Consider the following 82,722-nt stretch of genomic DNA (forward strand, 5'->3'; position numbering starts at 1 on the left):
AGCCCGCCAAGCTCGCTCACGCCGTCATCAACGGCCGCGCGCAACTGCGCCTCGTCGCGAACATCGACGACGTAGCTCGTACAGCCATGGCCGAAATCCCGTACCAGGCGAACTGTTTCGGCCAGGTCGTCCTCTGTTGCCAGCGGATACTCGACCTGGGGCAAGGATTGGCAGACGTCGACCAGGATGAGGTCCGCACCCTCCTCGGCGAGCCGCAGGGCGTGGCCTCGGCCCATCCCGCGGGCGGCGCCGGTGATCAGAATGCGTTTACCGGCAACACGCCCCTCATGTGGTGTCACCCGGCTACCGCTCGTTCCACATCAGGCCGCGCATCGTCGCCGACAGCGGGATGTCCTCGACCCCGAGCAGTCCTTGAGGTGCGCGGCACACCCAGTCGATCGCATTGACGGCCCGCCCCGCCGTCGAAATACAGCCGGCGTCAGTGGAATCCAGTACCGGATGGGACACGTGGGTGTTGATTTCCACCCGCGGCTCACCCTCCACGACGACGCGGTGTACGCCGGTATACCCGTCGGGTGGGTATTGCCAGTCGGGCGCCGCGGCCTGAGTGAGCCGGGTGACGTGCTCGAGGGTGATCACCGGCTCGCCGTCACGTACGCCCTCGGTGGCAAAGCGCACCGCGGCCATTTGTCCGGGCTCCACCGTCATCATTGTGCATTCGATTCGTTCCGGCGTGTACCAGGGTTCGACGCGCTGGCGCACCTCGTCCAGTTTGATGTCGAGATTGTCCGCCAGGCTGCGGACCTGACCGCCCCACATCGACACGATCACCCCGGGCAGAAACATCATCGGCGAGTCATCGTCCGGCTTCGACCCGAATCCCATTGCAGCACCAGTGAACTCGGCGTCGTCGTAGTTTCCGTAATCGAAGATCTCCTGCACGGTGATCGAGGAGATGCGGGTGGTCAGGCTGGCCGCCGAATGCACCAGCGTATCGCCGGAGAAACCGGGGTCGATGCCGTTGACATAGAGCGAGGCGTCGCCGGCCGCACAAGCACGCTCCAGGGGCTCCCGCAGCCAATCGTCGGCGTGGCGCGGTGTGACCAGCCAGACCATCGACGTGCCGACGACATTGGTGCCTGCCGCGAGGAACTTGGCCATCTGTTCGATGGCTTCCATCGGCCGAGTTTCGCCCTGCGACGTGTAAACCACGCAGTCGGCGCCCAGGGCCACCAGCGCGTCGATGTCGTCGGTGGCGATGACACCGGTCGGTTCGTCCAGTCCGCACAACCGCGCCGCATCCTGACCGATCTTCTCGGCGCTGGCGGCGTGCACGCCGACCAGTTCGAGATCCGGTCTGCCGATGATGGCTCGCAACGAGTGCCGGCCCACGTTTCCGGTGGAGAATTGGATGACTCTGCGCACGGTTACCTTCGTCCTTCCAGCGGCGGATGATGCACCATCATGGCGCGTCCAATCGCGGCGCGGGGTCAGTAGTCGGGTATCGGCAGCGGCGAATTGTTGGAGTCGATGCCGCCGTCGACGTGGAAGGTCGCGTTTGTTGCGTAACAATCGCGGGTGCAGAGATATACCGCGAGCCGCCCCAGGTCCTCGACGTCGCCCAGCCGGTGCAGCGGCGTGGCCTCCTGCATCTTCTCCAGCGAACCGGGCATCAGATCCAGGCTGCCCTTCAGGCCGTCGGTGGCGAACGAACCCAGGGCGATGGCGTTGACGCGAATTTTTGGGGCGAGTTCCTGTGCCATAGCGCGGGTTAGCGCTTCCAGGCCGCCCTTCGCGACGCAATATGCGGTCAGTGCGCGGATGCCGAACCGGGCCGAGCCCGACGAGATGTTGATGATGGAACCGTGTCCGGCGCTGAGCATGTGTGGGGCAGCGAGCTGACTCATGATGAACGCCGACGTCACGCACCAGTCGAACGTGTGCCGGAAGTCCTCGTCGGTGATGTCCAAGAACCGCGCGTAGGTCGACCCACCGACATTGTTGACCAGAATGTCGATGCGGCCGAACCGCTCCATCGCGGCGTTCACGACCCGCTCCCCGTCGGGACGACTCATCGCGTCGGCCACGAGCGCCAGCCCCTTGCCGCCCGCGGCCTCGATGCCTCGAATCGTGCCGACGATGTCCGCCTCGGTGCGTGCGGTCCCGACGACCGTGGCGCCCGCCTCCGCCAAGACCCGCGCTATGCCCGCGCCGACGCCCTTCCCGGCGCCAGTGACGATTGCGACCTGTCCATCGAGGCGGAACTGCTCCAATGCCATGCCGGGGCTCCTTTGACCATGCGTGGTAAGTGCGAGTTCAATCTAGGGAGTATTGCTGACTAAAGTCAACGATATTGTGCGATCGGGATCTGTGGCGGTCGGTGCGATCCGACAATAGTCAAGTTATGCAAGCCTTTTTGGCGATAACACGGCATAATGGCTTAGTTATCCTTGGAACTCTTGCCGGAGTCGGGTCAACTGTGAGGAATTGAGATGGCTGTGACGGACCGGGTGTCGGCACGCGAAGCGAAGCGCCTGCAGACGAGGGAGCGATTGATGGGCGCCGCGATCGCCGAGTTCGCCCGCGCCGGTATGGCCGAGGCCGACGTCAGTGCCATCGTGGCCGCGGCAGGGGTTGCCCACGGCACCTTCTTTTTCCACTTCCCCACCAAAGAGCACGTGCTGCTGGAGTTGGAGCGTCGCGAAGAAGACCGGATAGCCAAGCAGTTCGCTCAATTCTTGAAGTCCAAGCACGATCTTGTTTCTTCGTTGAACGAGGCGGTCCGCTTGGTGGTCGGCTTGGAACGTCGGCTAGGCGATCTGCTCTTCAATGACTTTCTCGCACTGCATTTCTCCCAAACTCGTCCCCCTACCGAAGACGGCAGGGATCACCCTCTGATCGTATTGGTCGCCCAGGAGATCGCGCGGGCTCAAGAATGCGGTGAGACCGATCCGGACGTCAATCCCATGAACAGTGCGGTGTTCTTTCTGCTGGGCCTCTACGCCCTGTTGATTACGACCAACCACTGGCCGACCGGCCACGCCCTGCTGGAAGACTACGTCGCGAGGACATTGCGCAGCCTGAAGCCTTAACGCGCGGCGGCACTAAGGCCGTATGACGCCTCGCAGCGGCATGAGCCCGAGTTCCTTGTGGGACATGAACCCCGGTGGAGCGTCGCAAACCGCGGGAATCGCGTTCGCGGGCCCCATCGCGGTCCAGGTATAGCCGGGCAGGGCGTAGCCGCCATTCGGGTCCCGCGCCCCCTGCAAGATCAGCTCGGTGGATGAATCGCCCTCGATCACTATGCGGTAGTGGTAATGCTGGGGCCAATCCTCTTGCGGTTCAATAGCATCGAAGGTATCCATTGTGTATATCTCATGAAAAATGATGAGAGGTCTCCCCTCGACCCACGCCGTCCATTTGTGATGCTGGCGAGCGACGGTGCCCTTCTTGATCACGCCCTTGAAGCCCGGCATGTCGCTGGTCTCCCCGCCTTCGAAGGGGATGTCCCGCGTGGCGACGCCGAGCTCCACCTCGGTCGTGTACTTGTCAACCGTTTTACCCATTCCCTCCACGACCATTGCCATCGACTGCGCGAACAATGGCCATGCTTGCCCCAGCAGATTCGGGCCATCCTCAAACCCGGCCGGATCGCTCCCCATGCCCATCTCGAACAAGTACTTCAGCGTGTCCCGCCCGAAATTCACCACCTCGTAGATATGAATAGTGTCGATCTGACTGACGATCCGCGCCAGTGTCAGGACGAGCAGGTCGCCGGCAAAACCCGGATTCACACCACCGGCATGAAACGACGTGCCGCCCTCGTGGCAGGCGGCGTCGATCTTGTCGATGTCCGCCCGGCTGTGCTCGGTTCGATACCACCACGCGCCACCTGACGCGACGACGTTCTTGCCGCCGCGCAGCAAGCGGCACACCTCATCTGGGTCCGACCATAAGGGCGCATAGAACACGCAATCGGCATCGAGTGCCTCGACGACAGCCTTGTCGTTGGTCGCGTACACACCGGTCGGTGCTTTTCCGCACAGTTCGCCGGCGTCCTTGCCCACCTTCTCCGGACGATTGCACAGCACTCCGACCAGTTCGTAGGCAGGGTTGTGAACAAAATGACGGAGCGCGATCGTCCCGACATTGCCGACGCCCCACTGGATTACGCGATACTTCTTCTCGGGCGGCGACTTGGGTGTCATCGCTACTCCTCTTGCAGGGCCGGAACGGCTGAGTGCTCGCTGAGCGTAGGCGCGCCTTGAATGGTGTGTCAACGATTCAGGGCTGACTTTTGTCAGTAATAGCCCGCCGGAGCTGCAGCTTCAGCGGCGGCAGTTCGCTCGGATCTAGCCGCTGAACCGGCTAATGGCACTGTGCAGCAGTCGGGACCAAAAGATCAACTTCAGCTTTCATGCGGCGGTGTCGCGGCCTTCTGCTGACTGTAGTCAGCCTGTTATAGTGCGGAAGCCGATCCAATCGGATGGAGGGTTCGTGAATCTGCCGAAGCTGCGACAGCGTGATGCCGGCACTGGCACGGGAGCCGGGCCAGGTGGCGCTGCCTCACCGGGGCTGACAATCGACGAACACATGGAGCGGTCGCAATACGCGCAGCGTCAGGCCGACAAGTGGCTTATCTCCGGCAGTCTCCTGATCGGCACCGCCGCCCTCGGCGTCTTCGGCCTGCCACTGTTCCTCTGGGGAGTGCGGTTACTGCGCAGAGCCCAACGGGATGGGCTTTCCGTCCGTCCAATGCTGGTCACGTTGCTCGGCTACCTGGTCATCATCGACGCCGCGATCAACACTGTCGGATGGGCACTCGACCTGGTGGCAAGCCATACTCTGCTGGCCCGTGTGCTGCTGAACGGGTGGGGCAACATGTTCGACGCCGGTTACTTCTGGCACTACAACGAACTCTGGGTCGGCGGCGCGGCCGGTCCTGGCGAAAAAGCCATGGAGGTCGGTCTCATCCTGACGGTCTTCACCATGCGAATCGCGGCGGCGATCGGCTTCCTGCAGATGAAGCGATGGGGCCATCAGTGGATGGTCGTCACCTGCTGGATGGGCGTGGTGATTTGGATTACCTACGTCTTCAACATGACCATGTTCGCCGACGTGCGCTTCGCCGGCGTCGTACTGCCGGTCGTCGGCTGGTGGCTCTACGACATCTTCTACATCACCCCGTTCCTGGCAATCCCCTATCTGCACACCGTCAACCGCGAACTCTTCTCCGACTGACATGCGCGACGTGGAATCCAGTCGACAAGCCGATCGCCGGGGAGTCTCGCTGTACCGAGAAAGTTTTCGAGATCTCAGCACGCATCGCATGACTACGTCACCGAGGAGGTCAAATCGTGGGCTATGTGTGGGAAATCCTTCGCTACGTCGCCGCGTGGGGCGGCACCGGCCTGATCATCTGGTTCTGGTATTGGCTGTTCTCCAACATCGGTACTTTCTGAACGGTGGACCGGGCCGCCGGAACGCATGGGATGCCCCTGATGGCTGAAGATTCCGCGGCGATGGCCCTGGAACGGAGCTGCTCCGTGACGGCCGTCGCGCTCAGTGAGCAACGTCGCGAGGGCGTCCGGCTCGTCACCGGTGATCGGCGTTGCTTCGGTCTGAATGCCGCGCTCACGTTCGTTCATGTTCCCTACCCCGCGACCGGCCTGTCGAACCCCGGCTGGACACGCAGAACCCTGACATGCGGTGTGGCCCTTCAATGTTCGCCGTCGAAAGAACGAATCACCGAATATCGTCTGAATGAGTTGTCCGCTCGCGAGCTGCGTGCGCTCACGCTTGTCGAAGCCGGCGTCGCGCTTGGCTGGATAGCATCGCGATGGCCGGGCCTGCTGCCCGAGCTGCAGCGGCTGCTTCCGGAGATCGATCCCGAAGCCGGCGATATGGCCGCGGAACACATGCTCAACAGGGCAATTGCGTTGGCGGCCAAAGAGCAGGCATTGACGGTTCATCCACTGCTGGGCAATCTGCCGCTGGCTTACACGATGCCGCAGGGGGTGACCGACCGGTTGCGTCGCAGCTTCGGCAGGATGCCATGGACGACAACGCAAAAGCGCCTTCCGCGGCCGTACTCGGTTCCCGTCGGCGGCGACGGCGGCGTCCGCAATCCCAACCTGCCACCGCCGAGCCGGCCCCAGGACAACGATTTCGACGTCACGCCAGAACACCGGCCCGGTATCCCCTATCCCGAATGGAACATGTGGACAAAGCGGTTCATGCACGACCACGTCGCCGTGATCGAGCGTGCAGACGCCCGGCGCAGTCGCCGTCCTGTGCCAGTAGCCGTCGACGTACGGAAGTGGTTCGAAGAACACACCCATCGTGCGATGACAAATCGCCTCGAGGACGGCTCCGACCTCGACGTCGACCAATACGTCAACCACTACATCGACCTGACCACCGGCGAAGCCAAGGAGCCGAAGATATTCCGTGAGTTGCTGCCCAGCACCCGTGACGTCACGACGGCAGTACTGCTTGACGGCAGTTCCTCGCTCGGGGTGCACGGCGGGCGAATCTTTCGACTGGAATTGGCCTGTGCCGACGCGCTTTCGCGCGCCATGACACTGGCGCGCGAGCGACACGGCGTCTTTGTATTCACCGGCAATACCCGCCATCGGGTCGAGGTCCATTGCCTCAAGGACTTCGAAGACCGCCGGCTGGTGGCTCCAAGCGGGCTTGGCCTGCCCACCCGCGGATACACCAGGCTCGGCGCGCCGCTGCGCCATTTGACGAGCCGACTCCTGGCGCACGCCTCCGAGCGTCGGCTGCTGATCGTCATCGGCGACGGCCTGATCTCCGATGAAGGCTATGAAGGCCGGTACGCCTGGGCGGATGCCGCGCACGCCGTCGAGGAGGCTAACGACGCCGGCGTGTCGACGTACTACCTCGGGGTCGGACCGACCCGGGTTGATCCCCTTCCCGAGGTGTTCGGTCCCCGACGGTCGCAACGAATCCAACGTGTAGAGGAGCTCCCGAGGGTGTTGGCCCATGTCCATCGTGAACTGGTCGCCGCATGAACGCTGCCACCGATCTCTATTTCGCCAACGGCAACGAAGTTCAGCTGTTCGAGCAGGCCTTCCGCCAGCGCATGCCCGTGATGCTGACCGGCCCAACGGGATGCGGCAAGACACGTTTCGTCGAGCACATGGGCCTGCTGTTGCAACGACCGGTCGTCACCATCAGTTGCCACGACGACCTCACCAGCTCCGACCTCGTCGGCCGCTTCATGGTGACCGGTGGCGACGTGGTGTGGACCGATGGCCCGCTGACCCGGGCCGTGAAAGCCGGCGCGATCTGCTATCTCGACGAAGTCGTCGAAGCTCGCCACGACTCGCTGGCCATCCTGCATTCGCTCACCGATCACCGGCGTGCGCTGTACCTCGACCGCGCCGGCGAAGTCGTGACGGCACCGGACACCTTCATGCTGGTGTGTTCCTACAACCCGGCGTATCGCAGCTCGCTCAAGGAGCTCAAACCGTCGTTCCGCCAGCGGTTTGTCACACTCGCGATGAGGTATCTGTCCCCCGAGCGCGAGGCCGAAGTGATTGTCGCCGAGGCCGGAATTCCCCTCACGACGGCGCGGCGGTTGGTCGAATGCGCGGTTGCCATCCGCACGGCCGACGAAGCCTTTCACTTCGAGCCGCCGTCGACCAGGGTGTTGCTCACGACCGCGCACCTGATCGCCGCCGGCGCAACCGAATTGGATGCGGCCGATGCGTGCATACTCGCGCCACTGAGCACCGACGGCGCAGTCACCGACGGACTTCGTGAAGTCGCGGCAGCCAGCCTGGCCGCCACCGACGCCCCGAGCGCGACCCCATGAGAAAGGAGCCCGGCATGGACCAACAGGAACAGAAGCGCAAGAGGGCGCTCATCGTCTTCCAGATCTTCATCTACGGCTACCTGCTGGCGATGTTCGGCATCCAGCTGTACATGTCATTCGCCCGAGGGTGGTGGGACCTGTGAAACCTGTTGCCGCGCAGGCAACCGGCTCGGTCAGCTTCGAGGATCACCACGACGAGTCCCGCCAGGCACAGCGCCGCGCCGACAAGTGGATGATCGTCGGCGCGGCATTGATGGGCATGTGGGCGCCGGGCCTGATCGGATTCCCCATCTTCATGCGCGGGGTGTGGCTGCAGCGCCAAGCGCTGCGCGCCGGCCTGTCGGTGCGGCCCATGATCGTGACGCTGATCGGTTATCTGGTCCTCATCGACGGAATGCTTAACAGCCTGGGCTGGGCCCTGGACCTGGTCGCCAACCACACGTTGATCAACCGGGTCCTGATGGTGGGCTGGGGCAACATGTTTGATGCGGGCTACTTCTGGCACTACAACGAGCTCTGGGTCGGCGGCGCGGCGGGACCGGGCGAGAAGGCCTACGTGGCCGGGCTGATCCTCACGGTGTTCTCCATGCGGGTCGCCGCGGCGATCGGGTTCCTACAGATGAAGCGGTGGGGCCATCAGTGGATGGTCGTCACCTGCTGGATGGGCGTGGTGATCTGGTCCGCCTACGTCTTCAACATGACCATGTTCGCCGACGTGCGGTACGCCGGCGTCGTATTCCCGGTCATCGGCTGGTGGCTCTACGACATCTTCTACATCACCCCGTTCCTCGCCATCCCCTACCTGCACACCGTCAACCGCGAAATCTTCACCGACTAGGCCTCAAGGAGCTGTGCCATGACCGCACCGTCGCCCACCGAAGAACAAGAACCGACCACGGATCTCGAGCCGGGTACCACGCCGTACTACGCACGCATGCACAAATGGATCAAGCGGGCCGTCTTGGTATGCCTGGTGGCACTCGTGCTCGAAGGTGCGTTCACGTTGCCCTTCATGGCCGTCTATTACGGCTACCCCACGCTTAGCCTCACCCAAATCTGCAGCGAGCTGCTCAAGATTCGCTACTCCAACGACACCCTGGAGTGCAAGTATCCGTACCCGCCCTTCGGGCCGCCGGAGGGCGCCGAGGGCAAGGCCACCGCGCAGGACGTGTGGGGCATCCAGCCGATACCGAAATACCACAGGCTCGGGTTCCGCGAACTCGTCAAGATCCACAACGATAGGCTCGCCCGCCAGGCCGCCCAACAGCACGCAGGGTCACACCCTTGACGTACCGCGTCGTCCAGTGGACGACGGGAAACGTCGGCAAGAGTTCGGTGCGGGCGATAGCCGCCAATCCCACACTGGAGCTCGTCGGGTGTTACGCCTGGTCGCCGGAGAAGGCCGGGCGCGATGTCGGCGAGCTGTGCGGAATCGAAACCCTCGGCGTGAAGGCCACCAACGACGTCGAGGCGCTGCTCGCGCTGAAGCCGGATTGCATTATCTACAACCCGATGTTCGCCAATGTGAACGAGCTGGTTCGCATCCTCGAAGCAGGTATCAACGTGGTGGGCACGGCCGGGTTCGTCACCGGCCATTTCCTCGGCGAGGGCCGCGAGCGGATCGCGCGGGCGTGCGAAGCGGGCGGATCGAGCATCTTCGGCACTGGCATCAACCCCGGCTTCATCCAACTGTTGACCATCGTGTCCGCGGGGCTCTCCGACCGGGTGGATAAGGTTTCGGTGCTGGAATCCTTTGATACCACGATCTATAACTCTCCGGCGACCGAGATACCCATGGGCTTCGGCTATCCGATCGATCAGCAGGACCTCCCGGCCGTCACCGAGAAAGGATCCGGCATCTTCCGCGACGGCGTGTTACTGCTCGCCGACGCCCTCGGCGTCGAGCTCGACGAGGTCCGTTGTCAAGCCGAGTACGCCCAGACCACGGAGGATCTGCACCTGCCCGGAGACTGGACCATCGCGAAGGGTTGCGTCGCCGGCATCCACGTTCGCTGGACAGGGATACTGGCTGGTCGAGAGGTCATCGAAATCGGCGGCCAATGGCGAAAAGGACAGACGCTGGAACCGGATTGGCCGCTGGACATGGGTTACACGGTCGAGGTGCAGGGCCGCCCGACCATCAGAACCACGCTGAGTTTCCTCCCACCGCCGGACTTTGACGGTACGACGTTGGACGACTACATCATGCTGGGCCTCACCATCACCGCAATGCCGGCGATCACCGCGATACCCGCCGTCATCGCCGCGCCGCCCGGCATCACCACCTACACCGACCTACCGCTGCTCCTTCCGCGCGGAGTCTTGACAACCAGTTGAACAGAAAGCCGGGCCATGACCGCAAAGCAAGAACCGTCGCTGCATCATGTCGTCTTCGCCGTGGCCCCGGAACGACATGCCGACGCGACGCAGATGTTCAGCGATCTGGGATTCGCCTTCGAGCCCCTTCAGCTGACCGAGCTCGGCTTGGACATCGACCTCGACTGGAGTCGGGGTATCGAGCTGATCAGCCCGATACCCGGGTCGACCGGGCAGGTGGCCGGCGCGGTGGCTGAGTTCCTGCAACGTCACGGCGACGGCGTGTACACCGTGGTGATCGGAGTGCCGGACGCCTCTTCTGCTGACGCTGTGGCCGAGCGCTACGGTGCGACAGCTCGATTCCGGCAGCACTTCGAGGGCGAGGGCTCCTACCTCGACGAAAACGACGTATCGATCCTGGGCCTGCCCCTGACGTTCCTGGCGACCAACATTCCGTGATTGGAGTAGCACCGTGACCGTCAACACCGCACCAGCGAGCGTCTTCGACGCCGATCTACCGACGCTGCGCTACGACGTTACCGACACGCCCCAGGAGATCTATCCACAATTTCGGGCCGCCCAGCAGGTGGCACCGATCGCGCTGGGTCCCGTGGGCCCGGAGGTGCTCTCCTATGAACTTGCCCGAACCGTCCTCGGCGACCCGCGATTCGTGATCCCGCCGGGTATTCACCTCACCGCCCACGGTGTGACATCGGGTGAGCTCTGGGATCGTGTCGTTGCCAGCATCCTGTGCATGAACGGCGCCGCGCATCGCCGGTTGCGCAGCCTGGTGTCGAGGGCATTCACACCCCGGGCAACCGCCCGCATGGACGAAACGATCCATGCGGTCATCAATGAGCTCGCCGACGCGGTTGTCGCGGAAGGAAGTTGCGAGTTCGTGGAGCAGATCGCGCGCCCATATCCGATTCCAGTCATTTGCGCTCTGCTGGGTGCGCCACGGGAAGATTGGCAGCTGTTCTCGAAATGGGCAGAGGACATCTTCAAAGTGGTCAGCTTCGACTGCAATCTCGCCGAGGAGGAGCCTAAGGTTCTGAAGGCCTGGGACGCTTTCGATGAATACGTCGACGCGATGATCGCCAATCGACGCGGGGCGCTGACCCACGACCTACTCTCGGAACTCATCCGGGCAGAAGATCAAGGCGATCGCCTCGACGCCGGTGAAGTCAAGATGCTGGCGTTCAGCATCCTGCTGGCCGGAACCGACACCACCCGAACGCAGTTGGGCGCCTCGATGCAAGTATTGTGCGAGCACCCAGAGCAGTGGGCGTTGCTCCGCGACAAGCCCGAGCTCGGAATGAGAGCCGTCGAAGAAACGATGCGCCACTCCCCGTCGATGTGCAGCACCCTGCGCAGTGTCACCGATGACGTCACAGTCGGTGACTACACCTTCCCGGCCGGCACCTTCATCATCGTGAACACCTATGCCGCCAACCGTGATCCGTCGATCTACGAGGACCCCACCCGCTTCGACATCACTCGCAACGATCCGCCGCCCATCTTGACCTTCGGTGGTGGAGCTCACTACTGCCTGGGCGCAAATCTTGCCCGGCGGGAACTCTCTGAAGCGCTCAAGATTCTTTCCCGCCGCCTGACGCATCCGCGGTGCACCGAAAAGCCGCCGTGGCGGCCACTTCTCGGCATGAGTGGGCCCACGCGCCTACCGCTCGAGTTCGATACCTGAAGCGCGATAGGTGGGGTGCCAGAAGCTCAGTTGTGCGGCGAGATGCCGCACATCAGTGTGTCTATCAGTCCGTAGTAGCGTTCGGTGGTTTCATGGGCTGATGTCGTAACGCTGAGCATCCGGTAGAGCGTGGCTCCGATTAATGCGTCGGCGGCGGCTTCGACGTCGGCATCCCCCCGAACCTGGCCCACCGAGATTCCGACGCGTAACCGATCTGACACTGCATCGTGGAAACGGCTGGTGAGTTGGCGGTATAGGGTGTCGCGGTCGCTCAAGTCTTCAGCAGCGGCAGCAGCGAGAGCGCGGATGAGGGCGACGTTCTCGGCAGCCGAACCGATTTCGGCATACGCGCGCATCCATGTTCTCAAGTCCTCGACCGTGTTTCCCGTGTCCGGAAGCGCGAAGTTGGTCTGGTCGTAGGCCTGCATGACCGCCTCGGCCACCAGGGGACCTTTTGACGGCCAACGTCGATACACCGTTTGGGTACCCACGCCGGCGATAGCGGCGACCTTGTCCATCGAGACTCCGCTGTAGCCGGCTTTGACGAGAAGCGACCGGGTGGCTTCCAGGATCGCCTCGTGCACAGCCGCGCTCCGTGGTCGTCCCCGCCGGGATTGGCTCACATAGAGAACCTAGAGCAATTGCTCGACGTCGCGCCTAGGCAACGGCGCCAAGATGTGTCAGGATTAACGAGAAAAAACATCTCGTAATTCACCGGTAGTCATCGCTGACCCGGCTGCACCGGCCACTAACGCGAGGACCGGCGTCAGGTTCTAAGGGCAACTACATGCACGAGCAGCTGTGCGTCATCACCGGAGGCGCGGGTGGCATGGGACTGGCCGCGGCCAAGATCGTCGGGCAAGACCGGCTGGTCGTCGTCAGCGATGTCAGCCCTAGCCGGCTGGAGGCGGCGTCAGCCGAACTTCAGAGCCTCGGCATCGACTGCGTGGCGGTCGACTGCGACGTGACCGACCGCTCTTCGGTCGCCGAGCTGATCGCCACCTCGACATCGTTGGGCTCGGTGACCTCGGTGATCCACACGGCGGGTGTCAGTCCCAGCATGGGCGATGCCGAGCACATCCTGCGCATCAACGCGTTGGGCACGGTCCATGTCAACGAGGCGTTCCTCCCGCTGGCGCGTGAGGGGTTCGCCATCGTCAATGTCGCGTCCATGGCCGCGCACATGTTCCCTCGGCTGCTCATCCCCAAGTGGCGGTTCAAGGACGCTCTGCGCAACGAGGACCGCTTCATGGCGAAGGTGACCTCGGCCTGCAACATCATGCCGACCGGAATGCGCCCCGGTTTGGCGTACTCCATCAGCAAGAACTTCGTGACGTGGTACTGCGCCTCTCAAGCGGCCCGATTCGGCAGCCGCGGTGCCCGGATCGTCTCGGTTTCTCCGGGCAGCATCGACACCGAGATGGGCAGGTTGGAGGAGCAAGCCGGATCGGGTGCGATGGTAAAACTGGCCGCGTTGAAGCGCTTTGGAAAGCCCGAGGAGGTCGCCGAAGTGCTGGCTTTTTGCGCTTCGACCAAAGCCGGCTACCTCACCGGTGTGGACATCGCCTGCGACGGTGGCGTTCTGGCGGCGTTCACGCTCAAGAACATGATCGCGACCGCGCGCAACGCGTAGCCCCGCGAAGAAGGACAACATCGCCATGGCGGACATTGACACTCGCGGCGAACGCGCACGCCGAGCGCTTGGCCTACTGGGCGGCCTGATCGGCATGGCGCACTTCCTCGTTCCGTGGATCTTCGATCCCTTCAATCGCCTCGGTTTCCCCCACCACGCTCGCACTTTCACATACGTCAACGGCGCGATCGAAACGGCGCTCGGCGTTCTCATGCTGCGCCCGCACACGCGTCGACCAACGCCCATATTGTCCGTTTGCTACATCACCTACTTGACGATCAGCATCCTTCGTACCCAACTCCGCACGCGACGCGGCGACGGTCGCCCAGTTCAGCGATCAGAATAGGAACGACGGTGTCGATCACAGAGACCGCCCAGAAGGCGACCGAAACCCTCAGACCAGTCGCTGGTCTCGTGCGGATGAATGTCGCCGCCGCCGTCCGGACCCGCCGACGCGGCTACAACGGTTGGACCGGCGCGATCAACACCGACTACGACCCGCAGGACCCTGCCACTGCCGCGGACCCGTTCGACGCGTACCGCACCCTGCACCGAAGCGGCCGCGTGCACTACAACCCGAGGCGGGCCGCCTTTATCATCAGCCGCCTTGACGACGTGCGGGCCGCGTTGCGCGACACCGAACAGGTCACCAGCACCCAAGGGGTAACGCGCCTGCGGATGTCCGGCTCATTGGCGGTGCTCACCGATGGTGAGGAACACACCCGGCTGCGCAAGCAAGTCCAGCCCGGATTCAGCAAGGGCGCCATGAAGTCATGGCAGGAGATGACCGAGAAGCTAGCCATCGAATTGGTCACCGATGTGCTGAATGACCAAGGCTGCGATGTCGTGCAGCGCTTGGCCATACCGATGCCAATACGCTTGATCGCCCAGATCCTGGGCGTACCCGACACCGACGTCGGCGACTTTCGTCGTTGGTCCGAACGCGCCGTTGGAGTCATGGAACTGAAGCCCACGCTCTCCGGTGTCGTCGACGCGGCCAAGTCGATATCAGCGATGGTGGCGTTACAACGTTATTTCACAAGCCAATTCGCAACCGGCGGACTCAAAGGGTCCAACACCGTGCTCGGGCGGCTCATCGAGCACAACACCGACGGCAGCCTCACCGACACTCAGCTTCTGCTGATCGCCATCCACCTACTGATCGCAGGCAACGAGACCACGACCAACCTCCTGGGCGGAATGTTCGACACGCTCGCCCGCCATCCTGACCAGTACGACCTGATCCGCAACAACCCCGACCTCATCCCCCTCGCCGTCGAAGAGCAGTTACGGGTCACCACACCCATCCAAAACCTCTACCGCTACACCCGGGCCGACTACCGGATCGGCGAGGTCACCATCCCCACCGGATCACGTGTGCTGCTGTCCTTCGGCGCGGCCAACCGCGACCCCACCGCGTTCGACGATCCCGACGAGTACCGCGCCGACCGCGACCCGCGTGCGCACGTCGCCTTCGGCTACGGCGCGCACATGTGCCTGGGAGCACCGCTGGCCCGAATGGAAGCCCAAGCCGTACTACGGCAACTCGTCACTCGCGTCGCCCGAATCACTCCAGCGGGTCCGACGCAATGGTCGAGCCACAGCTCGCTACGCGGACCGACCCGCTTGCCGATCCGCCTCACCCCCGCCTGACGTAGACCATTGCTGGTACGCCGAGGAGAGCCAGCCTCCTAAGTGGTCACTTCGAGCACTTGTATTTCGCCGGTCGTGCCGTCGACCTCGACAAGCGCGCCGGGCGGCAAAGTCTTGGTGGCGCCCGCAACGTCCACTACACACGGGAATCCGAACTCGCGGGCCACCACCGCGGCGTGTGACATCGGGCCGCCGAGTTCGGTCACCACGGCGGCGGCGTAGCAGAATGCCGCGGTGTATCCGACGTCGGTGACCTCCGCGACAAGGATCTCGCCGGGCTGCAGGTCGTCGATCGTTTCGGGCCGCACGATACGCACCCGGCCACGCACCTTCCCCCCGCACACGCCGACACCGCGCAGCGTTTCCCCGCTGGTGAGAGCCGCCGACGTCGTTGTGGTGGGTTGCCAGGTCCCACTGAACACGGTCGGCGGAACCACGGCGGCCAGCCGGCGTTGTTCGGCCCGGCGCCGGGCCACCAGCTCGCCCACATCCGGCGGCAGCGCATCGAGCTCGTCGACGAGCAGATAGAACACATCGTCGGCGGTATCGAATGTCCCGGCCTCGACCAACCTGCGCCCGTACTCGCGCATTAGGTTCCGTAACACCCAGTTGGCCCGCACCACCTTGTCGCGGCGTACCTCGCGGTCGCGGAGCTGTCGCGCTGCCAGCTGTGCGATCGGCTTGGCGTGCAGTGGAATCGGGGCTCGTTGCGGCTGGGGCGGCGGCGGGACACTCATGGCTCTGGTCACCATCCGGACCAGCAACTCGGGATCATCGGCGTAGCTGATCGACAGCATCTCGAGTTCGGCGGGGCCACGATGCCCGATCAGCGCAAGCTCGGCCAGTACGGCGGCGTGAAACTCCGGCGCCTCGACGGCCAGCTTGCCCAGCCGCTCACCCGGTTCGGCCAGCAGCGCTGTCACTTTCGGGTCGCGCTGTGCGGCAACCACCAACCTCCGCATTGCCTCGACCGAACGCGCGCTGACCAGTTCTGGGCCCGCCGGCGCAGCGGTGTCTCGACCACACAGACCGCGCAGCAGGACGTTGAACGCGGCGCACAACATGAACGACGCGGATGCCAGCACCCAGCCGTGCACCACGTCGTCGCGCGCCAACGAGATCAGGCTGAGCAGCCGGCCTTCGTCCAGCCGGGTGACGTCGTCGGCCAGGCGTTCCAGGTGATCAACATCGGCAACGAACTCGTGGGTGTCTTTGGACGAACCGCCGGACAGGCCGATGAGGTTGACGCCGAATACCCCGATGTTACGAACGGTCCGCAGTTGCTTTCGGATGCGGCTGGTTTCGGAGCGTGGGCGCTCCGCACCGAAGATCGGCAACGATGCCATGCTGGGGCCGAAGAATCCGCTGTTGCTGACGATCATCGCGGGCTTGGCAAACGGTACGGTTTCGGCCATGTAATGCGCCGAGGTGATGGCACCGTAGAGCCGGTGGGCGAAAACGGCGACGGTCCGGGTGGCGATTTCGCGCTGGACGATGCCGCCGGGCCGCAGCCGCTCGGCGATGGCCACGCCGCCGGCGCGCAGCCCGCGCACGGTCACCGATGCTGACGCCGGCGAAAACGGGCCCGGTAGCGCCTCCGACAAATTGGTGGCCAGGAAGGTCGGAAAGCGCGGGTCGATCGGGGTATCGAACTCGCCGTTATCTCCCACTGGGCCAGCCCAATTGGGTTTCACCCCGTCCTCGGTCGGTGCGTCAACGGAGGGGAGATCGCCGATGTGGGCCATCCGCCAGGGCACCGACACCACCCGCTTGCCCACCGTTACCCGGCCGCGCACCGCGAGCGCCAAATCTTCGACACATTCACCGGAGTTCCACGCCGGCCGGAATCCCCACTGCTCACGCAACCGCGCGGTATCCATGAACGCCGCGCCGTGCACCAGTTGCAGCTCGGCCAGCTCGAAGCCGAACCGCACGACCGGGCGTCCAAGCGCCGCGGCGAGGCGCTGGAACGTCAGCTCGCCCGAGGCCGCGAGATTAACGGGGCCAGTGCCGATTTCGGTGTCCACGATCGCCCGGTTGAATAGCCTGAGGGCGTCGTCGAGGTGCACGATCTGCATGAGACGGTCGGCCGACCCGTCGGGGAACACCGGCAGGGCCAGCAGCCGACGCACCCAGTTATCGACGTTTCGGCCGACAATCAGCGCGGAGCGGACCGCGACCCATTCCAGTCCCGACTCCTCGAGCATCTGCTCGACCCGGGCCTTGCATTGGCCCTCTGCGCTCACCGGCGTTCTCGCATCGTGCTCGGTCTTCGGCGCGTCTCCCCCACCGTAAACATGTGGCGACGATGCGAAAACGATCCTGCTGGCCCCGGTTTCGGCCACCGCCCGCAGAACGTTGCGGGTGCCTTCGACGTTGACCTGGTGGCTGATCCGGGCGTCGGCGCCCGGGCTGTTCGCCCACGCGCAGTGGGCGACGACGTCCGCGCCGGCGATCGCGCGGTTGACCGCATCGGCGTCCCGGACGTCGGCTGCGACGAATTCGGCTGCACTGGGCCAACTTTCGGGCCGATGACGAGCGAATCCGGTGACGTCGTGGCCCTGGCTGAGCAAGCGGAAGGTCAGGCCCCGGCCCAGCACGCCGCCGGCGCCGGTGACGGCGACTCTCACTGATTGGCCCTGTGCAAATTCATGGCTATTCGTCGTCGTCCATCAGCGCCGCGTTGACCAGATCCTCGAGGTCCATGTCCGCGATGTCCTTCTCCGAGGTCACCGGGGCGGCCGGCGACTGTCCGTCAGCTCGACCGCCGTCGGCCTCGTTCGCCAACGCGAGCAACAGCTCCAGCACCCCTGCCTGTCGCAGGCGCTTGACCGGGATCGACCCGACGGCGCGCTGGATTTCGGCTTCCCCGGGCGCGGCGGCGGGACTCTGTTGCTCGGCCGCACCGACGAGTTCCCGATGCATGTAACCGGCCAGCGCGGCGGAGTTCGGATAGTCGAAGATCAGCGTCGGCGACAGCGCCAAGCCGGTGGCTGATTTCAGCCGGTTGCGCATCTCCACCGCGGTCAGCGAGTCGAAACCCAGCTCCTGGAATGCGCGGTCCGGATCGATGGACTCTGGGCTGGAGTTGCCGAGGACGGTGGCGATGTTGGCACGCACCAAGTCCAGCAGAACCGCCTGTTGCTCGTCCTCGGGCAGCCCTTCGAGGCGCTGCAGCAGAGCCGATTTCGACTTCGCCGCGGCCAGCGAGTCGTCGACCTGCCGCCGGGTCGGCGCGTTGATCAGATCGACGAACATCGGCGGTAGCGTCCCGCCGTCGAACTTGACCCGCAAGGCGGCAAGGTCGATGTGGGCGGGCAACAGGAACGGCTCGTCCACGATGAGCGCGGTGTCCATCAGTTCGAGCGCCTCGTCGGAGGACATCGCGACGATTCCGTCGCGGCCGAACCGGGCACGATCGGCGGCACCGAGCGCTCCGGTCATCGCGCTGGCCTGATCCCACAGACCCCAGGCCAGCGACATCGCGGGCAGCCCGTGCGTGCGCCGGTGCACGGCCAACCCATCGAGGAACGAGTTCGCCGCCGCGTAGTTGGCCTGACCCGACGCTCCCGCCAGTCCCGCCATCGACGAAAACATCACGAACGCAGACACATCGAGGTCACGGGTCAGCTCGTGCAGGTTCCATGCGGCATCGACCTTGGCCCGCAACACCGCCTCCACCCGCTCGGGAGTGAGCGATGAGATCACCGCGTCGTCGACTACGCCGGCTGCGTGGATCACACCCGACAGCGGCCGTTGCACCGGAATATCGGCGATCACCTTGGCCAGTGCCTCGCGGTCGGCGGCGTCACACGCCACCACCTGCACCTGCGCGCCGGCGGCGTTGAGTTCCGTCACCAGTTCGGCGGCGCCCGGCGCGTCGAGACCGCGCCGGCTCACCAACACCAGGTTCCGTGCGTCGTGGCGCGTGACCACGTGGCGGGCCAATGCCGAACCCGCCATCCCGGTGGCGCCGGTGATCAATACAGTGCCGGCCGCCCAGGCGTCCGGCATGGTCATGACGACCTTGCCCACGTGGCGGGCCTGACTCAGATATCTCAGCGCAGCCGGCGCGCGGCGCACGTCGAACCTGGTCACCGGCAACGGCCGCAGCACGTCGTCACCGAACAATGTGGCCAGCTCGTCGAGTATCTGCGCGATCCGGTCCGGCCCGGCCTCGAACAGATCGAAGGCGCGGTAGCGAACACCGGGGTGTCCCTGAGCCACCGCTTCCGGCTCGCGCATGTCGGTCTTGCCCATCTCCAGGAACACGCCGCCGGGGGCGACCAGTCGAAGGGAAGCGTCGACGAAGTCGCCGGACAGCGAGTCCAGCACCAGGTCCATGCCGCGCCCACCGGTGACCGACCGGAACTTGTCCTCGAAATCCAGGCTGCGGGAATCCGAGATGTGATTCTCGTCAAAACCCATGGCCCGCAATGTGTCCCACTTACCGCGGCTGGCGGTGGCGAACACTTCCAGGCCCAGGTGGCGGGCCAGCTGCACCGCGGCCATTCCCACCCCACCGGTGGCGGCATGCACGAGCACCCGCTGGCCCCGCTTGGCGGTGGCCAGGTCCACCAGCGCGTAGAAGGCGGTGGCGAACACCACCGTCGTGGTGGCGGCCGCGGTGTGCGACCATCCAACCGGCACCTTGGCGAGCAGGCGCTGGTCGGTCCTGCCGATCGTGCCCGTGCCATCGGGGAACAGGCCCATCACGCGGTCGCCGACCGCGAAACGTCCACTGTCCGGACCTGTTTCGATGACAACGCCGGATGCCTCGATGCCCATGACGGCGTCCGGGTCCGGGTAGAGCCCCAGCGCGATCATCACGTCGCGGAAGTTGGCGGCCAGGGCCGAGAGGGCGACCCGAACCTGCCCGGGCGCCAGCGGGGCGTCGGCGTCCGGGATGCGTTCCAACCGCAGATTCTCGAACGTGCCGTAACTGCTCATACCGAGTCGCCACGGCCCATCGGCCGGGGGGACCAGCAGGCCACCGACGGCGCGACTGCCATGCACCCGCGCGGTGTACACCGCGCCGCCGCGCAGCAATACCTGCGGCTCGCCCACCGACAACGCCGCTCCGACGGACTCGTCGTCCAACCGGCCATCGGTGTCGACGAGCACGATGCGGCCGGGGTGCTCGGTCTGCGCCGAGCGCACCAGTCCCCACACCGCCGCGCCCGCAAGATCGGTGACGTCCTCCCCCGGCAACGCCATCGCGCCGCGGGTCGCCACGACCAGGGTGCCCGCGCCGTCGCGAGCCAGCCAGGATTGCAGCACCGGCAGGACCGCGCGCGTGGCCGCGTAGACGTCGGCCACGACATCGTCAACCACCGGCACCGATTCGAAGACCACCGCCGACGGCTGCGTCGTGGAGTCACCTGATTCCGTTGCGCTCCAAGGCGATACCGCGACAGGCTGCACCGACGTCGACCGCTGCGCCGACCAGATGACCTCGAAGAGCCGGTCCGGTCCCGAACTCGAGACCGCCGCCAGCAGCTGCTGGTCGGTCACCGGCCGGGCCACCATCGACGCCACCGAGAGCACCGGCAGCCCCAACCCGTCCGCAAGTTCGATCGACACCGCCGAATCACTCACCGGCACGATCCGCGCCCGCACCGCCGTCGCGCCCGCGGCGTGCAACGAGACCTGCTGCCAGGAGAACGGCACCAACATCGAACCTTCGGGCAGTTCGTCGCCATCGGACGACAAGATCACCGCGTGCAGTGCCGCGTCGAGCATCACCGGGTGGACGCCGAACCCGACCGCCGAAACCCCCGTGTCCGCGGGCAGGGTCACCTCCGCGAACACTTCGTCACCGCGACGCCACATCGAGGTCAGGCCGCGGAACGCGGGGCCGTAGCCGTATCCGCGCTGGGCCAGGCGTTCATAGCCGTCGCCGACGTCGACCGCGGTGGCACCCATCGGTGGCCACACCGACAGGTCCGCGCTCGGCTGCACCTCGCCCGCACGCAGGACGCCCTCGGCGTGCAACGACCAGCCTGAACCCGCGTCGGCACGCGAAAAGACCGACACCGCACGGGCACCCGATTCGTCGACGCCGCCGACGACGACCTGCACCGCGACCGACCCGGAGCCCGGCAATACCAGCGGCGCCGCCAGATTCAGCTCATCGACAACGCCGCAGCCCACTTCGTCACCGGCGCGGATCGCAAGCTCCACGAATCCGGCACCGGGAAACAGCACCACGCCACCCACGGCGTGGTCGGCCAACCAGCCCTGCGCACTGGGCGACAACCGGCCCGTCAAGACCACCCCGCCGGACGCCGGCAGTTCCACCACCGCACCGAGCAGGGCGTGCTCGCCGGGCGCGAGCCCCAACCCCGCGGCGTCGACCGTGGCACCGTCGCCGGAGAGCCAGAACCGCCGGCGCTCGAACGCGTAGGTGGGCAGTTCCACGAAATTGGCTTTGCCGATGGCGCCGCGCCAGTCCACGTCCATGCCGGCGACGAATCCCTGCGCGGCCGCGGTGGTCAGGGCCACCGGTTCCGGGCGGTCCTTACGTAGCGCCGACATGGTTGTCACCGCAGCGTCGGGGAGCGATTCTTCGATCGATGCCGTCAGCCCGCTGCTGGGGCCGACCTCGAGGAAGCGGTTTGCGCCGGCCGAATGCACGAAGCGCACGCTGTCGGCAAACCGCACGGCTTCGCGAATGTGCCGTTTCCAGTAGGCCGCCGAAGCGAAGTCGTCGGCCGCAAGCTGGCCGGTCAAGTTCGACACGATCGGTATCGTCGGGCTGCCAATGGCCAGCCCGGCCGCGACCGTACCGAATTCGTCGACCATCGGATCCATCAACGGTGAGTGGAACGCGTGGGACACCGCCAACTGGTGGACACGGCGCCCGTCGGCGCGAAGTTGGCCCGCAATCGCGGATACCGTGTCCTCGACGCCTGAAATGACCACCGACGTCGGCCCGTTGACGGCGGCGATGCCGACGCCGGGAACCAGCAGCGGGCGCACTTCCTCCTCCGTGGCCTGCACGGCGATCATCGCCCCACCCTCGGGCAGGGCCTGCATGAAGCGGCCGCGAGCGGCGACCAGTACCGCCGCGTTCTCCAGCGACAAGACACCGGCGACGTGCGCGGCCGACAGCTCACCGATCGAGTGCCCCAGCACGAAGTCGGGGTGGACGCCCCAGGATTCGAGCAACCGGAACAGGGCGACTTCCACCGCGAACAACGCGGGCTGGGCGAATTCGGTGGTGTTCAAGATCTTTTCGTCGTGGCCCCACATGACTTCGCGCAACGGCCGCAGCAGATGCCGATCCAATTCGGCCACGACGGTGTTGAACGCCTCGGCGAACACCGGGTAGGCGGCGTGCAAACCCATGCCCATGCCGAGCAGTTGGGCGCCCTGGCCGGGGAAGACGAAGACCGTCTTACCGCCGGGCGTGACCGTGCCCTGGACGACCGATCCGAGTTCACCGCCGGCCAACTCGTCGAGGCCGGCCAGCAACCGCTCGCGATCACCACCGACGACGACGGCACGATGCTCGAAGTTCGACCGGCCCGCCAACGACCACGCCACATCACCGGCGTCGAGGTCACCGCGCTGGCGTAGGTACTCGGCGAGCCGCGCGGCCTGAGAGCCCAACGCCGGCAACGATTTCGTCGACACCACCCACGGCAACACCGGCGCCGTGGCGCGTTCCACCACGGCCGCGGCCTCGACGGGCGCGGCCTCGATGATCACGTGCGCGTTGGTGCCGCTGATCCCGAATGACGACACGCCGGCGCGGCGCGGACGTTTCGCGCTCCAGGGCTGCGGCTCGGTCAGCAACGCCACCGATCCCATCGACCAGTCGACGTGCGGGCTGGGTTCGTCGACGTGCAGCGTCGCCGGCAGCAGGTCGTGACGCATCGCCAGCACCATCTTGATCACCCCGGCCACACCGGCAGCGGCCTGCGTGTGTCCCATGTTCGACTTGATCGACCCCAACAGCAGCGGCTCGCCGCGGTCCTGCCCGTAGGTGGCCAGCAGCGCTTGTGCCTCGATGGGATCGCCCAACGTGGTTCCCGTGCCGTGGCCTTCGACCACGTCGACCTCGGCCGCGGACAATCCGGCATTGGCCAGCGCGGCGCGCACCACTCGCTGCTGGGACGGACCGTTGGGCGCGGTCAAGCCGTTGGAGGCGCCGTCCTGGTTGATCGCCGAACCCCGCACCACCGCCAGCACGGGGTGACCCAGTCGCTGCGCATCCGACAAGCGCTCGAGGACGAGCATGCCGCCGCCTTCGGAGAACCCGGTGCCGTCGGCTGCCCCCGCGTAGGCCTTGCACCGGCCATCCGCGGACAACCCGCGCATGCGGCTGAACTCCACGAAGATGTCGGGTGTGGCGTTCACTGTGACGCCGCCGGCCAGCGCCAGGTCGCACTCGCCGGAGCGCAGCGACTGCGCCGCCATGTGCAACGCCACCAACGACGACGAACAAGCCGTGTCCACCGACACCGCCGGCCCCTCCAGCCCCAGCACATACGACACTCGGCCCGACGCGACACTCGACGACTGCCCGGTCAGGCGGAAGCCCTCCGCGGCCGGGGCGGCGCCCATGCCGTAGCCCTGCGTGTAGACTCCGGCAAACATGCCCGTCGCGCTGCCCCGCAACGCACCGGGCTCAATCCCGGCCCGCTCCAAGGCTTCCCATGACAGCTCGAGGAACATCCGCTGCTGGGGATCCATGGCCAACGCCTCACTCGGCGCGATGCCGAAGAAGGCGGGGTCGAAGTCCGCGACTCCGTCTACGAAGCCTCCGGTGCGGGTATAGCAGGTGCCCGGAACATCGGGATCCGGGCTGTAAATGCCGGCCAGATCCCAACCGCGGTCGGAGGGGAACTCCGAGAGCACGTCGCGGCGCTCGATGAGCATCTGCCACAAATCGTCGGGAGAATTCACCCCGCCCGGATAGCGGCACGACATGCCGACGATCACAATCGGGTCGTCGCCGACGGCGCGAACGACCGGGGCGGAAGTGATTTCTTGTGGCACCCCGGCAAGTTCGCTGCGGATGTAGCCCGCCAACCCGTTCGGTGTCGGGTAGTCGAAGATGAGGGTGGGTGAAAGCGCCAGCCCGGTAGCCGTTTTCAGCCGGTTACGCATTTCGACCGCGGTCAGTGAGTCGAAGCCCAGATCCTGGAACGCCTTGTCCGGGTCGATCGCTTCGGGCGTGGTGTTACCCAGCACCGTGGCGATGTGTGAGCGGACCAGGTCCAGGAGTACCGCGTGCTGTTCCGGTTCTGGCAACCCGTGCAGACGGTGCGCCAGAGCCGATTTCGATTTCGCGGCAGCCAGCGAGTCGTCGACCTGACGCCGCGCCGGCGCGTTGACCAGGTCGGCGAACATCGGCGGCACCGCGGCAGCGTGAGCACGCAACGCGTTCAGGTCGATGCGGGCGGGCGCCATGAACGGCTCGTCGACAATCAGTGCGGTGTCGAACAATTCCATCGCCTCGTCCGAAGACAGGGCCAGGATCCCGTCGCGACCGAGGCGGGCGAGGTCGGCCGCGTCCAGCCCACCGGTCATGGCGCTGGCCTGATCCCACAGCCCCCATCCCAGTGAGACCGCGGGCAGCCCAAGGGCCCGCCGATGCGCGGCCAACCCGTCCAGGAAAGAGTTGGCCGCCGCATAATTACCCTGCCCCGACGATCCGACCAGGCCGGCCATGGACGAGAACATGACGAACGCCGAAACGTCGAGATCACGAGTGAGCTCGTGCAGGTTCCATGCTGCATCCACCTTGGCGCGCAACACCGCATCGACTCGGTCCGGAGTCAACGACGTGACGACCGCGTCGTCGAGCACACCGGCGGCGTGGATCACCCCGGTCAGCGGTTCGCTCGCCGGAATATCGGCGATCGCCGCGGCCAGCGCCTCCCGGTCGGCCGCGTCGCACGCGACCGCGCGCACCCGGCAACCGGCTTCTTCCAATTCCGCGATCAACTCGGCGGATCCCGGCGCATCAGGGCCACTGCGACTCAGCAACACCACGTTCCGCACACCGTGTCGCGTGACCAAGTGGCGGGCCAGCGTCGAACCCGCCATTCCGGTGCCACCGGTGATCAGCACGGTGCCGGCCGCCCAGGTGTCCGGAACCGTCATGACTACCTTGCCGACGTGGCGGGCCTGGCTCAGGTACCGCAACGCCGCGCGGGCGCGTCGAATGTCGAAGGTGGTCACCGGCAATGGTCGCAGCACACCGGCGTCGAACAGCCCGGCCAACTCGATCATCCACTGATGCATGCGGGGACGGCCGGGCTCGAAGAGGTCGAAGGCGCGGTAGCGCACGCCCGGATATTCCTGGGCGATCACGCCCGGATCGCGGATGTCGGTCTTGCCCATCTCCAAGAACACGCCGCCGGGGGCGACCAGCCGCAGGGAGGCATCGACGAAGTCGCCGGCCAGTGAATCCAGCACCACATCCATCCCGCGGCCACCGGTCACCGCCCGGAACTTGTCCTCGAACTCCAGGCTGCGGGAGTCCGAGATGTGGTCGTCGTCGAAGCCCATGGCCCGCAACGTGTCCCACTTACCCCGGCTGGCAGTCGCGAATATCTCGAGACCCAGATGCCGGCCCAACTGGACCGCGGCCATGCCGACCCCGCCGGCGGCCGCATGCACCAATACCCGCTGGCCCGGCTTGACATCGGCCAGGTGGACAAAGGCCATGTAAGCGGTGGTGAAGACGGCCGAGATGGCGGCGGCCTCGGCGTATGACCAGTCCGCAGGCATAGGCTGCAGCAGGCGTACGTCGCCGGCGACCAACGTGCCGCTTCCGTCGGGGAAGAAACCGTAAACCGAGTCGCCGACGGCGAATTCGGTGACACCCGGGCCGACCTCGACCACCACGCCGGCGCCTTCGCCGCCGAGTAGCGCGTCGTGGGTGAACATGCCCAGGGTGATCATGATGTCGCGGAAGTTGGCGGCGATAGCGCGCAAGGCCACCCGAACCTGACCCGGCTCCAATGGCGCGTCGGCGTTGGGAACCGGCTCCAGCCGCAGGTTTTCGAACGTGCCGGCGTTGCTGATACCCAGGCGCCAGGGTCCCTCGTCCGGGGGAACCAAGAGATCGTCGACCGCGCGGCTGGGCCGCACCCGCCCCGTATGGACCTGACCGTTGCGCAGCAATACCTGCGGCTCCCCGACCGCGAGCACTGAAGCGACCGCCTGAGCATCCAGCGGCACATCGGAATCCACCAGGACAATGCGACCCGGATGCTCGGTTTGCGCCGAGCGCACCAGACCCCATACCGCCGCGCCGGGCAGATCGGTGACGTCCTCCCCCGCCAATCCCACGGCGCCGCGGGTCACCACGACCAACACACCGGCGTCGCGCTCGGTCAGCCACGACTGCACGGCGGCCAGCGCCCGGTGGGTACGCTCATACGTTGCGGTGACCGGATCCTGTTCGGTGCCAACCGATTCCAGAATCTCGTAGGCCGCTGCCGGGTTCGCCGTGGCCGGCACGGTTGCCGGCGACCACGCCAGTTCGAACAGTCGCTCGGGCCCCGAGCTCGACACCGCCGCGCGCAGTTGCCGCTCACTGACCGGGCGGGCAACCATCGCGCCCACGGACAACACCGGCAGGCCCAGCCCGTCGGCGAGCTCGATCGAGATGGAGGCGCCCCCACCGGTCTGTGTGCCCCGGCTGGTGGGCGCAATCCGGGCGCGGACCGCGGTCGCACCCGCGGCGTGCAGCGAGACGTCCTGCCACGAGAACGGCAACATCACATCGACGGGCTGGCCCGCCGCCTGCTGGGCCATGATGACGGCGTGCATCGCCGCGTCGAGCAGGGCCGGGTGCACGCCGAACCCGCTGGCGCCTCCGGCCGCGTCCGGCAGTCGCACCTCGGCGAACACCTGGTCGCCGCGGACCCACGTCGCGGTCAATCCCCGGAACGCCGGGCCGTAGCCGTACCCATGCGCTGCCAGGTGGTCGTAGCCGTCGGCCACGTCCACCGCGACCGAGCCCTCGGGCGGCCACACTGACAGATCGGCGCCGGGCTCGATCGATCGGGAGCTCAAGACCCCCTCCGCGTGACAAATCCATCCCGAACCGGCGTCGGCGCGGGAAAACACCGAGACTGCGCGCCGTCCCGAATCGTCACTGGGACCGACGACGACCTGCAGGGCAACCGAACTGGAGGCAGGCAGCATCAGGGGCGCCTGCAGCGTCAATTCGTCGACCACCGAACAGCCGACTTCGTCGCCGGCCCGGATCGCCAACTCGACAAACCCCGCGCCCGGGAACACGGCCGCGCCGGAGACCGCGTGATCGGCCAGCCACCCCTGCAGGCTGGGCGACATACGGCCCGTCAGCAGCACCCCGTCGGAAGCCGGCAGCTCGACGACCGCGCTGAGCAACGCATGCTTGCTGGTCTCGAGCCCCAAGCCCGCGGCGTCGGCTCCGATGCCCTCGCCGGACAGCCAAAACCTGCGCCGGTCAAAGGCGTACGTCGGCAGCTCCACGAAGCCCGCCCCGGACAACACACCACGCCAGTGCACGCTCACACCGGCCACGAATGCGGCGGCGGCCGACGTGACGAACCGCTCGAGGCCGCCGTCATCGCGGCCCAGGGTGGGAACCACGATGACCTCGGGGTCGCCGACCGAGTTTTTCAGGCAGTCGTTCACGGTGTCTTCTATGCCGGCGATGAGCGCGGGATGCGGACTGGATTCGATGAACGTGCGATACCCGTGCTCGCATGTGGCCCGCACCGCTTGGTCGAACTGCACGGTTTGCCGGATGTTGCGGTACCAGTACGCTGCATCCAAACCGGCGGTGTCCAAACGGTTTCCGGTCACCGTGGAAAAGAAGGCAATGCGGGAGGAACTCGGCTCGATGCCGGCCAGTGCCTCGGCCAGCTCATCCCGGATGGCCTCGACCTCGACCGAATGCGACGCATAGTCCACGTCGATCCTGCGAGTGCGCAGCTCCAGGTCGGCGCAGAACCCGACGAGTTCGTCAAGCGCGGCCACCTCGCCCGATACCACTACCGCCGAGCGGCCGTTGACGGCGGCGATGCTGACGCGATTGCCATAGGGCGCCAACAGTTCCCGTGCGCGTTCGGTGCTGCAAGCAATGGAGAGCATGCCACCGGAGTGGGCCAGCGACCGCAACAACTTGCTGCGCAGCGTGACCACCCGAGCGGCATCGCGCAGCGACAGCGCGCCCGCGACATACGCCGCGGCGATCTCCCCCTGCGAATGGCCGATCACCGCGTCCGGGTTGACTCCGACCGATTTCCACAGTTCTGCCAGCGACACCATCACCGCGAACAGCACCGGCTGCACCACGTCCACGCGATCCATGCCGGGGGCGCCCGGGACGCCACGCAGGACATCGACCAGCGACCAGTCGACGAATTCCGCGAACGCCTCCGCGCACGCGTCGATCTGCTGCGCGAATACCGGTGCGGTGTCCAGCAATTCGATGCCCATGCCCAGCCATTGGGAACCTTGGCCGGGGAACACGAAGACGTTCTTGCCCGCCGGCACCGCGCTGCCCTGAATGACCGTGCCGGCCGGGTCGTCACCGGCCAGCTCGTCCAGCCCGGCGAGCAACCGCTCCCGGTCGCCACCGACCACGACGGCCCGATGCTCGAAGGTCGCGCGCCCCGCCAGCGTCCAGGCCACGTCGGCGACGTCCAGCTCGCCATGGCCGCGCAGATGTCCGGCGAGCCGGGCCGCCTGAGACCTCAACGCCGGCAACGATTTTGCCGACACCACCCACGGCACCGCAACGGGCTGCGGGCGGTCCGCCAGCGGCTCGGGCGACGGGACCGCCTCGATGATCACGTGTGCATTCGTGCCGCTGATCCCGAACGACGACACGCCCGCCCGTTGCACGCGCCGACTCGCCGGCCACGGCTGCGCCTCGGTCAGCAACGAGACCGCTCCCGCCGACCAATCGACATGCGGGCTGGGCATGTCCACATGCAATGTCGCCGGCAACATTTCGTGCCGCATGGCCTGCACCATCTTGATCACACCGGCCACGCCCGCCGCGGCCTGCGTGTGACCCATGTTCGACTTGATCGACCCCAGCCACAGCGGCTCGGACCGGTCCTGGCCGTACGTGGCCAACAACGCCTGGGCCTCGATGGGGTCGCCCAACGTGGTTCCGGTTCCGTGGCCTTCCACCACGTCGACGTCGGCCGCCGACAAACCGGCATTGGCCAGCGCCGCACGCACCACCCGCTGCTGCGACGGACCGTTCGGCGCGGTCAGCCCGTTGGATGCACCGTCCTGATTGACCGCCGAGCCGCGCACCAGCGCCAGCACCGGATGACCCAACCGCCGGGCATCCGAGAGCCGCTCGACGACGAGCATCGCGCCGCCCTCCGACCAGCCGACGCCGTCGGCCGCTCCGGCGTAAGCCTTGGACCGTCCGTCGGGGGCCAACCCCCGGTGGCGGCTGAATTCGACGAAGACCGTCGGGGTCGCGTTGACGGTCGCGCCGCCGGCCAGCGCCAGATCGCACTCCCCCGAACGCAAGGACTGCACCGCCATGTGCAACGCCACCAACGACGACGAACACGCAGTGTCCACCGACACCGCCGGGCCCTCGAGCCCCAGCACATACGACACCCGACCGGAAGCGACGCTGGATGTCATGCCGGTCAGCCGGTAGCCCTCGATCTCCTCGGCGAGCATGCCGTAGCCCTGGACGATGAGCCCGGCGAACACGCCGGTCGCGCTGCCCCGCAGCCCGCTGGGGTCGATGCCGCCCCTTTCCAATGCCTCCCACGACAGTTCCAGCAACATCCGATGTTGCGGGTCCATCGCGAGCGCCTCGCTCGGCGCGATGCCGAAGAACGCCGGATCGAAGTCGGCGACACCGTCCACGAAACCGCCGGTCCGCGCGTATGTCTTGTGGCGGGCGTCGGGGTCGGGGTCGTACAGGCTCGCCAGGTCCCAGCCGCGATCGTTGGGGAACTCCGTGATCACATCGCGGCCGTCGGCCACCATCTGCCACAGCTCTTCCGGTGTCTCGACTCCGCCCGGGAAGCGGCAGGACATACCGACGATCGCGATCGGCTCGCTCGACCGCTCCAGCAGCGCACGATTGGTGCGTTTCAGGCGCTCGACCTGGACCAGCGCTTTGCGCAGCGCTTCGGTCGCATGCTGGAGTTGATCCACCATCACTACCTCTCGCCTAACTTGGCCGTCAGCTGCCTCGATGCGACTCTCGCCGAGTCACGGAATTTGCTGCACGATGCGATGCCGTGCCGCTCTCCGGCCCAAGAATGTCGCTGGTGAGTATGGCCAACTCTGACGGTATTTCAAAACGTCCGATGCTCCCGGCTGCTACAGGAGAACCGGCTTCGGCGTGAGGCACGCCTTGTCCCAGGGGATCCGGAACGCGCCGTCGCGCCCGCGGGTGTCGAGGCATCTCGTGACCCCGGTACGCCGGGATACAACTGACGCGCCATCCATGGCGCGACTGTACCCGGCTATGCATCGACAGTGGTCAGGACGGCTCAGACGCCCACCCGGCGCCAGCCGTCTGCCGCCCGGGCGGCCCTGATCAGCTGGTCGCACAATTCGCGCAGTTCGGTCGCCTGCGCTCCCTCGTCGAGGGCTGTGGCGACATCCTCGGCCGCGCACCGCACCTGGTAGACCCGGTCGGACAGGTCGGCGGCGTCGTCGGCCGAGAGAACCACCGCGTCGGGAGGCAAGGCCAGTGAGGCCCCGGCGCCGCCACGGGTCAACGAGGCGCGTTGTTCGTATGCCCGCTGCCGGCACGACTGGCGGCAGTACTGGCGTCGCCGTCCCATCCCGGCGTCGGACACGTCTCGACCGCACCAACGACACGGCTGCGGGCGGGGACGGCGGCTCACGCCTGCCGACTTTAGTCGGGATTGCCCGGCCATCCCGGTATCATTGAAGGTCGCGTCGCGTACGCCGCCCCGCCGACCGGGGAACTACACGGACCGCCGCAACGTTTGCCAAGCGGACAGAATTGCATTACAGCAGCCCGAAAATTCAAAAGACCTAGAGGAGTAGCAACATGGCTGATCGCGTCCTTAGGGGCAGCCGCCTCGGAGCCGTGAGCTACGAGACCGACCGCAACCACGACCTGGCGCCGCGTCAGATCGCGCGGTACCGCACGGACAACGGCGAGGAATTCGAGGTTCCGTTCGCCGACGACGCCGAGATTCCCGGCACCTGGCCCTGCAAGAACGGCCTGGACGGCACGCTGATCGACGGCGACCTGCCCGAGCCGAAGAAGGTCAAGCCGCCGCGTACGCACTGGGACATGCTGCTGGAGCGCCGTTCGGTCGAGGAGCTCGAAGAGCTGCTCAAGGAGCGGCTCGAAATCATCCGGTCACGCCGCCGCGGCTGACCCCCGACCGCTTTAGCTGCGGTTGTCGGCGCGCTGGGTGCCGGCGCGGGCCTTGCGGCCCTCTATGCCCCATCGGGTGACCTTCATCAGCGCCTCGCGGATGTTGGATCCGCTCATCTTGGAGACGCCGAGTTCACGCTCGGTGAAGGTGATCGGCACCTCGACGATGACGAACCCGTTGCACACGGTGCGCCAGGTCAGGTCGATCTGGAAGCAGTAGCCCTTGGAGTCCACCGCCTCGAGGCCGATCGCCTCGAGGACCTCTCGGCGGTAGGCGCGGTAGCCGGCGGTGATGTCATGGACGCCGATTCCCAGGGCAAGCCGCGCATAGGTGTTGGCCGTCCACGACAGCGCCCAGCGCCGCCACGGCCAATTTCGCACCGACCCGCCCTCGACGTAGCGGGATCCGATGGCCAGGTCGGCTCCGGCGTCGACCGCGTCCAGCAGACGGTGGAGCTGCTCGGGCGCGTGGCTGCCGTCGGCATCCATCTCCACCAGCACCGAGTAGTCGCGGCTCAGACCCCAGGCGAAGCCCGCCAGGTACGCCGCGCCCAGGCCGTCCTTGGCGGTGCGGTGCATCACGTGGGTGCGACCCGCATCGGCGGCGGCCAGTTCCTCGGCGAGATCGCCGGTGCCGTCGGGGCTGCTGTCGTCGACGATGATTAGGTGCACGTGCGGGCAGGCGTCCTTCAGCCGCCGGTGGATCACCGGCAGGTTCTCCCGCTCGTTGTAGGTCGGGATGATCACCAGGACGCGCTCGCTGGGACGATTCCCCGGGTTCCGGGGCGCCGGCTGGCCGGTGGTCATGTAGCTCCTCTGTGTCGCCCGATGTGTCGCGATGGTCGTTCGCCCCCCTCGTGGAGCGGAGTGTAGTCACCGCCGTCCTCCGGCGGCGCCTGGTCGCCGCCCTCGTCAGGCGGGGTTTCGCCCGGGGGCGTACCGGCGTTCGGGGATTCGTCCGGGGGCTCGGACCTCCGACGAATCGGACGCGGGAACAATCTATTGTGCCGTATCCCGGCCAGGATTGCCGCTCCGGCCGCCGCGACCAGGAGCCATTGCAGGATGGGACCCCAACGTGTCGCCGGTGTCAGTTTCGTCTTCAGGCGCACCTGGATGTCCAGGTAATCGGGCTGAAAGAAGTCGGTGCGAACCAGCTCGGCGCCGTCCGGCGCGATCACCGCGCTGATCCCGGTGGTGCCCGCGACCACCACGTATCGGTCATGCTCAACGGCGCGCACCTTGGCGAATCCCAGCTGCTGTTCGCTCATCGTCTTGTTGAAGGTGGCGTTGTTGCTCGGCACGGCGAGCAACTGGGCACCGTTGAGGGCCGCTTTGCGCGGGACGCGGTTGAAGATCACTTCCCAGCACGTGGCCACCCCGACCGGCACCCCGGCGATGTGCACGACGTCCGTGCCCGGCCGGGGCACCATGTTCCCGGCGCGGTTGGCGTACGAGGAGAGATGGCTGAACAACCACGGCATTGGCAGGTATTCGCCGAAGGGCTGCACGATTTCCTTGTCGTGCCGGTCGGCCGGTCCGGTCGACGGGTTCCACACGATCATGGTGTTGGTGTACTGCGGATTCTCCGGCGGGCTGCCGGGCAGTTCCGACACGGTGCCGATCAGGATCGGTGCGCCGATCGCGGTCGCGGCCTGCGATATCACCAGCGCGGCGTCGACATTGACCAGTGGATCGATGTCCGAGGAGTCCTCTGGCCAAATGACGAATTGGGGTTGCGGCGCCTGTCCCGCTCGCACGTCCTCCGCCAGCCGCAGGGTCTCGCGGACATGGTTGTCGAGCACGGCCCGACGTTGCGCGTTGAAGTCGAGACCCAGCCGCGGCACATTCCCCTGCACCACCGCGACGGTGACCGACGGTTCGCCGCCCGATCCTGTGCCGGCGTGCCGAACCTGCGGCCAGACGACGACGGACGCGAACAGCACGAGGCAGATGCAGACGCCCGGCAGCACCACCGCGGGCGGTTCCGCACCGGCGTTCGCCGATGCGTCGGCGCCGCGGTGCGCCCGCTTACCGGCGTGCAACCACTTCACGATCTCCAGCTCGATGGCGGTCGCGCTGAACCCCACCAGCACGATCGCCATCGAGAGCAACGCGGCGCCGCCGAGCTGGACCAACGGCAAGAAGGGGCCCTGCGCCTGGCCGAATGCCACCGACCCCCATGGGAAGCCGCCGAACGGGACGATCGATTTCAGCCACTCCTGGGCCGTCCACACCAGCGCGAACCACACCGGCCAGCCCGGCAGCTGCCGCACGAGCACGGCGCCAAGGCCGAAGAGGGCGGGAAACAGCGAACACGTCATGGCCAGCACCATCCAGGGCACGGCACCGACGAGCATGCTGATCCAGGGCAGCAGCGGCAGATAGAACGCCAGCCCGAAAATGAACCCGTAGCCCAAACCGCCCGCCGGCGTCGTCGCCGGATGCTTGAGCACCCAGGCCAGCAGCGCTGCCGCGACGACCGCGCCCCACCACCAGTTCAGCGACGGGAAGCTGGTGAAGAGCAGGACACCGCCGGCTATGGCGCAGGCCAAGCGGGTCAGCCGCGGCAGCATCGCGGCCCGGACGGCAGGCAGCCGCGCGAGCGCTCCGGCGCCCACCCGGCGTGCCGCGGCCGCGATGCGGCTCGTCAGCGGTGGCGCGCCGGGTTCCGAGGGGTCGACATCTTCTTCGGGCTTGTCATCGCGCTCCGAAGCCGCGTCGCCACTGGCCGGTTCGGTATCGGGGCGCGCCGCAAGATCATCGTCCGTCGGGTCGGCCTCAGCGGCTTCCTCAGCGCGGTCCTTTCGGCCGGGCCAGTCCTCAGCCATGGATGACAGCGCCCCGATGCACCGTTCGCCGGCACCGCGGCAGGGCGTCGTTCGGGCCCAGGCGCGGTAAGGCCGGCACCCGGGCGCGCGGGTCGGTCGACCAGCGCTGCACGGCGTCGCGAGGTGCGTGGACGTCGAGGGGCCCGGCGTCCCACACGGCGTAGGAGGCCGGCGCACCGGGCACCAGTGTCCCCATCTTGCCGTCGTGGACGCCTGCGGCCCGCCAGCCACCACGGGTTGCTGCGGCGAACGCGGCGCGCGCGGAGACCGCGCTGCCAGGGGTCCAATGGTTGACCGCCGCGCGCACGCTCGCCCAGGGGTCGAGGCCTGTTACCGGTGCGTCGGAACCAAGCGCGAGGGGCACGCCTTGGGATGCTAACAGCGCTAACGGATTGAGCCGACTGCCTCGTTCGGCGCCGAGGCGGCGCGCGTACATGCCCTCGGGGCCACCCCACAACGCATCGAAGTTGGGCTGCACGCTGGCGATGACGCCCCAGTGCCCCAGCTGGGCGGCCTGCTCGGCGGTGACCATTTCGACGTGCTCCAGGCGGTGCCCGCACCGGGCGACGGCGACGGCTCCGAGTTGCGCGACGACCCGCTCGAAGGCAGTGACCACCGCGGAGACGGCGGCGTCGCCGATGACATGGAAGCCCGCGGTCACCGTCGCCTCGGTGCACGCCCGCACGTGCGCCTCGATGGCGTCGGGGTCCAGGTAGCAGGTGCCGAGCCGGTCCTCGGCGTCGGCGTACGGCGCGTGCAGCCAGGCGGTGCGCGACCCGAGCGCGCCGTCCACGAAGAGATCGCCGGCCAGCCCGCGGGCTCCGGTCTCCTCGATGAGCGCGCGCGCCCGTGCGGGCGTGGTCACCGCCTCGCCCCAGTAGCCGGTCACCTCGACGCCTCGAACACCCGCAACGAGGGAACGCAGCCGCAGCCAGTCGTCCAGCCCGCCGATCTCGGGCCCCGCGCATTCGTGCGCCGCGACGATGCCGGCCGCCGCGGCGGCCCGCAGGGCGGCCGCGCGGGCCTCGGCCAGCTGCTCGGGCGTCAACAGGCCGCGGGCTAGGGCGCGGACCAAGTGGTGGGCGTCGCCGGTAAGCGGCCGGTCGGCGGCGAAGCCGACCGCCGCCGGTAGGTCCGCGACCAGCCGGCGCAACCCCGTCGAGGCGAGCGCCGAGTGCACGTCGACCCGGGACAGGTAGGCGGCGCGGTCGCCGAGGACGGCATCGAGGTCGGCGGTGCTCGGCGGGGAGTTCTCGGGCCACGACGTCTCGTCCCAGCCATGCCCCCACACCGGACGGCCGGGGTGGGCTGCCGCGTACTCGGCGAGCATCTGGATGCACTGCGCGCGCGAGCTCGCCGCGCGTAGATCGAGCCCGCTGAGCGTCAGGCCCGTCGCGGTCAGATGAATGTGGCTGTCCACGAAGCCGGGCGCCACGAAACCGCCGTTCAAGTCCTCGACGTCCGCGCCCGGAAACGTGCTGCGGCCGACGTCATCGCTGCCCAGCCAGGCGACCACGCCGTCGCGCACCGCCATGGCGGTGGCGTCTGGATGGGTCGGGCTGTGCACCCGGCCGTTGACCAGCAACGTGTCGCTCACAGGGCAAAACTACGTGTGGTGGCGGGCCGGTGGTTAGTCCCAGGCGGGCCGGCCCGGGTATCCGCCCCGCACCGGCTCGTTCGGTAGGGCGGGCGGCCTGATGTCGTGGACGTCCACGACCTCGCCGTCGATGTAGTCGTCCGCCGCAGCACCGCCGCGCTGACGCACGCCTGCGGCGAACAACGTCGTGTCGGCGAACAGCGGCACCCGCCGTCGTAGGCCACGCATCGCGACCGCGGCCAGACCGGGGCCGACCGCAGCGCGGACGGGCCGCATCAGCAGCAGGAGCCCCAGGGCCGTGGTGACCAGTCCGGGCACCAGGACCAGCAGGGTGGCCAGCGTGACCAACGTCCCGTCTCGCACCGCGGTGCGCGGTTCGGCCAGGCCGGAGCGCAGGTGCCCGATCTGACGGGCCAGGTGCGAGCCCATCACCGGCACCAGAAGGCTCCATCCGAGCAGGAAGGTGCCCGCCAGCGCCAGCAGCGTCCAACCCCAACCGATCGTCGCAACCAGGGCGATGGTCGCCGCCAGCTCGACGGCGGCGTAGACGAGAAACAGCCGTGACAGCATGTACAGCCAACGTCCGCCAACTGCGTCGAAGTTCCCATGGTGGTGTCCGGGGCGATTGCAGTTAGATGACGCTATGACCACGATTGAGATCGACACGCCCGCCGGACCGATCGACGCGCTGCTGGACCTTCCCAGCGGTGAAGGCCCGTGGCCCGGCGTGGTCGTGATTCACGACGCGTTCGGATACGGCAGGGACAAGGAGTCGACGAACAAGCGCATCGCGCAGGCCGGCTACGTGGCGATCACCCCGAACATGTACGCGCGGGGCGGCCGCATCCGCTGCATCACCCGGGTGATGAAGGAGCTGCAGACACAGCGCGGCCGTGCCCTGGACGACATCCTCGCGGCCCGCGACCACGTGAAAGCCATGCCCGAATGTTCCGGTCAGGTCGGCATCGCGGGTTTCTGCATGGGCGGCCAGTTCGCTTTGGTCATGTCGCCCAAGGGTTTCGGCGCCTCGGCGCCGTTCTACGGCGCTCCCCTGCCCCGCAACCTCGACAGGACGCTCGATGGGGCGTGCCCCATAGTGGCCAGCTTCGGCGCCCGTGACCCGCTGGGACGGGGCGCGCCCGAGAAGCTGCGCGAGACCATCGCCGACAAGAACATCACCGCCGACGTGAAGGTCTACCCCGGTGTCGGCCACAGCTTCGCCAACGAACTGCCCGCCCAGCCACTACTGCGGATTACCGGTTTCGGCTACGACGCGGACGCCACCGAGGACGCCTGGCGCCGGGTCTTCGCGTTCTTCGGCGAACATTTGGCATCGGGCGCGACGACGTAATTGCGTCACACCAGCTTTCGCGACAAAACCGTCGCGAACGTGTGCGTATCTCCCGGCCAACGCGCCGACACGTAGCTGCCGTCGTCGACGACGAACGCAGGCCGGGAGTCGGTCGCGGTGTCGCGTGACATCCCGGAGGATTTGCGCCGCCAGCCCGGCGAACCGCGCACGACGTCGCAGAAATCCGTCGGATTTTCAAGTGCGCGAGTCACTTCCGACTGCACGGACATGTAGCCGCGGGGCTGGCCGGGCTGCTCGGTGTAGGTGCGGTAGTAGTTTCGATCCCAGAATCGGGTGAACCGCGTCAATCGCCACGCCAGGCCCTCCATCGCCCATGTCAACGCGGTGGTCTTGTGTCCGTAGAGCACCGAATGACCCGTCGCGGGGTCGACGCTGCGCGCGGCTAGGAGCACGCCGTGACATATGGCGGCGACGACGACCCCCCCGCTTGAAGGCGTCGACGACGAGCCGGTGCAGGACGTCGCTGTCGACATAGCTGCGCATGCCGCGGGCGCGATGCCCGCCGGGCAGCAGCAGGGCGTCGACTCCGTCGAGACCGGCTTGCGCCCACGCGATTGGGTGCTGAAACTCGTTTGACGCCAACATGTCCCGGTATGCGCTACGCGCGTCCTTGTTCGCGCGCAGCATCAGCCCGACCGCCGGGATGGCGCCCAGCACCGGCAGGGCGGACCACACGTCCAAACCGCGGCCGCTCACCATGATGTCGTCCGCCGCACCGGGCGATCCGCTTTCGGTGGCGAACACCACCCGATGACCGTTGCGGATCAAGACGCGCCAGCTGACGGCGACCTCGGTCGGGTCGAAATCGCGGTCCGGGATCGGAACGAGAACGGTGCCCATGAGGCGCCCTAGGCCTGCGCCACCCTCAGCTCGAGACCGACATTGTTCTCCATGCCGCCGCGCAGCTTGCTGAAGAGATTGAACACCTTGCCGACGATGCCGTAACGCTTTCCGATCGCGTCGTACACCACGGCGGTTTGCGACTTGTCCAGTATCGCGGCGGTGCCTTCGACGGCCTCACTGGTCGGGCGGCCCTGCATGGTGCAGGTGGCCAGCGTGACCCTCGGAGTGTTGCGAATCCGCTTGACCTTCCAGGACTTTTCCTGAGTGATGACCAGGAGCCGGTCTTGGTCGGCGGCCGCCCAAATCGGCGTCGGCTTGGCCTTGCCGTCTTTGGTGAAGGTGGTCAACAGGATGTACTGCGCCTTGGCGAGATCGGCGAATGCGGGCGTCACGGTAACAACCTACGCTGCACGACCCGTCATTGACATCGTGAGCGGTCACTGCGATAGTCATGGCACCCTTAACCGAAAATATTATTTTCAGTTAAGACTGCCGGCACGACGGAAGCGGAGAACGTGAGCGAGCCGAGAACACCGCTGGCGTGGCTGCCGTTCTCAATCGCAGAGGCGGCGTTGTCGGAAGAAGTCGGCAATGTAGACCTTTCTCAGGCGTGGTCCCATCTGCTGGTCCGGCTACGGGCAGCCGCACAGACCGTCGAATCCGACCCGGCAAGTCGAAACCGAATCGACGTCGCTGCCGGCATCCGGCATCTGTTGGTGTTGCTTGCCGCCGGAATCGACGAGGTGCTGCGGTTCGATCCGCACCCGGTTCTGAGCGTGCGCCGTACCAGCACTGACGACCTGGTGACCTGGGGCATGGAGTGCCCCGACTGCCTCTACACCCGTGCGGTGTTGCGCGGCGGCGAGAGTTATCGGCTGTTCGGGAATCGAGGGACCGCGAGGTACGTCGGGCTGCAGACAATGAACGGCGTCGCCGCGACAGCGAACGAACTGGTGGATGAGCTCGACGTGGATGCGGATGGCAACTTCGAGGTCGTGCTGTCAGCCGATGACCGACCAGGCAATTGGATGCGCATCGAGGGAGACCATCCCACGTTGACGGTGCGGCACTTCTTCTACGACTGGGACACCGAGGTGGCCTCGTCGCTGCGCATCGAGCGAATCGGCGACGCGGTGCAAACCGACGGCCCATCAGTTGATCCGGACATGGTGGTGTCGCGGCAGATCACTGCGCTCGGTGACTTCGTCGGCGACAATCTGGCGTTCTTCCTGCAATTCGGCGCCGCGGCACCGCCCAACGGATTCCTGCCGCCGATCGACCGCACAGATATAGGTGCGGCGGCGGAGAACAGGCCGGTAATCGGCCGGTGGGAGCTGGGCCCGAATGAGGCGCTCATCGTGGAAGTGAAGCCGCCCCAAGGTATTTACTGGAGCTTCTCCATCGGCAATCCGTGGTGGGAGACGATCCATTACGGGCGCCACCAGTCCAGCCTCAATGCCCATCAGGCCGTAGTGGACGACGATGGCATCGTGCGCTTGGTGCTGTGCTCTGACGATCCGGGCGTCGCCAATTGGCTCGACACCGCCGGCCACAGCAACGGCCCGATCATCCTGCGCTGTGTGCGCACCGAGACGGCGCCGACGCCGACCACCCGCGTCGTGCCCTTCGGCGAGATTGATTCGGAGTTACCTCCGAATACCGCAAAAGTCACTCCAGAAGAGCGCCGGTCCGTCCTCGCGGCGCGTCGCCAAGCCGTGCACAAGAGGTTTGCACAATGATGTTCGATGCCGACAAGTTGGAAGACGGCGCCCGCGCCGCAACGGGTCTCGAGGATTTCGGTTCGCCCTACTATCGCGAGGGGCTCGAACGCATCGTCGATGCGCTGAACACCGAGGCCGACCTCAACGACATGGGCCGGATCATCCAGCACGCCACCATCAGTAACGCCTTGATTCAGCGCCTCAAGATCGAGGACACCTACGCCCGCCACCCCGAGCTCGACGACGAGGTGGTCGACGGCCCCGTATTCGTGATCGGGTTACCCCGCACCGGGACCACCGCTTTGAGTCAGCTGGTGGCCGCCGACCCGCAATTCCGGTCGCTACGGATGTGGGAATCGCAAGCCCCCACCCCGCCGCCGGAGGCCGCGACCCAACACACCGATCCGCGGATCGCACAGGCCGAGGCCGGCCTGAAGATGCTCGATGACATGTTCCCGCTCATGAAGACGCTGTACAACTCCGAGCCAACGGCACCGACCGAATGCCAGGACCTGATGGGAATGAGCTTTCGCACCTTTCACTTCGACGGCGCCGTTCGCGCGCCCGGTTATCTCGCGTGGTTGATGGACTGCGACATGCGCGGGACCTACACCTTTCACCGGCGAGTGCTCAAGCTGTTGCAATGGCATTGTCCGCCGGTGCTATGGCACCTCAAGACGCCCGTGCACATGTTCGCACTCGACGCGCTCGTCGAGGCCTACCCGAACGCGAAATTCCTTTGGAGCCACCGTGACCCGGCGAAGGTGATGGGGTCGGTATGCAGCCTCATTCAGTACGTGCGCAGCTGGAGCAGCGACCGCAACGACGCTAACGAACTCGGTGCCGAACAAGTCAACAGCTGGGTTGAAGCCGTCCGGCGGGCAATGGATTTCCGCGGCCGCGCCGGTGACGACCGATTCGCAGACGTCTCGTTCGCCGATCTGCAGACCGATCCCGTGCGCACCCTGCGAACCAGCTACGAGGCCTTGGGTTTGAGCTTCACCGACGCCACGATGGCTTCCGTAGAGCAATGGGCCAAAGGGCACAGACCCGGCTCCCGTGGCGCGCATGACTATGAGCTGACCGACTACGGCTTGACACCCGACGGCGTTCGCGAACGGTTCGCCGACTACCTCGCCAGCTACGATGCGACCGGCTGACGACATGACCGCTCCCCGCACGCGGCGACGCGACAAGCTGGGCCCCGACCCGGCCGTACGCCGCGAGATCCTGCAGGCCGCGTCGATCGCTTTGCGCGAGGATGGAGTTCGCGGGCTCGGTATCACCGCCGTGCTGGAACGGGCAGGATTGAGCACACGCGCGTTCTATCGGCATTTCGCCTCCAAAGACGAATTGATTGCCGCCGTCTTCCTGGAGAACGCGCGCGTCGAGAAACGGCGCCTACGGCGCCGAATGAGCCGTGCCACCACGGACATCGAGGCGGTGGCGGCGTGGATTGACGGCCGACTCGACCTGGCGTTCGACGAAACCATCGGTGCTGACTTGCGCCGCCTGTCGATGGAGGCTCAATCCCAGATGTTCGCCTCCCCCATTCTCGTTCGGCCCGCATACGCCGAGATCCTCGAACCACTCAGCGACACACTTCAGCGCGGCATGGACAACGGAATGTTTCACCACATCGATCCGGCGACCGACGCCCAATTCATTCACGGGGTGGTCTGGGCGGGCATTCACCAACAGTGGGCGGCCGGCGATTGTGACCGCGACGATCTCCGCCGGCGCAGTGTGCGCTTCTGCCTGAGCGGGCTGGGCGTGACGGCGGAAGCGATCGAGCGGATTTGCTCCAAAAACTCGTAGCGAAGGAGTCGATGATGGATCTCGGTTTCGTGGGGTCGACCGCCGTGGTCACCGGCGGGAGCAAAGGGATGGGTCTGGCCATTGCCGAAACCCTTGCGGCCGAGGGAGCCAGCGTGGCCGTGATGGCCAGGGGCCGCGGTGCGCTCGACACCGCGGTCACAGCACTGCGCGCGGCCGGCGCCCCGGACGCCGTGGGAATCAGCGTCGACATGGCTGATGCCCAGTCCATCAGTGATGCCTTTGCGACGATCTCGGAGCGTTGGGGTCGACTGAATTGTCTGGTCCACACCATTGGACCCGGCGACGGCTATTTCGAGCAGATGGACGACGCGGAGTGGGACGAGGCGTTTGCGCTCGGCACCATGTCGGGCGTCAGATCGATCCGAGCATCGTTGCCGCTGCTGCGGACCGCGGATTGGGCCCGCATCGTGACGCTGGCCGCACATTCGATTCAGCGCCAGAACCCGCGCATCGTCGCCTATACGGCGTCGAAGGCGGCACTTGCCAGCGTCACCAAGAACTTGTCGAAAAGCCTTGCCAAGGACGGCATTCTAGTCAACTGCATATGTCCTGGGACGATCGTGACGGCCAGCTTCACCGAGGCGCTCAAAGACATCCTTGCCGCCGAGGGCCTCGACGCCACCGACCCGGTCGACGTCATGAGCTGGATCGACAACAACTTTCACCAGCCCTGCGATCTCGGCCGCGCCGGACTTCCCGAAGAGGTCGCCTCGATTACCGCCTACCTCGTGTCGCGGCGAAACGGCTATGTCACCGGGGCCACCGTCAACGTCGACGGCGGATCGGACTTCATCTGAGGTTTCAGCCGTGCCGAGTGTGCGGCCAGCCGCACGTTCGATGCCGAAGGTGCGGCCAACCGCACGTTCGGTGGCGACGCAGATTGGCGTCGGCTTCGGCAGGCCGTTCTTGGTGAAGGTGGCATGGGTGGACATTGCCGACGACACCGCTGCCGCCGGTCCCGGTCACCTCGCTGCCGACTCGCGCAAACTCCTGACTGAGCGTCAGCCCTCGAGGTCACCCTCGGTCTCCAGCAGCGCCTGCCGCAGCCCGTCGAGGGTCTCCGGTTGCGGCTGTTCCCACATACCGCGGCCGGCTGCCTCCAGCAGGCGTTCGGCCATGCCGTGCAGCGCCCACGGGTTGGACTCGGCCATGAACTTTCGGTTCTCGGGATCCAGCACGTAACTCTCGGTGAGCTGCTCGTACATCCAGTCGGCCATCACCCCGGCGGTGGCGTCGTAGCCGAACAGGTAGTCAACGGTCGCCGCCATTTCGAACGCGCCCTTATAACCATGCCGCCGCATCGCGGCCATCCAGCGCGGATTGATGACGCGGGCCCGGAACACCCGGGTGGTCTCCTCGGACAGCGTGCGGGTGCGGATCGCGTCCGGTCTGGTGTTGTCGCCGATATAAGCGGCGGGCGCCTGCCCCGTCAGCGCGCGGACCGTGGCCACCATGCCGCCGTGGTACTGGAAGTAGTCGTCGGAGTCGGCGATGTCGTGTTCGCGGGTGTCGGTGTTCTTGGCGGCCACGGCGATCCGACGGTATTGGCGGTTCATGTCGTCGACCGCCTCGCGGCCGTCCAGGTTGCGGCCGTAGGCGAACCCTCCCCACGCCGTGTACACCTGCGCCAGGTCGGCGTCGTCGCGCCAGTTGCGGCTGTCGATCAGCTGCAGCAGCCCGGCGCCGTAGGTGCCCGGCTTGGATCCGAAAATTCTTGTGGTGGAGCGACGTTGATCGCCGTGCTGGGCTAGGTCGGCCTGTGCGTGCGCGCGGACGTAGTTGTCGTCGGCGGGCTCTTCAAGACCGGCGGCCAGCTGTACCGCGTCGTCGAGCATCGTCACGACGTGCGGGAAGGCGTCCCGGAAGAACCCGGAGATCCGCACGGTTACGTCGATGCGGGGCCGGCCCAGCTCCGCCAGTGGGATCGGCGTCAGGTCGACGACTCGACGCGACGCGTCGTCCCAGACCGGTCGGACACCCAGCAGCGCAAGCACTTCGGCGATGTCGTCGCCGGAGGTGCGCATCGCCGAGGTGCCCCACACCGAGAGTCCCACCGATTGCGGCCATCGCCCGTGGTCGTTGCGGTAGCGACTCAGCAACGAATCCGCCAGGGCCACACCGGCTTCCCAGGCCAGCCGCGACGGAACCGCCTTGGGATCGACGGAGTAGAAGTTGCGGCCGGTGGGCAGCACGTTGATCAGGCCGCGCAACGGGGAGCCGGAGGGGCCGGCCGGGATGAACCGGCCGTCCAACGCGTTGAGCACCTGCTCGATCTCGGCGGCCGTTCCGGCGAGCCGGGGCACCACCTCGGTGGCCGCGAACCGCAACACGGCCGCCACCTCGGTCTCCTCGGTGATGCGTTCGGCGGCTTCGGGATCCCAGCCGCTGGCCTGCAGCTCGGCAACGAGTTCGCGCGCCGTGGCTTCGGCCTGGTCGACCGAGGTGCGTTCGTCGGTGCCGTCCTCCGCGAGGCCCAGTGCCTGCCGCAACCCGGGGAGGGTCTGCTCGCCACCGAACAGTTGGCGGGCCCGCAGTATTGCCAGCACGAGGTCGAGTTCGACTTCCCCGGAGGGCTTTTGGCCCAGGATGTGCAGGCCGTCGCGGATCTGGACGTCCTTGATCTCGCAGAGCCAGCCGTCGACATGCAGCAGCATGTCGTCGAACGAGTCCTCCGGGGGCCGCTCGGTCAGCCCGAGATCGTGGTCCATTTTGGCGGCCCGGATCAGCGTCCAGATCTGCTGGCGGATGGCGGGCAGCTTGCCGGGGTCCAGCGCGGCGACGTTCGCGTGCTCGTCGAGCAGCTGTTCCAAACGGGCGATGTCGCCGTAGGTTTCGGCACGCGCCATCGGCGGGATGAGGTGGTCGACGAGCACCGCGTGCGCCCGTCGCTTGGCCTGGGTGCCCTCTCCTGGGTCGTTGACCAGGAAGGGGTAGATCAGGGGCAGGTTGCCCAACGCGGCATCGGACCCGCAGGCCGCCGACATGCCCAGTGTCTTGCCGGGTAGCCATTCCAGGTTACCGTGCTTGCCCAGGTGCACCACGGCGTGCGAGCCGAATCCGGTGTCCAGCCAGTGATAGGCGGCCAGATAGTGGTGGCTGGGCGGCAGGTCCGGGTCGTGGTAGATCGCCACCGGGTTCTCCCCGAAGCCGCGGGGCGGCTGCACCATCAGCACCAGGTTGCCCGCTTGCATTGCGGCGATGACGATTTCACCGTTGGGGTCGCCGGTACGGTCCACGAACAGGTCGCCGGGCGGCGGGCCCCAATGCTGTGTCACCGCGTCCGTCAGCGCGGCGGGCAGGGTGGCGAACCAATCGCGATAATCCTTGGCGGACAACCGGATCGGGTTGCCGGCGAGCTGCCCTTCGGTGAGCCAGTCGGGGTCCTGGCCGCCACGCTCGATCAAGGCGTGGATCAGCGCGTCCCCGTCGTTGGCATCGACCCCGGGCAGTTCACCCACCTGGTACCCACGCTCGCGCATGGCCCGCAGCAGCGCGACCGCACTGGCGGGCGTGTCCAGGCCGACCGCGTTGCCGATCCGCGCGTGCTTGGTGGGGTAGGCCGAAAACACCAGGGCCACCCGCTTGTCGGCCGGGGCGACGTCGCGCAGCCGCGCATGCCGGACGGCCAGGCCTGCGACCCGCGCGCATCGCTCCGGGTCGGCGACATAGGAGATCAGCCCGTCGTCGTCGATCTCTTTGAAGGAGAACGGGACGGTGATGATGCGGCCGTCGAACTCGGGCACCGCCACCTGGGTGGCGACGTCGAGTGGGCTGAGCCCGTCGTCGTTTTCGCTCCACTGTGCGCGGGAGCTGGTCAGGCAGAGTCCCTGCAGGATCGGAATGTCCAGGGCCGCAAGGTGTTCGACGTTCCAGCTGTCGTCGTCGCCGCCGGCCGACACCGCGGCCGGCTTCAGTCCCCCGGCGGCCAGCACCGTGACCACCATGGCGTCGGCGTCGCCCAGCCGTTGCAGCAGTTCGGGTTCGGCGGTGCGCAGCGATGCGCAGTAAACCGGCATCGGGCGCCCGCCGGCGTCCTCGATGGCCCGGCACAGCGCCTCGACGTAGCCGGTGTTGCCGGCCAGTTGCTGCGCGCGGTAGTACAGCACGGCGATCGTGGGACCGTCGCCGTCGCCGTCGCCCGCGGCCCGCTCCAGCTCGCCCCAGGTCGGCGTGACCACCGGCGGGCTGAACCCGAAACCCGTCATCAGCACGGTGTCGGACAGGAAGGCGTGCAGCTGGCGCAGGTTTTCCACGCCGCCGTGCGCCAGGTAGATGTGCGCCTGCACCGCGATGCCGGCGGCCAGCGTGGACAGGCCGGTCAATTCTGCGTCCGCAGCCTGCTCGCCGCTGACCAACACCGTCGGCACCCCGCTGGCGATGACCGCGTCGATGCCGCTCTGCCAGGCGCGGTAACCGCCGAGGATCCGGACCACCACGATCGAGGCGTCGACCAGCAGCGCCGGGAGCTCGCTCTCGTCCAGGCGTGACGGGTTGGCCCACCGATAGTTCTTGCCGCTGGCACGGGCGCTGATCAGGTCCGTATCGGATGTCGACAGCAGCAGGACGGTCGGCTCAGCCACCCCTCATTCGTACAGCAGCGTCGCCGCGATGCGGGCGGCGACCTCTCCGGCCACCCGCAATGCCTCGTCGCTGGTGCCGGGCTCATAGCGGTCGGCGACCGGGTCGTAGTCGGCGCCGGCGATAGAGCCGTGGTCGGCCGCCAGCTCCACCAACTCGACCGGCCACCCGACCCGTTGCAGGCTTTCGGCGAACTCCCTGCTGGCCGTCACGGGAACCACGTCATCAGCCAGGCCGTGCAGCAACATGAACGGTGCGCCGACAGGGCCGGCCGACAGGTCGTCGTCGACGCGCCGACCGAAGATCGGGTCGGGGACCATGAATGCGCCCGCCAGGCACACGGTGTGCGCCAATTGCGCGTCGCCCCGCAGCGTCAGGGCCGCCGCGGCGACACCTCCCATCGACCACCCGACGAGGACGATGTTGTCGGGGGCGTCGGCGAAGTTGCGGGCGAAGTCGAGCGATCGCAGCAGATCCCCGCGCCCGCCGTCGTCGGCGTGCGAGTTCCAGTCCGGCGCAACCACCGCCGCGCCGCGGTCGGCAAGCATGCCGGCCAGAGGGCCGAATGCGGCGCGGGCGTCGGTCTGCATGCCGTGCCACAACAGGACGGTGGGCCGGGTCGAGTCGCCGTAGACATCCGCGAAACGTGTTGGTGCGTACTCCACTGTCTGCACGGGCACGAGGGTGCCCAGGTCGGCGAGGCTTCAATCTCGAACGTGCACTCAGGGCGAAAAACCGCCGAAATCTCGCCGTGAGTGCACGTTCGGCGCGAGATCGGGACCCCTCGGTACCGTGGGCACATGGCCAGAGCCCGCGACACCGACGCCTGCCCGGGTGCGCTACAGGTGCACCGGGCGGCCGACGGTGCCCTGGCGCGGATCCGGCTGCCCGGCGGCATGCTGACGGCCGATCAGCTGGCGGCGCTGGCACACGTGTCGAGCGCGTATGGCTCGTCGACGCTGGAGCTCACCGCTCGCGGCAACGTGCAGGTGCGGGGCATCACCGATGTGGCGGCGGCCGCCGAGGCGATAGCCCACGCCGGGCTCTTGCCCTCGGACACCCACGAGCGGGTCCGCAATATCGTCGCGTCGCCGTTGTCGGGGCGCGCCGGCGGGAATCTCGATGCGCGGCCGTGGGTGGCCAAGCTGGACGCGGCAATCTGCGCCGAGCCGGGCCTCGTCGAGCTGGGCGGCCGATTCTGGTTCAGTTTCGACGACGGGCGCGCCGACGTATCGGGCCTGTGCGCCGATGTCGGCGTGCACGCGTTCCCCGACGGCTGCGCGCTGCTGCTTACCGGACGCGACACCGGTGTCCGGCTGGCGGCCAGCGAGGTGGTCGAGACGCTGGTCGGCATCGCGGGTCGGTTCGCGGCTACGCGCGGAACCGCTTGGCGCATCAAGGAATTGGACGATATCGAAAGCCTGCTGCCCGGGGTCGAGCTCGGCGTCGCCCGCTTTCCCGCGGTCACCAGGCCACCGGTGGGCTGGATCAACCAGGATGACGGCCGGGTGGCGCTCGGCGCCGCGGTGCCGCTGGGGGTGCTGTCCGCGCGCGTCGCCGAATACCTGGCGGCGATCGAGGTCCCGCTGGTGATCACGCCCTGGCGGTCGGTGTTGGTGTGCGACCTCGACGAGGCCGTCGCCGACGTCGCGCTGCGGGTGTTGGCGCCATTGGGTCTGGTCTTCGACGAGAACTCCCCCTGGCTGAACGTCAGCGCCTGCACCGGCAGCCCAGGGTGCACGCATTCTCTCGCCGACGTGCGGGCCGACGCGGCCGCGGCGGCGGGCGGGGATGCGGGAGTGCATCGCCACTTCGTCGGCTGCGACCGCGCGTGCGGCAGCCCGCTTACCGGTGAGGTGCTGCTGGCGACTGGCGACGGATACCGCCAGCTACGGTAATCGGGTGCTCGACTACATCCGCGACGCAGCTGAGATCTATCGCCAGTCGTTCGCGGCTATTCGAGCCGAAGCCGACCTGACCCCGTTCCCGGAAGACATCGCGCGGGTGGTAGTCCGATTGATCCACACCTGCGGGCAGGTCGATCTCGCCGAGCATGTCGCCTATACGGATGACGTCGTCGCGCGCGTCGGTGCCGCCCTGCGCGGCGGCGCCCCCGTGCTGTGCGATTCGTCGATGGTGGCGGCCGGCATCACCGGCGCGCGGCTGCCGGCCGGCAACGAGGTGGTGTCGCTGGTGGCCGATCCGCGCGCCGCCGAGCTGGCCGCGCGCCGGAACACCACTCGATCGGCGGCCGGGGTGGAGCTGTGGGCCGACCAGCTGCCGGGCGCCGTGCTCGCGATCGGCAACGCGCCGACCGCGCTGTTCCGGCTGCTCGAGCTGATCGACGAAGGGGTTTCCCCGCCGGCCGGGGTGCTTGGCGGCCCGGTCGGATTCGTCGGGTCGGCCCAGTCCAAGCAGGAACTCATCGACCGTCCGCGCGGGATGTCCTATCTGGTGGTGCGGGGCCGCCGCGGCGGCAGCGCCATGGCCGCCGCGGCGGTCAACGCGATCGCGAGCGACCGCGAATGACCGCCCGGGGAACGCTATGGGGAGTCGGGCTGGGTCCCGGTGACCCGGAACTGGTGACAGTCAAGGCGGCCCGGGTGATCGGCGAGGCCGATGTGGTGGCCTACCACAGCGCCCGGCACGGCCGCAGCATCGCGCGCGGCATCGCCGAACCATACTTACGGCCCGGCCAGATCGAGGAGCACCTGGTTTACCCGGTGACCACCGAGGTGACCGACCACCCCGGCGGCTACGCGGGCGCGCTGGAGGACTTCTACGCCGAAGCCACCGCGCGTATCGCCGCCCACCTCGACGCGGGCCGCAACGTGGCGCTACTCGCCGAGGGCGACCCACTCTTTTACAGCTCGTACATGCACTTGCACACCCGGCTGACGCAGCGGTTCGACGCCGTCATCGTGCCGGGGGTGACGTCGGTCAGCGCCGCGTCGGCGGCCATCGCGACGCCGTTGGTGGCCGGTGACGAGGTGCTCTCCGTGTTGCCGGGCACCCTGCCCGTCGCCGACCTGACCCGCCGCCTGGCCGACGCCGACGCCGCCGTGGTGCTAAAGCTGGGTCGTTCGTATCATGCTGTGCGCGAAGCGCTTTCGGCGTCTGGGCAGCTTGACGACGCCTATTACGTCGAGCGCGCCAGCACCGGCGGGCAGCGCATCATGCCCGCCGCCGACGTCGACGAGGCGGGCGTGCCGTACTTCTCGCTGGCCATGTTGCCGGGTGGGCGCCGCGGACGGCGGTCGCCCCATGCCGGCACCGTCGCGGTGGTGGGTCTGGGGCCCGGCGACAGCGACTGGATGACGCCGCAGAGCCGGCGCGAGCTGGCCACCGCCACCGACCTGATCGGCTACGGCGGCTACCTGGACCGCGTCCCGGTGCGCGACGGCCAGCGGCGGCACCCCAGCGACAACACCGACGAACCGGAGCGCGCCCGGCTGGCGTGCACGTTGGCCGAGCAAGGGCGGGCCGTGGCGGTGGTGTCGTCCGGCGATCCGGGAGTCTTCGCGATGGCCACCGCCGTGCTCGAAGAGGCCAAAGAGTGGCCGGGAGTGCGGGTCCGGGTCATTCCGGCGATGACGGCCGCACAGGCCGTCGCCAGCCGCGTCGGCGCTCCGTTAGGCCACGACTACGCGGTGATCTCGCTGTCCGACCGGCTCAAGCCGTGGGAAATCATCTCGCAGCGCCTGGCCGCCGCGGCCGCCGCCGATCTCGTGCTGGCCATCTACAACCCGGCGTCCAAGACGCGAACCTGGCAGGTCGGCGCGATGCGCGACCTGCTGCTGGAACATCGCGAGCCCGGGACGCCGGTAGTGATCGGCCGCAGTGTTTCTGGGCCCGACGAGGACGTCCGCGTGGTGCGGCTGGCCGATCTCGACCCCGGCGAGGTGGACATGCGCTGTCTGCTGATCGTCGGTTCCTCGCAAACCCAGTGGCACGCAAGCGATTCCGGCGACCGGGTGTTCACACCAAGGCGCTATCCGGTCGGTTAATCCTTGCTGCCCCAGCTGCTGGGCAGCATCGGTACGGTGGGGCCATCGCTGAACCCGTCGCGGGTCAGCGTCGCCAACCCGGCGGGCTGGGTGACACCGGATTTCGTTGCCGCCCCGGCGAATCCGAGCGGTCCCGCGCCCTGACCCGAGTCGCGCACAGTGTCCGCGTCTTCGCCCTCCACGCCCGAGTCCTCGTCGAGGTCCATGAATTCGTAGCGGTACGCGCGGTCCGTGGCGGTCCCGGCGCGGCGCCGACGCGCCCTTGCCTTCTTCTTGGCCGCTGCCGCCGCCGCGGCGGCGGCGGGCGCGTCGACGTCGTCGGGCACGGGCTCCTCGGACTTGCGGCGCGCCCGCCCGCTCGCGCTGCCGCGCGCCGCAAGCCCCGACAGTCCCACCGCGTACAAGGCATCGGACATGCCCGCGCCGATGCCGTCCGTGGCCGTGGGACTGAAACCGGCGCCCGGCCCGCCGCCGACGGGTCCGGCGCCGGCCGGCGAGGCCACCGTCGGTGCGGGCGAGCTGGACATCGTCGGAGCGTTGCTCACGCTTGCCGGCGCGGTGCTGATGAACGGACTCGCCGCGGACGCCATCGGCGCCGGTGCCGGCGCGGAAGCGGGCAGCGGCGGGGCGACCGAGAGCGGGGCCGCGACGCTGACCGCGGTGACCGCCGCCGCCGCTCCCCCTGCCGCGGCGGCGCCCAGGACGGAGACGACCATTGGGGCCAGCACCACGGCCATCTGGATCGCGGCCTGCATGAAGGGCCAGAAGATCATCAGCGTGTGGAAAATCGCCCAGCCGAGCGCGCTGGAGAGGGCCGGCGAGAAACCCAACTGACCGAAGAAGGAGGCGAGACCGTTGACGAAAGGCATCGGCGGGAACGGCCAGCCACCGGGATTGAGGTCTTTGGACACCGGCCAGGCGAAATTCTTGGTGTACTGCTGCAGCCACGCCGTGAGCTGGTCCTGCCAGGACGGATAGGTCTGCGTCGCCTGCTGCTGGGTGTCGGCCGCCTGCAGACTCGCGACGCTCGCCTCCGCTCCCGGGATGACGATCGCCGGCGCCGGCGCGGTGGCAGGAACCGCCGCGAGGGCGGATTCACTGACGGCCTGGTAGGTGGTCATGGTCGCGGCGGCTTGCACCCACATGCGCGCATAGTCGGCTTCGTTCACGGCGATGGGGATGGTGTTGATGCCGAAGAAATTCGTCGCCACCAACGCCGCGTGGGTCGCATGGTTAGCGGCGAGCTCAGGCATCGTCGGCATGGCGGCCAGGGCCGCGGTGTAAGCGTCGGCCGCCGTCTCGTGCAGCGCGGCCGCGGTCGCGCTCTTGGCGGAGCTTTCAAGCAGCCAGCCCAGGTACGGGGCGTGGGCCGCGACGTACTGTTCGGCGCTGGGGCCCTCCCATGCACCGCCCTGCACGGCGCCCAGCAAGGCCGTGAGTTCGTCTGCCGCCTCGCCGTATTGAGTGCCCATCTCCGACCATGTCGCGGCGGCGGCGAGCAGCGGCCCGGGTCCGGGACCGCTGCTGAGCAACGTCGAGTGCACCTCAGGCGGGAAGGCGATCCAGATCGGGGCGGTCATCGTCGGTGGCCTTCGGGCACGAACACGAATACCTCTTCGGTGAATGTCGGGGCTGTTGACGTTCAGTGGTCGGTTTGCCGGACGGTTTAGTTCCCGCCGTCTGATTTCCCTGGTCTTTGCGCGCGGACCGGGCATGCGCAACGATGCAGGGATGCGGTGCGACGCGGTGCGTGAGGCGCTTTCGGCTCGACTGGACGGCGAACGTCCCCAGGTGCTCGCGCAGCAGGTCGACGCCCATCTCGAATCGTGCCGACGTTGCCGCTCCTGGCTCATCGGCGCCGCGGCCCAGACTCGCCGGCTGGCCACGGTCGAGCCGGCCGACGGGCCCGACCTGGTCACGAAGATCATGGCGAGCATCGGCGAGGAGTCGTCCGGGCGCCAGCGCCGGATGCGCTGGCTGCGCTCGCACTACCGGCGATGGGGCCTGATCGGTGTCGGCGTGTTCCAGGTGGCGATCGCCGCCGCCCAGATCAGCGGCATCGATTTCGGGATGGTGTCTAGCCACATGCACGGCGCGATGTCCGGTGAGCACCTGATGCACGAGTCCACCGCGTGGTTGCTGGCCCTGGGCCTGGCGATGGTCGCCGCGGGTGTCTGGCCCGTCACCGCGATTGGGGTGGCGGCGATTACGGGGGTCTATTCCGTCGCACTGTTGGGATACGTAATCGTCGACGCCTTCGCGGGCGACGTCACGGCAACCCGGATCGCCAGCCACATGCCCTTGCTGCTGGGCCTCGCGTTCGCGCTGCTGGTGGCGCGGGAACGGGTCCGATCAGACCGAGCCCGCGCCTCCGACACGGCGGACGACGCCGACTGGTCGGCGGAATCCCCGGTCGCCCGGCGACGTGGTCACCTCTGGCCCATCAACCGGGCGGCCCTCGACCCCACCGCAGCCCCTACGACAGGCCGTCGTAGACTCAGTCCGCCAGCGAAACAAAGGTGGTTCGCCATGATCGCGCCAAGCGATGACGAGGCCGTTACCGAGCTCGCGTTGGCCGCCGCGCGTGGGAATGACCGGGCGCTAGAGAGTTTCATCAAAGCCACCCAGCAAGACGTGTGGCGGTTCGTCACGTACCTGTCGGACGCGGGCAGCGCCGACGACCTCACCCAGGAAACCTTCCTGCGCGCGATCGGCGCCATCGAACGGTTCTCCGGGCGCTCGAGCGCGCGGACCTGGCTGCTTTCCATCGCCCGCCGCGTCGTGGCCGACCACATCCGCCACGTGCAGTCGCGGCCGCGCGCCGCCCTCGGGGCCGACCCGGAACACGTTCTGCGCGGTGACCGCCACGCCCGGGGGTTCGAAGACCTGGTCGAGGTGACGACGATGATCGCGAGCCTGACCCCCGAGCAACGGGAAGCCTTGTTGCTCACCCAATTGCTCGGGCTGCCCTACGCCGACGCCGCCGCGGTGTGCGGCTGCCCGGTGGGCACCATCCGGTCCCGCGTCGCGCGCGCCCGCGACGCGCTGCTGGCCGCCGACGCCGAGGGCGACGACCTGACGGGCTAGTTGTGCAGCGCCGCTAGCCATTTCGCGGCTTCGTCGACGCTGCCGACCGCCGTCACCCCTGCCGGTAGCGGCGGGCGCGCCACCATCACCAGCGGAATGCCCAGTGCCGCAGCGGCATCCAATTTCGCCCGCGTCATCTGCCCGCCGCTGTTCTTGGTGACCAGGGCGTCGATGCGGTGTTCGCGCAACAGCGCAAGCTCGTCGTCGTAACGATACGGGCCGCGGGAGAGCACCAACTGGTGGCGGCGCGGCAGCGACGCGGGGTCGGGTTCGGTGACCGCCCGGATCAGAAACCATGCGTCGCTGCCCGCGAATGCCCTCGTCCCGGAGCGTCCCGTGGTGAGAAACACCCGCGAGAAGTCATGCTTTGCAACGGCTTCCGCCGCTTTGGTGTCCGAGTCGACGACGATTGCGTCGCCGGGATCCCACGCCGGTCGGGCCAGCACCAGATGCGGGATCTGCAGCTCAGCGCAGGCTTGTGCAGCGTGTGCGGTCATGGTGGCCGCGAACGGGTGGGTTGCATCGATGACGGCGCCGACGCGTTCATCGAGCAGCCATCGCCGTAGCCCGTCGACGCCGCCGAAGCCGCCGACGCGGACCGGGCCGACCGGCAGCGCGGGGTCGGGCACCCGGCCGGCGAGGGAACTGACGATGTCGACGCGTGGGTGCAGGACCTTCGCCAGCGCACGCCCTTCGGCCGTGCCGCCGAGCAGCAGTACCCGCATCAGTGCCCGCTCCCCCGCGATCGCCCAGTCGAATACAGATAGCTGTCGGTGAATCCCTCGGCGGCCAGCACGTCGCCGACGACGATCACCGCCGTCTTGGTGACGCCGGCCCCCCGCATCTGCCCGGCGATGTCGGCGAGCGTGCCGCGCAGCACCACTTGCTGCGGCCAGCTGGCGAAAGCCACAACGGCAGCCGGTGTTTCGGGTCGGTAGCCGCCTTCAAGGAGTTGCGGGACGATGGCATCGATCTGGGCCGCGGCCAGATGCAGGACCAGCGTGGCGCCGGATTGGGCGAGCGCGATCAGGTCTTCACCGGGCGGCATGGCGGTCGACAGGGTGGCGACCCGGCTCAGGGTTACGGTCTGCGCGACACCGGGAACGGTTAGCTCGCGCTTGAGCGCGGCCGCCGCCGCGGCGAACGCCGGTACACCGGGCACGATTTCGTAGTCGATGCCCAGCGCGTCGAGCCGGCGGCATTGCTCGGCCAGCGCGCTGTAGAGCGACGGGTCACCGGAGTGCAGCCGCGCCACGTCATGGCCGTCGGCGTCGGCGTCGGCCAGTTCGGCGATGATCTGCTCCAGCGTCAGCGGGCCGGTGTCAATGACTTTCGCCCCGGGTGCGCACAGGGCCAACAGGTCGTCGGGCATGATCGAACCCGCATACAGGCACACCGGGCATCGCTGAAGGAGCCGCTGGCCGCGGACGGTGATCAGGTCGGCCGCGCCCGGACCCGCACCGATGAAATACACGGTCATGTCGTCACCGCCCACTGGGTGACCGGCATCTGCGGGCGCCATCCGGTGAAGTCCCCGAGCGGCTCGCCCTGATAGTGCTGGAAGCGCCGCAGCCGACCCCCCAGACGCGAATATGACTGCGCCAGAGCCGCTTCGGATTCCGCGGTGACCGCATTGGCGACGAGGCGACCACCGGTGCGCAAGTGGTCGAGGCATGCATCGAGCAGACCGGGCTGGGTGAGGCCGCCGCCGATGAAGATGGCCGCCGGTGGCTCGAGCCCGTCAAACGCTCCCGGGGCGTCGCCGCGGACTTCGATGTCGACGCCGAACGCCGCTGCGTTGTAACCGATGTTGCGGCGCCGCTGTTCGTCACGTTCGAATGCGACCGCGCTACAACCGCTCCAACTCAAACACCACTCGACGCCGACGCTGCCCGAGCCCGCACCGACGTCCCAGAGCCGTTCGCCCGGACGTGGGGCCAGCGCCGCGAGCGTCACCGCGCGGATTCCGTGCTTGGTGATCTGCCCGTCGTGGGCGAACGCGTCGTCTGGCAGCGGCGACAGGCGATCGTCGGGCAGGTAGCGGATGGCGACGACGTTGAGGTCGTCGACGTCCGCCGACGCGCTGTCTGCCCAGTGGCGTGCGGTGCCGTCACGACGGTGTTCCGTTGGGCCGCCGAGGTTTTCCAGAACGGTGAACTCGGAGTCGCCGCGGCCATGCACGTCGAGGAGTGCGGCGAGTTCTTGGGGTGTGGCCGCGTTTTTCGACAGCACGATGGCCTGGCCGCCGCGGCGAACCGCGGTGTGCGGCTGCGCGGTGACCAAACTGATCACCTCCGTGTCGTGAAGGTTCCAGCCCATCCGCGCGCAGGCCAGCGTCACCGAGGACACATGCGGCAACACCCTGACTTGTTGCGGTCCGTACAGCCGGATCAACGTGCCCCCGATGCCGTGCAGGAGCGGGTCGCCGCTGGCCACCACGTGGATGTCTTCGGCGTGGCGGTCTCGCAGGGTCTGCAGGGCGGGCAGCATCGGGGAGGGCCACTGCCGGCGCGGCGCGGTGATGGTGTCGTCGAGCAGGTCGAGTTGCCGCTTGGACCCGTAAATGACTGTGGCCCTTCGTAATTCACGACACGACGTTTCAGCGAGCCCAGCCATGCCGTCGGCTCCGATGCCGACCACGATGATCATCGCGGCATCCTGCGCCAGATGAACTGCGGCAGCAGCCGCATCACGGCGGCGGCCGGCCCAAGCGCCCACGGGATCCATACGGTCCGCCGGCCCTTCGCCAGCGCTCGCGCCGTGGCCTTGGCCACCTGCGCGGGGGTGCTGGACAGCGGCGCCGGATCCATACCGCGCGTCATGCGTCCGATCACGAAGCCCGGACGGGCGATCAGCAGTTTGACCCCGGTGCCATGCAGGGCGTCGGCCAGGCCGTTGGCGAAGCCGTCCAGGCCGGCCTTGGCCGAGCCGTAGACGTAGTTGGCGCGACGCACGCGCGCGCCGGCGATCGAGGAGAACACCACCAGTTCGCCTTTGCCGGCTTTGCGCATGGCAGTGGCCAAGTGGGTGAGCATGCTGACCTGGGCGACGTAATCGGTGTGCACGATGGACACCGCGTGCGCGGCGTCAGTCTCGGCGCGGGACTGGTCGCCGAGGATTCCGAACGCCAGCACGGCCGTGGCGATGGGGCCGTGATCGGCGACGACGGAGGCGACCAGCGGCCCGTGCGACCCCAGATCGTCGGCGTCGAACTCCTCGGTGTGCACCGCCGTCGCGCCGGCGGCTTTGAGCGCAGCGACCTGCCCGTCGAGTTGATCGGCCTTGCGGGCGGCCAGCACCACTGTCGCCCCGGGCGCCAGTAACCGCGCCAGCTCGATGCCGATCTCGCTGCGTCCGCCCAGGATTAGTACTGGTCCTGCGCCCGTGTCGTCCACGGGTGCGATTATCGCCTGCGCTAGCGTGGGCGGTGATGGCGAATACCACTACCCGGCTCACCGACGATGCGCTGGCGTTTCTGTCCGAACGGCATCTGGCCATGCTGACCACGCTGCGAGCCGACAATTCGCCCCATGTGGTGGCGGTGGGCTTCACCTTCGATCCGAAGACCCACATCGCGCGAGTCATCACCACCGGCGGCTCGCAGAAGGCGGTGAATGCCGATCGTGGCGGGGTGGCGGTACTCAGTCAGGTCGACGGCGCACGGTGGCTGTCGCTCGAGGGCCGGTCCAAGGTGAACAGCGATGGCGACGCCGTCCGCGATGCCGAACTGCGGTACGCCCAGCGGTATCGCACCCCGCGTCCCAACCCGCGGCGGGTGGTTATCGAGGTGCGGGTGGAGCGGGTGTTGGGATCGTCGGGATTGCTGGACCGGGGCGAGCAGTAGCGGCCGAGTCGGGCAGGCCGCAAGCCGCTACTGAATGACGGCATCAGCGCAGGTTCCATCCGACGCAACGTCCAATCTCATGCAGCGCCTCCCGAGTCAAATCCGGATGCTTGTCGTGAAATCGACGGAGAATTTCGTTCACTCCTTCCTGCAAGGTCACATCTCCCCATACGATAGGCGTGCTGGCCGCCTCGTGAACCAAATCAGAAACTCGTGCTGCGATGAGCTCAGCCTCAGCAGCTCCGAAGATTTCCGACACTTTTTCTTTGTCGACATGCGGTACAACCGTATCTTTGATGGCCGCTACAATTGCGGCATTAAGCGTGTCCGCATCCATTTCTTCCTCGCTGTGCCGCCTGACGACCAATATTTCGTCTCAACCTCTCGCACCGGGGACCAGGAACCCGTGATGAACTATGATCAGACCTCTGATGAACGATGCCTCACCTGCTTGACAGAAGATGGAGCATCGATACCGTTTATCACCATCAATCCCTCTGCCCAAACAGAGGTTCGCCGTCAGCGGACAAAAAAGATTCTTCTATCGCCTTTCCCGTAGCATCGATGTAATGAGACAGCTCGACGAGATCCTCTACTCCTGCGATAGCGACATAGATACCCCGGTCATCAATCAGTGCGTGGCGCTCTCGTCCGGCGAATGTCTGTTTACCGATGCTATAGCCTGCACGTAACTGGCTACGCTGAAAAGGGATTCTTACGATAGGTAATTCTTCACCTCGGGCAGATAAACCGAACAGTCCGTAGAGATACTTTTCTACTGTCGCCATTGTTCGCCCGGCAAACTCGAATGCCTCAGGTCCCATGCGATCAGATGAAGTCACGACAAACCATTCGTCGACACCTCCGATGAAGTAACGTGACTCCCCACCGGTGTTCCAGATAATGGTTCGACCGTCATTCGTCTGACTGCCCTGAAGCATGTCTAATCCGGCGACACGGACCCACCGTTGTAAATCAGGAGAAAGATCGACGACGCTTGCCATTACTTAAGCACTCCTCGGACCTTGAGCTTGTCAATTATCTGCGCTTTGCCATCAGCATCGAATATTCGGACTTGGATCGATCCACCCGGTTGACCGACTCCGGGCGCCACCTCCGATACTTCGATAGTCCAGCCTTCCGGGAGTTCTCCTAAGGCATAACTGTGGTAGGGATCGCGGAGATTCATGACGTGGAGCGCACGCTCCTCCCATGAAGCTGGTAGGCCATCTTCCATCACGGCTAAGTACTTACCATTGGTCTTGCCGACCCGATCAAGAAGCGAGCCATAGTCGCGTACGAAGGATCTGAGATTTTCATAGGAAACCCGTGTTCCCGGAACCGCGCCGTCATTCAGCGGGAAGTTAGCCCAATGTTGTCCGTCCTTGCCTAGCTGATTGAAGCGTTCTGCATACTCTTGCTCGGTATACGGGCGCCCTTCTGGATCACGACCATATGGTGCTCGAGGGTCATGAACCAGCTTGGCGACGGCATCGTCGATCTTCGTGGGATCGACCGGATCGTCACCGAAATCCCAGTGGTCGTCCAGCGGATTTCCGTAGTTGGGGTCAAGCGCCTCGTCCGATAACCGATGCCATCCATCACCAGCGGGCTCATGTGAATGTACGGGGTCCTGACGTTCGCCACCCGGAGAATCTCCACTCTCCGGTCCTGCTGGACCCTCGCCGTCCGGCGGGTGCCCTTCTCTGCGGCCACCAGGTGCATCCCCGTCGCCATGCCCTCGCCGACCGCCGCCGTCGTGTGGTTGCCCATCTGTCTTACCGCCGGCCGGATGGCCGTCGCCGGGACCGCTCGGTCTTCCGTCATGCGGCGGCTCACCGATTGGCGGCTCCCCGTCGCCAGGACTATGCCATGCGCGACCCGGCGCTGGCATCTCGACCGGGCGGCTTGCCGGTGCGCTGAAATGTGGTGTAGAAGCCGCGGGGGCGGCAGCAAGCGCGGGTCTTGGCGCGCTGGCGCTGACCGGCGCGGACTCCACTGGCGGTCCCCACGGCGCTACCGGCGCACGCGCGGGTGAATGTTCGGCCAGTTGCGCCACGTTCGCTGGCACTCGATCGCCCGCTGCAGCGGGTACGGCGGCCGTAGCTGAGCCGGCCGGTACCGGTTCCCGCGGATCACTCACCGGCGCCGGCACTGGCTCATGGGGACGACTCTGCGGCGCCGACGTCGGGTCAAGGGGGCCGCCGGCAGGAACCGATCCTGGTTCATGCGGACCGCCCATAGGCGCAGCATCAGCTGAATGAACGCGAGCCTCAGCCGGTACCGATACCCCTTCGTGCGAACTATCCGCGCCCGTTGGCTGAGCCGGCGCAGCTTCCACCGGCGGCAGATCGTGGGGACCACCCGCCGCCGGAGCCGGCGCAGAGTCCGCCGGCGCGAACAACGGCTCGTGGAGGTCGCCAGGCGGAGGAGCTGACGCTGGCGCCGCAGCGGGTGCCGGCTCACCGGGCGAATCGGGAACACCACCCGCCGGCGCTGGTGCTGCTGGTGGAGCCGCTGCGGGATCGTGTGGTCCACCCCCCGCCGGATCATGCGGACCAGTCCCCGGTCCCGGAGCATCCGAGGGCGTTGGCTCGGGCGCGGCAGTTGGTCCTGGCGCACCCGCTGCGACGTCGGGCGGCCGTGGCGCCGACTCGACCGGCGGCTCAAACGGTTTGCCGGATGGCAGACCCACCGGCGTACCACCAGCGGGCGGTTTGATTTCCGGCAGATCACCCGCAACGCCTTCGAGGTTCTTGGTCACGTCGCCGCCGGCCTTGGTGATGTCAGTCAGCGCGGCGCGCGCTCCCGCTGCGCCTTCCCCACCGGCGCGCCCAGCAGCGCCACCCGCGGCCTCGGCCTCTTCCCCTGCGCCACGTGCAGCCGCTCCCGCACCATCGGCCGCTGCACCTGCCTCGCCGAGGCCTGGGGCGATCAGCGTGAAGCCGTCGAATGCGACTTCACCGGCGGCCAATCCCGGCCGAGCCGTACTCCAATCCTTCGCATGCACAAGGCCTTTCAGCTCCTGCAGCCTCGCTTCTGCGAATTCGTTGGGATTGACCGCGGCATTGATCAAACTTTCTTTCCAGGCGTTTTTCACCAAGCCGGTCCACGTGGCGGCCGCACCCTGGGGATCGGCGGCGATCCAATGCGGGCTCATGTCGACGAGGCCCAACCCCATGCCGACCACACCTTTGAGGACGCCCTCCTGGGCATTGATCCAGGTGTCGGCTATCGTCGCGATGGGGTTACCGACGTCGTCCCCGAGGAATTGGACGAGCCCGCGGCGCGCGTACTTCTCGCATGTGGTGACCGCGCGATCGGCCTCTTGCATGACGAACCTGATCGCGTCCTCGCAGGCCCTGGCTTCCTGCCCAAGATGCTGCAGCACTGCATTGATGTCCTTGACGATCTGTTTGATCTCGTCCCACGCGTCGCCGTCGATGATGAGCATCACGTCGTGACCGAGGTCGCCCAGGGACTCGATGCGACGCAACAGATCCCGGATCGCGGTTTGGGCGTGGTCGACCTTATTCGCGAACGTGTCGATGGTGCGGGCCAATGCGTCGCACAGGTCGCCGATAGTCGCTGTCGACGAGCCGATTTCGGTCAACGCGTGGTCGATCTTCTCGCCTTCAGGAATGTGTTGGCCGTCGAACAGCATCTTGGACGCGTTGAGGCTCCCCTTCACACCGGTGGCTGCCGCACCGAAGGCGCGCCAACGAGATGCAGCCGCACGCAGACCCGCCACGTCGCCGTCGGGCCATGCCTCGAGGACAAACGATTGCACGAGCGCCCACAGCGGAGGAGGCGGCTGGCCGGGCCCCCACGTCCCAGGCGGCCCTGGCGCGGCAAGCTCGGCCGGCGGGGACGGTGGCGTCAAAGCACCACGTCCGCCGCCCAGCGTCGACGCCGCGTCGACGTGGGAGTAGTTCGACGCGCCTTGCTGTATGACGGCCCCGCTTTTCCGGCAGGCGTTGACGGCGGCAGCGGCCGCCTTCAGCACCGACTCGGCCTTCTCCTGATACGTCAAGCCGAACACCTCGCCGGCTCGGTCAACACCGGTGTGGGCCGAAAAGCCGGCCGTCAAGATCGACAGGTTCGCCGCCAAAGCGTCGCCAGCGGCTGCCACCGCGCTACCCGCGGCGTACAACGCCTCGGGATCCACCGCTAACGGAGCCACGCGCGAAATTCTCGTCCAGCCCGCACGCAGGCGCTATTCACCCAGTGATGGCTTTGCCAAGCTAGCCGCGCTCACAACGGAGCCACAACTCATTCGTCAACAACCTGTGCGGCCAACGTGATGCGGTGCCGTCCCGCCGGCACCGCGAAGGCCGGTCCGGCTGGCCGACCGTCAAGTTGCACACTGAGCCCGCCAGGCAGCCCATGCAGGGTGATCCGGGCGGCGGTGTCGGTGGCCACCGTGATCGTCGATGCCGGCAAGGCGGCCAGTCCGGCCCGCTGGACATCAACCGTGATCCCGGCTACGCCGGTGAGCCGCAGCGTGAGATACGGCAACGGACCGACCGGCGGGCCCACCCGCCAGTCCAGTTCGCTGTACACACCCGGGGTCGGGTCGAAGTTCAGGATGAACCCGCGATGATGCCGAACGGTGTGGGTGGGGTCCGGGCGCGCATACGAACGTGCGTCGACTTCGGCGACGGCCCCGCGCCGCGCCGTCACAGCGGGGTCCGCCGTCAGATCCGACAGCCACCACACCCGATGCGGCCCGATACCCAGGTCATCGCGCACCAATTGCGGATGCCACGCAAACGTGATGTGTCCCGGATCCGCTTGGCGTAAGCCGGTTTCCATGTGGGCGATCGGGTCTTCGAACTTGTCCTGCAACACCCAGGCGATGTGATCCTCGAGCGGATACACGGTGAATCGGTGCCGGTAGCCCAGCCTGTCGAGTTCGAGCACCTGTTCGGCGGCCGACGGGAACGGCACCAGCTCGTCGACCAGCCCGTGCGCGATGACATAGGGCAGCCAGCGGGCGTTCACCAGCAGCTTCCAGGTATCGCCCTCGCGGGCACACGGCGAGTCCGGGTCGAGATCGGCCGGGATGTCGACGTCGGGAAGCAGCCGCACCCCGCACGCCGGCGGACCGGCCAGCACGACCGCCTGCGAAAACACTTGCGGATAAGTTAATCCCAACTTGTAGGCCGCATAACCACCCATCGAGTAGCCCGAGATCACGGTGCGATTGGGATCGGTGCCCAGTTGTTCGGCGACGCGCGCCCACACTTCCCAGACGTCGAGTTCTCCGGTGTCGAAATACCACGTCGACGGGCCTCGGGCCAGCGGCGTGACCACCACCGAGTCGCGGCCCTCGCACACTTGATGCAGCAAACGGGGGTCGATGGCGGCGAACTGGCTCTGTCCCAGGGCGAGCGAATGCAGCAACAGGGTCAAGGGCAGCGTGCGGCCCGGCTTGAAAGTCGAGGGCAGGCATACCGAATACGGCTGCACCCGGCCGAGGAACTGCGGCTTGGTGCTCAAGATGTCGTCCGCGGCGACACCCTGGCCCAACTCGACCGAGGACACGTACCACCGCGTCGACGGGCCGGTGATCACCGGCTCGGCGGCGGTCTCGCCGACCGCCAGCCGATCCCACGCCACCTTAACGGCGAACTTCGACACGTCGCCGCCGGTCAAGGCCTCGGCCTGGGCGGAATCCGACCAGAAGTTCAGGTGCGGCGGCTCCTGTTCGTCGGTGCGGAACGCGACGTTGTAGACGTTGGGCTGCCCGGGCAGCGCACCATGCTCGGCGGGCACGTCGACGAACGCGTCACCCGACCCATTGGCCAGCCCCGATGCCAGCCGCACCGTCCAGGTGCCGGCCGGCTCCAGCAAGGTCCGCGGCACCTGCGCCAGAAACGATCGCGAGCCCATGTCGACGCTGTGCTGTACGGGCGTGGCGGACTGGGTGGTCAGGTCGATCAGCGCGGCGCCACTGCCCGAAATCAGCAGGGCCATGTCGATTCCGGCCGAGCGCACCCCGGCCCCGGCGGGCCACTGCTGGGGCGCGTTTCGGGCTGGGTCGGTGTCGAGGGTGAACAGCGCGATGGGAACCGACGCGTCGAGCAAGGTGTTCCAGTCGATCCGCCACCACGTGTGGGTCGCGGTGAGCCCGATCGCGACCCGGAAGATGTCGGCGCCGTTGCGGGCAGCGGGACCATCGGGATAGATGTAGGTGCCGCGCGGCGGCGCCTGCACTTTCAGGTCGCCGATCGGCAGGCCGGTCGCCCCGTGGTCGTCGTACAGGAAATCGGTCCAAAAGAGGGCACCGCCGGCCATGCGGCCGGTGCCACAGGTCCGCGGAAACTCCTCGCCGAACGGCCATCCCGACGGCACCGGAAGTTGCGGCTCGGGGCGTAGGGCCGCCGGTGGCACCCCCTCGGGCATCCCGCCGACCGCGACGAGCTCACCCGGTGGCGCGGGTGCCGGTGCGGCGGGATGCACCAGTGTGTCGGCGATGTGGCGTGCGATGCGAATCGGAAGCAGAGTCAAATCGAGAAGTGACATCAAGCCCAAACGTACGCGCCGCAGAGGCCCGGATGCTAAGCCGCCGGCACCACGATCAAGTCGTGCGGCCGGTTGTTGACGGCCAGGCCGCCGTCGTCGGTCACGACGACGATGTCCTCGATGCGGGCACCCCATAGGCCCGGGAAGTAAATGCCGGGCTCGATAGAGAAGGCCATGCCCGCGGCCAGCGGCAGGTCATTACCCGCGACGATGTAAGGCTCCTCGTGAACGGACAGCCCGATGCCGTGGCCGGTGCGGTGCACAAAAGCCTCCGCAAGCCCGGCGTCGGCCAGCACGTCGCGTGCGGCCGCGTCGACCTGCTCGGCCGTCACGCCCGGACGCACCGCGTCGACGGCCGCGCGTTGGGCGCGCTGTAGCACCGAATAGCGCTGCGCCACCTCGGGTTTCGGCTCGCCGATGCTGTAGGTGCGGGTCGAGTCGGAGTGATACCCGGGCTCGTACGCCCCGCCGATGTCGACGACGACGATGTCACCGACTTGCAGTTCGCGATCCGAGTAGCCGTGGTGCGGTTCGGCGCTGTGCGGTCCGGAGCCAACGATGATGAAAGATACCTCTGAATGCCCTTCGGCGACAATCGCTTCCGCGATGTCGGCGGCCACGTCGGTCTCGGTGCGGCCGGGGACCAGAAACTCCGGCACCCGGGCATGCACGCGATCGATGGCCGCGCCTGCTTTGCGCAGCGCGTCTATTTCGCCTTCCTCCTTGACCATCCGCAGCGTGCGCATCACGTCGGTGGCCAGGACGGGCAGCACTCCGAGCACGCCGGCCAGCGGCAGCAGGTGCAGGGCCGGCATGGAATCGGTGACGGCTGCGGCCGCGGGACCGCCGCCGAACGCCGCTCCGACCAGTTGGTAAGGGTCGTCCCCGTCCACCCAATCCCGCACCGCCAGCCCCAGTTCCGCGATGGCCGACCCCTTGAGCGAGGCCAGCTCGAGCCGCGGGACGACCACCGTCGGGTCACCGGACGCCGGCAGAACCAGTGCCGTGAAACGCTCGTGGGTCTGGGCGCGCGAACCGACGAGGTAACGCAGGTCGTACCCAGGCGTGATTACCAGCCCGGACAACCCCGCGTCTGCGGTCGCCGCGGCCGCCGCCGCCAGCCGGCGGGCATACACCCCGGCGCCGAACCGATGAGATTCCATGGCAGCCAGGCTAACCGGTTGGCGTCGGCGCTGGCAGGATAGCCAGCATGCCTGCGCCGCTACTGCTACTCGACGGGGCCAGCATGTGGTTCCGGTCGTATTTCGGGGTGCCGTCCTCGATCACCGCCCCAGATGGCCGGCCCGTCAACGCCGTGCGCGGATTCATCGACTCGATGGCCGTGGTGATCAACCAACAACGCCCCAGTCGGCTGGTGGTGTGCCTGGACCTGGATTGGCGACCGCAGTTCCGGGTGGACCTCGTCCCCTCCTACAAGGCGCATCGTGTCGCGCAGCCAGAGCCCGCAGGTGAGCCGGACGTCGAGGAGGTCCCCGACGACCTGACACCGCAGATCGACATGATCATGGACCTGTTGGACGCCTTCGGGATCCCGACCGCGGGCGCCGAAGGATTCGAGGCCGACGATGTGCTCGGCACGCTCGCCGCCCGAGAACGCCGTGACCCGGTGGTGGTGGTCAGTGGCGACCGCGACCTGTTGCAGGTGGTGTCGGACGATCCCGTTCCGGTCCGGGTGCTCTACCTGGGCCGCGGGCTGACCAAAGCCACCCTGTTCGGGCCGCCTGAGGTCGCCGAACACTACGGTGTGCCGGAGCATCGGGCGGGGCCGGCCTACGCCGAATTCGCGCTGATGCGCGGCGATCCGTCCGACGGCCTGCCGGGCGTCCCGGGCGTCGGCGAGAAGACGGCGGCGACCCTGCTGGCTCAGCACGGATCGCTGGAACAAATCCTGGCGGCCGCCTACGATCCGAAATCGAAGATGGCCAAGGGTTTGCGCTCGAAACTGCTGGGCGCGACCGACTACATCGAGGCCGCGGGGCAGGTGGTGCGGGTGGCCACCGACGCGCCCGTCAGCTTGTCGACGCCGACCGACGCGCTACCACTGGTGGCCGACGACCCGCAACGCACGGCGAAGCTGGCGACCAAACTGGGCGTCGGGTCCTCGATAGCCCGGTTGCAGAAAGCGCTCGACGCGCTACCGACGTAACCGGCTACTGCGGGCGGCCGACCTCGTAGGTGCCCTTGTTGTCCTGGAAGGTCACCGTCACGTGCTTGGGGGCGCCGTCAATGCTGACGTCACAGTCGAAGGTGGCACCCTTCTTGACGGTGGGGTTCTGGCCGTGGTTGCACTTGACGTTCTGGACGTTCTTGGCCCCATAGCCGTTGGTCTCGTCGGACAGGACTTGCTGCACACCGGTCTGCGCCTTGTTGACGTCCAGCTTGGTGGTGACGAAGAACCCGGGCTGCCAGAAGCCGAGTATCAGTACGACCGCAATGAGCAGGAACGCGATCACCCCGCCCACGCCGGCGATTACGCCGACCGACCGCTTCTTGGCCGGCTGCTGCTCGTACGGCGGGTACTGCTGCGGGTACTGGCCCTGCTGACCGTATTGTCCGGGCTGACCGTACTGTCCCGGCTGACCGTATTGCCCCGGCTGCTGGTACTGGCCCGGCTGGCCGTATTGCCCCGGCTGCCCGTACTGGCCGGGCTGCGCATATTGACCGGGCTGCCCGTATTGCCCGGGCTGCTGATATCCGGGCTGCTGCGGGTATTGCTGCGGGTACGCCTGCTCGGCCGGCTGTTGGTACTGCGGGTAATCGGCGGGCGGCGTGTACGCCGGGGCCTGCCAGGTCGCCTCCTGGCCCGGCTGCTGCTGCCAGGGCGAGCCGACCTGGGTCGGCTCGGAGGAGTGATCGCCCTGGCCGGGCGGTTGCCACTGCTGTTCCGGTCCCTGCGGTCCGCTCATCGTCTCTCCTCAGCCCCTTGTGTCTCGGCACGAATCATCGGCGTTGTGATTTCCGCATCTACGGTAGCTTCGGCTCAGCCTACCCGGCGTCAACAGCGACGACGCCGCGCCGAACGTCGTTGATGGCGCGCTTGGCGGTGGCGCGCAGCTCGGGGTCCGGGGCGGCGTTGCGAATCTGGTCCAACAGATCGAGCACCTGCCGGCACCAGCGCACGAAATCCCCCGCCAGCAGCGGCGAGCCGGTGCCGGCCGGGTCGACGGCCGCCAGCGCGGCGGCCAGGTCGCCGGTCTTGGCCCAGCGATACATGACGTTGACGAAACCGTCGTCGGGCTCCCGACTGGGTGCGATCCGGTGTGTCTGCTCGTCGGTGCGCAACGCATACGACAACCGCGACGTTTGCTGCAGCGCCTGCCGCACGTGCTGGGTGGGCGCCTCGGCGGCGAAGGCCGCCCGCGGGCCCTCAGAGCCCCTGCTCTCGTACAGCACCGCCGAGACCACCGCGGCCAGCTCGGCGGGCTTCAGATCGGCCCACGCGCCGGTGCGCAGGCATTCGGCGACCAGGAGGTCGCTCTCGCTGTAGATGCGAGCCAGCAGCCGGCCGTCGTCGGTGACGTGGGGATCGGTTTCCGGGCCTCGAATGAAGCCACGCTCGGTGAGCAGGCCGACGATCCGGTCGAACGTCCGCGCCAGCGAATTGGTCGCGGCGGCAACCTTTTTCTCCAATTGGGCGTTGTCGCGTTCGATGCGCAGGTAGCGCTCGGCCTGCCGGACCTGGGCCTCCACGCCGGGTTCGTTGTGCGACGGGTGCCGACGAAGCTCCTCGCGCAACGACGCCAGCTCGGGGTCGTGGAAGCCGTCGTCGTCGCCGCGACCGCTGCGCCGCCTCGCCGGAACGGCCAACCCGGCGGCCGCCGACCGCAGCGCGGACGCCAGGTCACGACGGACCCGCGGTTGCCGGTGCTCGACCCTCTTGGGCAACGGCATCGAACCGACCGGGGCCGCCGCTCCCGAGTAGTCGGCCGTCGAAATCCGGCCGGCCCAGCGGTTTTCGGTGAGCACCAGCGGGCGCGGATCGTCGCCGTCGCGGGCGGATTCCAATACCACCGCCAGCCCGCCGCGCCGGCCGTGGGTGATGTTGATGATGTCCCCGCGCCGCAGCGCGGCCAGCGCGTCACTGGCCGCCTGCCGCCGCTGCAGCCGCGACGCGCGGGACTGCGCGCGCTCCATCTCGGTGATGCGCGCACGCATCCGGGCATAGTCCAGGATCGGCGCCTTCGGCCCGCCGAGCTCGGCGGCGATCTCGCCGAGCATCGCCGTGCCGCGCTCGATGCCGCGGACCAGGCCGACCACCGAGCGGTCAGCCTGATACTGGGCGAACGACTGCTCCAGCAGCCGATGGGCCTGCTCGGGACCCATCTGTTGCACGAGGTTGATCGTCATGTTGTACGACGGGGCGAACGAGCTGCGCAGCGGGAAGGTGCGGGTGGACGCCAGGCCCGCCACGGCGGCCGGCTCGGTGTTCTCGTCGGTGGGATTCCACAGCACCACCGCGTGGCCCTCGACGTCGATGCCGCGCCGCCCGGCGCGCCCGGTCAGCTGCGTGTACTCCCCCGGCGTCAGCGGCATGTGCTGCTCGCCGTTGAACTTCACCAGACGTTCGAGCACCACCGTGCGGGCGGGCATGTTGATGCCGAGCGCCAAGGTCTCGGTAGCGAAGACCGCCTTGACCAGCCCGGCGGTGAACAGCTCCTCGACGGTGTGCCGGAAAACAGGCAACATCCCGGCGTGGTGGGCCGCCAGACCGCGCAACAGCCCCTCGCGCCACTCGTAGTAGCCGAGCACCGCCAGGTCGGCGTCGGCAAGATCACCGCACCGGTGCTCGATCACCTCGGCGATCTGCGCGCGCTCCTCCTCGGTGGTCAGCCGCAGCGGCGAGCGCAGGCACTGCTGGACGGCGGCGTCGCAGCCGGCGCGGGAGAACACGAACGTGATCGCCGGCAGCAGCCCCTCGGAGTCCAGCGTCGCGATCACGTCCGCCCGGCCGGGCGGACGATAGAACCGCGGCCGGCCAGGCGCACCGCGCCCGCCCCGCGACCTGCGCGGCTGCCAGTCCGACATCCGGTCCGCCTCCCGGCGATGCGCGATGTGGCGCACCAGGTCCGGGCTCACGCGCGACTCGTGGCCGGCGATCGGCTGTCCGCCGGCTTCGGAGCCGCGGTAGTCGAACAGGTCGAAGAGGCGCTTGCCCACCAAGACGTGTTGCCACAGCGGCACCGGCCGATGCTCGTCGACCACTACGGTCGTATCGCCCCGCACCGTCTGGATCCAGCCGCCGAATTCCTCGGCGTTGCTCACCGTCGCCGACAGGCTGACCACTCGCACCTCGTCGGGCAGGTGCAGGATCACTTCCTCCCATACCGGGCCGCGCATCCGGTCGGCCAGGAAATGCACCTCATCCATCACCACGTAGGAAAGCCCTTGCAGCGCAGGCGAATCGGCGTAGAGCATGTTGCGCAGCACCTCGGTGGTCATCACCACCACGGGAGCGTCGGCGTTCACCGACATGTCACCGGTCAGCAGGCCGATCCGGTCGCGCCCGTAGCGCGCGGTCAGGTCGGTGTGCTTCTGATTGCTCAGCGCCTTGAGTGGCGTGGTGTAGAAGCACTTTCCGCCCGCGGCCAGCGCCAGGTGCACGGCGAATTCGCCCACCACCGTCTTGCCCGCCCCCGTCGGCGCGCAGACCAGCACGCCGTGACCGCGCTCGAGCGCGGCGCACGCCCGCTGCTGAAAGCCGTCCAGCGCAAAGGGCAGTTCCGCGGTGAATCGGGTCAGCTCGACGAGCTCCGTCACGTCCTGTGGCACCGACGGGTTAGGTGACATCGTCATGCTGGCCGGTGAACGACGGCTCCCAGACCGGGTCCTGTACCGGTGCGGGCGGCTCGATGACCGATGCCTCGTCGTCCGGGATCACCGCCTGGGCTTCGCGCTTGGCCTTCCGCCTGTCGTGCAGGCGGGCGATCTGGATGGCGAACTCGAGGAGCACCGACAGCGCCACGCCGAGGGCGGTCATCGAGAACGGGTCGGACCCGGGGGTGAAGACGGCCGCGAACACGAACATCGCGAAAATCAGGCCGCGCCGCCACGACTTGAGCCGCTCGTAGGGCAGCATGCCCGTCATGTTGAGCATGACGATCAGCAGCGGAAATTCGAAGCTGACCCCAAACACGACCAACAGGTTGATCAGGAATCCGAAATACCGGTCCCCGGACAGCGCGGTCACCTGCACGTCGCTGCCGACGGTCAGCAAGAAGCCCAGCGCCTTGGACAGCACGAAGTACGCCAGCACCGCGCCAGCGACGAACAGCACGGCCGCGGGGACGACGAACCCGACCGCGAAGCGCCGCTCCTTCTGGTAGAGCCCCGGCGTGATGAATGCCCACAGCTCGTAGAACCACACAGGGCAGGCCAGCACGACCCCGGCGGTCAGCCCGACCTTGAGCCGCAACATGAACTGGTCGAACGGGGCCGTGGCCAGCAGCCGGCATTGACCGTCGGCACTGATGCTCGCGCGTGCGGATTGAGGCAGCGAGCAGTACGGATGGCGCAGCCACTCGCCGAGGCTTTCCAGCCCGAAGATCGAATGCGAGTACCAGACGAACCCGAAGATCGTGGTGACCAGGATAGCGGCCAGCGAGAGCAGCAGACGCGTGCGCAGCTCCGTCAGGTGGTCGACGAGCGACATCGTCGCGTCGGGATTGGTGCGGCTGCGCCTGTTACGCGGATTGAGGCGCCTCAGCACGCCGGCAGTGCGCGCTGAAACCTTGAAAACTTTCACGACGCTCGTTCAGTGGCGTTCGGGCACCGCGACGACGATGGCCGGCTACGCCGGGCGAGCTTCGGAGTGCCCCTGCTCGGGAGCCGCCGCCGGGGCGTCGACCCGCTGCGACTGCACGGGAGTGGGGTTCGCGGCGGAGGGGGCACTGTTGGTCGCGCTGTTCGTCTCCAGGGCCGACGACTCCGCTTTGTTCTCGCTCTGCATTTCGCGCAGCTCAGACTTGAAGATGCGCATCGACTTGCCCAACGAACGTGCTGCATCGGGGAGCTTCTTGGCACCAAAAAGCAGGATCACCACCACGGCGAGGATCGCCCAGTGCCACGGACTAAGACTGCCCACTTTGATTACCTCCAGACGTCTACCCGATGCTACCGCAGTGCGACGGTCCCCCGGGGCGCCCGCGCCGTGACCTCAGTGGGTAAGCGCCTGATAGGACTCGCACGCCGCGGCCGCCGCATCCCGGACACGTCTCGCGAGTGATTCCGGTTCAAGCACCCGCACGTCCGACCCAAAGCCCAGCACGAGGCGCGTCATCCAGTCCTCGGAGGCGTAGGTCATCACCGCGTCGCAGGATCCGTCCGGCAACTCCCGCACCTCACGCATCGGGTAGTACTCGAACATCCACGACGCCGAGGGCGCGACCCGCAGTTTGGCCGACGGCAGTGACGGATCTCCGTCGAACAACGACGTGTCCGGCGGGGCCTGCAGCGCCAGTTCGGGCGGGGCCGCCGGCTCGTCCAACTCGGTGGCATCGACGATCCGGTCGAAGCGGAACAGCCGCACCCCGTCCGATTCCCGCGACCAGGCCTCCAGGTAGCTGTGGCCACCGATCAGCAGTACCCGGACGGGGTCGACGATCCGGCTGGTAAGGGTGTCATGCGACGCGGAGTAATAGTCGATGGCCAGCGCGCGTTTGTGCTGGACGGCCGTGCGGACCGCGGCCGCCGCGCGGCTTTCCGCGGGCGCGGGCTCGTCGACCGCTGCCACCGAGCCGGTGGCGTCGTGCCCGATGGCGCCGGCCGCGGCCTCGATCTTGGCGATCGCGCTGCGTGCCGCCTCCGGGTCGACGACGCCCGGGATATCGGCGAGTGCCCGCAACGCCACCAACAGACCGGTGGCCTCCGGTGAGGTGAGCTTGAGCGGCCGGTCGATGCCCGCGGAGAACGTCACCTCGATGGTGTCGCCGGAGAATTGGAAGTCGATCAGGTCACCCGGGTAGTAACCGGGCAGGCCGCACATCCACAGCTGGTTGAGGTCCTCTTCCAGTTGCTTGGCGGATACCCCGAGGTCGGCGGCCGCCTTGGCCCGAGTGACCCGCGGGTTGGCCTGGAAATACGGCACCATGTTGAGCAGCCGGATCAATCGCGTGGATATGGGGGTCATGGCTGGTTCGCCTCCTCCACGTGGGCGCGCAGCCGCGCCAGCACGTCGTCGCGCAGGGACTGCGGCTCGAGCACTATGGCGTCGGCCCCATAGCCGGCGATGTCGCGGGCCAACCGGTCGCTGGATCCGATGTCGATTTCGACCACGTCGCCGTCGCGGCCGCCCAGCTGCCGCGTGCCGGTCGACGTCCCGGCGCGCCGCAACGCGGTGGCCCGCCCGTCGGCGACCCACACCCGCGCCTGCCCACCGGTCGGGATCTCGGCCACCGTGCGGGCGACGATCTGGCGCAGGTCCACGTCCTCGGGCACGACGACCACCCCGGGTGGGCCGATCGGCCTGACCTCGGCGCCGATTCGCGACAGCCGAAAGGTGCGAGTGGCGTCGCGGTCGCGGTCGTGGCCCACCAGATACCAGCGACCCTTCTGGGTCACGACGCCCCACGGTTCCACGGTGCGCATGCTGTACGGCTCGGCCCGCGACGGCCGGTGCGGGAACTGCACCGCCTGCCGGGAATCGATGGCCGACAACAGGACTCCGAGAACCTCCTCCGACCCGCGCAGCCCGGGCACGCCGGCCGGGGAGGCGATGGCCACCGGCGCGTCGGGGTCGACGTCCACCCCGGCAGCACGCAGCTTGAGCAACGCGCCCTGGGTGGCGGTGATCAGCTCGGGCGACTCCCACAATTGCGTCGCGACGGCTACCGCGGCCGCCTCGTCCGAAGTCAGCTCGACTGCCGGCAGCGAGTAGGCGTCGCGGTTGATGCGGTAGCCCTCGGTGGGATCCTGGGCCGACGCCCTGCCGACCTCCAGCGGTATGCCCAGATCGCGCAGCTCGTTCTTGTCGCGCTCGAACATGCGGGAGAACGCCTCGGCGCTGGGACTGTCCGCGTACCCGGCCACGCTGGACCTGATCTTCTCCGCGCTGATGTAGCCGCGGGTGGACAGCAGGGCGATGACGAGATTGACCAACCGCTCGACTTTCGAGGTCGCCATTCGCACCAGGTTATAGCTGGCGCTCGCGCCGCGCCTGCACCGGCTGGCGAGTCGCACCATTAACAATCGCCACACCAGTCACGAGCCGGCGAGCACCACAGCCTTCGAGAATTTGATAGCGCCGGCGCTATCACGTTTCCGGCGGGAGCATGGGCCGCCCTGGCGGGACTGGTGTGACTGGTGCGACCAATGGTGAGCGGTGGAGCTACATGCTGGCGATCAGCCGCTTGACCCGCTCGTCGACCGCCCGGAAGGGGTCTTTGCACAGCACGGTGCGTTGGGCCTGGTCGTTGAGCTTGAGGTGCACCCAGTCGACGGTGAAGTCGCGGCCCGCGGCCTGGGCGGCGCTGATGAACTCGCCACGCAGCCGGGCGCGGGTGGTCTGGGGCGGATGGTCGACCGCCTCCGTGATTTCCTCGTCGGTGGTCACGCGCGCCGCAAGGCCCTTGCGCTGCAGCAGGTCGAACACGCCGCGCCCGCGCTTGATGTCGTGATAGGCCAGGTCCAGCTGGGCGATCTTGGGGTCGGACAGCTCCATGTTGTAGCGGTCCTGGTAGCGCTGGAACAGCTTGCGCTTGATCACCCAGTCGATTTCGGTGTCGACCTTGGCGAAGTCCTGGCTCTCGACAGCGTCGAGCTGACGCCCCCACAGGTCCACGACCTGCTCGATCTGGGCGTTGGGCTCGCGGGTCTGCAGGTGTTCGACGGCGCGGGTGTAGTACTCGCGCTGGATGTCCAGCGCGCTGGCCTGACGCCCGCCGGCCAGCCGCACCGGCCGGCGGCCGGTGACATCGTGGCTGACCTCCCGGATGGCGCGGATGGGGTTGTCCAGCGAGAAGTCGCGGAAGGGAACGCCGGCCTCGATCATTTCCAGCACCAGCGCCGCGGTCCCCACCTTGAGCATGGTGGTGGTCTCGCACATGTTGGAGTCGCCGACGATCACGTGCAACCGCCGGTACTTCTCGGCGTCGGCGTGCGGCTCGTCGCGGGTGTTGATGATCGGACGGCTGCGGGTGGTGGCCGAGGAGACACCCTCCCAGATGTGCTCGGCACGTTGGGAAAGGCAGAACGTCGCCGCCTTGGGGGTTTGCAGCACCTTGCCGGCCCCGCAGATCAGCTGGCGGGTGACCAGGAACGGCAGCAACACATCGGAGATCCGGGAGAACTCGCCGGCCCGCACGATCAGGTAGTTCTCGTGGCAGCCGTAGGAGTTGCCCGCCGAATCGGTGTTGTTCTTGAACAGGTAGATGTCGCCGCCGATGCCCTCGTCGGCGAGCCGCTGTTCGGCGTCGATGAGCAGGTCTTCCAGCACCCATTCGCCGGCCCGGTCGTGGGTGACCAGCTGTACCAGGCTGTCGCACTCGGCCGTCGCGTACTCGGGGTGGCTGCCCACGTCGAGATACAGGCGGGCACCGTTGCGGAGGAAAACGTTGGAGCTGCGCCCCCAGGACACGACGCGCCGGAAGAGATAACGGGCGACCTCGTCCGGGGACAGGCGGCGATGGCCGTGGAAGGTGCAGGTGACACCGAACTCGGTCTCGATGCCCATAATTCGTCGCTGCACGTAATCGAGGGTACTGGTTGTCCGACCGGGAGGGCGCGGAAGCCGCGCCTACGGGTCCCGACGACTTTCCCGCGGCCCGCTAGCGCCTCCGGCGACGGCTCACCAGCACCCTGGGTACCAGCGGTCCCAGAACCGCACCCGTGCGCTCGGTGTTCTGCCGATAGCGAACACGCGCGGACACGCCCGATTCAGCCCGCGGAGTCGCCGTTGGAATCCGGCGCTTCGCCGTTGCTTTCCGGCTGCTTCGAATCTCCCTCGTGCAACAGGTTTTCCAGGGCGGCCCGGTTGATCCGCCGGAACGCCCGCCGCGGCCGGCTGACGTCCAGGATGGCAACCTCCAGGCTGCCCACATCCGGAGAAAGATCCCCGTTGGAACCGTCGGCACTGCCGGCCCGCAACGCCTTCACAGCGATCTGCGTCGCGTCGCGCAGGTCGGCGTTCTCGGCGTAGGACTCCTTGAGCGCGGTGGTGATCGGCTCCGTCGTACCGCCCATCACCACGAAATGCGGCTCATCGGCGATCGACCCGTCGTAGGTGATGCGGTACAACTCAGGCGGTTTCGTCTCGCCGTAGTGCGCCACCTCGGCGACGCACAACTCCACCTCGTACGGCTTGGCCTGCTCGGTGAAGATGGTGCCCAAAGTCTGGGCGTAGACGTTGGCCAGCTGGCGGCCGGTGACGTCGCGGCGGTCGTACGCGTAGCCCCGGGTGTCGGCGAACTGGATTCCGCCGCGCCGCAGATTATCGAACTCGTTGAACTTGCCCGCGGCTGCGAAGCCCACGCGATCGTAGAGCTCGCTGATCTTCTGCAGGGACCGCGACGGGTTCTCCGCCACAAACAGCACACCACCGGCGTAGACCAGCGCGACCACGCTCTTGCCGCGCGCGATGCCTTTGCGTGCGAGCTCGCTGCGCTCGCGCATCGCCTGCTCGGGCGATATGAAATAAGGAAAGCTCACTTCTCACCGCCATCGGGGCCGAAAGTATCGGCGCGCGAGCGACTTTCGATAACTTCGCGGGCCAGCTCGGCGATCCGCCGCTCGGGCACCTCGGCCGCCCCTTCGGCACCGATGGTGACCGCCGTCGGGTAAATACCGCGCACCAAGTCGGGTCCGCCGGTGGCGGAATCGTCATCGGCGGCGTCGTACAGCGCCTCGACGGCCACCCGCACCGCGGAATCGGCGTCGACGACGCGCGAGTACAACTTCTTGATCGACGACTTGGCGAAGATCGACCCCGACCCCACCGACTGGTAGCCCTCTTCTTCCACGTTCCAGCCGCCGGCGGCGTCGAACGAGACGATCCGGCCGGCTCCCTCGGGGTCGGCCGCGTGGATGTCGTAGCCCGCCAGCAGCGGCAGCGCCACCAGTCCCTGCATCGCGGCGGCCAGGTTTCCGCGCACCATGATCGCGAGCCGGTTCACCTTGCCGGCGAACGTGAGCGGCACACCTTCGAGCTTCTCGTAGTGCTCGAGTTCCACCGCGTAGAGGCGGGCGAACTCGACGGCGATGGCCGCGGTGCCCGCGATGCCCGTGGCGGTGTAGTCGTCGGTGACGTATACCTTTTTCACGTCACGCCCGGCGATCATGTTGCCCTGGGTAGAGCGACGGTCGCCGGCGATGACAACGCCACCGGGATATTTCAGGGCCACGATGGTCGTGCCGTGCGGCAGCTGCGAGCCGGCCCCGCCGGCTTGCGCGCCGCCGAGAGTCGCCGGCAGCAGCTCCGGCGCTTGACGGCGCAGGAAGTCAGCAAACGACGACAGGTCTACGGCGGGATTTGCCGGGAGGGGGGAGTTAGCGGAGAGACGGTCGGAGAAGGGCCAGGTCACTGTCCGCCCTTTTGGACGTATGCCCGGACGAAGTCTTCAGCGTTCTCTTCGAGGACGTCATCGATCTCGTCGAGCAGATCGTCGGTGTCCTCGGCTAGCTTCTCGCGGCGCTCCTGGCCCGCGGCCGTGCTGTCGGCGAAATCGTCGTCGTCGCCACCACCACCGCCACGCTTGGTCTGCTCCTGAGCCATCGCCGGCCTCCTGCTTCATGTGAACTTGTTCAGCGGCTTGCTTGGTTCGTCAGCCACACTGCCCCGCTGGTATCTCTACCCTACCGGTCAACCCCGACGTTCCCCGGTTTAACCGGCTCAGCTGGTGAGTTGTTCCACCAGTTCGGCGGCGCTATCCACCGAATCCAGCAGTGCTCCGACGTGCGCCTTACTGCCGCGCAGCGGCTCAAGCGTCGGAATCCGAACCAGCGAGTCGCCACCCAGGTCGAAGATCACCGAGTCCCAACTGGCCGCGGCGATGTCGGCGCCGAACCTGCGCAGGCATTCACCCCGGAAGTACGCGCGCGTGTCCGTCGGCGGGTTGTCCACGGCCTCCAGCACCTGGTGTTCGGTGACCAGACGCTTCATCGAGCCACGCGCGACGAGCCGGTTGTACAGGCCCTTGTCCAGCCGGACATCGGAATACTGCAGATCGACCAGGTGTAGCCGCGGCGCCGACCAGCTGAGATTCTCCCGCTGCCGGAAGCCCTCCAGCAGCCGCAGCTTGGCCGGCCAGTCGAGCACCTCGGCGCATTCCATCGGGTCCCGCTCGAGTTGGTCGAGCACCTGGGCCCAGGTCTGGACGATGTCGGCGGCGCGGGGGTCGGGGTCGCGGCTGTCGACCAGCTTCGCCACCCGGTCCAGGTAAATCCGTTGCAACGCAAGGGCCGTCAATTCGCGACCGTCGGCCAGCGCCACGACGGCCCGCAGGGACGGATCGCGGCTGATCGCGTGGACCGCGTGCACCGGCCTGGCCAGCACCAAGTCGCTCAGGTCGATCCCGTGCTCCGGGCCGACTTCGATCAGGTCCAGCACCAGCGCCGTGGTGCCCAGCTTCAGATAGGTCGACGTCTCGGCCAGGTTGGCGTCGCCGATGATGACGTGCAACCTGCGGTACCGGTCGGCGTCGGCGTGCGGTTCGTCGCGGGTGTTGATGATGCCCCGCTTGAGCGTGGTTTCGAGGCCGACCTCGACCTCGATGTAATCGGAGCGCTGGGACAGCTGGAAGCCGGGCTCGTCACCGGACGGCCCGATGCCGACCCGGCCGGAGCCGGTCACCACCTGCCGGGACACCAGAAAGGGGGTCAGTCCGGCGATGATCGACGAAAACGGCGTCTGCCGCGACATCAGGTAATTTTCGTGCGCGCCGTAGGAGGCGCCTTTGCCGTCCACATTGTTCTTGTAGAGCTGCAGCTTGGCGGCCCCGGGCACGCTGGCGACGTGCCGGGCGGCGGCCTCCATCACCCGCTCGCCGGCCTTATCCCAGACCACCGCGTCGAGCGGGTCGGTGCACTCGGGCGCCGAGTACTCGGGATGTGCGTGGTCGACGTAGAGCCGCGCCCCGTTGGTCAGGATCATGTTGGCGGCGCCGACCTCGTCGGCGTCGACCACCGGGGGCGGACCCGCCGAGCGGCTCAGGTCGAAACCGCGGGCGTCGCGCAGTGGCGATTCCACCTCGTAGTCCCATCGGGTGCGCTTGGCGCGTTGAATGCCGGCGGCGGCCGCATAGGCCAACACCGCTTGGGTCGAGGTGAGGATCGGGTTGGCGGTCGGGTCGGACGGCGACGAAATGCCGTACTCGACCTCCGTCCCGATAATCCGTTGCATGCGTTCAGCGTAGGCCGGGCGACGATCCGTCCTCGCGCAGGGGGAAAACGCCCGGCACGAGGTTGCCGCGCCACTAGGGTGACCGGATGTGGACCCAACTCCGCGCCGCACGCCGGACCGCAGGCAGGCGGCCGCGGCTGAACAGTGGTTCTTAGAGCGTGGGTTGCCGTCGGTGCTGACCCGGCGCGGCCGGTGGCGGCGGCTGTGGCCGCGGTGCGCTCCCGCGCTGGCGGCCTGGGCGGCGGTGGAGGTCTGCCTGCTGGGCGTCTATTTCGTCAGCGACGGCAAAGAGGTCTTCATCAGCGGAACGCCGACGACTCACCAGTGGGTGATTCTGGCGCTGCTCGCGGTCGCTCTCCCGCTGGCCGCCCTGGCCGGTTGGCTGGTATCGCGGACGTCGAGCGGGCGCAACCGCGCGACCGTCGCGACCGTGGCACTGGGCCTCGCGATCGCGTGCGGTGTCATCGAATCCGGCCCCATGCAGTTGACCCGGCACGCCGTCATCCTGGTCCTGGTGTTCGTGCTGACCGGCAGCGGCGTTGGGTCGGTGTTCGCGTGGGCGGTGCGCATGACGATGGAGCACCTGTCCACGGTTGGCACGCTGGCGGTCCGCGCCCTGCCCATCGTGCTGCTGACCGCGTTGGTGTTCTTCAACACCTACGTCTGGCTGATGGCGGCGAACATCAACGGCGAAAGACTTTCGCTGGCAATCGTTTTCCTGCTCGGCATTGCAGGGACCTTCGTCGTGTCCAAGACCGTGGAACGAGTGCGACCCCTGTTGAAGTCGACGGCGTCGCTGCCCCAAGGTAGTGAGAACCTCGCCGGCACACCGTTTGCGACGATGCATGATCCCGCGGCCGGCACCCCCCTGAAACGCGCAGAACGCCTCAACGTGGTGTTTCTGCTGGCGACCTCACAACTCATCGAGATCCTGGTGGTGGCCGCCGTCGCCGCGACGATGTATCTGGTCCTCGGCCTGATCATCTTGACGCCACCACTACTCAAGGAATGGGCGCACAACACGGCCACCACCTCGACGGTATTCGGCTTCACGTTCCCGGCGCCAGATTCGCTGATCCACATGTGCCTGTTCCTGGGCGCGCTGACGTTCATGTACATCAGCGCCCGCGCGGTCGACGACGCCGAGTATCGGGGTATGTTCCTCGACCCGCTGATCGACGATCTGCACACCGCCCTGGCGGCCCGCAACCGCTACCGCGGCGCGGTCGCGCCGTCCGCGCTTGCTGTTGACGGCACCGACGGTAGTGACTAACTTCACCGTGTGTCCGCCCCCGAATCCGACCACGTCGGTAAACACTCGCTCGACCTGGCCGGAAAACGCTACGGCGAAGTGCTACTGGTAACTTCCGGCGAGGCCGGCCCGCAGGCAACGGTCTACAACAGCTTTCCGCTCAACGACTGCCCCGCCGAACTGTGGTCCGCGCTCGACCCGCACGCCATCGCCGCCGAAAACGGCGTGGCCGCAGCGCTGCTCAACGGTCCGCGGTACTGGCTGATGAACGCCATCGAGAAACAAGCCCAAGGTCCGCAGGTGACCAAGACCTTCGGCGGCATCGAGATGATCCAGCAGGCGACGGTCCTGTTGTCCTCGATGAATCCCGCGCCCTATGTCCCCAACAAGGTCAATCGCCACACCGTCTTCGTCTTCAACGCCGGACAACAGATCTACGAACTCATCGACCCCCAGGGACAGCACTGGGTGATGCAGACCCTGAGCCAAGTCGCCGACCCCAACCTGTCGCAAGCCGATTTGCCGCGACTCGCCGACCGGCTCGACCTGCCGGCGGGGTGGACCTACCAGCCCCGTGTCCTCACCGACGAGCTGCGCGTGGACACCCGGACCCGGGCGGCCCAAGTGCTGCAGGACAATCTGACCAACAGCTACTCGTTGGTGACCGACTGACGCTGAACCGCACCGCGCCGGCGCGCCGCCTTACAGGTATTGGCCGAGGTTGGATTCGGTGTCGATGGCCCGCGATGCGCTCGAGCTCTTGCCGGTGACCAGCGTGCGGATGTAGACGATCCGCTCGCCCTTCTTACCCGAAATCCGTGCCCAGTCATCGGGGTTGGTGGTGTTGGGCAGGTCCTCGTTCTCGGCGAACTCGTCCACGATCGAGTCGAGCAGATGCTGGATGCGCAGACCCGGTTGCCCGGTTTCCAGCACCGACTTGATCGCGTTCTTCTTCGCCCGGTCGACGACGTTCTGGATCATGGCTCCGGAGTTGAAGTCCTTGAAGTACATGACTTCCTTGTCACCGTTGGCGTAGGTGACCTCCAGGAACCGGTTGTCGTCGATCTCGGCGTACATCCGCTCGACGACCTTTTCGATCATCGCCCGGATGCAGGCCGAACGGTCGCCCCCGAACTCGGCGAGATCGTCGGCATGCACCGGCAGCGTCTCGACCAGGTACTTCGAGAAGATGTCTTGCGCCGCTTCGGCATCGGGCCGCTCGATCTTGATCTTCACGTCCAGACGGCCGGGCCGCAGGATCGCGGGGTCGATCATGTCCTCACGGTTGGAGGCGCCGATCACGATGACGTTCTCGAGCCCCTCCACCCCGTCGATCTCACTCAGCAGCTGCGGGACCACGGTGGTCTCGACATCGGAGGAGACGCCGGTGCCGCGGGTGCGGAATATCGAGTCCATCTCGTCGAAGAACACGATCACCGGTGTTCCCTCGGACGCCTTCTCGCGGGCCCGCTGGAAGATCAGCCGGATGTGCCGCTCGGTCTCGCCGACGAACTTGTTCAGCAGCTCCGGGCCCTTGATGTTGAGGAAGTAGGACTTCGCCTCGCGCGCGTCGTCCCCACGCACCTCGGCCATCTTCTTCGCCAGCGAGTTCGCCACCGCCTTGGCGATCAACGTCTTCCCACAGCCGGGCGGGCCGTACAGCAACACACCCTTGGGCGGGCGCAGCGCGTACTCCCGGTACAGCTCCTTGTGCAGGAAGGGCAGCTCCACCGCATCGCGGATCTGCTCGATCTGGCGAGTCAGGCCACCGATGTCCTGGTAGCTGACGTCGGGCACCTCTTCCAGCACCAGGTCTTCGACCTCGGCCTTGGGGATGCGCTCGAACGCGTAGCCCGCCTTGGTGTCGACCAGCAACGAGTCGCCCGGCCGCAGCTTGCGCGGCCTGGTGTCGTCGTTGAGGGCGTCGGGGTGTCCCTCCGGCAGGTCCTCGGCCACCAGCGGCTCCGCCAGCCAGACGATGCGCTCCTCGTCGGCGTGACCGACGACCAACGCGCGGTGCCCGTCGGCCAACAGCTCACGCAACGTGGAGATCTCGCCGACCGATTCGTAGGTGCCGGCCTCGACGACCGTCAGCGCCTCGTTGAGGCGAACCGTCTGGCCCTTGCGCAGCGACGCGACCTCGATGTTCGGCGAGCAGGTCAGGCGCATCTTGCGGCCCGAGGTGAACACATCGACGGTGTCGTCCTCGTGCGCGCCCAACAATACGCCGTAACCACTCGGCGGCTGCCCGAGCCGATCGACTTCCTCCCGCAACGCCAGTAGTTGCTGGCGCGCCTCTTTGAGCGTCTCCATCAACTTCGAGTTGCGGGCCGCAAGCGAGTCGATGCGGGCTTCCAGTTGATGCACATCGCGCGCGGAGCGGGCGCCGCCTTGCCCGGCCGCATGCTCGAGTTGCTCGCGCAGCAGCGCTGCCTCGCGGCGTAATTCTTCCAATTCGGCAGCATCGCCGGGGGACATGCCTGACTCACGGGGGGTACCGAATGATTCAGAACGCTCTGAGCCACCCATGTTGCGCTCCTTTCCCACACCGAATTGGCGCGGTGGATACTTCAAAGCTACCGGCGATTGACCAATGATGTGCGGAGTCAAATACCCACGAAAAGTTAAGATTTTCGTCTCGCTGGTAATCTCGGCCACTAATCTCGCTGATCGAAAGGGCCGCTGTGACCGCAAAAAGCCTCGCCACCGGCCTAGTCGGCTCAGCCGACGTCGGCGCGGCGAGCGCGGGTGTGAGTTCAGTTGCACCCGTTGGCCCGACCGCGCGCCGGGTGCCCCCTCCGCACAGCGTCCCGACCCCGCAGCCGGCCTGATCGACGGGATGCACCGACACCTGTCCGCAACGTTGAGCGCCGCCACCATCCTGGCGGCGGTCGGACTCTCGGGATGTTCGTCGCATCAGCAACCCCGAATTGCCTCCTCCGTGCCCGCGGCGGCCCCAGCCACGTCGAGCACGGTCGCTAGTTTTCCGACTACCCCGCTGCCGACGCCTGAAGCCCTTACCGACATCTTGACCCGGCTCGTCGACCCGAACGTATCCGGTATCAACAAGGTGGGTCTGGTCGAAGGCGCGACCCCCGAAAGCGCGGACACCCTGGGCAAGTTTTCCAACGCGTTGCGCGACAACGGCTACCTACCCATGAACTTCGTCGCGCACGACATCGCCTGGTCGGACAAGACCCCCGCCGACGTGGTGGCGACCATCGACGTCAACACCGCCCAGCCGGCAAACGCCAGCTTTCACTTCCCCATGGAATTCACGCCCTTCCAAGGGGGTTGGCAGTTGTCCCGGCGAACCGGCGAAATGCTGTTGGCGGTGGGCAAGTCGCCGGCGGTGACCCCGCCCCCCAGCCCGGCACCGGCGCCGCCTCCGGTGCCGGCCTGGGG

At 67.3% G+C, this 82,722-nt stretch carries 64 protein-coding genes and 3 pseudogenes (1 of these 67 cut by a window edge); 29 read left to right on the top strand and 38 right to left on the bottom strand.

Annotated features, from left to right (window positions below; translation table 11 throughout):
- The 3 genes from A5756_RS06070 to A5756_RS06080 form a co-directional block, all read right to left on the bottom strand.
- A protein-coding gene (locus A5756_RS06070) for a mycofactocin-coupled SDR family oxidoreductase (RefSeq protein ID WP_066948906.1) crosses the window boundary here: on the bottom strand, window positions 1-299 show its beginning. The gene continues 517 nt to the left of window position 1, outside the view; 299 of the gene's 816 nt are visible here — the first part of the coding sequence; its start codon is at window positions 297-299; the stop codon falls past the left edge of the window.
- A 4-nt stretch (window positions 300-303) separates the two neighbouring features.
- Window positions 304-1,386 (bottom strand): dihydrodipicolinate reductase, encoded by a 1,083-nt coding sequence (locus tag A5756_RS06075; protein ID WP_066948913.1) that lies wholly within the window; start codon window positions 1,384-1,386, stop codon window positions 304-306.
- A 65-nt stretch (window positions 1,387-1,451) separates the two neighbouring features.
- Window positions 1,452-2,240, bottom strand: a complete 789-nt coding sequence (locus A5756_RS06080) for an SDR family NAD(P)-dependent oxidoreductase (protein WP_066948915.1) — start codon at window positions 2,238-2,240, stop codon at window positions 1,452-1,454.
- A gap of 213 nt (window positions 2,241-2,453) precedes the next feature.
- Between A5756_RS06080 and A5756_RS06085 the strand changes: the two genes are divergently transcribed.
- Complete coding sequence (locus A5756_RS06085; protein ID WP_066948917.1) at window positions 2,454-3,053, top strand: TetR/AcrR family transcriptional regulator; 600 nt, start codon at window positions 2,454-2,456, stop codon at window positions 3,051-3,053.
- A 12-nt stretch (window positions 3,054-3,065) separates the two neighbouring features.
- Here the strand turns inward: A5756_RS06085 and A5756_RS06090 are convergent, their stop codons facing one another.
- Window positions 3,066-4,169: a dihydrodipicolinate reductase gene (locus A5756_RS06090; RefSeq protein WP_066948920.1), complete on the bottom strand. Its 1,104-nt coding sequence runs from the start codon at window positions 4,167-4,169 to the stop codon at window positions 3,066-3,068.
- A gap of 385 nt (window positions 4,170-4,554) precedes the next feature.
- On the opposite strand from A5756_RS06090, the gene A5756_RS06095 reads away from it, so the two are divergent.
- The 9 genes from A5756_RS06095 to A5756_RS06130 all read left to right on the top strand — a co-directional run bounded on the left by A5756_RS06095 (window position 4,555) and on the right by A5756_RS06130 (window position 11,822).
- The gene (locus tag A5756_RS06095; protein WP_197505325.1) at window positions 4,555-5,202 is read left to right on the top strand and encodes a hypothetical protein; all 648 of its coding nucleotides are present in this window, start codon (window positions 4,555-4,557) and stop codon (window positions 5,200-5,202) included.
- A gap of 260 nt (window positions 5,203-5,462) precedes the next feature.
- Complete coding sequence (locus tag A5756_RS06100) at window positions 5,463-6,998, top strand: nitric oxide reductase activation protein NorD (protein ID WP_066949139.1); 1,536 nt, start codon at window positions 5,463-5,465, stop codon at window positions 6,996-6,998.
- The gene (locus A5756_RS06105) at window positions 6,995-7,804 is read left to right on the top strand and encodes a CbbQ/NirQ/NorQ/GpvN family protein (protein WP_066948927.1); all 810 of its coding nucleotides are present in this window, start codon (window positions 6,995-6,997) and stop codon (window positions 7,802-7,804) included. Before A5756_RS06100 ends, A5756_RS06105 begins: the two co-directional genes overlap by 4 nt.
- Window positions 7,805-7,818: 14 nt before the next feature.
- On the top strand, window positions 7,819-7,947 hold the full coding sequence (locus tag A5756_RS26610) for a hypothetical protein (RefSeq protein ID WP_255360743.1): 129 nt from the start codon (window positions 7,819-7,821) through the stop codon (window positions 7,945-7,947).
- Entirely contained in the window at window positions 7,944-8,642 is a 699-nt protein-coding gene (locus tag A5756_RS06110) for a hypothetical protein (protein WP_066948930.1), read from the top strand. Before A5756_RS26610 ends, A5756_RS06110 begins: the two co-directional genes overlap by 4 nt.
- Window positions 8,643-8,660: 18 nt before the next feature.
- A complete protein-coding gene (locus A5756_RS06115; protein WP_066948933.1) occupies window positions 8,661-9,092 on the top strand; it encodes a hypothetical protein in 432 nt (143 codons plus the stop codon).
- Window positions 9,089-10,141, top strand: a complete 1,053-nt coding sequence (locus A5756_RS06120) for a dihydrodipicolinate reductase (RefSeq protein ID WP_066948936.1) — start codon at window positions 9,089-9,091, stop codon at window positions 10,139-10,141. Before A5756_RS06115 ends, A5756_RS06120 begins: the two co-directional genes overlap by 4 nt.
- 15 nt (window positions 10,142-10,156) lie before the next feature.
- Window positions 10,157-10,579: a hypothetical protein gene (locus tag A5756_RS06125; protein ID WP_066948938.1), complete on the top strand. Its 423-nt coding sequence runs from the start codon at window positions 10,157-10,159 to the stop codon at window positions 10,577-10,579.
- Window positions 10,580-10,592: 13 nt separating this feature from the next.
- A complete protein-coding gene (locus A5756_RS06130) occupies window positions 10,593-11,822 on the top strand; it encodes a cytochrome P450 (RefSeq protein ID WP_066948946.1) in 1,230 nt (409 codons plus the stop codon).
- Between the two features lie 26 nt (window positions 11,823-11,848).
- Here A5756_RS06130 and A5756_RS06135 read toward each other — a convergent pair whose 3' ends face one another.
- Window positions 11,849-12,406, bottom strand: coding sequence for a TetR/AcrR family transcriptional regulator (locus A5756_RS06135; RefSeq protein ID WP_232005327.1), 558 nt, complete (start codon window positions 12,404-12,406; stop codon window positions 11,849-11,851).
- Between the two features lie 203 nt (window positions 12,407-12,609).
- Between A5756_RS06135 and A5756_RS06140 the strand changes: the two genes are divergently transcribed.
- From A5756_RS06140 to A5756_RS06150, 3 genes are all read left to right on the top strand, one after another.
- On the top strand, window positions 12,610-13,455 hold the full coding sequence (locus A5756_RS06140) for an SDR family oxidoreductase (RefSeq protein WP_156659269.1): 846 nt from the start codon (window positions 12,610-12,612) through the stop codon (window positions 13,453-13,455).
- Window positions 13,456-13,480: 25 nt separating this feature from the next.
- Window positions 13,481-13,801: a hypothetical protein gene (locus tag A5756_RS06145; protein ID WP_066948952.1), complete on the top strand. Its 321-nt coding sequence runs from the start codon at window positions 13,481-13,483 to the stop codon at window positions 13,799-13,801.
- A 74-nt stretch (window positions 13,802-13,875) separates the two neighbouring features.
- Window positions 13,876-15,108, top strand: coding sequence for a cytochrome P450 (locus tag A5756_RS06150; protein ID WP_082959992.1), 1,233 nt, complete (start codon window positions 13,876-13,878; stop codon window positions 15,106-15,108).
- A 38-nt stretch (window positions 15,109-15,146) separates the two neighbouring features.
- Here the strand turns inward: A5756_RS06150 and A5756_RS06155 are convergent, their stop codons facing one another.
- The 3 genes from A5756_RS06155 to A5756_RS06165 form a co-directional block, all read right to left on the bottom strand.
- Window positions 15,147-17,738 (bottom strand): sugar epimerase family protein, encoded by a 2,592-nt coding sequence (locus tag A5756_RS06155; RefSeq protein ID WP_066948957.1) that lies wholly within the window; start codon window positions 17,736-17,738, stop codon window positions 15,147-15,149.
- A 25-nt stretch (window positions 17,739-17,763) separates the two neighbouring features.
- Window positions 17,764-30,267 (bottom strand): type I polyketide synthase, encoded by a 12,504-nt coding sequence (locus A5756_RS06160; RefSeq protein ID WP_066948960.1) that lies wholly within the window; start codon window positions 30,265-30,267, stop codon window positions 17,764-17,766.
- Between the two features lie 338 nt (window positions 30,268-30,605).
- The gene (locus A5756_RS06165) at window positions 30,606-30,965 is read right to left on the bottom strand and encodes a hypothetical protein (protein ID WP_082975613.1); all 360 of its coding nucleotides are present in this window, start codon (window positions 30,963-30,965) and stop codon (window positions 30,606-30,608) included.
- A gap of 170 nt (window positions 30,966-31,135) precedes the next feature.
- Here A5756_RS06165 and A5756_RS06170 point away from each other — a divergent pair, with 170 nt between their 5' ends.
- Window positions 31,136-31,471 carry an RNA polymerase-binding protein RbpA gene (locus A5756_RS06170; RefSeq protein ID WP_066948966.1) on the top strand — a complete coding sequence of 112 codons (336 nt, stop codon included), beginning with the start codon at window positions 31,136-31,138 and terminating at the stop codon, window positions 31,469-31,471.
- Here A5756_RS06170 and lnt read toward each other — a convergent pair.
- From lnt to A5756_RS06190, 3 genes and pseudogenes are all read right to left on the bottom strand, one after another.
- A pseudogene (gene lnt, locus A5756_RS06180) lies at window positions 31,446-34,044 on the bottom strand (apolipoprotein N-acyltransferase). The gene A5756_RS06170 and the pseudogene lnt overlap by 26 nt on opposite strands.
- A gap of 247 nt (window positions 34,045-34,291) precedes the next feature.
- Window positions 34,292-35,833 (bottom strand): amidohydrolase, encoded by a 1,542-nt coding sequence (locus A5756_RS06185; RefSeq protein WP_066949148.1) that lies wholly within the window; start codon window positions 35,831-35,833, stop codon window positions 34,292-34,294.
- 96 nt (window positions 35,834-35,929) lie between these two features.
- A complete protein-coding gene (locus A5756_RS06190; protein ID WP_066948975.1) occupies window positions 35,930-36,466 on the bottom strand; it encodes an FxsA family protein in 537 nt (178 codons plus the stop codon).
- A gap of 73 nt (window positions 36,467-36,539) precedes the next feature.
- Here A5756_RS06190 and A5756_RS06195 point away from each other — a divergent pair, with 73 nt between their 5' ends.
- The gene (locus A5756_RS06195; RefSeq protein ID WP_066948983.1) at window positions 36,540-37,247 is read left to right on the top strand and encodes a dienelactone hydrolase family protein; all 708 of its coding nucleotides are present in this window, start codon (window positions 36,540-36,542) and stop codon (window positions 37,245-37,247) included.
- A gap of 5 nt (window positions 37,248-37,252) precedes the next feature.
- On the opposite strand, the gene A5756_RS26380 is transcribed toward A5756_RS06195, so the two are convergent.
- The 3 genes and pseudogenes from A5756_RS26380 to A5756_RS06205 form a co-directional block, all read right to left on the bottom strand.
- Entirely contained in the window at window positions 37,253-37,660 is a 408-nt protein-coding gene (locus A5756_RS26380) for a hypothetical protein (protein WP_232005330.1), read from the bottom strand.
- Between the two features lie 91 nt (window positions 37,661-37,751).
- A pseudogene (locus A5756_RS26385) lies at window positions 37,752-38,108 on the bottom strand (type 1 glutamine amidotransferase domain-containing protein); the annotation flags it as partial.
- An 8-nt stretch (window positions 38,109-38,116) separates the two neighbouring features.
- Window positions 38,117-38,503, bottom strand: a complete 387-nt coding sequence (locus A5756_RS06205; protein WP_066948991.1) for a PPOX class F420-dependent oxidoreductase — start codon at window positions 38,501-38,503, stop codon at window positions 38,117-38,119.
- 123 nt (window positions 38,504-38,626) lie between these two features.
- Between A5756_RS06205 and A5756_RS06210 the strand changes: the two genes are divergently transcribed.
- Genes A5756_RS06210 through A5756_RS06225 form a run of 4 tightly spaced genes read left to right on the top strand, consistent with a single transcriptional unit; the run spans window position 38,627 to window position 42,468 of the window.
- Window positions 38,627-39,850: a DUF1214 domain-containing protein gene (locus A5756_RS06210; protein WP_197505318.1), complete on the top strand. Its 1,224-nt coding sequence runs from the start codon at window positions 38,627-38,629 to the stop codon at window positions 39,848-39,850.
- Window positions 39,847-40,992, top strand: coding sequence for a sulfotransferase (locus A5756_RS06215; protein WP_066948994.1), 1,146 nt, complete (start codon window positions 39,847-39,849; stop codon window positions 40,990-40,992). Before A5756_RS06210 ends, A5756_RS06215 begins: the two co-directional genes overlap by 4 nt.
- A gap of 4 nt (window positions 40,993-40,996) precedes the next feature.
- Complete coding sequence (locus A5756_RS06220) at window positions 40,997-41,650, top strand: TetR/AcrR family transcriptional regulator (protein ID WP_066949154.1); 654 nt, start codon at window positions 40,997-40,999, stop codon at window positions 41,648-41,650.
- Between the two features lie 14 nt (window positions 41,651-41,664).
- The gene (locus tag A5756_RS06225; protein WP_066949004.1) at window positions 41,665-42,468 is read left to right on the top strand and encodes an SDR family NAD(P)-dependent oxidoreductase; all 804 of its coding nucleotides are present in this window, start codon (window positions 41,665-41,667) and stop codon (window positions 42,466-42,468) included.
- Between the two features lie 204 nt (window positions 42,469-42,672).
- Here A5756_RS06225 and cobN read toward each other — a convergent pair whose 3' ends face one another.
- Window positions 42,673-46,251 (bottom strand): cobaltochelatase subunit CobN, encoded by a 3,579-nt coding sequence (gene cobN, locus A5756_RS06230; protein ID WP_066949006.1) that lies wholly within the window; start codon window positions 46,249-46,251, stop codon window positions 42,673-42,675.
- Between the two features lie 3 nt (window positions 46,252-46,254).
- Window positions 46,255-46,923 carry an alpha/beta hydrolase gene (locus tag A5756_RS06235; protein ID WP_066949155.1) on the bottom strand — a complete coding sequence of 223 codons (669 nt, stop codon included), beginning with the start codon at window positions 46,921-46,923 and terminating at the stop codon, window positions 46,255-46,257.
- Window positions 46,924-47,049: 126 nt separating this feature from the next.
- Here A5756_RS06235 and cobG point away from each other — a divergent pair, with 126 nt between their 5' ends.
- Genes cobG through A5756_RS06250 form a run of 3 tightly spaced genes read left to right on the top strand, consistent with a single transcriptional unit; the run spans window position 47,050 to window position 50,256 of the window.
- Window positions 47,050-48,147, top strand: coding sequence for a precorrin-3B synthase (gene cobG / locus A5756_RS06240; protein WP_066949008.1), 1,098 nt, complete (start codon window positions 47,050-47,052; stop codon window positions 48,145-48,147).
- Between the two features lie 4 nt (window positions 48,148-48,151).
- Window positions 48,152-48,778: a precorrin-8X methylmutase gene (locus A5756_RS06245; RefSeq protein ID WP_066949011.1), complete on the top strand. Its 627-nt coding sequence runs from the start codon at window positions 48,152-48,154 to the stop codon at window positions 48,776-48,778.
- Complete coding sequence (locus A5756_RS06250; RefSeq protein ID WP_066949015.1) at window positions 48,775-50,256, top strand: precorrin-2 C(20)-methyltransferase; 1,482 nt, start codon at window positions 48,775-48,777, stop codon at window positions 50,254-50,256. Before A5756_RS06245 ends, A5756_RS06250 begins: the two co-directional genes overlap by 4 nt.
- On the opposite strand, the gene A5756_RS06255 is transcribed toward A5756_RS06250, so the two are convergent.
- Window positions 50,253-51,836, bottom strand: coding sequence for a PPE family protein (locus A5756_RS06255; protein ID WP_066949020.1), 1,584 nt, complete (start codon window positions 51,834-51,836; stop codon window positions 50,253-50,255). The two genes, A5756_RS06250 and A5756_RS06255, sit on opposite strands and share 4 nt — an antisense overlap.
- A gap of 151 nt (window positions 51,837-51,987) precedes the next feature.
- Here A5756_RS06255 and A5756_RS26390 point away from each other — a divergent pair.
- Together A5756_RS26390 and sigC are read left to right on the top strand one after the other, a co-directional pair.
- Window positions 51,988-52,614 (top strand): annotated as a pseudogene (locus A5756_RS26390) (DUF2275 domain-containing protein); the annotation flags it as partial.
- Window positions 52,615-52,785: 171 nt separating this feature from the next.
- The gene (sigC, locus tag A5756_RS26395) at window positions 52,786-53,343 is read left to right on the top strand and encodes an RNA polymerase sigma factor SigC (protein WP_232005328.1); all 558 of its coding nucleotides are present in this window, start codon (window positions 52,786-52,788) and stop codon (window positions 53,341-53,343) included.
- Here the strand turns inward: sigC and A5756_RS06265 are convergent.
- From A5756_RS06265 to A5756_RS06280, 4 genes are read right to left on the bottom strand one after another with little or no spacing between them, the layout of a single operon-like run.
- A complete protein-coding gene (locus A5756_RS06265; RefSeq protein WP_197505743.1) occupies window positions 53,340-54,071 on the bottom strand; it encodes a cobalt-precorrin-6A reductase in 732 nt (243 codons plus the stop codon). The two genes, sigC and A5756_RS06265, sit on opposite strands and share 4 nt — an antisense overlap.
- Entirely contained in the window at window positions 54,068-54,823 is a 756-nt protein-coding gene (cobM, locus tag A5756_RS06270) for a precorrin-4 C(11)-methyltransferase (protein WP_066949157.1), read from the bottom strand. The genes A5756_RS06265 and cobM overlap by 4 nt, the downstream gene beginning before the upstream one ends.
- Window positions 54,820-55,992 (bottom strand): bifunctional cobalt-precorrin-7 (C(5))-methyltransferase/cobalt-precorrin-6B (C(15))-methyltransferase, encoded by a 1,173-nt coding sequence (locus A5756_RS06275; RefSeq protein WP_066949027.1) that lies wholly within the window; start codon window positions 55,990-55,992, stop codon window positions 54,820-54,822. The genes cobM and A5756_RS06275 overlap by 4 nt, the downstream gene beginning before the upstream one ends.
- A complete protein-coding gene (locus tag A5756_RS06280) occupies window positions 55,989-56,738 on the bottom strand; it encodes an SDR family NAD(P)-dependent oxidoreductase (RefSeq protein ID WP_066949033.1) in 750 nt (249 codons plus the stop codon). Before A5756_RS06280 ends, A5756_RS06275 begins: the two co-directional genes overlap by 4 nt.
- A gap of 35 nt (window positions 56,739-56,773) precedes the next feature.
- On the opposite strand from A5756_RS06280, the gene A5756_RS06285 reads away from it, so the two are divergent.
- Window positions 56,774-57,187 carry a F420-dependent biliverdin reductase gene (locus tag A5756_RS06285; RefSeq protein ID WP_066949040.1) on the top strand — a complete coding sequence of 138 codons (414 nt, stop codon included), beginning with the start codon at window positions 56,774-56,776 and terminating at the stop codon, window positions 57,185-57,187.
- 43 nt (window positions 57,188-57,230) lie between these two features.
- Here A5756_RS06285 and A5756_RS25295 read toward each other — a convergent pair whose 3' ends face one another.
- From A5756_RS25295 to A5756_RS06310, 5 genes are all read right to left on the bottom strand, one after another.
- The gene (locus A5756_RS25295; protein WP_082948134.1) at window positions 57,231-57,524 is read right to left on the bottom strand and encodes a hypothetical protein; all 294 of its coding nucleotides are present in this window, start codon (window positions 57,522-57,524) and stop codon (window positions 57,231-57,233) included.
- A 151-nt stretch (window positions 57,525-57,675) separates the two neighbouring features.
- A complete protein-coding gene (locus A5756_RS25300) occupies window positions 57,676-58,191 on the bottom strand; it encodes a TNT antitoxin family protein (RefSeq protein ID WP_082959994.1) in 516 nt (171 codons plus the stop codon).
- Window positions 58,191-61,370, bottom strand: a complete 3,180-nt coding sequence (locus A5756_RS26630; protein WP_082959995.1) for a TNT domain-containing protein — start codon at window positions 61,368-61,370, stop codon at window positions 58,191-58,193. Before A5756_RS26630 ends, A5756_RS25300 begins: the two co-directional genes overlap by 1 nt.
- Window positions 61,371-61,459: 89 nt before the next feature.
- On the bottom strand, window positions 61,460-63,715 hold the full coding sequence (locus A5756_RS06305) for an alpha/beta hydrolase-fold protein (protein WP_066949050.1): 2,256 nt from the start codon (window positions 63,713-63,715) through the stop codon (window positions 61,460-61,462).
- A gap of 35 nt (window positions 63,716-63,750) precedes the next feature.
- Entirely contained in the window at window positions 63,751-64,878 is a 1,128-nt protein-coding gene (locus A5756_RS06310) for a Xaa-Pro peptidase family protein (protein ID WP_066949053.1), read from the bottom strand.
- A gap of 47 nt (window positions 64,879-64,925) precedes the next feature.
- On the opposite strand from A5756_RS06310, the gene A5756_RS06315 reads away from it, so the two are divergent.
- On the top strand, window positions 64,926-65,882 hold the full coding sequence (locus A5756_RS06315; RefSeq protein ID WP_066949055.1) for a 5'-3' exonuclease: 957 nt from the start codon (window positions 64,926-64,928) through the stop codon (window positions 65,880-65,882).
- Between the two features lie 4 nt (window positions 65,883-65,886).
- Here the strand turns inward: A5756_RS06315 and A5756_RS06320 are convergent, their stop codons facing one another.
- The 11 genes from A5756_RS06320 to dop form a co-directional block, all read right to left on the bottom strand.
- Complete coding sequence (locus A5756_RS06320; RefSeq protein WP_066949058.1) at window positions 65,887-66,642, bottom strand: DUF4333 domain-containing protein; 756 nt, start codon at window positions 66,640-66,642, stop codon at window positions 65,887-65,889.
- Window positions 66,643-66,721: 79 nt separating this feature from the next.
- Window positions 66,722-69,493 (bottom strand): RNA helicase, encoded by a 2,772-nt coding sequence (locus A5756_RS06325; RefSeq protein ID WP_066949061.1) that lies wholly within the window; start codon window positions 69,491-69,493, stop codon window positions 66,722-66,724.
- Between the two features lie 19 nt (window positions 69,494-69,512).
- Complete coding sequence (tatC, locus tag A5756_RS06330; RefSeq protein ID WP_156659271.1) at window positions 69,513-70,478, bottom strand: twin-arginine translocase subunit TatC; 966 nt, start codon at window positions 70,476-70,478, stop codon at window positions 69,513-69,515.
- A gap of 45 nt (window positions 70,479-70,523) precedes the next feature.
- Complete coding sequence (tatA, locus tag A5756_RS06335; protein ID WP_066949072.1) at window positions 70,524-70,817, bottom strand: Sec-independent protein translocase subunit TatA; 294 nt, start codon at window positions 70,815-70,817, stop codon at window positions 70,524-70,526.
- 72 nt (window positions 70,818-70,889) lie between these two features.
- A complete protein-coding gene (locus A5756_RS06340; protein ID WP_066949075.1) occupies window positions 70,890-71,861 on the bottom strand; it encodes a YafY family protein in 972 nt (323 codons plus the stop codon).
- A complete protein-coding gene (locus tag A5756_RS06345) occupies window positions 71,858-72,853 on the bottom strand; it encodes a YafY family protein (protein ID WP_066949162.1) in 996 nt (331 codons plus the stop codon). The genes A5756_RS06340 and A5756_RS06345 overlap by 4 nt, the downstream gene beginning before the upstream one ends.
- 205 nt (window positions 72,854-73,058) lie before the next feature.
- Window positions 73,059-74,417, bottom strand: coding sequence for a Pup--protein ligase (gene pafA, locus A5756_RS06350; protein WP_156622714.1), 1,359 nt, complete (start codon window positions 74,415-74,417; stop codon window positions 73,059-73,061).
- Between the two features lie 188 nt (window positions 74,418-74,605).
- Complete coding sequence (gene prcA, locus A5756_RS06355) at window positions 74,606-75,376, bottom strand: proteasome subunit alpha (RefSeq protein ID WP_066949081.1); 771 nt, start codon at window positions 75,374-75,376, stop codon at window positions 74,606-74,608.
- Entirely contained in the window at window positions 75,373-76,248 is an 876-nt protein-coding gene (prcB, locus tag A5756_RS06360; protein ID WP_066949083.1) for a proteasome subunit beta, read from the bottom strand. Before prcB ends, prcA begins: the two co-directional genes overlap by 4 nt.
- Window positions 76,245-76,439 carry a ubiquitin-like protein Pup gene (locus A5756_RS06365; RefSeq protein ID WP_007170369.1) on the bottom strand — a complete coding sequence of 65 codons (195 nt, stop codon included), beginning with the start codon at window positions 76,437-76,439 and terminating at the stop codon, window positions 76,245-76,247. The genes prcB and A5756_RS06365 overlap by 4 nt, the downstream gene beginning before the upstream one ends.
- Before the next feature lie 117 nt (window positions 76,440-76,556).
- A complete protein-coding gene (gene dop, locus A5756_RS06370; protein ID WP_066949085.1) occupies window positions 76,557-78,065 on the bottom strand; it encodes a pup deamidase/depupylase in 1,509 nt (502 codons plus the stop codon).
- 88 nt (window positions 78,066-78,153) lie between these two features.
- Here dop and A5756_RS06375 point away from each other — a divergent pair, with 88 nt between their 5' ends.
- On the top strand, window positions 78,154-79,338 hold the full coding sequence (locus A5756_RS06375) for a hypothetical protein (RefSeq protein WP_066949087.1): 1,185 nt from the start codon (window positions 78,154-78,156) through the stop codon (window positions 79,336-79,338).
- Between the two features lie 9 nt (window positions 79,339-79,347).
- On the top strand, window positions 79,348-79,989 hold the full coding sequence (locus A5756_RS06380; RefSeq protein ID WP_066949089.1) for a hypothetical protein: 642 nt from the start codon (window positions 79,348-79,350) through the stop codon (window positions 79,987-79,989).
- Window positions 79,990-80,019: 30 nt separating this feature from the next.
- Here the strand turns inward: A5756_RS06380 and arc are convergent, their stop codons facing one another.
- Window positions 80,020-81,846: a proteasome ATPase gene (gene arc, locus A5756_RS06385; protein WP_066949164.1), complete on the bottom strand. Its 1,827-nt coding sequence runs from the start codon at window positions 81,844-81,846 to the stop codon at window positions 80,020-80,022.
- 310 nt (window positions 81,847-82,156) lie between these two features.
- Between arc and A5756_RS06390 the strand changes: the two genes are divergently transcribed.
- The coding region (locus A5756_RS06390; RefSeq protein ID WP_066949098.1) for a hypothetical protein at window positions 82,157-82,722 on the top strand (566 nt) is incomplete at its 3' end.

The organism is Mycobacterium sp. 852002-53434_SCH5985345 (assembly GCF_001667155.1).
Lineage (GTDB): Bacteria > Actinomycetota > Actinomycetes > Mycobacteriales > Mycobacteriaceae > Mycobacterium.

Coding starts and splice junctions, on each gene's coding strand:
- A5756_RS06080 (WP_066948915.1), bottom strand. CDS start 2,240: ATGGCATTGGAGCAGTTCCGCCTCGATGGACAGGTCGCAATCGTCACT.
- A5756_RS06085 (WP_066948917.1), top strand. CDS start 2,454: ATGGCTGTGACGGACCGGGTGTCGGCACGCGAAGCGAAGCGCCTGCAG.
- A5756_RS06090 (WP_066948920.1), bottom strand. CDS start 4,169: ATGACACCCAAGTCGCCGCCCGAGAAGAAGTATCGCGTAATCCAGTGG.
- A5756_RS06095 (WP_197505325.1), top strand. CDS start 4,555: ATGGAGCGGTCGCAATACGCGCAGCGTCAGGCCGACAAGTGGCTTATC.
- A5756_RS06100 (WP_066949139.1), top strand. CDS start 5,463: ATGGCTGAAGATTCCGCGGCGATGGCCCTGGAACGGAGCTGCTCCGTG.
- A5756_RS06105 (WP_066948927.1), top strand. CDS start 6,995: ATGAACGCTGCCACCGATCTCTATTTCGCCAACGGCAACGAAGTTCAG.
- A5756_RS26610 (WP_255360743.1), top strand. CDS start 7,819: ATGGACCAACAGGAACAGAAGCGCAAGAGGGCGCTCATCGTCTTCCAG.
- A5756_RS06115 (WP_066948933.1), top strand. CDS start 8,661: ATGACCGCACCGTCGCCCACCGAAGAACAAGAACCGACCACGGATCTC.
- A5756_RS06125 (WP_066948938.1), top strand. CDS start 10,157: ATGACCGCAAAGCAAGAACCGTCGCTGCATCATGTCGTCTTCGCCGTG.
- A5756_RS06140 (WP_156659269.1), top strand. CDS start 12,610: ATGCACGAGCAGCTGTGCGTCATCACCGGAGGCGCGGGTGGCATGGGA.
- A5756_RS06145 (WP_066948952.1), top strand. CDS start 13,481: ATGGCGGACATTGACACTCGCGGCGAACGCGCACGCCGAGCGCTTGGC.
- A5756_RS06150 (WP_082959992.1), top strand. CDS start 13,876: ATGAATGTCGCCGCCGCCGTCCGGACCCGCCGACGCGGCTACAACGGT.
- A5756_RS06160 (WP_066948960.1), bottom strand. CDS start 30,267: ATGGTGGATCAACTCCAGCATGCGACCGAAGCGCTGCGCAAAGCGCTG.
- A5756_RS06170 (WP_066948966.1), top strand. CDS start 31,136: ATGGCTGATCGCGTCCTTAGGGGCAGCCGCCTCGGAGCCGTGAGCTAC.
- A5756_RS06185 (WP_066949148.1), bottom strand. CDS start 35,833: ATGGCGGTGCGCGACGGCGTGGTCGCCTGGCTGGGCAGCGATGACGTC.
- A5756_RS06190 (WP_066948975.1), bottom strand. CDS start 36,466: ATGCTGTCACGGCTGTTTCTCGTCTACGCCGCCGTCGAGCTGGCGGCG.
- A5756_RS06195 (WP_066948983.1), top strand. CDS start 36,540: ATGACCACGATTGAGATCGACACGCCCGCCGGACCGATCGACGCGCTG.
- A5756_RS06215 (WP_066948994.1), top strand. CDS start 39,847: ATGATGTTCGATGCCGACAAGTTGGAAGACGGCGCCCGCGCCGCAACG.
- A5756_RS06220 (WP_066949154.1), top strand. CDS start 40,997: ATGACCGCTCCCCGCACGCGGCGACGCGACAAGCTGGGCCCCGACCCG.
- A5756_RS06225 (WP_066949004.1), top strand. CDS start 41,665: ATGGATCTCGGTTTCGTGGGGTCGACCGCCGTGGTCACCGGCGGGAGC.
- cobG (WP_066949008.1), top strand. CDS start 47,050: ATGGCCAGAGCCCGCGACACCGACGCCTGCCCGGGTGCGCTACAGGTG.
- A5756_RS06250 (WP_066949015.1), top strand. CDS start 48,775: ATGACCGCCCGGGGAACGCTATGGGGAGTCGGGCTGGGTCCCGGTGAC.
- A5756_RS06255 (WP_066949020.1), bottom strand. CDS start 51,836: ATGACCGCCCCGATCTGGATCGCCTTCCCGCCTGAGGTGCACTCGACG.
- sigC (WP_232005328.1), top strand. CDS start 52,786: ATGATCGCGCCAAGCGATGACGAGGCCGTTACCGAGCTCGCGTTGGCC.
- cobM (WP_066949157.1), bottom strand. CDS start 54,823: ATGACCGTGTATTTCATCGGTGCGGGTCCGGGCGCGGCCGACCTGATC.
- A5756_RS06275 (WP_066949027.1), bottom strand. CDS start 55,992: ATGATCATCGTGGTCGGCATCGGAGCCGACGGCATGGCTGGGCTCGCT.
- A5756_RS06285 (WP_066949040.1), top strand. CDS start 56,774: ATGGCGAATACCACTACCCGGCTCACCGACGATGCGCTGGCGTTTCTG.
- A5756_RS25295 (WP_082948134.1), bottom strand. CDS start 57,524: ATGGATGCGGACACGCTTAATGCCGCAATTGTAGCGGCCATCAAAGAT.
- A5756_RS25300 (WP_082959994.1), bottom strand. CDS start 58,191: ATGGCAAGCGTCGTCGATCTTTCTCCTGATTTACAACGGTGGGTCCGT.
- A5756_RS06305 (WP_066949050.1), bottom strand. CDS start 63,715: ATGTCACTTCTCGATTTGACTCTGCTTCCGATTCGCATCGCACGCCAC.
- A5756_RS06310 (WP_066949053.1), bottom strand. CDS start 64,878: ATGGAATCTCATCGGTTCGGCGCCGGGGTGTATGCCCGCCGGCTGGCG.
- A5756_RS06315 (WP_066949055.1), top strand. CDS start 64,926: ATGCCTGCGCCGCTACTGCTACTCGACGGGGCCAGCATGTGGTTCCGG.
- A5756_RS06320 (WP_066949058.1), bottom strand. CDS start 66,642: ATGAGCGGACCGCAGGGACCGGAACAGCAGTGGCAACCGCCCGGCCAG.
- A5756_RS06340 (WP_066949075.1), bottom strand. CDS start 71,861: ATGACCCCCATATCCACGCGATTGATCCGGCTGCTCAACATGGTGCCG.
- A5756_RS06345 (WP_066949162.1), bottom strand. CDS start 72,853: ATGGCGACCTCGAAAGTCGAGCGGTTGGTCAATCTCGTCATCGCCCTG.
- A5756_RS06365 (WP_007170369.1), bottom strand. CDS start 76,439: ATGGCTCAGGAGCAGACCAAGCGTGGCGGTGGTGGTGGCGACGACGAC.
- dop (WP_066949085.1), bottom strand. CDS start 78,065: ATGCAACGGATTATCGGGACGGAGGTCGAGTACGGCATTTCGTCGCCG.
- arc (WP_066949164.1), bottom strand. CDS start 81,846: ATGGGTGGCTCAGAGCGTTCTGAATCATTCGGTACCCCCCGTGAGTCA.